The organism is Ralstonia sp. UNC404CL21Col (assembly GCF_000620465.1).
Taxonomy (GTDB): Bacteria; Pseudomonadota; Gammaproteobacteria; order Burkholderiales; family Burkholderiaceae; genus Ralstonia; species Ralstonia flatus.
The window spans coordinates 1,416,026-1,531,368 of the sequence record NZ_JIBE01000003.1 but is presented as its reverse complement, the minus strand read 5'-3'; the positions used below and the strand labels follow the sequence as shown (position 1 = coordinate 1,531,368).

At 64.2% G+C, this 115,343-nt stretch carries 100 protein-coding genes and 1 pseudogene (2 of these 101 running past the window's edge); 65 read left to right on the top strand and 36 right to left on the bottom strand.

Annotated elements, in window-relative coordinates; all coding sequences use genetic code 11:
* Nucleotides 1-667 carry the 5' portion of a rod shape-determining protein MreC gene (gene mreC, locus N511_RS0107235; RefSeq protein ID WP_027678681.1) on the bottom strand. 380 nt of this gene lie to the left of the window's left edge, so only the first 667 of its 1,047 coding nucleotides appear in the window; its start codon is at nt 665-667; its stop codon lies off the left edge, out of view.
* Nucleotides 668-906: 239 nt separating this feature from the next.
* Nucleotides 907-1,950 carry a rod shape-determining protein gene (locus tag N511_RS0107225; protein WP_004628293.1) on the bottom strand — a complete coding sequence of 348 codons (1,044 nt, stop codon included), beginning with the start codon at nt 1,948-1,950 and terminating at the stop codon, nt 907-909.
* A gap of 491 nt (nt 1,951-2,441) precedes the next feature.
* Here N511_RS0107225 and gatC point away from each other — a divergent pair, with 491 nt between their 5' ends.
* From gatC to N511_RS0107125, 20 genes are all read left to right on the top strand, one after another.
* Nucleotides 2,442-2,741 carry an Asp-tRNA(Asn)/Glu-tRNA(Gln) amidotransferase subunit GatC gene (gatC, locus tag N511_RS0107220; protein WP_004628291.1) on the top strand — a complete coding sequence of 100 codons (300 nt, stop codon included), beginning with the start codon at nt 2,442-2,444 and terminating at the stop codon, nt 2,739-2,741.
* 98 nt (nt 2,742-2,839) lie between these two features.
* A complete protein-coding gene (gene gatA, locus N511_RS0107215; RefSeq protein WP_027678680.1) occupies nt 2,840-4,327 on the top strand; it encodes an Asp-tRNA(Asn)/Glu-tRNA(Gln) amidotransferase subunit GatA in 1,488 nt (495 codons plus the stop codon).
* A 38-nt stretch (nt 4,328-4,365) separates the two neighbouring features.
* The gene (locus tag N511_RS0107210; RefSeq protein ID WP_027678679.1) at nt 4,366-4,848 is read left to right on the top strand and encodes a hypothetical protein; all 483 of its coding nucleotides are present in this window, start codon (nt 4,366-4,368) and stop codon (nt 4,846-4,848) included.
* Nucleotides 4,848-5,810: a dienelactone hydrolase family protein gene (locus N511_RS0107205; RefSeq protein WP_051530854.1), complete on the top strand. Its 963-nt coding sequence runs from the start codon at nt 4,848-4,850 to the stop codon at nt 5,808-5,810. The genes N511_RS0107210 and N511_RS0107205 overlap by 1 nt, the downstream gene beginning before the upstream one ends.
* Nucleotides 5,811-5,895: 85 nt before the next feature.
* Nucleotides 5,896-7,362, top strand: a complete 1,467-nt coding sequence (gene gatB, locus N511_RS0107200; RefSeq protein WP_027678677.1) for an Asp-tRNA(Asn)/Glu-tRNA(Gln) amidotransferase subunit GatB — start codon at nt 5,896-5,898, stop codon at nt 7,360-7,362.
* Between the two features lie 14 nt (nt 7,363-7,376).
* Nucleotides 7,377-8,066 (top strand): DUF484 family protein, encoded by a 690-nt coding sequence (locus tag N511_RS0107195; protein WP_027678676.1) that lies wholly within the window; start codon nt 7,377-7,379, stop codon nt 8,064-8,066.
* Nucleotides 8,067-8,080: 14 nt separating this feature from the next.
* Nucleotides 8,081-9,067 carry a tyrosine recombinase XerC gene (gene xerC, locus N511_RS0107190; RefSeq protein WP_027678675.1) on the top strand — a complete coding sequence of 329 codons (987 nt, stop codon included), beginning with the start codon at nt 8,081-8,083 and terminating at the stop codon, nt 9,065-9,067.
* 39 nt (nt 9,068-9,106) lie between these two features.
* On the top strand, nt 9,107-10,300 hold the full coding sequence (locus N511_RS0107185) for a class I SAM-dependent rRNA methyltransferase (protein WP_027678674.1): 1,194 nt from the start codon (nt 9,107-9,109) through the stop codon (nt 10,298-10,300).
* Between the two features lie 78 nt (nt 10,301-10,378).
* A complete protein-coding gene (locus tag N511_RS23790; RefSeq protein WP_037026468.1) occupies nt 10,379-10,897 on the top strand; it encodes a metal-dependent hydrolase in 519 nt (172 codons plus the stop codon).
* Nucleotides 10,898-11,029: 132 nt separating this feature from the next.
* Nucleotides 11,030-12,556 carry an FAD-dependent oxidoreductase gene (locus tag N511_RS0107175; RefSeq protein ID WP_027678673.1) on the top strand — a complete coding sequence of 509 codons (1,527 nt, stop codon included), beginning with the start codon at nt 11,030-11,032 and terminating at the stop codon, nt 12,554-12,556.
* 12 nt (nt 12,557-12,568) lie between these two features.
* Entirely contained in the window at nt 12,569-13,807 is a 1,239-nt protein-coding gene (locus tag N511_RS0107170; protein WP_027678672.1) for a lactonase family protein, read from the top strand.
* A gap of 96 nt (nt 13,808-13,903) precedes the next feature.
* Nucleotides 13,904-14,431, top strand: coding sequence for a Fur family transcriptional regulator (locus N511_RS0107165; RefSeq protein WP_027678671.1), 528 nt, complete (start codon nt 13,904-13,906; stop codon nt 14,429-14,431).
* A complete protein-coding gene (locus N511_RS0107160) occupies nt 14,419-15,504 on the top strand; it encodes a CobW family GTP-binding protein (RefSeq protein ID WP_027678670.1) in 1,086 nt (361 codons plus the stop codon). The genes N511_RS0107165 and N511_RS0107160 overlap by 13 nt, the downstream gene beginning before the upstream one ends.
* A 421-nt stretch (nt 15,505-15,925) precedes the next feature.
* On the top strand, nt 15,926-16,345 hold the full coding sequence (gene dksA, locus N511_RS0107155; protein ID WP_024977044.1) for an RNA polymerase-binding protein DksA: 420 nt from the start codon (nt 15,926-15,928) through the stop codon (nt 16,343-16,345).
* A 99-nt stretch (nt 16,346-16,444) separates the two neighbouring features.
* Nucleotides 16,445-17,749 carry a zinc metallochaperone GTPase ZigA gene (gene zigA, locus N511_RS0107150; RefSeq protein ID WP_027678669.1) on the top strand — a complete coding sequence of 435 codons (1,305 nt, stop codon included), beginning with the start codon at nt 16,445-16,447 and terminating at the stop codon, nt 17,747-17,749.
* A 100-nt stretch (nt 17,750-17,849) separates the two neighbouring features.
* Nucleotides 17,850-19,451 carry an ABC transporter substrate-binding protein gene (locus N511_RS0107145; protein WP_027678668.1) on the top strand — a complete coding sequence of 534 codons (1,602 nt, stop codon included), beginning with the start codon at nt 17,850-17,852 and terminating at the stop codon, nt 19,449-19,451.
* Nucleotides 19,452-19,608: 157 nt separating this feature from the next.
* Nucleotides 19,609-20,145 carry an ATP-dependent protease subunit HslV gene (hslV, locus tag N511_RS0107140; protein ID WP_027678667.1) on the top strand — a complete coding sequence of 179 codons (537 nt, stop codon included), beginning with the start codon at nt 19,609-19,611 and terminating at the stop codon, nt 20,143-20,145.
* 26 nt (nt 20,146-20,171) lie between these two features.
* Nucleotides 20,172-21,503, top strand: coding sequence for an ATP-dependent protease ATPase subunit HslU (hslU, locus tag N511_RS0107135; protein ID WP_027678666.1), 1,332 nt, complete (start codon nt 20,172-20,174; stop codon nt 21,501-21,503).
* 214 nt (nt 21,504-21,717) lie between these two features.
* Nucleotides 21,718-22,332: a hypothetical protein gene (locus tag N511_RS0107130; RefSeq protein WP_027678665.1), complete on the top strand. Its 615-nt coding sequence runs from the start codon at nt 21,718-21,720 to the stop codon at nt 22,330-22,332.
* 97 nt (nt 22,333-22,429) lie between these two features.
* Complete coding sequence (locus N511_RS0107125) at nt 22,430-22,633, top strand: CsbD family protein (RefSeq protein ID WP_004628255.1); 204 nt, start codon at nt 22,430-22,432, stop codon at nt 22,631-22,633.
* 33 nt (nt 22,634-22,666) lie between these two features.
* Here the strand turns inward: N511_RS0107125 and N511_RS0107120 are convergent, their stop codons facing one another.
* On the bottom strand, nt 22,667-23,245 hold the full coding sequence (locus N511_RS0107120; RefSeq protein ID WP_004628252.1) for a response regulator transcription factor: 579 nt from the start codon (nt 23,243-23,245) through the stop codon (nt 22,667-22,669).
* Nucleotides 23,246-23,292: 47 nt separating this feature from the next.
* Nucleotides 23,293-24,639, bottom strand: coding sequence for an ATP-binding protein (locus N511_RS0107115; protein ID WP_027678664.1), 1,347 nt, complete (start codon nt 24,637-24,639; stop codon nt 23,293-23,295).
* Nucleotides 24,640-24,784: 145 nt separating this feature from the next.
* On the opposite strand from N511_RS0107115, the gene N511_RS0107110 reads away from it, so the two are divergent.
* Both N511_RS0107110 and N511_RS0107105 read left to right on the top strand, forming a co-directional pair.
* Nucleotides 24,785-25,279 (top strand): copper chaperone PCu(A)C, encoded by a 495-nt coding sequence (locus tag N511_RS0107110; RefSeq protein WP_037026466.1) that lies wholly within the window; start codon nt 24,785-24,787, stop codon nt 25,277-25,279.
* Nucleotides 25,280-25,325: 46 nt separating this feature from the next.
* Nucleotides 25,326-25,547 carry a hypothetical protein gene (locus tag N511_RS0107105; protein ID WP_027678662.1) on the top strand — a complete coding sequence of 74 codons (222 nt, stop codon included), beginning with the start codon at nt 25,326-25,328 and terminating at the stop codon, nt 25,545-25,547.
* Here N511_RS0107105 and N511_RS0107100 read toward each other — a convergent pair whose 3' ends face one another.
* The 3 genes from N511_RS0107100 to N511_RS0107090 are packed head-to-tail and all read right to left on the bottom strand — an operon-like array spanning nt 25,548 to nt 26,608.
* Nucleotides 25,548-25,763 (bottom strand): cysteine-rich CWC family protein, encoded by a 216-nt coding sequence (locus tag N511_RS0107100; protein ID WP_027678661.1) that lies wholly within the window; start codon nt 25,761-25,763, stop codon nt 25,548-25,550.
* Nucleotides 25,760-25,972: a zf-HC2 domain-containing protein gene (locus N511_RS0107095; RefSeq protein ID WP_027678660.1), complete on the bottom strand. Its 213-nt coding sequence runs from the start codon at nt 25,970-25,972 to the stop codon at nt 25,760-25,762. The genes N511_RS0107100 and N511_RS0107095 overlap by 4 nt, the downstream gene beginning before the upstream one ends.
* A 42-nt stretch (nt 25,973-26,014) precedes the next feature.
* Nucleotides 26,015-26,608: a sigma-70 family RNA polymerase sigma factor gene (locus N511_RS0107090; RefSeq protein ID WP_027678659.1), complete on the bottom strand. Its 594-nt coding sequence runs from the start codon at nt 26,606-26,608 to the stop codon at nt 26,015-26,017.
* 173 nt (nt 26,609-26,781) lie between these two features.
* Here N511_RS0107090 and argB point away from each other — a divergent pair, with 173 nt between their 5' ends.
* From argB to slmA, 3 genes are read left to right on the top strand one after another with little or no spacing between them, the layout of a single operon-like run.
* A complete protein-coding gene (gene argB, locus N511_RS0107085) occupies nt 26,782-27,708 on the top strand; it encodes an acetylglutamate kinase (RefSeq protein WP_027678658.1) in 927 nt (308 codons plus the stop codon).
* Nucleotides 27,708-28,565 (top strand): HAD-IA family hydrolase, encoded by an 858-nt coding sequence (locus N511_RS0107080; protein ID WP_027678657.1) that lies wholly within the window; start codon nt 27,708-27,710, stop codon nt 28,563-28,565. The genes argB and N511_RS0107080 overlap by 1 nt, the downstream gene beginning before the upstream one ends.
* 45 nt (nt 28,566-28,610) lie before the next feature.
* Nucleotides 28,611-29,261 carry a nucleoid occlusion factor SlmA gene (slmA, locus tag N511_RS0107075; RefSeq protein WP_027678656.1) on the top strand — a complete coding sequence of 217 codons (651 nt, stop codon included), beginning with the start codon at nt 28,611-28,613 and terminating at the stop codon, nt 29,259-29,261.
* Nucleotides 29,262-29,322: 61 nt separating this feature from the next.
* Here slmA and pdxR read toward each other — a convergent pair whose 3' ends face one another.
* Nucleotides 29,323-30,837 carry a MocR-like pyridoxine biosynthesis transcription factor PdxR gene (pdxR, locus tag N511_RS0107070; RefSeq protein ID WP_027678655.1) on the bottom strand — a complete coding sequence of 505 codons (1,515 nt, stop codon included), beginning with the start codon at nt 30,835-30,837 and terminating at the stop codon, nt 29,323-29,325.
* Nucleotides 30,838-30,990: 153 nt separating this feature from the next.
* Between pdxR and gabT the strand changes: the two genes are divergently transcribed.
* The 5 genes from gabT to N511_RS0107045 all read left to right on the top strand — a co-directional run bounded on the left by gabT (nt 30,991) and on the right by N511_RS0107045 (nt 36,752).
* Nucleotides 30,991-32,271, top strand: coding sequence for a 4-aminobutyrate--2-oxoglutarate transaminase (gene gabT / locus N511_RS0107065; protein ID WP_027678654.1), 1,281 nt, complete (start codon nt 30,991-30,993; stop codon nt 32,269-32,271).
* A gap of 4 nt (nt 32,272-32,275) precedes the next feature.
* The gene (locus tag N511_RS0107060) at nt 32,276-33,778 is read left to right on the top strand and encodes an NAD-dependent succinate-semialdehyde dehydrogenase (RefSeq protein WP_037026343.1); all 1,503 of its coding nucleotides are present in this window, start codon (nt 32,276-32,278) and stop codon (nt 33,776-33,778) included.
* Between the two features lie 278 nt (nt 33,779-34,056).
* A complete protein-coding gene (gene metX, locus N511_RS0107055) occupies nt 34,057-35,271 on the top strand; it encodes a homoserine O-succinyltransferase MetX (RefSeq protein WP_027678652.1) in 1,215 nt (404 codons plus the stop codon).
* Nucleotides 35,268-35,903, top strand: a complete 636-nt coding sequence (metW, locus tag N511_RS0107050) for a methionine biosynthesis protein MetW (RefSeq protein WP_027678651.1) — start codon at nt 35,268-35,270, stop codon at nt 35,901-35,903. Before metX ends, metW begins: the two co-directional genes overlap by 4 nt.
* 102 nt (nt 35,904-36,005) lie before the next feature.
* Nucleotides 36,006-36,752: a tetratricopeptide repeat protein gene (locus N511_RS0107045; RefSeq protein WP_027678650.1), complete on the top strand. Its 747-nt coding sequence runs from the start codon at nt 36,006-36,008 to the stop codon at nt 36,750-36,752.
* Between the two features lie 75 nt (nt 36,753-36,827).
* On the opposite strand, the gene N511_RS0107040 is transcribed toward N511_RS0107045, so the two are convergent.
* A complete protein-coding gene (locus tag N511_RS0107040; RefSeq protein ID WP_027678649.1) occupies nt 36,828-37,022 on the bottom strand; it encodes a YbdD/YjiX family protein in 195 nt (64 codons plus the stop codon).
* Between the two features lie 8 nt (nt 37,023-37,030).
* Nucleotides 37,031-39,085: a carbon starvation CstA family protein gene (locus N511_RS0107035; protein ID WP_027678648.1), complete on the bottom strand. Its 2,055-nt coding sequence runs from the start codon at nt 39,083-39,085 to the stop codon at nt 37,031-37,033.
* A 226-nt stretch (nt 39,086-39,311) separates the two neighbouring features.
* Between N511_RS0107035 and N511_RS0107030 the strand changes: the two genes are divergently transcribed.
* The gene (locus tag N511_RS0107030) at nt 39,312-40,751 is read left to right on the top strand and encodes a cache domain-containing protein (protein WP_027678647.1); all 1,440 of its coding nucleotides are present in this window, start codon (nt 39,312-39,314) and stop codon (nt 40,749-40,751) included.
* A complete protein-coding gene (locus tag N511_RS0107025; protein WP_027678646.1) occupies nt 40,748-41,392 on the top strand; it encodes a response regulator in 645 nt (214 codons plus the stop codon). The genes N511_RS0107030 and N511_RS0107025 overlap by 4 nt, the downstream gene beginning before the upstream one ends.
* Here the strand turns inward: N511_RS0107025 and denD are convergent.
* Entirely contained in the window at nt 41,389-42,372 is a 984-nt protein-coding gene (denD, locus tag N511_RS0107020; RefSeq protein ID WP_027678645.1) for a D-erythronate dehydrogenase, read from the bottom strand. The genes N511_RS0107025 and denD overlap by 4 nt on opposite strands.
* Before the next feature lie 131 nt (nt 42,373-42,503).
* On the opposite strand from denD, the gene N511_RS0107015 reads away from it, so the two are divergent.
* The 6 genes from N511_RS0107015 to otnI all read left to right on the top strand — a co-directional run bounded on the left by N511_RS0107015 (nt 42,504) and on the right by otnI (nt 48,296).
* Entirely contained in the window at nt 42,504-43,220 is a 717-nt protein-coding gene (locus N511_RS0107015; protein ID WP_027678644.1) for a FadR/GntR family transcriptional regulator, read from the top strand.
* A gap of 15 nt (nt 43,221-43,235) precedes the next feature.
* Entirely contained in the window at nt 43,236-44,147 is a 912-nt protein-coding gene (gene ltnD, locus N511_RS0107010) for an L-threonate dehydrogenase (RefSeq protein ID WP_027678643.1), read from the top strand.
* Nucleotides 44,144-45,457 carry a 3-oxo-tetronate kinase gene (gene otnK, locus N511_RS0107005; RefSeq protein ID WP_027678642.1) on the top strand — a complete coding sequence of 438 codons (1,314 nt, stop codon included), beginning with the start codon at nt 44,144-44,146 and terminating at the stop codon, nt 45,455-45,457. Before ltnD ends, otnK begins: the two co-directional genes overlap by 4 nt.
* On the top strand, nt 45,454-46,098 hold the full coding sequence (gene otnC / locus N511_RS0107000; RefSeq protein ID WP_027678641.1) for a 3-oxo-tetronate 4-phosphate decarboxylase: 645 nt from the start codon (nt 45,454-45,456) through the stop codon (nt 46,096-46,098). Before otnK ends, otnC begins: the two co-directional genes overlap by 4 nt.
* A gap of 61 nt (nt 46,099-46,159) precedes the next feature.
* The gene (locus N511_RS0106995) at nt 46,160-47,485 is read left to right on the top strand and encodes an MFS transporter (RefSeq protein ID WP_027678640.1); all 1,326 of its coding nucleotides are present in this window, start codon (nt 46,160-46,162) and stop codon (nt 47,483-47,485) included.
* Between the two features lie 22 nt (nt 47,486-47,507).
* Nucleotides 47,508-48,296 carry a 2-oxo-tetronate isomerase gene (otnI, locus tag N511_RS0106990; protein WP_027678639.1) on the top strand — a complete coding sequence of 263 codons (789 nt, stop codon included), beginning with the start codon at nt 47,508-47,510 and terminating at the stop codon, nt 48,294-48,296.
* A 69-nt stretch (nt 48,297-48,365) separates the two neighbouring features.
* On the opposite strand, the gene N511_RS0106985 is transcribed toward otnI, so the two are convergent.
* From N511_RS0106985 to N511_RS0106975, 3 genes are all read right to left on the bottom strand, one after another.
* The gene (locus N511_RS0106985; RefSeq protein ID WP_027678638.1) at nt 48,366-48,827 is read right to left on the bottom strand and encodes a DUF3617 domain-containing protein; all 462 of its coding nucleotides are present in this window, start codon (nt 48,825-48,827) and stop codon (nt 48,366-48,368) included.
* Between the two features lie 110 nt (nt 48,828-48,937).
* The gene (locus N511_RS0106980) at nt 48,938-49,780 is read right to left on the bottom strand and encodes a winged helix-turn-helix domain-containing protein (protein ID WP_027678637.1); all 843 of its coding nucleotides are present in this window, start codon (nt 49,778-49,780) and stop codon (nt 48,938-48,940) included.
* Between the two features lie 860 nt (nt 49,781-50,640).
* Nucleotides 50,641-52,509, bottom strand: coding sequence for a phosphoenolpyruvate carboxykinase (GTP) (locus N511_RS0106975; RefSeq protein ID WP_027678636.1), 1,869 nt, complete (start codon nt 52,507-52,509; stop codon nt 50,641-50,643).
* Between the two features lie 426 nt (nt 52,510-52,935).
* On the opposite strand from N511_RS0106975, the gene N511_RS0106970 reads away from it, so the two are divergent.
* Nucleotides 52,936-53,964 (top strand): D-2-hydroxyacid dehydrogenase family protein, encoded by a 1,029-nt coding sequence (locus N511_RS0106970; RefSeq protein WP_027678635.1) that lies wholly within the window; start codon nt 52,936-52,938, stop codon nt 53,962-53,964.
* 31 nt (nt 53,965-53,995) lie between these two features.
* Here the strand turns inward: N511_RS0106970 and N511_RS0106965 are convergent, their stop codons facing one another.
* The 4 genes from N511_RS0106965 to N511_RS0106950 all read right to left on the bottom strand — a co-directional run bounded on the left by N511_RS0106965 (nt 53,996) and on the right by N511_RS0106950 (nt 58,091).
* Nucleotides 53,996-54,886: a DODA-type extradiol aromatic ring-opening family dioxygenase gene (locus tag N511_RS0106965; protein WP_027678634.1), complete on the bottom strand. Its 891-nt coding sequence runs from the start codon at nt 54,884-54,886 to the stop codon at nt 53,996-53,998.
* Between the two features lie 101 nt (nt 54,887-54,987).
* Complete coding sequence (locus N511_RS0106960) at nt 54,988-56,421, bottom strand: dihydrolipoyl dehydrogenase family protein (RefSeq protein ID WP_027678633.1); 1,434 nt, start codon at nt 56,419-56,421, stop codon at nt 54,988-54,990.
* 108 nt (nt 56,422-56,529) lie between these two features.
* Nucleotides 56,530-57,423, bottom strand: coding sequence for a patatin-like phospholipase family protein (locus tag N511_RS0106955; protein WP_027678632.1), 894 nt, complete (start codon nt 57,421-57,423; stop codon nt 56,530-56,532).
* Nucleotides 57,420-58,091, bottom strand: coding sequence for a TetR family transcriptional regulator (locus N511_RS0106950; RefSeq protein ID WP_027678631.1), 672 nt, complete (start codon nt 58,089-58,091; stop codon nt 57,420-57,422). The genes N511_RS0106955 and N511_RS0106950 overlap by 4 nt, the downstream gene beginning before the upstream one ends.
* Before the next feature lie 568 nt (nt 58,092-58,659).
* On the opposite strand from N511_RS0106950, the gene N511_RS0106945 reads away from it, so the two are divergent.
* The 3 genes from N511_RS0106945 to N511_RS0106935 are packed head-to-tail and all read left to right on the top strand — an operon-like array spanning nt 58,660 to nt 64,646.
* Complete coding sequence (locus N511_RS0106945; RefSeq protein WP_027678630.1) at nt 58,660-59,931, top strand: efflux RND transporter periplasmic adaptor subunit; 1,272 nt, start codon at nt 58,660-58,662, stop codon at nt 59,929-59,931.
* A gap of 15 nt (nt 59,932-59,946) precedes the next feature.
* A complete protein-coding gene (locus N511_RS0106940; RefSeq protein ID WP_027678629.1) occupies nt 59,947-63,099 on the top strand; it encodes an efflux RND transporter permease subunit in 3,153 nt (1,050 codons plus the stop codon).
* A gap of 2 nt (nt 63,100-63,101) precedes the next feature.
* Nucleotides 63,102-64,646: an efflux transporter outer membrane subunit gene (locus N511_RS0106935; protein WP_027678628.1), complete on the top strand. Its 1,545-nt coding sequence runs from the start codon at nt 63,102-63,104 to the stop codon at nt 64,644-64,646.
* 33 nt (nt 64,647-64,679) lie between these two features.
* Here the strand turns inward: N511_RS0106935 and N511_RS0106930 are convergent, their stop codons facing one another.
* Nucleotides 64,680-65,771 (bottom strand): DNA topoisomerase IB, encoded by a 1,092-nt coding sequence (locus tag N511_RS0106930; protein WP_027678627.1) that lies wholly within the window; start codon nt 65,769-65,771, stop codon nt 64,680-64,682.
* Between the two features lie 250 nt (nt 65,772-66,021).
* Here N511_RS0106930 and rpsU point away from each other — a divergent pair, with 250 nt between their 5' ends.
* Both rpsU and N511_RS0106920 read left to right on the top strand, forming a co-directional pair.
* Complete coding sequence (rpsU, locus tag N511_RS0106925; RefSeq protein ID WP_003262970.1) at nt 66,022-66,234, top strand: 30S ribosomal protein S21; 213 nt, start codon at nt 66,022-66,024, stop codon at nt 66,232-66,234.
* 338 nt (nt 66,235-66,572) lie between these two features.
* Nucleotides 66,573-66,827, top strand: a complete 255-nt coding sequence (locus N511_RS0106920) for a hypothetical protein (protein WP_027678626.1) — start codon at nt 66,573-66,575, stop codon at nt 66,825-66,827.
* A 15-nt stretch (nt 66,828-66,842) separates the two neighbouring features.
* On the opposite strand, the gene N511_RS0106915 is transcribed toward N511_RS0106920, so the two are convergent.
* Genes N511_RS0106915 through mnmE form a run of 3 tightly spaced genes read right to left on the bottom strand, consistent with a single transcriptional unit; the run spans nt 66,843 to nt 69,013 of the window.
* Nucleotides 66,843-67,166 (bottom strand): low molecular weight protein tyrosine phosphatase family protein, encoded by a 324-nt coding sequence (locus N511_RS0106915; RefSeq protein ID WP_027678625.1) that lies wholly within the window; start codon nt 67,164-67,166, stop codon nt 66,843-66,845.
* Nucleotides 67,167-67,170: 4 nt separating this feature from the next.
* Nucleotides 67,171-67,560: an NUDIX hydrolase gene (locus N511_RS0106910; RefSeq protein WP_027678624.1), complete on the bottom strand. Its 390-nt coding sequence runs from the start codon at nt 67,558-67,560 to the stop codon at nt 67,171-67,173.
* A 7-nt stretch (nt 67,561-67,567) separates the two neighbouring features.
* Entirely contained in the window at nt 67,568-69,013 is a 1,446-nt protein-coding gene (mnmE, locus tag N511_RS0106905) for a tRNA uridine-5-carboxymethylaminomethyl(34) synthesis GTPase MnmE (RefSeq protein WP_027678623.1), read from the bottom strand.
* 59 nt (nt 69,014-69,072) lie between these two features.
* Here mnmE and N511_RS0106900 point away from each other — a divergent pair, with 59 nt between their 5' ends.
* The gene (locus N511_RS0106900) at nt 69,073-69,471 is read left to right on the top strand and encodes a VOC family protein (RefSeq protein WP_027678622.1); all 399 of its coding nucleotides are present in this window, start codon (nt 69,073-69,075) and stop codon (nt 69,469-69,471) included.
* 73 nt (nt 69,472-69,544) lie between these two features.
* Here N511_RS0106900 and yidC read toward each other — a convergent pair whose 3' ends face one another.
* The 4 genes from yidC to rpmH all read right to left on the bottom strand — a co-directional run bounded on the left by yidC (nt 69,545) and on the right by rpmH (nt 72,146).
* Complete coding sequence (gene yidC / locus N511_RS0106895; RefSeq protein WP_027678621.1) at nt 69,545-71,209, bottom strand: membrane protein insertase YidC; 1,665 nt, start codon at nt 71,207-71,209, stop codon at nt 69,545-69,547.
* A gap of 6 nt (nt 71,210-71,215) precedes the next feature.
* Entirely contained in the window at nt 71,216-71,530 is a 315-nt protein-coding gene (yidD, locus tag N511_RS0106890; RefSeq protein ID WP_027678620.1) for a membrane protein insertion efficiency factor YidD, read from the bottom strand.
* Complete coding sequence (gene rnpA / locus N511_RS0106885) at nt 71,527-71,949, bottom strand: ribonuclease P protein component (protein ID WP_027678619.1); 423 nt, start codon at nt 71,947-71,949, stop codon at nt 71,527-71,529. Before rnpA ends, yidD begins: the two co-directional genes overlap by 4 nt.
* A 62-nt stretch (nt 71,950-72,011) precedes the next feature.
* On the bottom strand, nt 72,012-72,146 hold the full coding sequence (gene rpmH, locus N511_RS0106880) for a 50S ribosomal protein L34 (RefSeq protein ID WP_003262958.1): 135 nt from the start codon (nt 72,144-72,146) through the stop codon (nt 72,012-72,014).
* Between the two features lie 629 nt (nt 72,147-72,775).
* Here rpmH and dnaA point away from each other — a divergent pair.
* The 5 genes from dnaA (at nt 72,776) to N511_RS23785 (ending at nt 81,775) form a co-directional block, all read left to right on the top strand.
* Complete coding sequence (gene dnaA / locus N511_RS0106875) at nt 72,776-74,365, top strand: chromosomal replication initiator protein DnaA (RefSeq protein ID WP_027678618.1); 1,590 nt, start codon at nt 72,776-72,778, stop codon at nt 74,363-74,365.
* Nucleotides 74,366-74,641: 276 nt separating this feature from the next.
* Nucleotides 74,642-75,757, top strand: coding sequence for a DNA polymerase III subunit beta (dnaN, locus tag N511_RS0106870; RefSeq protein WP_012760842.1), 1,116 nt, complete (start codon nt 74,642-74,644; stop codon nt 75,755-75,757).
* Between the two features lie 128 nt (nt 75,758-75,885).
* Entirely contained in the window at nt 75,886-78,414 is a 2,529-nt protein-coding gene (gyrB, locus tag N511_RS0106865; RefSeq protein ID WP_027678617.1) for a DNA topoisomerase (ATP-hydrolyzing) subunit B, read from the top strand.
* 227 nt (nt 78,415-78,641) lie between these two features.
* Complete coding sequence (locus tag N511_RS24835; RefSeq protein WP_081785327.1) at nt 78,642-79,445, top strand: DNA adenine methylase; 804 nt, start codon at nt 78,642-78,644, stop codon at nt 79,443-79,445.
* Nucleotides 79,442-81,775 (top strand): DGQHR domain-containing protein, encoded by a 2,334-nt coding sequence (locus tag N511_RS23785; RefSeq protein ID WP_231479582.1) that lies wholly within the window; start codon nt 79,442-79,444, stop codon nt 81,773-81,775. Before N511_RS24835 ends, N511_RS23785 begins: the two co-directional genes overlap by 4 nt.
* Before the next feature lie 191 nt (nt 81,776-81,966).
* Here the strand turns inward: N511_RS23785 and N511_RS0106850 are convergent, their stop codons facing one another.
* Together N511_RS0106850 and N511_RS23780 are read right to left on the bottom strand one after the other, a co-directional pair.
* A complete protein-coding gene (locus N511_RS0106850) occupies nt 81,967-82,437 on the bottom strand; it encodes a hypothetical protein (RefSeq protein WP_027678615.1) in 471 nt (156 codons plus the stop codon).
* 421 nt (nt 82,438-82,858) lie between these two features.
* Complete coding sequence (locus N511_RS23780) at nt 82,859-83,785, bottom strand: HNH endonuclease (protein ID WP_231479581.1); 927 nt, start codon at nt 83,783-83,785, stop codon at nt 82,859-82,861.
* A gap of 404 nt (nt 83,786-84,189) precedes the next feature.
* On the opposite strand from N511_RS23780, the pseudogene N511_RS25460 reads away from it, so the two are divergent.
* The 6 genes and pseudogenes from N511_RS25460 to N511_RS0106815 form a co-directional block, all read left to right on the top strand.
* Nucleotides 84,190-84,378 (top strand): annotated as a pseudogene (locus N511_RS25460) (hypothetical protein); the annotation flags it as partial.
* Nucleotides 84,379-84,393: 15 nt separating this feature from the next.
* A complete protein-coding gene (locus tag N511_RS0106840; RefSeq protein WP_027678614.1) occupies nt 84,394-85,353 on the top strand; it encodes a fimbrial protein in 960 nt (319 codons plus the stop codon).
* Nucleotides 85,354-85,983: 630 nt separating this feature from the next.
* Entirely contained in the window at nt 85,984-96,441 is a 10,458-nt protein-coding gene (locus N511_RS23775) for a hemagglutinin repeat-containing protein (RefSeq protein WP_231479580.1), read from the top strand.
* Nucleotides 96,442-96,981: 540 nt separating this feature from the next.
* Nucleotides 96,982-97,278, top strand: a complete 297-nt coding sequence (locus N511_RS0106825; RefSeq protein ID WP_155954023.1) for a hypothetical protein — start codon at nt 96,982-96,984, stop codon at nt 97,276-97,278.
* A gap of 319 nt (nt 97,279-97,597) precedes the next feature.
* Nucleotides 97,598-98,092 carry a hypothetical protein gene (locus tag N511_RS0106820; protein WP_027678611.1) on the top strand — a complete coding sequence of 165 codons (495 nt, stop codon included), beginning with the start codon at nt 97,598-97,600 and terminating at the stop codon, nt 98,090-98,092.
* Nucleotides 98,093-98,118: 26 nt separating this feature from the next.
* Nucleotides 98,119-99,813: a ShlB/FhaC/HecB family hemolysin secretion/activation protein gene (locus N511_RS0106815; RefSeq protein WP_027678610.1), complete on the top strand. Its 1,695-nt coding sequence runs from the start codon at nt 98,119-98,121 to the stop codon at nt 99,811-99,813.
* Between the two features lie 153 nt (nt 99,814-99,966).
* Here N511_RS0106815 and N511_RS25455 read toward each other — a convergent pair whose 3' ends face one another.
* The gene (locus tag N511_RS25455; protein WP_231479579.1) at nt 99,967-100,266 is read right to left on the bottom strand and encodes a hypothetical protein; all 300 of its coding nucleotides are present in this window, start codon (nt 100,264-100,266) and stop codon (nt 99,967-99,969) included.
* A 322-nt stretch (nt 100,267-100,588) separates the two neighbouring features.
* On the opposite strand from N511_RS25455, the gene N511_RS0106805 reads away from it, so the two are divergent.
* The 7 genes from N511_RS0106805 to N511_RS0106775 all read left to right on the top strand — a co-directional run bounded on the left by N511_RS0106805 (nt 100,589) and on the right by N511_RS0106775 (nt 106,193).
* Nucleotides 100,589-101,353: a FadR/GntR family transcriptional regulator gene (locus N511_RS0106805; protein ID WP_027678609.1), complete on the top strand. Its 765-nt coding sequence runs from the start codon at nt 100,589-100,591 to the stop codon at nt 101,351-101,353.
* Nucleotides 101,354-101,380: 27 nt separating this feature from the next.
* On the top strand, nt 101,381-102,208 hold the full coding sequence (locus N511_RS0106800; RefSeq protein WP_051530836.1) for a transporter substrate-binding domain-containing protein: 828 nt from the start codon (nt 101,381-101,383) through the stop codon (nt 102,206-102,208).
* 67 nt (nt 102,209-102,275) lie between these two features.
* Nucleotides 102,276-103,010 (top strand): amino acid ABC transporter permease, encoded by a 735-nt coding sequence (locus tag N511_RS0106795; protein WP_027678607.1) that lies wholly within the window; start codon nt 102,276-102,278, stop codon nt 103,008-103,010.
* Nucleotides 103,007-103,660: an amino acid ABC transporter permease gene (locus N511_RS0106790; RefSeq protein ID WP_024973815.1), complete on the top strand. Its 654-nt coding sequence runs from the start codon at nt 103,007-103,009 to the stop codon at nt 103,658-103,660. Before N511_RS0106795 ends, N511_RS0106790 begins: the two co-directional genes overlap by 4 nt.
* Entirely contained in the window at nt 103,647-104,384 is a 738-nt protein-coding gene (locus N511_RS0106785) for an amino acid ABC transporter ATP-binding protein (RefSeq protein WP_027678606.1), read from the top strand. The genes N511_RS0106790 and N511_RS0106785 overlap by 14 nt, the downstream gene beginning before the upstream one ends.
* 309 nt (nt 104,385-104,693) lie before the next feature.
* Entirely contained in the window at nt 104,694-104,969 is a 276-nt protein-coding gene (locus N511_RS0106780; RefSeq protein ID WP_027678605.1) for a fucose-binding lectin protein, read from the top strand.
* Nucleotides 104,970-105,257: 288 nt separating this feature from the next.
* Nucleotides 105,258-106,193: a bestrophin family protein gene (locus tag N511_RS0106775; protein WP_027678604.1), complete on the top strand. Its 936-nt coding sequence runs from the start codon at nt 105,258-105,260 to the stop codon at nt 106,191-106,193.
* Between the two features lie 155 nt (nt 106,194-106,348).
* On the opposite strand, the gene N511_RS0106770 is transcribed toward N511_RS0106775, so the two are convergent.
* On the bottom strand, nt 106,349-107,887 hold the full coding sequence (locus tag N511_RS0106770; RefSeq protein WP_027678603.1) for a lactonase family protein: 1,539 nt from the start codon (nt 107,885-107,887) through the stop codon (nt 106,349-106,351).
* A 209-nt stretch (nt 107,888-108,096) separates the two neighbouring features.
* Here N511_RS0106770 and N511_RS0106765 point away from each other — a divergent pair, with 209 nt between their 5' ends.
* Nucleotides 108,097-108,639, top strand: a complete 543-nt coding sequence (locus N511_RS0106765; RefSeq protein ID WP_027678602.1) for a GNAT family N-acetyltransferase — start codon at nt 108,097-108,099, stop codon at nt 108,637-108,639.
* Nucleotides 108,640-108,712: 73 nt separating this feature from the next.
* Here N511_RS0106765 and N511_RS0106760 read toward each other — a convergent pair whose 3' ends face one another.
* The 3 genes from N511_RS0106760 to N511_RS0106750 all read right to left on the bottom strand — a co-directional run bounded on the left by N511_RS0106760 (nt 108,713) and on the right by N511_RS0106750 (nt 112,523).
* Complete coding sequence (locus tag N511_RS0106760) at nt 108,713-109,183, bottom strand: carboxymuconolactone decarboxylase family protein (protein WP_027678601.1); 471 nt, start codon at nt 109,181-109,183, stop codon at nt 108,713-108,715.
* Between the two features lie 137 nt (nt 109,184-109,320).
* Nucleotides 109,321-110,229, bottom strand: a complete 909-nt coding sequence (locus N511_RS0106755) for an RNA polymerase sigma-70 factor (RefSeq protein WP_027678600.1) — start codon at nt 110,227-110,229, stop codon at nt 109,321-109,323.
* 71 nt (nt 110,230-110,300) lie between these two features.
* A complete protein-coding gene (locus tag N511_RS0106750) occupies nt 110,301-112,523 on the bottom strand; it encodes a response regulator (protein ID WP_027678599.1) in 2,223 nt (740 codons plus the stop codon).
* Nucleotides 112,524-112,763: 240 nt separating this feature from the next.
* On the opposite strand from N511_RS0106750, the gene N511_RS0106740 reads away from it, so the two are divergent.
* Nucleotides 112,764-113,378, top strand: a complete 615-nt coding sequence (locus N511_RS0106740) for a glutathione S-transferase (protein WP_027678597.1) — start codon at nt 112,764-112,766, stop codon at nt 113,376-113,378.
* A 61-nt stretch (nt 113,379-113,439) separates the two neighbouring features.
* On the opposite strand, the gene N511_RS0106735 is transcribed toward N511_RS0106740, so the two are convergent.
* The 3 genes in view from N511_RS0106735 to N511_RS23765 are tightly spaced (at most 55 nt apart) and all read right to left on the bottom strand, a layout consistent with a single transcriptional unit that may run on beyond the window.
* The gene (locus N511_RS0106735) at nt 113,440-114,795 is read right to left on the bottom strand and encodes an MFS transporter (RefSeq protein ID WP_051530835.1); all 1,356 of its coding nucleotides are present in this window, start codon (nt 114,793-114,795) and stop codon (nt 113,440-113,442) included.
* A 55-nt stretch (nt 114,796-114,850) separates the two neighbouring features.
* Entirely contained in the window at nt 114,851-115,273 is a 423-nt protein-coding gene (locus N511_RS0106730) for a 5-carboxymethyl-2-hydroxymuconate Delta-isomerase (RefSeq protein ID WP_155954022.1), read from the bottom strand.
* Nucleotides 115,274-115,296: 23 nt separating this feature from the next.
* Nucleotides 115,297-115,343, bottom strand: partial view of a polysaccharide deacetylase family protein gene (locus N511_RS23765; RefSeq protein ID WP_051530834.1) — the final stretch only. The gene runs 1,009 nt beyond the window's last position; 47 of the gene's 1,056 nt are visible here — the last part of the coding sequence; its start codon lies off the right edge, out of view; the stop codon is at nt 115,297-115,299.

Genomic DNA, 115,343 nt, shown 5'->3' with positions numbered 1-115,343 from the left:
GGTCGCCCTGTTGCAAATCGGCCGAGGCGGCCATGAAGCGCAGGTCCAGCGCGCCCGGCCGGGCGCCGCCAAAGGCCACGCTGCGCAGGCCGTTGCGTACCACTTCCACGGGGATCGCCTGGTCTTTGTCCGTCAGCAGCGTGACTTGCGATTCGAACAGCGACACGCGCGTCACCTGCCCGACCACGCCGCGGTCGTCGATGACGGGGTAGCCCGCGCGCACGCCGTCCTTCGAGCCGCGATCGATCACGATGCGCTGCGTATAAGGGTCACGTGCTTCGTAGAGGACTTCCGCCGCCACCGTCGGCACCGCCGCGTGCTGCTTCAGATTCAGCAGCGTACGCAGATTGCGGTTTTCGGCTTCGAGCTGCGAGGCGCGCAGCGATTGCTGCGCCTGGGCAACGGCCGATTCGCGCAGGTTGCGGTTATCGACGGCCAGCTTGGTGGACGACTGCGTGTAATCGAGCGCGGCGCGTGCCGTATCGCGAGGAATCAGCACCAGGCGCTCGACCGGGTACAGGATGACCGACACGACTTGCCGGACCACGCCCAGCACGGACATGCGGGCATCGATCACCAGCAATGCAAGCGCAAGCGCGAGCAAGGCGACCAGCCGCGCGGTGGCGGACGGGCCCTGCTTGAAGAGGGGCGGCGGGGAGTAATCCATGACCCGGACGCTTCAAATGGGCACGGCAGACGCGTGACGGTCAACGTCAAGGTCAACGGCCTGCCGGCAACAGATTGGGTGTGGCGCTGGTGCGGTGCCGAAGCCCTGGGTGGGCGGAGCACGGCGCACCGGCGCGAGACGCATCTCAGCGGTCCGCGAAGGCGGCTGGCGTGACCAGGACGGCAGTCACGAAATCGGCCGCAACAGCGGAACGCGGATCGGCGTGGCGCATGGTCCCGTTATTCGTACGAGAAGATGCTGCCGAGCTTGTCCATGCGTTCGAGCGCCATGCCCGAGCCGCGCACCACGCAGGTCAGCGGGTCTTCGGCCACCAGCACCGGCAGGCCGGTTTCTTCGGCCAGCAGGCGGTCCAGGTCGCGCAGCAGTGCGCCGCCGCCCGTGAGCATCATGCCGCGCTCGGCAATGTCGGCGCCCAGTTCCGGCGGGGTTTGTTCCAGCGCGATCTTCACCGACGAGACGATCTGGTTCAGCGGGTCGGTCAGCGCTTCCAGGATTTCGTTGGACGACACCGTGAAGGCGCGCGGAATGCCTTCCGACAGGTTGCGGCCCTTCACTTCCATCTCGCGCACTTCCGAACCCGGGAAGGCCGAGCCGATTTCCTTCTTGATGGCTTCGGCGGTCTGTTCGCCGATCAGCATGCCGTAGTTGCGGCGGATGTAGTTGACGATGGCCTCGTCGAACTTGTCGCCGCCCACGCGCACGCTGCCCTTGTAGACCATGCCGCCCAGCGAGATGATGCCCACCTCGGTGGTGCCGCCGCCAATGTCCACCACCATCGAACCCGACGGCTCCGACACCGGCAGGCCGGCGCCAATGGCAGCCGCCATCGGCTCTTCAATCAGGTAGACCTGCGATGCGCCAGCGCCCAGCGCCGATTCGCGGATGGCGCGGCGCTCGACCTGGGTCGAACCGCACGGCACGCAGATGATGATGCGCGGGCTCGGGCGCAGCAGCTTGGTGTCGTGCACCATCTTGATGAACTGCTTGAGCATCTGCTCGGTGACGGTGAAGTCGGCGATCACGCCGTCTTTCATCGGGCGGATCGCCTCGATATTGCCCGGCACCTTGCCTAGCATCTGCTTGGCTTCCTTGCCGACCGCCTGGATGGTCTTCTTGGCGTTCGGGCCGCCTTCCTGGCGAATGGCCACCACCGACGGCTCGTCAAGGACGATGCCCTTGTCGCGGACGTAGATCAGGGTGTTGGCGGTGCCGAGGTCGATCGCGAGATCGTTGGAGAAATAGCTGCGCAAAAAGCCGAACATCGAATGAATCCTGTTTTTCGAGTCATGGGCGACCCAGCAGCAGGATTGCGGCGCAACGGCTGCACCAACGCGCGGACGTCGCAAGGGCATGCCATGCGGTCCGATCCTGCTACTGCGCTCCCGGGAATGTCGCGGGCTCCGTGGTGGTCGACGGTGGGGTGCCGTGGCACTGGCCATCCTGCCGAGGCTGGGCCGCCCGGAGAGGGGGCCCCCAAGGAACCTTTGATTAAGTGTCGCCTGATGCTGACGGTGCGACTGCCGGGAGGTTCCCGGGGTACTTAATCAGAGGGTCCGTGACTGCACGAAGTCGCCTGCTGACTTAGAAATTTAGTCGGCAATCATACCTTATAATTCGAGCGTTTCGCGGGCGTTTGGCGCCAAAATTCCGGCAAATCGGCGCTGTCAGCGCCCAACCTGAGCGGATTTTGCGCGCAGTAGCCGTCGCTTGCCGCACGTTGCCCGCCCGCCGCCGCACTCACTGACCCACTCCGATGGCACTCGAACTCTCCGACGTCAAACGCATCGCCCATCTCGCCCGTATCGAAGTCTCCGAAGGCGAGGCGGCCCAGACCCTCACCCAGCTCAACCAGTTTTTCTCGCTGGTCGAGCAGATGCAGGCCGTGGACACCACCGGCATCGAGCCGATGGCCCACCCGATCGAGCAGGTCCAGGCGCAAGCCCAGCGTCTGCGCGACGATGCCGTCACCGAGGCCGACCGCCGTGCGGACTATCAGCAATGCGCCCCGGCCACCGAAGCCGGCCTGTACCTCGTGCCCAAGGTGATCGAGTAACGCGCGGCAATCCGCGTAAACGGCGCGTCCGCGCTTGTCTTGAGCCCACTCCATTCGACGTCGCCGGCCGCTGCCGGCAGCCCATCCGAACGTATTCGATGACCGCATCCACGATCAAAGCCCTGTCCGCCCAACTCGCCGCCAAGGAGGTTTCGGCGGAGGAACTGGCGCGCCACTACCTGTCGCGCATCGAGGCCGGGGCGCACCTCAACGCCTTTACCCATGTCGACGCCGAGGCGACGCTTGCCCAGGCGCGGGCCGCCGACGCGCGCATCGCGGCCGGCAACGCGGCGCCGCTGACCGGCGTGCCGATCGCGCACAAGGACGTGTTCGTCACCCGCGGCTGGCGCGCCACGGCGGGCTCCAAGATGCTCGGCAACTACGTCAGCCCGTTTGACGCCACCGTGGTCGAACGCCTGGGCGCGGCCGGCATGGTGACGCTGGGCAAGACCAACATGGACGAATTCGCGATGGGCTCGTCCAACGAGAACTCGGCGTTCGGCGCGGTCAAGAACCCGTGGAACCTCGAGCACGTGCCGGGCGGCTCGTCGGGCGGCTCGGCGGCGGCGGTTGCGGCCGATCTGGCGCCCGCCGCAACCGGAACGGACACCGGCGGCTCGATCCGTCAGCCGGCATCGTTCTCGGGCATTACCGGGATCAAGCCGACGTACGGCCGCGTGTCGCGCTACGGCATGATCGCCTTCGCCTCGTCGCTGGATCAGGGCGGCCCGATGGCGCGCACGGCCGAGGATTGCGCGCTGCTGCTGTCTGCCATGGCCGGCTTTGACCCGCGTGATTCCACCAGCCTGGAACCCGGCCGCGGCGGCGATGTGGAAGACTTCGGCCGCCTGCTCGGCCAGCCGCTGCAAGGCGCCGATGCCGCGCGCCCGCTGGCCGGCCTGCGCATCGGCCTGCCGAAGGAGTATTTCGGCGAAGGCCTGGCCGACGACGTTCGCGCCACGGTACGCGCCGCGCTGGCCGAGCTGGAAAAGCTCGGCGCCACGCTGGTCGACATCAGCCTGCCGAAGACCGAACTGTCGATCCCGACGTATTACGTGATCGCCCCGGCCGAGGCGTCGTCCAACCTGTCGCGCTTTGATGGCGTGCGTTACGGCCACCGCGCGGCGGAATACCGCGATCTGGCCGACATGTACCGCAAGTCCCGCGCCGAAGGGTTCGGCTGGGAGGTCAAGCGCCGCATCCTGGTGGGTACATATGTGCTGTCCCACGGGTATTACGACGCGTATTACCTCCAGGCGCAGAAGATCCGCCGGATCATCGCGCAGGATTTCCAGAACGCATTCGCGCAGTGCGACGTGGTCATGGGCCCCGTCGCCCCGACCGTTGCCTGGAAGATCGGCGAGAAGAGCGACGATCCGGTGCAGATGTACCTTGAAGACATCTTCACGCTGTCGACCAGCCTGGCGGGCCTGCCGGGCATGAGCGTGCCGGCCGGTTTCGGCGCCAACGGTCTGCCGGTTGGCTTGCAGATCATCGGCAACTATTTTGAAGAGGCACGCATGCTGCAGATCGCGCATGCGTTCCAGCAGACGACCGACTGGCACAACCGCCAGCCGGCCGCTTGAAGCCGCACCGACGTTTCCGCTCCATGCAGGAGGCACGCATGAACCACCGCATCCGCACTGCACTCGGGCTGGCGCTTGCCGCCGGCCTGCTGGCGGCGTGCGTGCCGATTCCGCTGCCGTCGATTCCCGGCATCAGCCGGCCGTCGAAGCCGCCACCGATTTCCGACCGCCGCATCGACATCAACGGCTACTGCAGTCAGACCGAAGAAGACGGTTTCCGCGAGCAGGCGACGCTTACGGTGGCCGACAACAACGTCAGCGCCATGCAATGGCAGTTGTGGGTCGGCCGGCGCGGCTCGTGCCAGTTCGACCTGTCGACGTTCCAGCAGACCAAGCGCCGCCCCAGCATCGAGCTGCGCGAGCGCTACGGCAATTGCACGCTGATGGTTTGGCAGGACCCGCGCCGCGTCACGCTGGCACACGCCAACTGCGAAGCGCATTGCACGCCCGGCATCTATGAAGAAGCCTGGCCGGTGATGTTCGACCCGCAAACGGGCCAATGCGCCCGGAATGCCCGGTGATGCGCCTATCGCTTCGCGTGGTGGCGGCGCTGACCAGCGCCCTGGCGCTGCACGCGTTCGCGCAACCAACGCCCGACGCTGAAGGCGCCCTGCCGGATATGCCGGCGGCGCGTGCGCCGTCATCGGCGGAGCTGGGCGTACAGACGGTGGAGATTCCGCGTGCGTCTGTGAAAGACGCCGACGATGCGCCGCCAACGTTGACTGCCTACTGGGTCGCGTCGCCCGTCAAGGCGCCCGCGACCGGCACGCCGGTGGTGATCGCGCTGCACGGCTGCAGCGGCCTGTATACGCCGGCCGGGGCGGATGCCAAGGCGCTGGGCTCGCGTTATCGCGGTTATGCGCAGTGGCTCGGCGCGCGTGGTTACGCGGTGGTGTTTCCGGACAGTTTCGGCCCGCGCGGCAAACCGCACGGCATCTGCACCGAACGCACCGCCACACGCGATATCAACGGTGCCGTGCGCCGCGCCGACGTGCTGGCCACGATCCGCTGGGTAGCGGGGCAGCCGGGCGTGGATGCGCGCCGCATCGTGCTGCTCGGCTGGTCCAACGGCGCGCAGGCCGTGCTGGAGGCGGTGGATGCCAGCCGGGCGTGGCCGGCCGATACGCCTGCCGTCAATCGCGCGGTGGCGTTCTATCCGGGCTGTGCGTCGGCACAGAAGCGGCCGGACTATCGGCTCAACGCGCCGTTGCTGCTGCTGGCCGGCGGCAACGACGACTGGACCCCGGCCGATCACTGCCAGGCGCTGCAGACGGCCGTACTGGCGCGGCAACCGCAAGCCCGTTTCGAGCTGGACATGTTTGGCGGCGCGTATCACGGCTTCGACGGCACGGCAGCAATCAAGGAGCGCAACGGCATCCCCAAGGGACGTCGCTACGGAACGGTCACGGTCGGCGGTGATCCGGCAGCGCGCGAGGCCGCGTTTGCGAAGCTCGCGGCGTGGCTCGATGCGCCGCACCCCTGATCGCAGCAAGGCAAGAACACCTGAATACCTGAACACCTGAGTACCTAGACATTCACACCACAACAATCGACAGGACACACGCAACATGCAATGGGAAGTGGTGATCGGCCTCGAGACGCACACGCAGCTCTCGACGGTCTCGAAGATTTTCTCCGGCGCGTCCACCGCCTTTGGCGCGGCGCCCAACACGCAAGCGGCGCCCGTTGACCTGGCGCTGCCGGGCGTGCTGCCGGTGCTGAACAAGGGCGCCGTCGAGCGCGCCATCGTGTTCGGCCTGGCCATCGGCGCCAAGATCGCGCCCAAGAGCATCTTCGCGCGCAAGAATTACTTCTACCCCGATCTGCCCAAGGGCTACCAGATCAGCCAGTACGAGATCCCCGTGGTGCAGGGCGGCACGCTGACTATCCAGGTGGAAGGTAAGAACGGCCAGCCGGGTTATGAGAAGACCGTGCAGCTCACGCGCGCCCATCTGGAAGAAGATGCGGGCAAATCGCTGCACGAGGACTTTGCCGGCATGACGGGCATCGACCTGAACCGCGCCGGCACGCCGCTGCTGGAAATCGTGACCGAGCCCGACATGCGCAGCGCGGCCGAGGCCGTTGCTTACGCCAAGGCGCTGCACGCCCTGGTGATGTGGCTGGGCATCTGCGACGGCAACATGCAGGAAGGCAGCTTCCGTTGCGACGCGAACGTGTCGGTGCGCCCGGGCCCGGATGCGCCGTTCGGCACGCGCTGCGAAATCAAGAACCTGAACTCGTTCCGCTTCCTGGAAGAGGCGATCAACTACGAAGTGCGCCGCCAGATCGAACTGATCGAAGACGGCGGCACCGTGGTGCAGGAAACCCGCCTGTACGATCCGGACCGCAAGGAAACGCGCTCGATGCGCAGCAAGGAAGACGCGCAGGATTACCGCTACTTCCCCGACCCCGACCTGCTGCCGCTCGTCATTGGCGACGATTGGATCGAGCGCGTGCGCGCCACGCTGCCCGAGCTGCCCGCCGCCATGGCTTCCCGCTTCGAGTCGGCCTATGGGCTGCCGAAGTACGACGCGAGCATCCTCACCGCCACCAAGGCGACGGCTGCGTACTTCGAGGCTGTCGTGGCGGATGCGGGCGCTGCCCATGCCAAGGCCGCGGCCAACTGGATCATGGGCGAGGTCGCCTCGAACCTGAACCGCGCCGACCTGGACATCGATGCCGCACCGGTGTCGCCCGCGCAACTGGCTAAGCTGCTGGCCCGTATTGCCGACGGCACGATCAGCAACAACACCGCCAAGAAGGACGTCTTCCCCGCCATGTGGGCCGGCGAACACGGCGGCGATGCCGACGCGATCATCGCCGAGAAGGGCCTGAAGCAGATGTCGGATTCGGGCGAGCTGGAGAAGATCATCGACGACGTGCTGGCCGCCAATGCCAAGTCGGTCGAGGAATTCCGCGCCGGCAAGGAGAAGGCATTCAACGCGCTGGTGGGTCAGGCCATGAAGGCCACGCGCGGCAAGGCCAACCCCGCACAAGTCAACGAACTGCTGAAGAAAAAACTCGGCGCAGCCTGATGAGCAACTCCACGATGAACGCACAAGACGTCGCCAACTACCTGCAGGCGCATCCGGCCTTCTTTGAAGAGCACGCCGAGCTGCTGGCCGCCATTCAATTGACGAGCCCGCACAGCCACCGCGCGGTGTCGCTGCAGGAGCGTCAGATGGAAATCCTGCGCGACAAGAACAAGCACCTCGAACTGAAGCTCTCGGACCTGATGCGCCACGGCAACGAGAACGACCGCACGCAGCAGCGCGTGCACGCCTGGACGACGCGCCTGCTGGGTGAGGCCGACACGCATGCGCTGCCGTACGCCGTGCAGGATGGTCTGCGTGAAATCTTTGACGTGCCCGCTGTGGCGCTGCGCGTGTGGCAGGTCGGTGAGGAATTTGCACACCTTGAAGTCGCGCAGGGCGTGAGCGAGGAAGTGCGCCTGTTTGCCGCCGGCCTGCGTGCGCCGTATTGCGGTGCCAATGCGGGCTTTGAAGCCGCCGGCTGGCTTGATACGTCGGATACCGGCGGCGCGCCCGTCGAATCGCTCGCGATCGTCACGCTGCGCGTGCCGGTGCGTGGCGATGCCGATGCCAGCGCTGCGCCGGCATTCGGCCTGCTGGTGCTCGGGTCGCCGGACGCCCGCCGCTTCCATGACGGCATGGGTACGACTTACCTCGCGCAGATCGGCGAACTGGCCGCTGCCGCGCTCAACCGCCTGCGCGACTGAGCGCAGCCCACCGCATGCCGCAATCTGCTTCAGCCGATGCGTCCGGCGCGCAGGCGCCGCATCCGCAGATTGCGGCGTACCTTGACGCGCTGAAGTTCGAGCGGCAGCTCTCGCCGCACACGCTGGAGAGCTACACCCGCGAGCTGGCCGTGCTGCAGCGCCTCGGTGCGCAGCACGCCGCCATCGTCGATCTCACGCAACTGCAGTCCCACCACATCCGCCGCATGATGGCGCAACTGCACGGCGACGGTCTGTCAGGCCGCAGCATCGCGCGGGCGCTGTCGGCGTGGCGCGGCTGGTTCAAATGGATGGCGCTGCGCGATGCCGCCGTCACCGCCAATCCCGTTGATGGTGTACGCGCCCCGAAGAGCCCGAAGCGGCTGCCGAAAGCGTTGTCCGTCGAGCAAGCTGTCGCGCTGATGGAGCAGTTGCCCGGCGACGATGCCGAAACGGTTCGCGACCGTGCCGTCAACGAGCTGTTCTATTCGTGCGGGCTGCGGCTCTCCGAGCTGGTCAGCCTCGACATGCGCCACGTGAAGGCCGGCGCGTATGAATCGGCGAGCTGGCTCGATCTGGAGGCGCGCGAGGTGCAGGTGCTCGGCAAGGGCAGCAAGCGGCGCACCGTGCCGGTGGGCACCAAGGCGGCGGAGGCGCTGGCTGCATGGCTGGCGGTGCGCGAGCAGCTTGCCAAGCCCGACGCGGCACCCGAAGACGCGCACGCGCTGTTTCTCTCGCCGCGTGGCAAGCGGCTGGCGCAGCGGCAGATTCAATTGCGCATGAAGCGCAACGCCATCGCGGCGGGTGTTCCGGCGGATGTGCATCCGCACGTGCTGCGGCATTCGTTTGCCACGCACATGCTGCAGTCCTCCGGTGATCTGCGCGCGGTGCAGGAACTGCTCGGCCACGCCAGCATTGCCAGCACGCAGGTTTATACTTCGCTCGATTTTCAGCACCTGGCCAAGATCTACGATCAGGCGCATCCCCGCGCAAAAAAGAAGTAGCGCATTGCCCGAGCCATCGGGCACCCCATCCCCAGTCGTATGCAAACCCTGATTCTGAAGCCCGGCAAGGAGCGCTCGCTGCTGCGCCGGCACCCGTGGATTTTCGCCAACGCCATCGATCGCGTCGAAGGCAAGCCGGCCTCCGGCGCGACCGTCATCGTGCGCGCGCACAACGGCCAGTTTCTGGCGCGCGCCGCGTTCAGCCCTGTCTCGCAGATTCGCGCGCGCGTGTGGAGCTTTGATGAATCGGAGCCCGTCGACCACGCGTTCTTCAAGCGCCGCATTGCCGCCGCCGTGGCGTACCGCCGCGCGTGGGTGCACGACACCGACGCCGTGCGCCTCGTCATGGGCGAAGCCGATGGCCTGCCCGGCCTGATCGTCGACCAGTACGGCACAGGGGATGCGGGCCAGCTCGTCTGCCAGTTCAGCGCCGCGGGCGTGGAGCACTGGAAGCAGGCGATCGTCGCCGCGCTCATCAAAGAGACGGGTTGCCCGAACGTCTATGAACGGTCGGACGTGAGCGTGCGCGAGCGCGAAGGCCTGGAGCAGATGACCGGTGTGCTGGCCGGCGCCGAGCCGCCCGCCGATCTGTCCGCCACCGAGCACGGCGTGCGTTATTACGTGGACGTGCGCGAAGGCCACAAGACCGGCTTCTACGTGGATCAGCGCGACAACCGCGCGCTCGTCGGCGCCTTGGCGCGCGATCGCGATGTGCTGAACTGCTTCTGCTATACCGGCGGCTTTTCGCTGGCCGCGCTCAAGGGCGGGGCGCGCTCGGTGGTGTCGATCGACTCGTCGGGCGAGGCGCTGGCGGTGGCAGAGCGCAACGTCACGCTCAATGGCTTCGATCCGGCGCGCGCCGAGTGGCTGGACGCGGACGTCTTCAAGTCGCTGCGCAACTTCCGCGCGGAAGGCCGCCAGTTCGACCTGATCGTGCTGGATCCGCCCAAGTTTGCGGCCTCGGCGCAGCAGGTCGATCGCGCGGCGCGCGCATACAAAGAGATCAACTTGGTTGGCATGCAGTTGCTGCGCCCGGGCGGCCTGCTCTTCACGTATTCATGCTCGGGCGCGATCGACGCAGACCTGTTCCAGAAGATCGTCGCGGGAGCGGCGGCCGATGCCAAGGTGACGGCGCGCATCCAGCGCCGGCTGGCGGGCGGCGTCGACCACCCGCTGCTGACGAGCTTCCCGGAAGGCGAATACCTCAAGGGCCTGCTGCTGCAAGTCGGCTAGCAATTTGTCGCAATTTTTGGCTTGTCCCGGCAAGCCGCCATTGCGAAGATGCGGTCCTTCGTTTTCCGCATCACGTCGATGGCATCCAATGCAGCCCATCACGCGACGGGTTGGGCGGCAGGCCTGATTGCCGCCACCCTCGTCGCACAGGCTTCGCACACGTCTCTCGAACATCTCGGCAGCCTCCTGGCGTTTTGCGCGGCGGTGGCCGGCAGCACCGCGCCCGACTGGATGGAGGTGGCCTGGTGGACCCCCGCGCGCCGCCTGTGGATCACGCACCGCACCGCCACCCATTGGGGCATTGGCTGGGTGGCGGTGCTTGTTCTGTCATACCAGGCGCTGGGCCATGCGCACGTGTGGGCGCCGCTGCTGTTCGGCTTCGCGTGCGGTGGGTTGATGCACCTGTTGGCGGACTGGCCCAATCCGCTGGGCGTGCCCTGGATCTGGGGGCGCCATTCCCTGAACTTGTGGAAGAGCGGTCGCTGCGATCTGGTCGTGGTGATCCTGGCGTGGGCTGCGGCGTGCTGGCTGGTGCGGCCGCTGTGGGCGGCAACGGCAACGCGCGTGGTCGGATGGTTCGCACACGTGGCGCGATGAGCCAGCCGTATCGGCATTGTCTGATGGAAGCCGGGCCCGCGAACGACTAAGTTGGAACCGCCGGACGCCATGCGTCCGAATCCAACTCCGTTTGCGCAAGCGTTGCGCAAACGCCCTCACCGGGAGTCGTCGATGACACTGGATGTGACGCGCCAAGACCCTCGCTACAACACGCTCAAACATGGCTTCAACCTGCGCTGGCCCTCGACGGACGCGCAGGCCGCGAGCCGCATCGCCCTCATTGAAAAGCCCGACGATGTGGCGCCCGCCGTGCAGCGCATCATCAACGCGGGCCAGCGCCCGACCGTGCGCAGCGGCGGACATTGCTACGAGGATTTCGTCTCCAACAACCCCGACGGCACGATCGTCGACCTGAGCCTGCTCGCCACCCCCGAGGTGCGCGCCGACGGCTCGGTGCGCATTCCGGCCGGCACGCAGAACTGGAACGGCTACCTGGAGCTGTACAAGCGCCACAACGTGACGCTGCCGGGCGGCTCCTGCTATTCGGTGGGCGCGGGCGGGCATATCTGCGGCGGCGGATACGGGCTGCTTTCGCGGCTGCAGGGGCTGACGGTGGATTGGCTCTCGGCCGTGGACATTGTCACGGTCGACAAGACAGGCAAGGCCGCTGCGCGCACCGTGGATGCGGCGCACGATCCGGATCTCTTCCGGGCATGCCGCGGCGCAGGTGGCGGCAACTTCGGCGTCATCACGAGCTACACGTTCGCCAAGCTGCCGGCGGCGCCGCAGGAAGTGGCGCTCGCCACCGTGGCCTTCGACTGGGCGACCATGACACCGCAGCGCTTTGCCGAACTGCTGCGCATCTACGGCGAATACTGGGAGACGCGCGGCAAGGATCCGGACACGTGGGGCATGTTCTCGCTGCTCAAACTCACGCACAAATCGTCGGGGCAGATCGTGCTGCTCACGCAGTTCTGCAACCCGGATGGCACGTGCCGCGATCTCTCCGTCCTCAATGATTTTCTGAACCGCTTCCAGGCTTGCGCGCCCACGCCGGTCAAGGGGCGCCCGCCCGGCTACGGCCCTGCGCACAAGCAGGGCGTGGGGCAACTGCTCTGCTCCAAGCCGCACACCATCGTGCAATACGACTGGCTGACCGCTACGCAGTATCTGAACGGCTCGGGTGCCAATCAGCGCGGCAAGTACAAGTCGGCCTACATGAAGCGCGGCTTCACGGCGCGTGAGGCGCAGCGCATCTATGCCCACCTCACGCGGACAATGCCGGGAGTCGATCTGAGCCAGTCTCTGCTGCAAGTCGATTCGTACGGCGGCGCCGTCAACAAGGCGGAGCGCATTGGCGACACCTCCGTGCCGCAGCGCGCGTCGATCATGAAGCTGCAGTACCAAACGTATTGGACGTCCGCGGCCGATGACGCCGGCCACCTGCGCTGGATCAGCGATTTCTACCGCGACGTCTATGGCGCGCCCGATGTGCCCGCGCCGCACAGCGGCACACCTTACCCGGGCGACCGGTACGAGGGCTGCTACATCAACTACCCCGACGTCGACATGCTCGCCTACCCGTTCTGGCCGCAGCTCTACTACGGCAGCGGCGACCTGTACGCGTTTTTGCAGGACGTGAAGCGCCGGTATGATCCGAACAACATCTTCCACCACGCGATGTCCGTGCGTGTTTGATGGAGCCATCCAATGACCAATCGTCTTCGTCGAACTTTCATGCAGTGGACCGGTAGCTTGCCTTTGCTGGGCGCTCTTCCCAAAACCGTCATGGCCCAGGCGGCCGAGCAACCTGCCGCGTCGGGCGCGCAGCCCGCAGGCAATGCGCGCGCTCCCCGCTTCGCCTATGTCGGCACGTACACGTTCAATGCGCCGGGCGGCACCGCCGGCGGCCCGGCCGCGCGCGGCATCTATGTGCTCGCACCGCGCGGCGATGCATGGACGCAGGTGCAGGTCGTCGAAAGCGCCAATCCGTCGTTCCTGGCCGTGCACCCGAATCAGCGGTTCCTGTACGCCATCAACGAACTTGAGGTGTATGAAGGTCGGCCGAACGGCAGCGCCGAGGCCTATGCGATCGACGCGCGCGACGGCAAGCTGACGCTGCTGAACCGCCAGCCGCTGTCGCTGTCGGGCACGAACCCCGCACACGTGGTCGTGTCGCCGGACGGCAAGCACCTGTGCGTGTCGATCTACAGCGGCGGCGCGTACAACCTCCTGCCGATCGGCGAGGACGGCAAGCTCGGCACCGTCTCCGGCATCTTCAAGGACACCGGCTCCGGCCCCCGCCCCGAACAGGAGGCGCCGCACGCGCACATGATGCTGTTCGACACCACCGGCCAGCACGTGGTCGGCACCGACCTGGGCACCGATCGCATCAACGTGTTTGCCATTGAGGGCGGCAAGCTTGCCCCGCGCGACCGTGCGCAGCTCAAGCCCGGCAGCGGCCCGCGCCACCTGGCGCTGCATCCGCAAGGCAAGCTGGTCTACGTCATCAACGAACTGGAAGGCTCGGTCGCCTGCCACGGATACGACCCCGCCACCGGCCACGTGCAGGAAGAGCGTCAGCGCATTTCCACCACCCCTGCCGACTACACCGGCCAGAAGAGCGGCGCCGAGCTGCTGATGCACCCGTCCGGGCGGTTCCTCTACGCCAGCAACCGGAAGCTGAAGTCCGACCACCCGCTGGCCGACAGCGTGGCCGCATTCAGCATCGATGCCTCGGGCAAGCTCGCGCCGCTTCAGTACTGGAGCGAGGGCGTGCACTTTCCGCGGGCGATGACGATGGCGCCCGACGGCAGCCACCTCTACGTGCTCAACCAGAAGGGCGACACCATTCTGCGGCTGCGCATCGACGGCCAGACCGGCAAGCTGGACCAGCCGGCGGTGGTGGCGAAGGTGCCGACACCGGTGTGTCTGGCATTTGCGGCGTAAGCGCTACCGCCGCACGAAAAGAAACCCTGGGCGGTGCAAGGCCGCCCAATTGCAACTCAATTGCAGCAACCCGTGCCCCGTGGGACAATCCCGCGCATGAATACCCCGGCCCCGCGCGACGATCTCGTCACTTCGCAATCCAGTTCGCCTGAAGAGGCTGCCCGCGCACGCCTGCGCGGCCTGGGCAGCCGTGTGACCGAGCCCCGCGTGCGCGTGCTGGCTGTGCTGATGCAGGGCGCCGATGCGCTCTCGCACCAGGCGGTATGCGACGCGCTGCCGGACGACTCCGGCATCGACCGCGTGACCGTCTACCGCGTGCTCGACTGGCTCGTGGCAGGCGGTATCGTCCACAAGACGGCCGGGGCCGATCGTGTCTTCCGCTTCAGCCTGGCCGAGCACGATGCGGCGCGCGAAGCGGCGCACCGCTCGCACAGTCACTTCCACTGCACGCAATGCGGGCGCGACTTCTGCTTGGAGGGTGCCGAGCCGCCGGCCATGCCGAAGGCCGCCCTGCCCGCCGGCTTCGCAGCCGACCATGCCGAACTCACCATCAAGGGCGCTTGCGCGGATTGCGCGCATCTGGCGTCTCATCACAAGACAGGAAACGCATCATGTCCAAAATGATCCCGGTCACCATCCTGACGGGCTTTCTCGGCAGCGGTAAGACCACGCTGCTCAAGCGCATCCTGACCGAACAGCACGGCATGAAGATCGCCGTGATCGAGAACGAGTTCGGTGAAGAGAACATCGACAACGACATCCTCGTGCAGGACGGCAACGAGCAGATCGTGCAGATGAGCAACGGCTGCATCTGCTGCACCATCCGCGGCGACCTGGTGAAGGGGTTGTCCGACCTGCTCACGCGCCGCGACAACGGCCAGATCCAGTTCGATCGCGTGGTCATCGAGACCACCGGCGTTGCGAACCCCGGCCCCGTCGCTCAGACGTTCTTCATGGACGACGAGATCGCCAGCCGCTACCTGCTGGATGCCGTCATCACGCTGGTCGACGCCAAGCACGGCAACATGCAGCTCGACAAGCAGGAAGAGGCGCAGCGCCAGGTGGGCTTTGCCGACGCCATCTTCATTACCAAGAGCGATCTGGTGTCCGCCGACGACGTGGACGCATTGCGCCACCGCCTGCTGCACATGAACCCGCGCGCCCCGATCCGCACCGCCAATTTTGGCGACGCGCCGATCGACACCATCTTCGATCTGCGCGGCTTCAATCTGAATGCCAAGCTGGAGATCGACCCAGACTTCCTGCGCGAAGACGGTCATGATCACAACCACGATCACGATCATGACCACGCCTGCTCGGCCGATTGCGATCACGATCACGACCACGATCATGAGCACCACGGTCACGGCCATCACCACCATCACGGGCATGCGCACCATACCGACCGCATCGCCTCGTTCGTCTTCCGCAGCGAACGGCCGTTCAACTACACCAAGCTGGAGGAGTTTCTCTCCGGCGTGCTGAACATCTACGGCGAGAAGCTGCTGCGCTACAAGGGCGTGCTGTACATGGAAGGCGTCGACCGCAAGGTCGTATTCCAGGGCGTGCACCAGCTCATGGGCAGCGATGTGGGCGGCAAATGGGACGGCGAGACCCCTTCCAACCGGATGGTGTTCATCGGTGTCGACCTGCCGCGCGAAACGATTCTGAAAGGATTGGAGAACTGCCTGGCCTGATCCAGCCGCTTTTACCCTCCTTTCGGGTGGCCCCGCCGCGCGCTTTCAGGCAGAATCCGGGCCGGATTTTGTGTCCGTGTTTCTCCGATAGTTCGGGTAAGATCGTTCAGCTACAATAGGTCGATTTAGAAGCACGTCGTCCGAAGCACGTCCGATAGGAGAGCAGGCGATGGTGACTAAGACCAAGGAAGGACGCGGCGCCAACGTTGGAGCCGGGCAGTCCGGAACGGAGTCGGCAGCAGCCCAGGCTGCGCCAGCCACCCGAAAAAAAGCGGCAGGGGGCGCCGCTGCGGGAGAGGCAAAAGGAGGCGCGCGGGGCGGCAAGTCCGCCGCCAGCCAGAATGAGTCCGACGCATCCCCGCGCAAGGACGACGCGACAGCCGAGACGGCGCGCGATTTACCAGGATCATCTGCAGCAACCATGAGCAGCAAGAAACTACTCACCGAAGCCGAAATCCTGAAGATGAGCGACAAGGATTACATGAACGAGGCGCAGCTGGCCTTCTTCAAGGACCGGCTTGTAAAAATGCGCGATGAAATTCTCGCGAACGCCAACCAGACCACCGAGCACCTGCGCGAGACCGTGATCGTGCCGGACCCGGCAGACCGTGCCACCATCGAAGAGGAGCACGCGCTGGAACTGCGTACGCGCGATCGCGAGCGCAAGCTGCTCAAGAAGGTCGAACAGTCGATCGCCCGCATCGATGCCAACGACTACGGCTACTGCGACGAGACCGGCGAACCGATCGGCATTCCGCGCCTGCTTGCTCGCCCGACGGCCACGCTGACGCTGGAGGCGCAAGAGCGCCGCGAAAAGCGCCAGAAGCTGATGGGTGACTGACGCAAGCGTCGCAGTTGTCTGACGCATTCATTTGATTTGGCAGCCCGGTAACTCACCGGGCTGTTTGCTTTGTTTGGCCACGAACCGAGGCCGCTGATCATGTCCCGTCCGCTTCCCGTTACCGTGCTGTCCGGCTTTCTGGGCGCCGGCAAGACCACACTGCTCAACCACGTGCTCGCCAACCGCGAGGGCAAGCGCGTGGCCGTGATCGTCAATGACCTGTCGGACGTCAACATCGACGCGCAGCTCGTGGGCGATGGCACGGCCACCAGTGCGCAGCTTTCGCGCACCGACGAACGCATGGTGGAGTTGTCCAACGGCTGCATCTGCTGCACGCTGCGCGAAGACCTGCTCGACGAGATCGCGCGCCTGGCCCGCGAAGACCGCTTCGACTATCTGCTGATCGAATCGACCGGCGTGGCCGAGCCGCTGCCGATTGCCGAGACGTTTACGTTTGAAGACGCTGAAGGCGACGTGCTGTCCGACCTTGCGCGCCTGGACACCATGGTCACCGTGGTCGACGCGCAGCACTTCCTGGCCGACTACGACGCTGCTGATTTTCTGTCCGATCGCGGCCAGGCGCGTGATGAGGATGACGATCGCACCGTCGTCGATTTGCTGATCGAGCAGGTGGAGTTTTGCGACGTGATCGTGCTCAACAAGATCGATCTCGTGAGCGACGCCGAGCGCGAACGCCTGGCTGGCATCCTGCACTCATTGAACCCGCGGGCGCGCATCGTGCCGGCATCGTTCGGCAAGGTGCCGTTGGACGAAATCCTCAATACGCATCGTTTCGATTTCGATGCCGCATCGGCGGCGCCTGCGTGGCTGGCCGAGCTGCGCGGCGAACATGTGCCCGAAACTGAAGCGCTCGGCATCGGCAGTTTCGTCTATCGCCGCCGCGTGCCGTTTCACCCGCAGCGTCTGTGGGATCTGATGCACACCGAATGGCTGCGCGAGCATGGCCGCGTGTTGCGTTCGAAGGGCTATTTCTGGCTGGCTTCACGCATGGACACGGCGGGCAGCTGGGGCCAGGCTGGCGGCGTGATGCGTCACGGGGGCGCCGGTGCCTGGTGGGCTGCGGTCGATGAAGCCGAGTGGCCCGACGAGGAAGAAGCCCGCGCAGACATCATGGACAAGATGCACGACAACGGTGCGCCCGCGCAGTGGGGCGACCGCCGTCAGGAACTGGTCTTCATTGGCACGGACCTGGACGAAGCCGCGCTCATCGCGCAACTCGACGCCTGTCTGCTGACCGAGGCGGAGATGGCTGCCGGCCCCGAGGCGTGGGCGGCGCTGTCCGATCCGTTCCCCGCGTGGGCCTACGACGACCATGACGATGAAGACGGCGACGACCACGATCACCAACACGGTGACGACTGCGACTGCGGGCACCATCACTGAGCACGCAGACCCCCTGCTTCATCGGCGTTGACACCGGCGTCGTCCGGTCCTGACAATCCCCGAACGTTTTGCTTTCGTCACGAACCATCGGGGAGTCGTCATGCCGGTCCTGCGTCTGCTGCGCGCTGCGAACCTTGTCGCCGCGCTGTCTTTTGCCACGGCGCTTGCGGCGCTCACACCGGGTGCTGCGCATGCCCAGCCGGCCTCCACGCTGGTGGTCGGCCTGTCGAGCGATGTTACGTCGCTCGATCCGCACTTCCATAACGTCACGCCCAATTCGAACGTTGCCGAGCATATGTTCGAGGCGCTGATCGCCAAGGACGAGAAGATGCGCCTCAAGCCCGGCCTCGCCACGTCGTGGAAGGCGTTGAGCGATACGGTGTGGGAAGTCAAGCTGCGTCCCGGCGTGCATTTCCATGACGGCACGGAGTTCACTTCTGCCGACGTCGTTTATTCGTTGGCGCGCCCGGCCACCATCAAGAACAGTCCATCGCCGTTCACGATCTATACGCGTGGCTTCAAGGAGGTGACGGCCGTCGACAAGCTCACCGTGCGCATCACCACCAACGGCCCCTATCCGCTGGTGCCGAACGACCTGTCGACCATCTACATGGTGTCGAAAAAAGCGGTCGAAAAAGCCGGCGCGGATGACTTCAATAATGGCCGCGCCATGATCGGCACCGGGCCGTACAAGTTCGTCTCCTTCAATCGTGGCGATCGGCTGGAGCTGACGCGCTTTGACGGTTACTGGGGCAAGAAGCCGCAATGGCAGCACGTGACGCTGCGCATTCTGACGGCGGATGCACCGCGCGTGGCGGCGCTGTTGGCGGGCGATGTGCAGGTCATCGAAAACGTGCCCAGCTCTGACATCAAGAAGCTGTCGGCCGATCCGGCGGTGACGGTGTTCAAGATGCCGGTGTTTCGCATGATGTATCTGCATATGGATTCGAACCGCGATGTGTCGCCGTTCGTGACCGACAAGGTGGGCAAGCCGCTGCCGAAGAATCCGCTCAAGGACGCACGCGTGCGCGAGGCGATCTCGCTGGCGATCTCGCGCCAGGCCATCGTCGACCGCGTGATGGAAGGGGCGGCCGAACCGACGGGCCAACTCGTGAACAGCTCGCTGTTTGGCCACGTGCCCGGCCTGAAGGCACCCGCGGCAGACCCGGCCGCAGCGAAGAGGCTGCTCGCCCAGGCCGGCTACCCCGATGGCTTTGCCATCACGCTGCACGCCACCAACAACCGCTACCCGAACGATGACCGCGTCGCGCAGGTGGTCGCATCGATGCTTTCGCGGGTTGGCATTGCCACCAAGGTCGAGACGCTGCCGTCGGCGTCATTCTTCACGCGGGCGAACAAGCTGGACTTCTCGTTCCTGCAGGCGGGCTGGGGTGCCGATACGGGCGAGGCCAGCTCCAGCCTGAAAGCGCTGCTGGCGACGTACGACCCGGCGCGTGGCTGGGGTGCGTCCAATCGCGGGCGCTATTCGAACCCAGCACTCGACGCCAAGCTGGCTGAGGCGCTGCAGACGCTGGACGACAGCAAGCGCGAAAAGCTCCTGCAGGACGCCACGGAAATCGGGATGCGCGATGACGGGGTGATTCCGCTCTACTTCAACATCAACGTATGGGCAGCACGCAAGGGCTACACGATGGTGCCGCGTCTGGACGAGCGCACTTATGCCTTCGATGTGACGCGCTGAACGGGTAGGAAACGCCGTAAGAAGCGATTTCCGGCGCACAAAAAGTGTGCGTTGTGACGGAAATCAGGCTTGAAATCCACGGGGCTGGCGTCAAGTATGAAGTTCTTTGGCCGGCCCGCTGGGGGCCGCGCCAAGCCCGACCCCCAGGAACAAGCGCATGGAACAGTATCACGGCACCACCATCGTCAGCGTGCGGCGCGGCAACCAGGTTGCGCTCGGCGGCGACGGCCAGGTCACGCTGGGCAACATCGTCATGAAGGGCACGGCCCGCAAGGTGCGCGCCATCTACGACGGCAAGGTGCTGGTCGGCTTTGCCGGCGCCACCGCCGACGCCTTCTCCCTGCTGGACCGTTTTGAAGCCAAGCTGCAGAAGCATCAAGGCAACCTGCTGCGCTCCGCCGTCGACCTCGCCAAGGACTGGCGTACCGACCGCGCCCTGCGCCACCTTGAGGCGATGCTGATCGTCGCCGACCGTGAAGCCACCCTCGTCATCACCGGCAACGGCGACGTGCTGGACCCGGAAGGCGGCATTGCTGCCATTGGTTCGGGCGGCTCGTATGCCCAGTCGGCCGCCAAGGCGCTGATGGAGAACACCGACCTCGCCCCGCGCGATGTGGTGGAGAAATCGCTGCGGATCGCCGGCGAACTCTGCATCTATACCAACACCAATTTCGTGATCGAGACGCTCGAATAACGAGCGCCCCCATCGACAGGATTCCCATGTCTGAAACCATGACGCCGTCGGAAATCGTCTCCGAACTCGACAAGCACATCATCGGCCAGCACAAGGCCAAGAAGGCTGTGGCCGTGGCGCTGCGCAACCGTTGGCGCCGCCAGCAGGTGGGAGACCCGCTGCGCCAGGAAATCACGCCCAAGAACATCCTCATGATCGGGCCGACCGGCGTGGGCAAGACCGAGATCGCGCGGCGCCTCGCCAAGCTGGCCGACGCACCGTTCATCAAGATCGAGGCGACGAAGTTCACTGAAGTCGGCTACGTCGGCCGTGACGTCGACACCATCGTGCGCGATCTCGCCGAGATGGCGGTCAAGCAAACGCGCGAATCCGAGATGAAGAAGGTGCGCGCCAAGGCCGAAGATGCAGCCGAAGACCGCATTCTTGACGTGCTGATCCCGCCGCCGCGCGACATCGGCTTTGCGCAGCCGGAAGAAAAGGACTCGACCGCGCGCCAGACCTTCCGCAAGAAGCTGCGCGAAGGCCAGCTCGACGACAAGGAAATTGAACTCGAAGTGTCGGCGGGTGTGCCCAGCATGGACATCATGGGGCCGCCGGGCATGGAAGACATGACCGACCAGATCCGCTCGATGTTCGCGGGCCTGGGCCAGGGCAAGAAGAACCGTCGCAAGATGAAGGTGAAGGAAGCCTTCAAGCTGCTGATCGACGAAGAGGCCGCGAAGCTCGTGAACGAAGACGAGTTGAAGCAGAAAGCGGTGGCCAACGTCGAGCAGAACGGCATCGTGTTCCTGGACGAGATCGACAAGATTGCCAGCCGCAGCGAATACGGCGGCGGCGAGGTGTCGCGTCAGGGCGTGCAGCGTGACTTGCTGCCGCTGGTGGAAGGCACGACCGTCAACACGAAGTACGGGATGATCAAGACCGATCACATCCTGTTCATCGCGTCGGGCGCGTTCCATCTGTCCAAGCCGAGCGACCTGATTCCGGAATTGCAGGGCCGCTTCCCGATTCGCGTGGAGCTGGATTCGCTGTCGGTGGAAGATTTTCGCGCGATTCTCACGCAGACCGATGCGAGCCTCACCAAGCAATATCAGGCGTTGTTGAAGACGGAAGGCGTCGATCTCGTGTTTGCGGAAGACGGCATCCATCGCCTCGCCGAGATCGCATGCTCGGTCAACGAGAAGGTCGAGAACATCGGCGCGCGCCGCCTGTATACGGTGATGGAGCGCCTGCTTGAAGACCTGTCGTTCCACGCGCACACATCGTCGGGCGAGACGGTGACCATCGACGCTGCGTACGTCGACGAGCGCTTGAACGAGCTGTCGGGCAACGAAGATCTGTCGCGCTACGTGCTGTGAGCGTGTAAGCAACGCATTCCATATGCATTTCGGGCCGCATCGGTGACGATGCGGCCCGTTTTGTTTGGAGGGCCGCAAACCCAGGCGCAGCAAGGGTTTGCTCAGGATCACCCGGGGTCGGGTCCGTTATCTGCTGAAGAAGGTGGTGCCGCACAGACAATGCGCGCCGCGCACCTGGCGTGCGCGATTCCAACCACGACAAGGAGAGAAGCGTATGAAACCGATCCAACGCCTGGCCCTGTGTTGCGTGCTCGCCTGCGCCCCCTTGGGACTGGCCCATGCCCAGACCACACCGGCGCCCACCGGGGCCGCCGCAACCTCGGCCCCGAACGATGCCAAGCGCAGTGCTTACGACAGCGCCGTCAAGCAAGCCGATGCCAACTACAAAGCCGCCAAGGACAAGTGCGATGCGATGAAGGGCAATGACCGCGACGTCTGCCGCGCGCAGGCCAAGGGCGATTACAACGTCGCCAAAGCCAATGCGATGGTGGAGCGTGATGGCACTGAAGCCGCCCGCAACCGCGCCGCCAAGGAAAAGGCCGAGGCCGACTACGACGTCGCCAAGACGAAGTGCGATGCCTTGAAGGGCAACGACAAAGACACCTGCGTGAAGGATGCCAAGGCCGCCTACACGCGCGCCAAAGCCGGCGACGAAGTGAGCCATGCCAAGGCCACGGGTGACGCCAAGGACGTGAGCGAAGCGCGCCGCGATGCCGTCAAGGACACCAACGACGCCAATTACAAGGCTGCGAAGGAACGTTGCGACGCCATGTCCGGCGATGCAAAGACGAAGTGCCAGAACGACGTCGCCGCCAAGTTCAAGAAGTAAGCCGCAAGGAAGTCTCTGCACGGGCGGCCTGCGGGTCGCCCCTGCTTTGTCTCAATCGCTCAATCTCAATCTCAACCTCAATCTCAACGGAGGACGTATGAACTGGGACCAGATCGAAGGCAAATGGGATCAGGCCAAGGGCAAGATCAAGGAGAAGTGGGGCCAGCTCACGGACGATGATCTGACGGTGATCCGCGGCAAGCGCGATCAGCTTGCCGGCAAGATCCAGGAACGTTACGGCTACACGAAGGAACGCGCCGAAGACGAACTCAAGGCGTGGGAGCGTGACACCCGCTGGTGATGCCGCGCTGATGTAGCCTCGCGCGGCCGGCGCTTATTTGGCGACCGGCCGCTTGCCCAGCTTGCGCTGCAGCGTGCGCCGGTGCATGTTGAGCGCCCGCGCTGTCGCGGAGATATTGCCGCCGTGCTCGGCGAGCACGCGCTGGATGTGTTCCCACTCCAGCCGCGCGACGGACAGCGGCGCAGGGTTTTCCATCGTCTGCTCCGCCACGGCTTCAGACACGCCGACTTGCAGCGCCAGCAGAATCGAATCGACATTGGCCGGCTTGGCCAAATATTCGTCAGCCCCGAGCTTGACCGCCTGCACGGCGGTAGCAATGCTCGCGTAGCCCGTCAGGATCAACATGCGCGCCTCGGGCAGCGCCTGGCGCAGCGGGGCAATCCAGTGCAGGCCGGAATCCGTGCCGCCATGGGGCATCAGGCCCTTGTCGCTCGCGGCCAGATGCAGATCGACGGTGACATACGAGAACCGCGTCTGCCGGGCCAGGGCCAACGCCTCGCCGCCGGTGTGGGCGATCTGCGGAGCAAAGCCGCGACGCGTGAGCGCGCGCGCCAGCGTCTGGGCAAAGACGTCGTCGTCATCGAGGATCAGAAAGGGGGCGGGCTGCTGCATGGTGTTCTCCGGGGCCGTACGCACATGGGCTGCGTCAGGCCGTCTCGTTATGTGAAGAGGGTGGGCGCGCCCATGATGGGAGCGGCCGGGTGTTCCGTCGGACCACCGATTGGCAGTCGGAGTTCGGCAATGGCACCTTGCGGCGGGTTCGGACGCAGCACCACGGTACCACCCAGGCGGCGCGCCGTGGTGGAGGCCAGGTACAGTCCGATGCCGTGACCGCCGTGCCGGCTCGGCACAGGCGTGCGCCCCAGCGAGGTCCGCAGGTCTTCCGGCAAGCCCAACCCCGTATCGACGATGGACAGCACGATCTGCGGCGGCATATCGCGCAGCGTATCCGGGTTGGCGTCGATCCTGGCGGTCAGCAGCAGCGGTACGAGGTCACGTCCGGCGTGGTGCTGGCTGCGGGCGGCGTTGTCCAACAAGATGGTTAGGATCTGGCCGACGTTCACCGCGTCCAATTCCACCGCCTGTGCCGCTGGCGAGGTCTCTGTGTGGAGGCGGATGTCCGGATGGCGCAACTGCCACGTCTGCGTAAAACCGGGTAGCCATTGGCCGAGCGGCTCCGGCGCGCCGTCGTTGGGTTTGCGCTGCAGGCGCGCCAGAGCGGCGCGGCACAGTTCGAGTTGCTGTTCGATGGCGCGCAGGTCTTCGCGATACGGGGCGAGGGGCGAGTCGGGCTGCTTCGCGTCGTGCTGCAGCTCGCCGGTGATGACGGCCACGGTAGACAGCGGCGTGCCCATTTCGTGCGCCACGCTCGCGCCTTGCGACATCAGGGCTTCGATGCGTTGTTCCCGCAGCAATCGCTCGCGCGCTTCGGTCAGCTGCGCTTCGCTCTCGCGCAGCGCGGCAGACAGCCGTGCCGTAAAGCCGGCAATCATCGCGCTGCTTGCCACGAAATCGATCCACATGCCGGCCAGGTGATACGCCACGGCATCAGCCTGGTTCGCCAGCTTCAGCGGGATGTAGTTGCCGAGCATCATGCTGTAGGCGGCCAGCGCGTACAGCGTCAGCCCGACGACATGCGCGATCGGCAGCATGGCCGCAGCAATCGCCAGCGCCGGCAGATAGAACGAGACGAACGGGTTGGTCGCGCCACCCGTGAAGTACAGCAGGGCGGACAACGCGGTCAGGTCCACCAGCAGTTGGACGGTGATCTCGATATGCTGCACGGGCCGGTTGCGCCGAACGCGCCATCCGGTGAGCAGGTTGAACAGCGCATGCAGGCCCATCACGCTCAGCAGCGGCACCACCGGCAATTGCACGCCAAACACCAGCGGCGCGAGCAGCATCAGGACCAGCTGGGTGGCCAGCAGGCTCCATCGCAGCCAGAAGAGGCGGCGTAGACTGGATGCGTCCAGCAGCGGGGCGGCAAGAGACAGGGTCGAAAGCATGGTGGACAAGTGTAAACGTGCGCACCGCGCGGTTCTCCGTGCGGCGATGCGTCAATCAGCCGCACAATTGTGCACCCAACCTATCTTCCCGCAGGTGCTGTGCTTTAATGCGCAGCACGTTTGTCCCTGACAGGAGCCCTTGATGATGACGTCCCGATCGATCCGTTCTTCCGCTTGCTTGGCTGTGCTCACGGCTGGCCTGCTCGCCAGCGCCGCCGCGTTCGCACAAGTCACGGTGCAAGACGCCTGGGTGCGCGGCACGGTGCCGGGCCAGACGTCCAGCGGCGCGTTCATGACGCTGCAATCGGCGGACGGTGCCAAGGTGGTGGGCGTGTCGACGCCGGTGGCGGGCACGGCCGAGATCCACGAGATGAAGATGGAAGGCAACGTCATGCGCATGCGCGCCGTCCAGGCGCTGGAGCTGCCGAAGGGCCAGACGGTGCAGCTCAAGCCGGGCGGCTATCACGTGATGCTCATGGACCTCAAGCAGCCGCTCGCCAAGGACGCCACCGTGCCGCTCACGCTGAAGGTGGAGCTGGCCGACAAGCGCGTCGTCGAGCAGAAGGTCGAGGCCCGGGTGCGCGACCTGACCGCCGGCAACATGCCCGCCATGAACCACGGCGGCGAACACAAGCATTGATGGCTTGCGGCGAGTGTCGCTTCAAGCCACGTAAGGAAGCATTCCCATGGCTAACAAGACACTGGGCACTCGCCAGAAACTGACGTTCCGCATCGAACCTTCAACGAAGGCCGGCACCGGGCGCCCGCGCAACTTTCTCGTGCCGCTGGCCCGTGGCCGCAAGGCCGGCGCCCATACCGAAGGCGGCCACGCGGAGCGCCAGCGCGGCCGGGCCGACGTCCGACGCGCACTGCGCACGCTGGACGACGACAGCAAAGACAAAGACTGATCAGTTGGCCTCAGACGCTGCCCGCGCCTGCGCAATCGCCTCGCGCAGACAACGCTGGCAGCGGCAACCCTGTCCGGGGCGCCGTGCGCTGGCGGGCAGCGTTTCTTCGGACATGCACCAGCACGTCGCGTCGGGCTGCGTGCCGTCGCCGATGGCGCCGCAGCGCAAGTCCGCGCCGCACATCGCACATACGGTGTTGGCAGCCGGCGCAGTCACGCGGGGTTGCTCCCGTCGTCGTCTTGCCCAAGCTTGTGCATCGCCTGGCGCAAAAACCCCATCTGATGCGAGAACCGTGTGCACGCATCGCAGGCAAACAGATGCACGCGCAGGCGCAACCGCTCGCCTGTGGACAGGTCGCGGTCCATCTTCGACACCAGCATGCGGTGCGCTTCTTTGCAGGTAGGCAATCCCCAACGGTTCGGCATGGTTGTTCTCTGTGATACGGCTTGGGTGCGCTGACGGGCGATTCAGGCGGCGCTCGGCTGATTGCCGAACCAGTGCAGGTCAAGGCACTCGCGCAGGCGCATGCGGGCGCGATAAAGCAGTGCCCAGGCATTGGTCGCGGTGATCTGCAATTCCTGACAGATTTCGTCGGTCTCCAGCTCCAGCCACTCGCGCATCATGAAGACGCGGCCCACCCGCGGCGGCAACCGATCAACGCACATTTGCAGGACATCGAAAAATTCGCGCCGTGACAGCGCGGCATCCGGGTCGCCCCAGTCGGACGGCGGGCTCGTGTAGTGGCCGTCGGCGGCAAACAGGCTGTCGAAGACGGCCTCGTCGGACCGCATGCCGGCCTCGTCGGATTCACCGCCCGCAAGCAGCGAGACGCGCACTTCGCGCCGCCCCGAGCGGATCGCATCGATGATCTTGTGCTTGAGGATGCCGATGACGTAAGTCTTGAGGGAGGCGTTGCCGGCAAAGCGCTCGGGATGTTCGAGCACCGCCAGGATGGTGTCGGCCACCGTGTCTTCCGCCAGCGCCGTGTCGCGCAATTGCAGTTGCGCAAAGCGCAGCAGGTGAGGGCGCAGCGCGTCGAGTTGGTCGGGTGCGATGGCCATGTTTCCCCAGGGTGTTCTTTCGTGGCAACGGTATGGCGGGCACATAAGGTGCGCCGGCAGACCGTAGCGCCTTTTCTTGTAAAATCCCGCTGCCGAAAATGGGCTGCTTCGTTTTTTGTGTTGCAGGCGACATTCGGCGTTCCATCATACCTGCCCAACCGGATGTCACCGTCATGACCGCTTCTGCTGCCCCCGACCCTGCTGGCCTCGCCCCCGAACTCGCGCATATCGCGCCGGCGTTGAAGGCTGAAATTCTCGCGCAGGCCCTGCCTTACATTCGCAAGTTCCACGGCAAGACCATCGTCATCAAGTACGGTGGCAACGCCATGACGGAGGAAAAGCTCAAGCACGGCTTCGCGCGCGACGTGATCCTGCTCAAGCTGGTCGGCATGAACCCGGTGGTGGTGCACGGCGGCGGCCCGCAGATTGACGAAGCCCTGAAGAAGGTCGGCAAGCAAGGCACCTTCATCCAGGGCATGCGCGTGACCGACGAAGAGACCATGGAAGTGGTCGAGTGGGTGCTCGGCGGCGAAGTCCAGCAGGACATCGTCATGCTGATCAACCAGTACGGCGGCCAGGCGGTCGGCCTGACCGGCAAGGACGGCGGCCTGATTCGCGCCAAGAAGCTGAAGATGCCAGACCGCGAGAAGCCGGGCGAGTTTCTCGACATCGGTTTCGTGGGCGACATCGAGACGATCAACCCGGCTGTGGTCAAGGCGCTGCAGGACGACGCGTTCATTCCGGTCATTTCGCCGATCGGCTTCTCTGACGAAGGCCAGGCCTACAACATCAACGCCGACGTCGTGGCCGGCAAGATGGCCGAGATCCTGAAGGCCGAGAAGCTGGTCATGATGACCAACATTCCGGGCGTGATGGACAAGCAGGGCAACCTGCTGACCGATCTGTCGGCGCGCGAGATCGACGAGCTGTTTGCCGACGGCACGATCTCGGGCGGCATGCTGCCGAAGATTTCGTCGGCGCTGGACGCTGCCAAGAGCGGCGTGAATTCGGTGCACATCGTCGATGGCCGCATCGAGCATTCGCTGCTGCTGGAAATCCTGACCGAACAGGCGTTCGGCACGATGATCCGCTCGCACTGATGCGAACCACCCGGGCGGTGCGGGTGCGCCATGCTGCGCGCACCTTCCCGCGCGAGGTGCCGGCGGGCTCCACGCCCGCCCGGCAGCCGGTCTGGCTGTTCGACCTCGACAACACCCTCCACCACGCCTCCCACGCGATCTTTCCGCAGATCAACCGGCTGATGACGGCATACGTGGCGCGCGTGCTCGGCACGGATGACGCCACGGCCAGCCAGGTGCGCGTGGACTATTGGCGCCGCTATGGCGCCACGATTCTCGGCATGGTCCGCCATCACGGCGTCGACCCCGATGATTTCCTCGCCGAGGCACACCGCTTTGAAGACCTGCGCGCCATGGTGCGCGCCGAACGCGGCCTCGCCCAACTGCTGCGCGCCCTGCCCGGGCGCAAGATCCTGCTGACCAACGCCCCGGTTGCCTACGCGCGCGAGGTGCTGCGGCTCATTGGCCTGAAACGCGCATTCCTGCGCGAAATTGCGGTCGAACACATGTGGGTGCACCGGCGCCTGCGCCCGAAGCCCGATCCGCTGATGCTGCGCCGGCTGCTCGCCCGGGAGCGTATTGCGCCATCGCGCGCCATCCTCGTCGAAGACACGCTTTCTCACCTCAAACGCTACCGGCGCCTGGGGATCGGCACGGTGTGGGTGACGGGCTACCTGCGGCGCGTGCCGCCCGGCGTGCAGCCGACTTCCGCTGCCGACGCATTGCATCCAATGCAAGCGGCGGCCGTTGGCGCGCGTGCAAATTCACCACATCAACCGGCCGCCACACCGATTTTGTTCGCCAACCGGCCCGGCTATGTGAGCGTGAAAGTAAAATCGGTGCTTCAACTAAAACGAAGGCTTGTTCGACGCGGCTAGGCAGTGGTTACTCCGCGCTCAGAACGGGAGAGGGGCCAGGAAGTCATGAGCAACGCGCAAACGGAGTTTCCGACCGCCGAGCCGGTCGCGGACGTCGCCATAGAAGCACCGCCGGTACGCAAACGACCCCGCCCGGGCGAGCGCCGCGTGCAGATTCTGCAGACGCTCGCCGGCATGCTCGAGCATCCGCGTGGTGAAAAGATCACAACGGCTGGGCTGGCTGCACGGCTGGATGTGTCCGAAGCGGCGCTCTACCGCCACTTCGCCAGCAAGGCGCAGATGTTCGAAGGGCTGATCGAATTCATCGAGCAGACCGTCTTCGGCCTCATCAATCAGATCACGCTGCGTGAAGAACACGGCCTGCGCCAAGCGCATGCCATCGCGCACATGCTGCTGTCGTTTGCCGACAAGAATCCGGGCATGACGCGCGTGCTGGTGGGCGATGCGCTGGTCGGCGAAGACGAGCGTCTGCCCGAGCGCATGGCGCAGTGCCTGGATCGCATCGAGGCCTCGCTCAAGCAGAGCCTGCGCATGGCAGTCACGCAGGGCGCCTGGCCGGCGGATACCGACATCGCTTCGCGCGCCAACCTGCTCGTGTGTGCAGTGCTCGGGCGCTGGCATCGGTATGCGAAGAGCGGTTTCCGGAAGTCTCCGGTCGAAGGTGCAGATGCGCAGTTGCGAGTGCTGTTGGCTTGAGCCGGCATCATCTAAAAGAAAGCCCCGCAATGCGGGGCTTTTTTATTGCGCGCGTCGTGGGTCAGCCGATGGTGCGTATCGCCCCCGCCAACGTATGAAACCGCGCCGCAATCTGCTCGGTTTCCACATGGCCATAGCCCAGCAGCAGCCCAGGCAGGCGGCGCGCATCGTCCTGGTAATACAGTGACAGCGGCCGCGTGACGACGTCGTTGGCAAGCGCCAGATCCGCCACGGCCACATCGTTGGTGCCGGCCGGCAAGCCCAGCACGAGATGCAGGCCGGACGCGCCGTCATGCACAGGCAGCGCGTCGCCAAATTCGCGGCTGATGGAAGCCAGCAGCGTTTCACGCCGTTCCGCATACACACCGCGCATGCGCCGGATGTGCGAGACGAAATGGCCTTCCGCAATGAAGTCCGCCAGCACCGCCTGCGTGAGAATCTGGCCGCCGCGGAACATCTCCGACAAGCCCGTCGCAAACGCATCCGCTAGCGCCGGCGGCACGACCAGATAGCCGATCCGCAAGCTGGGGAACAGCACTTTCGAGAACGTGCCCATGTAAAGCACGCGTCCGCCTTCATCCAGCCCTTGCAGTGACGGCAGCGGGCGGCTGCCGTAGCGGAACTCGCTGTCGTAATCGTCTTCGACGATCCACGCATCGGTGGCGTGTGCGGTGGCGAGCAGCGCGCGGCGTCGCGCCAGGCTCATCACCGAGCCAAGCGGATATTGGTGCGACGGCGAAACCACCATGAGTTTGGGCGGCTTGCTGCGCTGGCGACCGCGCGTGGGGATGTCGAAGCGCATGCCTTCGTCGTCCACCGGCAGCGGCACCGTGCGCACGCCCGCAGCGGTGAGTACGCTGCGCACGCCCCAGTAGCCGGGGTCTTCGATCCACGCGCTGTCGCCGGCGTCGCACAGCAGTTGTGCGATGAGCTGGAGTGACGGATGGATGCCTGCGGTGATGATGATCTGCTCGGGCTCGCAGCGCACGCCGCGCGCGGTGCGCAGGTAGTCGGCCAGCGCGGTGCGCAGCGGCAAGTAGCCCGCGCCAACGGGATAGGTCAGCAACGCGGGCGACGGCTTGCGCAGCAGCCGGTTGTGCAGGCGCGACCAGATGCGCGCCGGAAACATCCGCACTTCCGGCACGCCCGGCATGAAGGCGCCCCATTGGCGCGAGCTGGCGCCTGCATCGCGCACCAGCGCACGGCCGCGCGTGGAAAGCATCGGCGCAGACGGCGTGGCCGCCTCGGCGATCGGGGCGGCCGCTGCTGTGGCGACAGCTGCAGCCTGTGCAGGCGCCGCGTCCAACCGGTCCGGCGCGGTATCGGCGACGAAGGTGCCGCTGCCCACGCCCGCCGAGACATAGCCTTCCACACCGAGTTGTTCATAGACGTGGATGACCGTGTTGCGCGCGATGCCCAGCTCGGTCGCCAACTGCCGCGATGACGGCAGGCGGGTGCCCGGCTGCAGTTCGTCGCGCAGGATGCCCTCTTGCAGCACGCGGTACAGACGGCGGTGGTCGGGTTCGCCACCCGGCCCGGCACGGTCGAAGCGGCGTTGCAGGTAGTCGACCAGCATGCTGGCGCGGTGCGTAGGTGAGTGGTCGGCCATGGCGCGTGATGGAGCCAAAGTGGCTCCAAAAGAAAAACCTGATTGGGTCTTATTGTACAGAGCCAATGGAGCCACACTGGCTCGGATCCGATCTTTCTTGACCCAACGCACACGACCGCCATGAACGCCCGAGACCCGCAACAGAACGCCCAATGGAATGCCCGCCGCCTCGCCGCTACGCCGCGCGGTGTCGGTGTGATGACCGACCGCTACGCCGAGCGCGCCGAGAACGCGCTGTTCTGGGACGTCGAAGGCCGACGCTACATCGACTTCGCGGCCGGCATTGCCGTGGTCAACACGGGCCATCGCCACCCGCGTCTGGTGCAGGCTGTGCGCGAACAGCTGGATCACTTCACGCATACCGCTTTCCAGATCGTGCCGTACGGCTCGTACGTCGAATTGGCCGAGCGCCTGAACACGATTACGCCCGGCACGCACGCCAAGAAGACCGCGTTCTTCACCACGGGCGCCGAGGCTGTCGAAAACGCCATCAAGATCGCACGGGCGCACACGGGCCGCCCGGGTGTCATTGCACTCACGGGCGCCTTCCACGGCCGCACGTTCATGGGCATGTCGCTGACGGGCAAGGTGGTGCCGTACAAGACGGGCTTCGGGCCGTTCCCGGGCAGCATCTACCACGTTCCGGCGCCGGTCGCGCTGCATGGTGTGAGCACGCAGGATGCGCTGGATGCCATCCAGCGCCTGTTCAAGGCCGATATCGATCCGCGCCAGGTGGCGGCCATCATTTTCGAGCCAGTGCAGGGCGAGGGCGGCTTCTACCAGATGCCCGCCGACTTTGTGCGCGCCATCCGGGCGCTGTGCGACGAGCACGGCATCGTGATGATCGCCGACGAAGTGCAAACCGGCTTTGCCCGCACCGGCAAGCTGTTTGCCATGGAGCACACCGGCGTGCTGCCGGACATCACGACGATGGCCAAGGGCCTGGCCGGCGGCCTGCCGCTGTCTGCTGTCACGGGCCGCGCAGAGATCATGGACGCACCGGCTCCGGGCGGGCTCGGCGGCACCTACGCCGGCAATCCGCTGGCGGTGGCATCCGCACATGCCGTGCTCGACATCATTGCCGACGAGAAACTCTGCGAGCGCTCCGCCGCGCTGGGCGCACGTCTGGTCGAGGCACTGAACGCTGCCAAGGCCAAGCAGCCACGCATTGCAGAAGTGCGCGGCGTGGGCGCGATGGTTGCTGTCGAATTCAACACGCCGGACGGCAAGCCCGACGCCGATTTCACCAAGCTCGTGCAGCAACGGGCGCTCGAAGCCGGCCTGCTCCTGCTGTCGTGCGGCGTGTACGGCAACGTGATCCGCTTCCTGTTCCCGCTCACGATTGAAGACGCGGTATTCGAAGAGGGCCTTGCCATCCTGCAACGCGCACTGGAGGGCTGACACCATGACCCGCACCGATTTGCCGAGCGCGCCGGTTACGCCGCCGATCGCACTGAAAGACCCCGGCCTGTGGCGCACGCAGGCGTTCGTCGCCGGCACGTGGGCCGATGCCGATGACGGCGCCACGCGCGACGTGACGGACCCGGCCACCGGCCGCAAGATCGGCACCGTGCCCGGCATGGGGGCCGCCGAAACCCGCCGCGCCATCGATGCCGCCCAGGTTGCACAACGCGCCTGGCGCAAGGTGAGCGCACGCGATCGCGCCAGGATCCTGCGCAAGCTGGCCGATCTGATGATGGAGCACCAGCAAGACCTTGCTGCCATCCTCACGGCCGAACAAGGCAAGCCGCTGCCCGAAGCCGCCGGTGAAATCGCCTACGCCGCATCGTTCATCGAATGGTTTGCGGAAGAGGCGCGCCGCATTTACGGTGACACCATTCCGTCGCCGCAAGGCGATCGCCGCATCGTCGTGCAGAAGGAGCCGATCGGCGTGAGCGCGGCCATCACGCCGTGGAATTTCCCCATCGCGATGATGACGCGCAAGGTCGGCCCGGCGCTGGCGGCGGGCTGCTCGATGGTGGTCAAGCCGGCGCTGGAAACGCCCTACTCGGCGCTCGCATTTGCCGAGCTGGCGGCGCGCGCCGGCGTGCCGGCAGGCTTGCTGTCGATCGTCACGGGCGATTCGCAGGCGATTGGTGGCGAACTGACCTCCAACCCTGTCGTGCGCAAGCTCAGCTTCACGGGTTCGACGGCCGTGGGTCGTTTGCTGATGCGCCAGTGCGCGGACGACATCAAGAAGCTCTCGCTGGAGTTGGGCGGCAACGCGCCGTTCATTGTGTTTGACGATGCCGACGTCGATGCGGCCGTGGAAGGCGCGATGATCGCCAAGTACCGCAACGCGGGCCAGACCTGCGTGTGCGCGAACCGCTTCTACGTGCAGCGCGGCATCTACGACACGTTCGCTGCCAAGCTGGCTGACGCGGTGCGTGCGCTGCGCGTGGGCAACGGCACGGAGCCCGGCGTGCAGCAGGGCCCGCTGATCCACATGCGCGCGATGGAGAAGGTGCAACAGCATCTGGACGACGCCGTGCGCCAGGGCGCCCGCGTGCTGGTGGGCGGCAAGCCGCATGCGCTGTCTGCACAGGGCGGCGCGTTTTTCGAGCCGACCGTCGTCGTCGACGCAAAGGCCGACATGCTGGTCGCGCATGAAGAAACGTTCGGCCCGCTGGCGGCGCTGATTCCTTTCGATACGGAAGACGAAGCCGTGGCGGCCGCGAACGACACCGAGTTCGGTCTCGCCGCGTATTTCTACACACGCGATCTGGGCCGCGCCTGGCGTGTTTCGGATGCGCTGGAGTCCGGCATGGTTGGCGTCAATACGGGGCTGATCTCGACGGCGGAGGCGCCGTTTGGCGGCGTCAAGCAATCGGGGCTGGGCCGCGAAGGCTCGAAATACGGCATCGACGAATACTTGGAGATCAAGTACATCAACATGGCCGGCCTTTGACCAACGTATGGCGGAGGATTGGACGCATCACGCTGCGGTGATGCGTCCGCCGCCGCTTGCTCTATAATCACTTTCTCTGGCGCGCCGATTTGACGACTGGCTTGCGGGCGCGCGGGAGTTCAGATATCCACAGATGTGGCCCTGGGCTCTCATTACAAATGCGGCTAAAGAGGTTCGGTCAGAGCGGGGGTGGTGAAAGCAAGCGCCCCACGTGCGCCACATGAGAACCCGATTGGTTGCGTGAACAGCGTTGCCGGTCGGGTTTTTTCTTTGGTGCCATGACAGACATCCAGGCTGACCCCGCGGTCACCGCAGCCGATGCGGCGCAGGCCGATACCTCCTCTCCGAAGGCACATCAGGGCAAGCAGGCCAACGCCATCGGCCTGGTCGTGCCCGAGCGCATGCATTTTGCCGAGCCGCTGCCACTGCGTAACGGCTCGCAGATCAGCGGCTACGATCTGATGGTCGAAACTTACGGCACGCTCAATGCCGACCGCTCCAACGCCGTGCTTATCTGCCACGCACTCAACGCTTCGCACCACGTGGCGGGCGTGCACGCCGAGGGCGAAGTCGGCTGGTGGGACAACATGGTCGGCCCCGGCAAGCCGGTCGACACCAACCGCTTCTTCGTCATCGGGGTGAACAACCTGGGTTCGTGCTTCGGCTCGACCGGCCCCATGAGCCCGCATCCGGAAACCGGCCTGCCTTATGGCGCGCGCTTTCCCGTGGTGACGGTGGAAGACTGGGTGAACGCGCAGGCGCGCGTGGCCGATCGTTTCGGCATCCAGCAATTCGCGGCGGTGATGGGCGGCAGCCTTGGCGGCATGCAGGCGCTGGCCTGGAGCCTGATGTATCCGGACCGGCTGCGGCACTGCGTGGTGGTGGCCTCTACGCCCAAGCTGTCGGCGCAGAACATCGCCTTCAACGAGGTGGCGCGCAGCGCGATTCTGTCCGACCCCGATTTCCACGGCGGCGATTACTACGCGCACAACGTCAAGCCCAAGCGCGGCCTGCGCGTGGCGCGGATGATCGGCCACATCACGTATCTGTCGGACGAAGACATGGCCGCGAAATTCGGCCGCGAGCTGAAGGCGGAAGACATCCGTTTCTCGTTCGACGTCGAGTTCCAGGTCGAGAGCTACCTGCGCTACCAGGGCGACAAGTTTGCCGAGTACTTCGATGCGAACACGTATCTGCTCATCACGCGCGCGCTCGATTACTTCGACCCCGCGCTGGCTTACGGCGGCAATCTGACCAAGGCCGTCGCGCACACCAAGGCGAGCTACCTCGTCGTCAGCTTCATGACCGACTGGCGATTCGCCCCTTCGCGCAGCCGCGAACTGGTCAAGGCGCTGCTCGACAACAAGCACCGTGTCACGTACGGCGAGATCGACGCGCCCCACGGCCACGACGCTTTCCTTCTGGAAGACGCGCGCTACCACGCGCTGGTCCGCGCCTATTACGAACGCATCGCCCAGGAGATCGGCGCATGACAACGCAAACGCTGAACACCGCGGCGCCCTCCGCCGTGCCGAACATCCTGGCCGACCGCGCGGACTTCCGTGCCATCGCCCGCTGGATCGAGCCGCGCTCCACCGTGCTCGACCTCGGTTGTGCGGACGGCAGCCTGCTGAGCGTGCTGCAGGATGAGCTGGATGTGCTGGCTTACGGCATCGAGATCGACGATGCGGGCGTGCTGGCCTCCACGCAAAAAGGCGTGCACGTGATCCAGCAGAATCTTGAAGGCGGGCTGGCGCTGTTCGAAGACAAGAGCTTCGACACCGTGATCCTGTCGCAGACGCTGCAGACCATCCACAACACGGCGCAGGTGCTGCGCGAGATGCTGCGCGTGGGTCGCGAATGCATTGTGTCGTTCCCCAACTTCGGTTACTGGCCGCACCGGCTGTCGATCTTTCGCGGGCGCATGCCCGTGTCGGAATCGCTGCCGTACGAGTGGTACGACACGCCCAACGTGCGCGTGCTGACCATCCGCGACTTTGAAGCGCTGGCGCCGAAGGTGGGGCTGGTGATTCTCGATCGCGTGGTGCTGCACGAAGGCAACGTGGTGCGTTGGGGCGCCAACTGGCGCGGCAGCGTGGCGGTGTACCGGGTGCGCGCCGGCTGATTGCCTCGGCATCGATGGGCTTGCCGTGTGCTGGTTTGTGCCCGCCCCACGTGCAGCACAGTGGCGCGCTACACTGGTTCATCTTCCGGTGAGGAGCGTGCGATGAGCAGACAGACGAGGCGCAGAAGTCCGCGCATGCTGCAGGCGGTGTTGGTGGTTGCGATGGGGATGGCGGCGCCCTTTGCACTGGCCGCCACCTCGCCGCAAGATGTGCGGGGCGACGCCGACGCCCTCACCCAGATCGCCATCGCGCACTACGAGAAGAACGACTTCGGCCACGCCTTCGACGAATTTGCCGAGGCTGCGCAGCGCGGCAACCGGCTCGCGCAATTCAACTACGCGATGATGCTGATGCGCGGCGAAGGCACCGTCGCGCGGCCCGACGAAGCGGTCAAATGGCTGCGCCGTGCCGCCGACAACCAGATGACCCACGCGCAGTTTGCCTACGGCGAATTGTTCGAACGCGGCGAGCTGGTTCCGCGCTCCCTGGAAGAAGCCAACAAGTGGTACGAGCGTGCCGCTGCCGGCGGGCATGTCGAGGCGCAGCGCGCGCTGGCCACCGACTACTTCACCGGGCGCGGTGTGCCGCGCGACTACGGGCGCGCGTTCACTTGGTACAAGAAAGCGGCCGAGGGCGGCGATGCGCCATCGCAGTACATCGTCGGCAGCTATTACGAGCGCGGCGAGCCCGGCGTGGTGGCGCAGGATATCGAGCAGGCCAAGAAGTGGTACGGCAGGGCGGCTGCCCAAGGCGATGTCGGCGCACTCGGCAAGCTGCGCGCACTGGTGGAGCAAACGTATCGCGCCAAGCATGGCGATCCGCCCACAGCGGCACGTCAGTCCATGTAGGACACGCAAGAAAAAACCGCCGGGCATGGCTGCATGCACCGGCGGTTCTTGTTTTGGAGCGTGTTCAACCGTTCATCAACAGCACCGGCCGACGCGTCCGGCGTAGCGCGCGTCCTGGCGTTCGCGGAAGAAGTCTTCGTACGTCATGACGGCCTGGTCGGGGTGCGTCTCCTGCATGTGCCGCACGTAGGTGTCGTAGTCCGGCACGCCGACCATCAGACGCAGCGTCTGGCCCAGGTAGCGGCCGAAGTTTTCGAGTTCTTCGCGCATGCCCGTGCTCATGCGCCCAGCGCTTCGTATGGCGTTTCGTTGGCGGTCGGGCGGCTCGCGGCGCGCGCCTTGAGCACCGTGCGCACGCCATACCAGGCGATGCTGACCACCACGAGAATGAACAGGCCGCACAGGAACGCGTCGATGCGGTCGTTCAGCACCACCTGCTGCATCTGCGCCATCGACTTGGCGGGGGCCAACAGCTTGCCTTCGGCAATCGCGCCGGCGTACTTGTTGGCATGCGCCAGGAAGCCGATCTTCGGGTCCGGATCGAACAGCTTTTGCCAGCCGGCGGTGAGCGTGCAGATCAGCAGCCAGGCGGTCGGCAGCAGCGTCACCCACACGTAGCGGTCGCGCTTCATCTTGACCAGCACGCAGGTGCCCAGCGTCAGCGCAATCGCGGCGAGCATCTGGTTGGAGATGCCAAAGAGCGGCCACAGCGTGTTGATGCCGCCCAGCGGATCGACCACGCCCTGGTACAGGAAGTAGCCCCACAGGGCGACGGTTGCGGCCGTGGCGATGAGGTTGGCGACGAGCGAATCCGTGCGCTTGAGTGCCGGTACGAAGGTGCCCAGCAGATCCTGCAGCATGAAGCGCCCGGCGCGCGTGCCTGCATCCACGGCCGTGAGGATGAACAGCGCTTCGAACAGGATCGCAAAGTGGTACCAGAAGGCCATCATGGCCGGGCCGCCCACCACCTGGTGGAGGATGTGCGCCATGCCGACGGCCAGCGTCGGGGCGCCGCCTGCACGGGCGAGGATGGTGTTTTCGCCGACATCCTTGGCGGTCTGGATCAGCACGTCAGGGGTGATGACGAAGCCCCAGGTGGACAGCGTGTGCGCCACCGTATCCGGCGTCGCGCCCACGAGTGCTGCCGGGCTGTTCATCGCGAAGTACACGCCCGGGTCGATGACCGAAGCAGCCACCAGCGCCATGATGGCGACGAACGATTCCATCAGCATCGCGCCGTAGCCGATGAAGCGGGCCTGCGTTTCGTTCTCCAGCAACTTGGGCGTGGTGCCCGACGAGATGAGCGAGTGGAAGCCCGACACCGCGCCGCACGCAATGGTGATGAACAGGAACGGGAACAGGTTGCCCGACCACACCGGGCCGCCGCCGCCGGCAAACTGCGTCAGCGAAGGCATCTGCATCTTGGGCGCGACGATCAGGATGCCGATGGCCAGGGCGAGGATCGTGCCGATCTTCAGGAACGTCGACAGGTAATCACGCGGGGCCAGCAGCAGCCACACCGGCAGCACCGAGGCGACAAAACCGTAGCCGATCAGCATCCACGTGAGGGCCTTGCCGTCGAACGTGAACAGCGGCGCGAGGGCAGCATTTTCATGCACCGCCTGACCGCCGATGATGGCCAGCATCAGCAGCACGAAGCCGATGATGGAGATCTCGCCGATGCGGCCCGGGCGGATGTAGCGCACGTACACGCCCATGAACAGCGCGATGGGAATCGTCGCGGCCACCGTGAAGGTGCCCCACGGCGAGCCGACCAGCGCCTTCACCACGATCAGCGCCAGCACGGCCAGGATGATGATCATGATGAGGAACGCGCCAAACAGCGCGATCACGCCAGGCACCGTGCCCATCTCGCTCTTGACGAGGTCGCCCAGCGAGCGGCCGTCGCGGCGGCTGGAGATGAACAGCACGATGAAATCCTGCACTGCACCGGCAAACACGACGCCGGCCAGGATCCACAGCATGCCGGGCAGGTAGCCCATCTGCGCGGCCAGCACGGGGCCGACCAGCGGGCCAGCGCCAGCAATGGCCGCGAAGTGGTGGCCGAACAGCACGTGCTTGTTGGTGGGAACGTAGTCGAGCCCGTCGTTGTAACGCCAGGCGGGCGTTTTGCGGGTGCCGTCCAGACCGAGCACCTTGTCGGCGATGAAGCGGCTGTAGTAGCGATACGCGATCAGGTAGATGCATACGGCGGCCACTACCACCCACAGCGCGCTGACGGCCTCGCCGCGCGCAAGCGCAACGGTGGCAAACGCAGACGCGCCAAGAATGGCGATGACCAGCCAGATCAGGTGTTGCCTGACGAAGCTCATGTCGGTCTCCTCGAACCTTGGTCGAAGTGTTGTGCTGAATGCGGGATGTGGGTTCATCCCTGCGGTAAGTCCTGCCCCGTGACAGGGGCGTGTAGTATTTGCCAGCCCCACCCCGCGCCACAAGCGGAGGACTACGCAACGCATGTCCGTAGTTCTACGCAGGGCCCCACACCTGATCGAGACCGCGCCGCCACCTTGCAATGCAGCAAAGCGCCGCGTTTTTGTTATGAAGCTCCGCCAGAAAATCCTGCTGCTCGCCGTCGCACCGCTGACCATCGCCATGCTGGCGATCATGCTGACCGTGCGCCATCAGTCGATCGCGCTGGCGCGGCACGAACGGCAGTTGGTGGAGTCGGCGTATCTGCAGGCCAAGGAGACCGAACTGCGGTCTTACGTCAAGCTTGCGCAGAGCGCCATCGCACCGTTGCTGGCGGCCGGCCACGGCGCCGACCCGGCCCGGGACGAAGCCACGCGCGATGAAGCCATGCGCACCCTCGCCCGTCTCGACTTCGGCACCGACGGCTATTTCTTTCTCTATGACCTGCGCGGCCGCAACCTGATGCACCCGCGCCAGCCCGAACTTGTCGGCCGCGACTTGTGGGACCTGACGGATTCAGGCGGACAACCGACCATTCAGAAACTCGTTGCGGCCGCGCAGGCCGGCGGCGGTTTCGTGCGCTACATGTGGGACAAGCCGTCCACGCACCAGAGCGTGCCCAAGCTCGGTTACGTCGAGCCGATTCCGCAGTGGGGCTGGATGGTCGGCACCGGCCTGTACCTGGACGACATCGAGCAAACCCTGCGTGAGATTGACCGGCGCGCGCAGACCAACATCGACCAGACGCTGGCCTGGGTGGTGGGCATTGCCGCAGTCAGCATCCTGCTGGTGGCCGGCAGCGGCTTGGCGCTCAACGTGAGCGACCATCGCCAGGCCGATGCCAAGCTGCGCCAGCTCGCGCAGCAGGTGGTGAAGTCCCAGGAAGACGAACGCGCGCGTGTCTCGCGCGAGCTGCACGACGGCATCAGCCAGGTGCTCGTCTCGACCAAGCTGCTGCTGGAAACGGCGCATGGCCATCTTGAGGCCGGGCCTGCATCGCCGGCGTCGATCGAGCGGGCAGACAGCATGCTGCGCCGCGCGCTCGACAGGTTGAACGGTGCGCTGGGCGAGGTGCGGCGCGTGTCGCACAACCTGCGCCCTGCGCTCCTGGATGACCTGGGCTTGGCGGCAGCGTTGGAACTCCTCGTGCGCGAAACACGCGAGGCCCACGAAGACAGCCAGCCGGGGTTTGCGATTGCGCTGGAACTTGTCGGCCCGCCGGTGCAATTGCCGGATGCGTGCAACACCGCGCTGTTCCGCATTGCGCAGGAGGCCGTCTCCAACATCGAGCGCCATGCCACCCAAGCGACGCGCATCGGTGTGCTGCTCGAAAACGATATCGATGCGGTGCGCCTGTCCGTTCGCGACAATGGCCCCGGTTTCGATGTGGAGTCCGTGCAGGTCGACCCGCAACACGGGATCGGCCTGCGCAACATGCGCGAGCGCATGGCCGCGCTCGGCGGCACCTGTACCATCGCTTCCGGCCCGCACGGCACGGAGGTGACCGCCGTGCTGCCGCATGGCGTCATCGCTCGATTGGCTTCTGCTCCCTCTTCTCCGCTCGTATGAACATGCGATCACCCGCGCCCGTCAAACTGCTCCTCGTCGACGATCACCCGCTCGTGCGCGATGGCGTGCGCGTGCGGCTGGAAGCCGTGCCGCATTTCGAAGTGGTGGGTGAAGCCGGCGACGCTGAGGCCGCCCTGCAGGCCGCGCGCACGCTGTCGCCCGACCTGGCGCTGATGGACATCGGCATGCGCGGCATGAACGGCATCGCGCTCACCGAAAAGTTTGCCGAGGAATTTCCCGAGATTGCCGTGCTCGTGCTGTCGATGCACGACAACCTGGAATACGTACGGCAGGTGATGCGCGCCGGCGCGCGCGGCTACGTGCTCAAGGACGCGCCCGCCAGCGAACTGGTCGAAGCCATCGACGCCGTGCTGGCCGGCCGCCCCTTCTACAGCGCGCAGTTGGCGATGCGCATGGCCGAGCAGGCCGTCATGCCCACGCCCGTGGAGGCGCTCACGCCGCGCGAGCGCGACATTCTCGACGGCATCGCCAAGGGCTACGCCAACAAGCGCATCGCCGACGAGCTGGGCTTGTCCGTGCGCACGGTGGAATCGCACCGCCTGAACCTGAAGCGCAAACTCGGCATCGAGGGCCAGGCGGAACTGGTGAAGTTTGCGGTGGAGCTGGGAAAGGGCCGTTAGACGCCCTTCGCACTGTCCACGTAATCGCGCACCATCGCTTCGAACGAGGTGTCGCGGCCAAAGCCCATGGCATCGGCGCGCGCGGTATCGAAGCGCGCCGGCCAGCTTTGCACGATGGCCTTGATGCGGGCGTCCGGCTCCCAACGGATACGCGAGACCGGCGCATCGCCCGCCACCTTGCGCAGCGCCTCCACCATCTCGCCTACGCGCACCGTAATGCCCGGCAGGTTCAGTGATCGGCGATGGCCCCATGCCGACGCCGGCAGCGTGTACGCGTGCAGCAGCGACGCCACCACCTGACGCGGCGAGGCGAGCCACAGCTCAGTCTCGGCTTCCACCGGGCAGATGGCTTCCTCGCCTGACAACGGCTCGCGGATGATGCCGCTGGCAAAGCTCGAGGCCGCGCCGTTCGGTTTGCCCGGGCGCACCGACACCGTGGGGATGCGCACCGCGCGCCCGTCGATGTAGCCCTTGCGCGAATACTCGCCGACCAGGAATTCGCCCATCAGCTTCTGCACGCCGTACGAGGCCTGCGGCGTGGCCGCCGTGTCGTCGGTGACAACGGCGGGCAACTGGCCGCCAAACACAGCCACGGAGCTTGCGAACAGCACGCGCGGCGCACGGCCGGTCTTGGCATGCTGCGCGCGCAGCGCATCGAGCAATGCGCGCGTGCCGTCCAGGTTCACGCGCATGCCGAGGTCGAAATCGGCCTCGGCGGTGCCGCTCACCACGGCGGCCAGGTGGAACACGCCGCCCACGTTTTCGTCGATCACCTTGGCGATCAGGGCGGGGTCGGAGGCATCGCCGGTCACGTAGCGCACGCGCGCATCGGCAATCTGACCGGCCACCTGGTCCAGCACGATGAAGGTCTCAACGGGCTGCACCGAGCCGTCCGCATCCGGCAGGCCGGGTTGTTCGAGCAGTGCCGCCAGCACGCGCTGGCCCAGGAAACCGGCGCCGCCGGTGATGACGATGTTCATGGTGTCTCCTTGTTGCCTGGCGTAACCCGCCGGGCGTTTTGATCGATGCCTAGGGTAAACAGGGATAAAGCTCTGCGGTCCAACTTGTATGATGACACGACGAATTTACGCTTGCCAAGACATCCTGCCCCATGTTTGAACGACTCGACGCCGCGCCCTCCCTGTCCGACCGCGTGGCCCAGACCCTGATGGACAAGATCGACGCGGGTGAACTGCGCCGCGGCGAACGCATGCCTTCCGAAACCGTGCTCGGGCAGGAATTCGGTGTGAGCCGCACCGTGATCCGCGAGGCCATCTCGCGGCTGCGCCACGAAGGCGTGGTCGAAGCGCGTCAGGGCAGCGGCGTGTACGTCACGCAGCAGGCCGGCCTCAAGCCGCTGCGGATCGACGCTGCGCAGGCCGGGTCGATCGACGCCGTGCTGCACATCATCGAACTGCGCCGCGCGCTGGAGGCCGAAGGCGCCGCGCTGGCCGCCCAGCGTCGCACCGATGCCGAGATGATCGGGATCGACGCCGCACTCGACGGCATTGACGCTGCCGTGGCGGCCGGCGGTGACGGCGTGACCGAAGACCTGCGCTTTCACCATGCCATTGCGGCGGCCAGCGGCAATCCGTTCCTCGTGCAGGCGCTTGGCTTCTTCAGCCAATACCTGGAGGAAGCGATCGGCGTGACGCGCAGCAACGAAGCGCGCCGCGAAGACTTCGCCCGCCAGGTCCGCGACGAGCACCGCGCGATGGTTGAGGCCATCCGCCACCGCGACGCACTGGCTGCACGCAATGCCGCGCAGACCCACATGTTCAATGCCGCACGTCGTCTGGCCGAAGGGCGCGACGTGGCGCAAGACTGATTTCTGGAGTCATTCATGACGCAATCGATGGCTGACCGGAAGGTCGGCGTGATTGGGCTCGGCGCCATGGGCCTGGGCATTGCCAAGACCCTGCGCAATCACGGCTACACCGTGCATGCCTGCGACGCGCGCCCCGGTGCCGCTGCGGATTTCGCCCAGGAAGGCGGCGTGGCCTGTGCAACGCCCGCCGAGGTGGCGGCGGGCGTGGACGTGGTGGTCTCGGTGGTGGTCAACGCCGCGCAGACCGAAGCTGTGCTGTTCGAAGAGGCCGGTGCAGCGGCCGCCATGCGACCGGGCAGCACGTTCGTCATGTGTTCGACGGTCGACCCGAACTGGTCGATTGCGCTGGAGGCGCGTCTCGCGCAACTTGGCATTCTGTATGTGGATGGCCCCATCTCCGGCGGGGCGGCCAAGGCTGCCTCGGGCCAGATGACCATGATGACCTCGGCCACGCCCGAGGCATATGCGGCGGCGGGCCATGTGCTCGACGCCATGGCCGGCAAGGTCTATCGCCTGGGCGACAAGGCGGGCGCGGGCAGCAAGGTCAAGATCATCAACCAGCTGCTGGCCGGCGTGCACATCGCCGCCGCCGCCGAAGCCATGGCCCTGGGCCTGCGCGAAGGCGTACCTGCCGATGCGCTGTACGAAGTCATCACCCATAGCGCGGGCAACAGTTGGATGTTCGAAAACCGCATGGCCCACGTGCTGGCGGGCGATTACACGCCGCTGTCCGCCGTTGACATCTTCGTCAAGGATCTGGGCTTGGTGCTCGATACCGCGCGCGCGACCAAGTTTCCGCTGCCGCTGGCGGCTACCGCGCATCAGATGTTCATGCAGGCATCCACGGCCGGTTATGCGAAGGAAGACGATTCCGCCGTCATCAAGATCTTCCCGGGCATCACGTTGCCGGAGGGCCAACCGAAATGAGCGCAGCGCCCACGTCCCGCCCGGTCCTCGGTTGCATCGCCGACGATTTCACCGGTGCGACCGACCTTGCCAACATGCTCGTGCGCGCCGGCATGCGCACGGTACAGACCATCGGTGTGCCGCAGGCAGGCGCCGAGGCCATCGCTGCGGATGCCGATGCCATCGTCGTTGCACTCAAGTCGCGCACGATTCCGGCGGCGGATGCCGTGGCGCAGTCGTCGAATGCGCTGCACTGGCTGCGCGCGCAAGGCTGCTCGCGCTTCTTCTTCAAATACTGCTCGACCTTCGATTCCACCGATGCCGGCAACATCGGTCCCGTGGCCGAAACATTGATGGCCGAGCTGCGTACTGATTTCACGTTGGCCTGCCCCGCCTTTCCCGAAAACGGCCGCACGATCTTCCGTGGCCATCTGTTCGTGGGTGACGTGCTGCTCAACGCGTCGGGCATGGAGCACCATCCGCTCACGCCGATGCGCGATCCGAACCTCGTGTCGGTGCTTGCGCGCCAGAGTGCGGGCAAGGTCGGGCTGCTGCGGTACGACACCGTCATGCGCGGTGCGCAGGCTGCGCGCGACCAGGCCCAGCAACTGCGCGCCGACGGCGTGAAGCTGGCAATTGCCGACGCCATTTCGAACGACGACCTCATCGTGCTGGGCGAGGCGTTTGCCGACCTGCCGCTGCTGACGGGCGGCTCGGGCCTGGCGCTGGGCTTGCCGGCGCAATATCGCCGCGCAGGGCTGATCACTGCGCAGGGCAACGCGGCGCAACTGCCCGCGGTGGCCGATTCGGCGATCGTGCTGTCGGGCAGCTGCTCGCGCGCGACGAATGCCCAGGTGGCGCACTGGCGTGCCTCGCGCCCGGCGTTCCAGATTGATCCACTGGCGCTGGCCGAAGGCAAACCGGTCGTGGTCGAGGCGCTCGATTTCGTGCACCGCCATGCGGGGCAGACGGTGCTGGTGTACGCGACGAGTGCGCCCGAACACGTGGCGCGCGTGCAGCAGACGCTAGGCGTCGAGCGCGCCGGCAAACTCGTGGAAGACGCACTCGGCCGCATCGCGCGCACGCTCCACGCCGATGGCGTGCGCCGCTTCGTGGTGGCCGGCGGCGAGACATCGGGCGCGGTTGTGCAGGCGCTCGACGTACGCGCGCTGCGCATCGGTCCGCAGATCGACCCGGGCGTGCCCTGGACAGCCACCATCGACAACGACCCGGTTGCGCTGGCATTGAAGTCCGGCAACTTCGGGACGGTGGATTTCTTCGAGAAGGCGCTTGCGCAGCTGGCGCACGCAACGACGGAGCCGGTCGCATGACCGCAACGAACGAAAGCGCGCTGCGCGAAGAGATCGCACATGTCGGTCAGAGCCTGTATGCGCGTGGTTACACGGTCGGCACGGCGGGCAACATCAGCGCACGCCTGCCCGACGGCTGGCTCATCACGCCCACCGATGCCTGCCTCGGCACGCTGGACCCGGCGCGCATCGCCAAGGTCAGTACCGCAGGCGAATGGGTCGGCGGCGACAAGCCGTCGAAAACGCTCGCCCTGCATCGCGGCATCTACGACCGCAATGCGGAGGCGCATGCGGTGGTGCACACGCATTCGACGCATCTCGTGGCGCTCACGCTGGCGGGCGTCTGGCATGAAGCCGACGTGCTGCCGCCCATCACGCCGTACTACGTGATGAAGGTCGGCCACGTGCCGCTTGTCCGTTATCAGCGGCCGGGGCATCCGGATGTTGCCGCGCAGATTGCCGAGTTGGCGTGCGATGTGCGCGCCGTGCTGCTCGACCGGCTGGGGCCCGTGGTGTGGCACGGCTCGGTGTCCAACGCGGCGTACGCGCTGGAAGAACTGGAAGAAACCGCACGGCTTTGGTTGATGACCGAACCCAAGCCGGCACCGCTGTCCGACGCGCAGATCGACGAACTGCGCCAGACGTTCGGGGCACGTTGGTAGCGAGCAGGAGCAAATCGGTAGCCCGCTGCCCGGCCCACATAAAACCTACACCGGAGACCACATGAACACCTCGACCGCCACCACGGCGGCGTTGCCTTCGCACGCCGTTTCAAAAGAGGACAGCGTCTATGCGCGCGTGTCGCGCCGCATCGTCCCGCTCATCATGCTGTGTTACGTGGTCGCGTATCTCGACCGCGTGAACGTCGGGTTTGCGAAGCTGCAGATGTCGCAGGCTCTGAACTTCTCTGAGACGGTGTACGGGCTCGGTGCCGGCATCTTCTTCATCGGCTATTTCCTCTTCGAGGTGCCGAGCAATCTGCTGATGAACAAGATCGGCGCGCGCATCTGGATCGCGCGGATCATGATCACATGGGGCTTGATCTCCGGCGCGTTCGCATTCGTGCAGACGCCCACGCAGTTCTACGTGATGCGCTTTCTCCTGGGCCTGGCAGAAGCCGGCTTCTACCCCGGCATCATCCTGTACCTGACGTACTGGTATCCGTCGCACCGCCGCGCACGCATCGTGGCGATGTTCATGGCGGCCATTCCCATCTCGGGCATCTTCGGCAACCCGCTGTCGGGCTGGATCATGAGCGCGTTTCACGGAGCGGGTGCTGGCGAAGGCTGGCAGGGCTGGCAGTGGATGTTCGTAATCGAAGCCATCCCCGCCGTGCTGGTTGGCCTGCTGGTGCTCTGGAAGTTCGACGACAGCATCCGCAAGGCCAAGTGGCTGTCGGAAGACGAAAAGCAGATCCTCGAAGCCAACATTGCGGCCGACAACAAAGGCAAGACCGAGCACCCCGGCATCGGCAAGGTGTTCTCTGATCCGCGCGTGTGGATGATGAGCCTGATCTACTTCGCCTTCGTCATGGGCCAGTACGGCTTGACGTTCTGGATGCCGACGCTGGTGAAGAACGCCGGTGTGAAAGACACCCTGATGGTGGGCGTGCTCTCCGCCATTCCGTATGTCTGTGCGGCGATCACCATGGTGCTGATCGGCCGCAGCGCCGATGCACGCCGTGAGCGCCGCTGGCACCTGGTTGTGCCGGCGTTGATGGGCGCAGTCGGGTTTGCGGTGGTGGCAACGGCGGGTAACAACGTAGCGCTGTCGATCGTGTTCCTGTCATTGGCTGCCGCGGGCGTGCTGACGTGTGCGCCGCTGTTCTGGTCGCTGCCGACGGCGTTCCTGCAAGGCACCGCTGCTGCGGCCGGCATTGCCGCCATCAACTCGGTCGGCAACTTGGCCGGGTTCGTGAGCCCCTATATGATCGGTGCGCTCAAGGACATGACGGGCAGCACATCCGCCGGCATGTACGCGCTGGCGGGCGTGCTGGTGCTTGGCTGCATTGCCGTGTTGCGCACGCCGCCCAAGCTGGTCAATAAATAAGCATCGTATTCAGAGGTCTGACATGCCGCGCTTTGCCGCCAACCTGTCCATGATGTACCAGGAGCACGCGTTCCTCGACCGCTTTGCCGCCGCGGCAAAAGACGGCTTCGAGGGCGTGGAGTTCCTGTTTCCTTACGACTTCGACAAGGCCGATATCCGCGCCCGTCTTGACGACGCTGGCCTCACGCAAGCGCTGTTCAATGCCCCGCCGGGCGATTGGGCGGGCGGCGAGCGCGGCATCGCCTCGTTGCCCGGTCGCGAAGAGGAATTCAAGCGCGGCATTGCGACAGCGCTGGAGTATGCGCAGGTGCTCGGCAACACGCGCCTGCACGTCATGGCCGGCTTGCTACCCGCCGGTGCAGACCGCGCACGCCATCAGGCCACCTACGTGAGCAACCTCGCCTACGCTGCGCGCGAGGCTGCCGGCGTGGGCGTCACCATCGTGCTGGAACCGATCAACACGCGCGACATGCCGGGCTTCTTCCTGACGCACCAGGCGCAGGCGCATGCGGTGTGCGAGGAAGTGGGCGCGGCCAACGTCAAGGTGCAGTTCGACCTGTACCACGCGCAGATCATGGAGGGCGATCTGTCGGTCAAACTCAAGCAGTACGTCGATGGAGTGGGCCACGTGCAGATCGCCGGCGTGCCCGATCGCCATGAGCCGGACGAAGGCGAGCTGCACTATCCGCACCTCTTTGCGTTGCTGGATGCGCTTGGCTACAACGGCTGGGTCGGCTGCGAGTATCGGCCCCGTGCCGGCACCAGCGAAGGGCTCGGCTGGCTCAAGCGCTGGCGTGAGAGCCAACGCTGATCGGGCTTCCCCAAACAAAAACGGCCGGCGCTGCGTGTGCAGTCCGGCCGTTGTCTTTTGGCGCGTCGCTTACGACTTGCATGCGCCGAGGTAGCGGCCCTGGTAGTGGAAGCCGCTCTTCATCGGTCCGAACTGCGGATGCTGATACTGCCCATTGCCGCTGATGTTGTACGACGTCGGCGTCAGCGGGCCGCTCGCTTCCAGCACGCCCTTGCCGCCCTGCGGGTCTTCGCACGACAGCGTGACCTTGAGCGTGCCCAGCGTGTAGTTCCAGCGCGTGAGTTTGCAGCCTTGTTGATCGCGGCGGATGGAACGCTCGAACATGGCGCGCACGTCGCCGGCATCGTTGGCGCTCAGACAGCCGCGTTCGGGGCGGCTCGGTACTTGGCGGCCTTGCTCGTCAAAGTGCGGCAACGGCTTGCCGTTCAGCGTCACGCTCGTCGTGCTTTCCCACAAGCCTGGCGTGACTTCCTGGGCGTGCGCGCCCAGCGTCAGTCCAGCCAGCAGTACACCGCTGTGCCACAGCTTCATATTCGATACCTTGAACGGATGAGATGACGCGACGCCCCCATCGCCGCCCGGGATGAGCGGCGATGGGATGGCCGTCGGAGATGCGCGATGCGCGTTGGATCGACCTGGGCTCAGACGCCCAGGCGCACCGGTTCCTTGGTCAGCGAACGGGACGTCGGCATGTGGCCGTACGACGGCAGTTCGGCCTTGCGGGTTGCGGCTTCGAGCTGCAGGCCGATCGCTTCGGCAGCATGCATCGCCGTTGCGCCGCTGGTGCCGACGACGAGGCGATAGCCGCCGCCGCGCACGGTCTGGATCAGGCCATCGCACGGCGTGCCGGCCAGCGCGACGCGCAGCTTGCGCACGTGCACGTCGACCGTGCGCTCCCCCACGAAGACATGGTTGCCCCACACGCGATCCAGCAGTTGCGTGCGCGAATGCACGCGTTGCGGATGCGCGACGAGAAAGTGCAGCAGGCGGAATTCCAGCGGGCTGAGCGGAATGGCGCGCGGGCCGGTGTCGGTCTGGGCGGTCACACCCAACGTCAGCGGGTCAAGGCGCAGGCCGTTGACCTGCAGGATGTCGTCGCCATGTTGATGCGGCGCACGGCGGCGCAGCACGGCGCGGATGCGCGCATGCAGCTCGCCCGTGTCGCACGGCTTGACGACGTAGTCGTCGGCACCGGCGTCGAGCGCGGCAATCTTGGCACGCGCATCGCCATGGCGGGACAGCACGATGACCGGCAGGCCGCGCGTCTGCATGTTGGCGCGCAAGGCCAGCAGCATGTCGATCGACTCGCGCTCGGGCCACGTCCACTCCATCAGGAGCAGCTCCGGCATGGCGGCCAGGATGGCAGCCTGCGCCTGGCCCGGATGGCTGACCCGTTGAACATCGTGTCCACCATCACGCAGGGAAAACGACAGACGCTCCCCCTCTGCCTGGTCTTGTTCGACCAGCAAGATCTGAATACTCACTTTGTGATACCTCCCGTGTAACCAGCCGACACACTCCGGCGAGCAGCCTTGCGGCTGCGCTCTGCTGTCTGCGGTGCGCGTTGTTATGAGTGTCATGCGGGCAATTGCGCCTGTGCTCACATGTCTTTTCTTGCGGGCGCTGTTGCCTGGCCGTCGGCCTTGCGCGGATCGTCATGCTGCTGTTCCCGTCGACGATCGCCAGCGGAGCCTCCTGGGTGGTGTCCAGGGTGGTCCTGAGAAAGGTCTGCAAACCCCTCGGTGCCAGTCGCAGCGTGCCGAACCGTGCAATCGTTTGCACGGTTTGCGGCGCAACTTGCGCACAATCCGAGGCGGCGCCCCCCCGAGCGCCGGTGAAGTAGGGAATCCCCACCTCCGTTGGCATAAGGCTTGTTCGCCCTTTCCCGTTTCCTCTAGTCATGAACCCCCCCTCTGGCTCAGAGAGAAAGGATTCCGTTTTGCGGGATTATAAGAATCCCGTAGGGATTCGTCACGCACGAATTTTAAAATTTGGAAATTTATTCAGTCCGTTACGAAATGAAGTGCCGCGATTGACATGCACTCTTCATAAAGCTATGCCAGGCAACGTTCTTCGCCGATGCAGCCGTTCAATGATTCGGGCGTGGCATAAATACGCGGCAATTATGCTCGGCTTGGCATAATGGTCATTTTCATGTGCGAGCCGGTATTTTTTACAACGCAAATCAATTCGCCAAAAATCAATTGATCTGTTTTGTGGTCAGGGGTAATTCGCGCGATTTAAAACTTTAGGATTACTGCTCATTGTTTAGGCAGTGTTCCGGCGTGGGCGCAAAAAAAGCCCGCACACGGCGGGCTTTTTGGGGTCGACAGCGAGACCGAGGTCAGCCGCCGAGTCGTTCTTCGAGGCGAGTCTTGGCGTCGGGCAGCGCCTGCGGCAGGCCGTGCGCCAGTTTCGTGAACAGCTCGTCGTGCAGCGCCAGTTCCTCCTTCCAGGCCGCCGCGTCCAGCGAGATCACCTTGGCGAACTGCTCGGCCGTGAAGTCCAGGCCATCCCAGCTCAGTTCTTCGTAGCGCGGCGACACGCCGAAGACGTGCTCATCGCCCTGCGCCTGGCCCTCGATGCGATCGACCATCCACTTGAGCACGCGCATGTTCTCGCCAAAGCCCGGCCACACGAACTTGCCGTTTTCATCCTTGCGGAACCAGTTCACGCAGAAGATCTTCGGCAGCGTTGCGCCGCTCTCGGCCAGCTTCTCGCCGAGCTTGAGCCAGTGCGCGAAGTAGTCGGCCATGTTGTAGCCGCAGAACGGCAGCATGGCGAACGGGTCGCGGCGCACCACGCCTTGCTGGCCGGCAGCGGCGGCGGTGGTTTCCGAGCCCATCGTGGCGGCCATGTACACGCCTTCGGTCCAGTCGCGCGCTTCGGTCACGAGCGGCACGGTGGTCGAACGGCGGCCGCCGAAGATGAACGCATCAATGGGTACGCCGGCCGGGTTGTCCCACTCCGGATCGATCGACGGGCATTGCGCGGCCGGCGCCGTGAAACGCGCGTTCGGATGCGCAGCCTTGCGGCCGGTTTCCTTGGCGGTCTCGGGCGTCCAGTCCTGGCCTTGCCAGTCGATCAGGTGCGCCGGCGGCGTGTCGGTCATGCCTTCCCACCATACGTCGCCGTCGTCGGTCAGGGCCACGTTGGTGAAGATGACGTTCTCTTTGAGCGTGGCCATCGCGTTGAAGTTGGTCTTCTCGCTCGTGCCCGGGGCCACGCCAAAGTAGCCGGCTTCCGGGTTGATGGCGTACAGGCGGGTTTTGCCGTTGGCGTCCTGGCGGGGCTTGATCCAGGCGATGTCGTCGCCGATGGTCGTCACCTTCCAGCCGTTCAGGCCTGCGGGCGGAATCAGCATCGCAAAGTTGGTCTTGCCGCAGGCCGACGGGAAGGCCGCCGCCACGTGATACGTCTTGCCTTCCGGCGACGTCACGCCCAGGATCAGCATGTGCTCGGCCAGCCAGCCCTGGTCGCGGCCCATGGTCGAGGCGATCCGCAGCGCAAAGCATTTCTTGCCCAGCAGCGCGTTGCCGCCGTAGCCGGAGCCGAACGACCAGATTTCGCGCGTTTCCGGGAAATGCACGATGTACTTGGTCGGGTTGCACGGCCACGGCACGTCTTTCTCGCCCGCGGCGAGCGGCTTGCCGACGGTGTGCACGCACGGCACGAAATCGCCGTCGGTGCCCAGCACGTCGTACACCGCGCGGCCCATCCGGGTCATGATGCGCATGTTGACGGCCACGTACGGGCTGTCCGACAGCTCCACGCCGATGTGTGCGATCGGCGAGCCCAGCGGGCCCATCGAGAACGGCACCACGTACAGCGTGCGGCCGCGCATGCTGCCGTCAAACAAGCCGTTCAGCGTCTGGCGCATCTCGGCCGGGGCCGTCCAGTTGTTGGTGGGGCCGGCGTCTTCCTTCTTCTGCGAGCAGATGAAAGTGCGGTCTTCCACGCGCGCCACGTCCGACGGGTCCGACAGCGCCAGGTACGAGTTCTTGCGCTTGGCCGGGTTGAGTTGCTTCATCGTGCCGGCGGCCACCATTTCGGCGCACAGGCGGTCGTATTCCTCTTGCGAACCATCGCACCAGACGATGCGCTCCGGCTTGGTGAGCGCTGCCACCTCGCCCACCCACGCGATCAGGCGCGGGTGTTTCACGTAATCGGGCACGTTCAATGCGGGCACGCCCTGCATCACGGGTTGATTCATGACCAAAACTCCAATGGAAGTGAGAAAGAAATCGGTGTCGGATCAGCACGGTGGCCGCGCCCAGCGGCGGGGTGGAAAGCGATCGACGGCGCATCGGAAGCGGGCCGGATCAGCGGTTTCCAGAGGGAGAGGTGAGGCAGGCGGAGGGACGGTAGCCGTGCTGATTTCACATTCAGTTACAAAGCGGTGCGCTGGCGGAAGGTGGGTTTTTCCGGGCAGCGGGGGCCGCGTGCGCTAAAGTGGCGGAACCGAGGTCAACAGACCCTAGAACAAGGACTCGTCACCAGCGGGGCTGCGCAAATTGCGTGCCCGCGGCGGGCAATTCCGAACGTCGACACGGATTGTCGTGCGACGAGGGATGGGAAGAATACCACCGCGAGGGATCGCTGTTTTTTGCTGCGCACCATTGTTCGAAGTGAGATGTCGATGAAGATTGCCGTACTGGACGACTACCAAGACGCTGTTCGCAAGCTGGACTGCTTCAGCCTGCTGCAAGACCACGAAGTCAAAGTGTTCAACAACACCGTCAAAGGTGTGGGGCAATTGGCCGCACGCGTGGCGGACGTTGAAGCCATTGTGCTGATCCGGGAGCGCACGCGCGTGACGCGTCAGTTGCTTGATCGCCTGCCCAAACTGAAGATCATCAGCCAGACGGGCCGCGTATCGCGTGACTCGGGCGGCCATATCGATCTGGATGCCTGCACCGACAAGGGTGTGGTGGTGCTGGAGGGCAGGGGCTCGCCCGTGGCGCCGGCCGAGCTGACCTGGGCGCTGGTGATGGCCGCACAGCGCCGTATTCCGCAATACGTGGCAAGCCTCAAGCACGGCGCGTGGCAGCAGTCGGGGCTGAAATCCACGACGATGCCGCCCAACTTTGGCATTGGCCGCGTCCTGAAGGGCCAGACGCTGGGCATCTTCGGCTACGGCAAGATTGGCCAGCTCGTGGCCGGCTACGGCCGCGCTTTCGGCATGAATGTGCTGGTGTGGGGCCGCGAAGGATCGCAAGAGCGGGCCCGCGCCGATGGCTTTGCCGTTGCGGATTCGAAGGAAGCACTGTTCGAACAGTCCGATGTGCTGTCCGTCCACCTGCGCCTGAACGACGAAACGCGCGGCATCGTCACGGTGGCCGACCTCACCCGCATGAAGCCGACCGCCCTGTTCGTCAACACGAGCCGTGCCGAGCTGGTGGAAGAAAACGGCCTGGTGACGTCGCTCAATCGCGGTCGCCCGGGCATGGCGGCCATCGACGTGTTTGAAACGGAGCCCATCCTGCAGGGCCACACCCTGCTGCGCATGGAGAACTGCATCTGCACGCCGCACATCGGCTACGTCGAGCGCGAAGGCTACGAGCTGTACTTCAGCATCGCGTTCCAGAACATCCTCGATGTTCTGCAGGGCAACGTCGACAGCGTGGTTAATCCGACGGCACTGGCGCCTGCGCTGATCCGCGCATAACGCCAGTCGTCCTGCCCGTCGTTTCCGTCAATCAAGCCGCGGCGCGCAGCTGCGGCTGATTGGCGCCTGCGCCGTCAAAGCGGAAGCTGTCCATCGCCAGCGATCCGTACGTCACCGTATCGACCACGTGCTGAGCCTGCACGCCGCCCGGCGTGGCCTGGCTCGGCTGCCCCATCGCGGCGCCCAGCGCCACGTACAGCGGCATCAGGTGTTCGTCGGTCGGGTGGGCGTGGGCGGCGTTCGGGGCTTGCGCACGGTAATCGCAGAAGCGGGTGAAATCGCCGCTACGGATGCCGTCGGTCATCGTTTCGATCATCCATTCGCGGAAGGCCGTGACCCACGGCTCGACCGGCACGCCGTGCTGCGCCATGCCCGGGCCGCGCATCAGCGCGCGCAGGTTGTGCGTGAAGCTGCCGGAGCCAACAATCAGCACGCCCTCGTCGCGCAGCGGCGCGAGCGTGCGTCCCATCGCCATCTGGCACGCCGGTGACAAGCCCGGCATCAACGACACCTGCACCACGGGGATCGTCGCCTCGGGAAACATCAGCATCAGCGGCACCCAGGCGCCATGGTCCAGCGGCTGGCGCGGGTCCAGCACGGTCGAGGCCTGTTCTTCCAGCCCAGGGACGATGTTGCCGTCGATCAGCGTGCGGATGCGTTCGGCCAAGTCCGGCGCGCCCGGCGGGGCGTATTCCAGGGCGTAGAGCTGCGGCGGGAAGCCGCCGAAGTCATGCCAGGCTTCCTGCTGCGCGCGGGCGGTGACAGCCGGCCGGCGCGTCATCCAGTGCGGCGACACCACGACGATGGCGCGCGGCTTGAGCGCAGCCATCTCTTGCCCGAGCGCCGCCAGCATCTTGCCGACAGGGCCGGGATCGGCCGCCAGCATGGGCGACCCATGGGACAGATAAAGCACGGGGAGCATGTCAAATTTCCTGAAGAATATGTCTGCCATTCTGCGCCGACGCCGCGCCAGTAACGTGCATGGATTTGCAGGGCGGGATCAGGAAAATTGAATGAGTGCGCTTACATGCTCAGCAATTCCTCCGCCACGGTCGGGTGCAGGCCCACGGTGGATTGCAGATGCTTGAGCCGCACGCCCATGCGCACCGCCACCGCGAGCGCCTGGATGATCTCCGGCGCCGCGTTGTCGACGATGTGCGCGCCGAGCACGCGGCCGCTGCGCGCGTTGCATACCAGCTTGATCAGCGACTCCATTCCCGAGCCCGCAAAGCGCTGTTCCAGCGAGACAAAGCGGCGGACGACCACGTCGATGCGGTCGGCGAGCGCGCGTTTGTCGGTGTCTGGGCCGCGTTTGCCCAATTCAGGCCAGCGCGCACGGGCGTCGGCCTCGGTCAGGCCCACGCTGGCGATGGCCGGATCGCAGAACACGGCCATCGGCACGGTGTTCATGTCGGGCAGCTTGATGCCTTTGCCGAACAGGCGTTCGGCCACGTAGCGGCCCTGCGCAGCGGCCACGGGCGTCAATTGCAGCGGGCTGCCGCCGCAGACGTCGCCGACTGCGTGGACGCCGCGGGCGCGCGTACGGAAGTGGCGGTCGACGGCAATGCGCCCGTGCGCATCGAGCGTGACGCCGGCAGCGTCCAGGCCAAGGCCGGCGATGTTCGGCGCGCGGCCGATGGCGCTCATGACACGCTGGGCGCGCAGCACGCGCGGAGCGTCGCTGCCCTCGGTGCTCGCGTAGACGGCCACGCCGCCGCCGTTTACGGCATCGTGTTCGATGCGGACGACGTCGGCGTTCAGGATCAGGTCGACGCCGCAGCCAGCCAGCGACTGCGAAGCGGCCTCGGCCACCGTGGCATCGAATTCCGGCAACACGCGCGCATCGCGCGTCAGCACGGTCACCCGGACGCCAAAGCGCGCCAGCGTGGACGCCATTTCCACCGCGACAACACCGCCGCCCGCGATGATGAGCGAGGCGGGCAGCGCGTCGCAGCCGAACACGTCGTCGGAAGTGCAGGCCAGCTCCGCGCCGGGTACGGGGAGCGGCGTGGGTCGCGCGCCGGCGGCCAGCACGATCTGGCGCGCGCGCAGCGTGGTCTTGCCGGATTCGGTTTGCAAGCGGATGATGCCGCGGCCGCGCAGCGACGCCATGCCGCTCAGCCATTGCACCCCGGCATCGGCCAACTGGGCGAAATGCGCTTCGTGCAGCCGCGCGACTTCAGCACGCGTGCGGGCGATGGCATCGGCCCAGGCGTCTGAGGTGTGCGAGGTGTCTGCGGCGCGCAAGCACCGAGCCATCGTCTGCGACCAGGCCGCGCCGTAGCCGAGCAGCTTCTTCGGCACGCATCCGCGGTTGACGCAGGTGCCGCCGACTTGCGCACGGTCGATCAGCAGCGTGCGCGCGCCAAGTTGCGCAGATCGGCGCGCCGCTGCGAGCCCGGCCGAACCGGCGCCGATCACGATCAAGTCAAACGCATGTGCAGGGTTTGCGGGCATGAAGGGTCCGTCGAAGAGGCGTCGGCCGGACGACCTGGGCGGCACGTCGGCGGGCGCGCCATGTGGAGCAAGCGGCGCGCCCGCCCCCCCCTGTCTTGGAGGAGGTGTTTACGCAGCCACCGCCGTGGCGAACCCGCGTGGAAGTTCGCGCAGGAAGGTTTCGCCGTCATGACGGCCGAGCGCATAGGCATCGCGCATGGCGCCGGGGCGGGTGTAATCCCAGCTCGAAATGGGGACCTTGCGCGAGGGCTGTACATAAAAGCGGCGCTGCACGCCGTCCGCCACCGGCACGTCCATGCGGAAATACGTCGGCCGCGGGTACAGGCGCGTGACCAGCACCAGCGCGTCGCCCGGCGTGGCGTCCAGCGCGTGCACGGGCACGTTGTCGACCATGCCGCCGTCGAGCACCGGCCGCCCCGCGCGCCGCAGCACCGGCGTGAACGGCGGCGTGGAAGCGGATTGCAGCAGCAGGTCTGCCAAGTCTTCCGGGGTGGCGCAATCCTGCGCGCGCACGATTTCCGGCGTGAAGCCGAGGCGCTTGCCCAGCGTCGGGTGCAGCGTCTTGCGAACGTGCTTTTCGATGTTGTAGGCAATCAGCCCCGCCGCCACCGCCGAGCGTGCGCCCAGCCAGCGCGGGATATGCGCCACGCCGATGCGGATCTCGGGCGCCTGCGCCAGCCGCGCGAAACGGCCCTCGCCGAACACCGTCAGCAGCGCCGTGCGGTACATGCCGTAGTGCGGAAACACGCGCTCGCCGCGCAGCAGGTTGCCCCAATGGGCGTTGCGGGTGTTTTGGCGCAAGGCTTCGCCGTAGTAATCCATCAGCTCGGCGGAATTCCATGCATGCAGCATGCACGCCGTCGACGCGCCGGCCGAGATGCCGGCTATCACGCGCGGCGCCAGGCCCAGCTCAGGCTGCACGACGTCCCACCAGCCGGCCTGCCACCAGCAGCGGTTGCCGCCGCCGGCAAAGACCATCTGATCGAACACCGGCGCGCTCATGCCGAGGCCCCGGCGCGGGCGGCCGCTGCCGCTGCCGGCTCCAGCCGCAGCGACGGCGCATATTTGAGGGTGTCGATACAGGCGTCCAGCAGGCGCTCGCGTTTGGTGGCGAGGCTGGAAGCATCCGGGTAGAACAGGTAATCGCCCATGATGCCGTTGAACGTGGCATGAAAATGGGCCACGGCCAGCGGGATGTCGAGGTCGGCCGGCAGCTGCCCGCGCCGCGTCGCCTGCTCGATGATGCTCGTCAGATGGGCCATGCCTTCCTCAAACGATTCCTGCTGGCGCTTGAGGATGGGGCTTGTGTCTTCGACGAACTCGCACTTGTTGAACATGATCTCGAAGACCTTGCGCCAGTGTGCGTCTTCCACGAGTTGCCGCAGCAGGAAGTTGCCCACGGTGCGCAGTTCACCCAGCGGGTCATCGGCCTCCACGCCCAGCGGGGTGCACATCGTCTCCATCGGCAGCTTCACGCGCTCGCACATGGCGGCGAAGACGTCGGTCTTGTTACGGAAGTGCCAATAGATGGCTCCGCGCGTCACGCCCGCGGCCTGCGCGATATCCGACAGTGATGTGCGTGCCACGCCGCGCGCATAGAACACGTCTTCCGCCGCATCCAGAATGCGGTTACGTGTTTCCAGGGCTTCTTCCTTCGTTCGTCTGACCATGATCTTCCAGAGGAACGCCGGGGCATCTCGGCCGGCGTTCTTTCGATTGGCTTTTGTGCAATGCACAATTCCAGGCAACGCACCATTGCGCCCCGCACAACGCGGCAGCAGGTCCGTTGGCTGACAATGCTTGTCGCAGCGCGGTATTCGCTGCCTGTTCGCTTGATCGCCGTCATTGCTACGAACTCCGGAAAAGTGTCAACGGAGTCCCTATTCGTGGAGGGCGAGACTTACATACATACGCGAACGTATCTATAATAGCGCGCACTCCGTCGCTTGCCCATGGCCGTATGCGCCACATCCATGCGGGCAAGCGGGCCCGGGGCCGACTTCATGTCTGTCGGTCAGCGGGCCGGAGATCGACTGCCGATCGCTCCCGCGTTTTAGCATTCTGGTCCGAGTTGTTGCGAGTTCGTCGCAAAGGCCATATCGCATGCCGCGAGATGCAGCTAGCATCGGACGTTTTCGTTTTGTGTTTTTTGGTTTCGCTGACGGCTTGCCGGCGTCGCACTCGTTTGCGCGGCGTTGCGGCACCCGGCATTCCGCTTATCGCCACATGGGGTCATCTATGACGAACACCCGCCGTTATCACCAACTCGCTGCCGCCGCATTCATGGTGGTGGCACTTGCAGCCTGCGGCAACAAGCAGGCACAAGGGCCGGGCGGCGCCGGCATGCCTCCGACCGAAGTCGGTGTTGTGACCGTGCAGCCGCACTCCGTTGGCCTGACCAGCGAGTTGCCGGGCCGCCTGGAGGCCACGCGGGTGGCACAGGTGCGCGCACGGGTCGCGGGCATTGTGCTCAAGCGCACCTACGCTGAAGGCAGTGACGTGAAGGCCGGCCAGCAGTTGTTCCAGATCGATCCGGCGCAGTATCAGGCGTCGCTCGATAGCGCCAAGGCACAGCTTGCGCGTTCGGAAGCCACGCAAACGCAGGCGCAGTTGAAGGCTGAGCGTTACAAGCCGCTGGTTGCCACTAACGCCATCAGCAAGCAGGACTACGACGACGCCACCGCCGCCGCCAAGCAAGCCACCGCCGACGTGGCCGCCGCCCGCGCTGCCGTCGAAACCGCCAAGCTGAACGTCGGCTACGCCAGCGTGACGTCGCCCATCTCCGGCCGTGCCGGTCTGGCGCAGGTCACCGAAGGCGCGCTCGTGGGCCAGGGCGAGGCGACGCTGCTGACGACCGTGCAGCAGATCGACCCGATCTACCTGACCTTCACGCAGTCGAGCACCGAGGTGATGCGTCTGCAACAGGCGCTCAAGGACGGCAAGCTGGCCAAGGCCGGTGGCGATGCGGCCAAGGTCACGCTCGTGACGGAAGACGGGCGTGCCTATGCCCAATCGGGCAAGCTCTACTTCTCGGACCTGACGGTGGACCCGGCCACAGGCACGATCACGCTGCGCGCGATTGTTCCGAACGCCGACCGCACGCTGCTGCCGGGCATGTACGTGCGTGCCCGCCTGGAGCAGGCCGTGGACGAGCAGGCCATCACGGTGCCGCAACAAGCCGTGACGCGCAGCCCGGACGGCGCCTCCGTCATGGTCGTCGACGAAAAGGGCATGGCCGCTGTGCGCCAGGTCCAGGCCGACCGCTCGACCGGCACGGAATGGATCGTCTCCAGCGGCCTGAAGGCGGGCGACAAGGTGATCGTCGACGGCCTGCAGAAGGTTCGTCCGGGCGCCCCGGTCAAGGCCGTGCCGTGGCAGCCGATGCCCGCCGGCCAGGGCAAGGCCCCGCAAGGTCAGGGCGGCCAGGGTAGCGGCGCGGCACCCGCACCGGCAGCCAGCGCCCCTGCTGCAAGCACTCCCGCTGCCAGCGCACCGGCAGCCAAGCAGTAAACAAGGAGCCATCGCATGGCAAAGTTTTTTATCGATCGCCCGGTCTTTGCCTGGGTGCTCGCGCTGTTCATCATTCTTGCCGGGGCGATTTCGATCACCCAGCTCCCGATCTCGCAGTACCCGACCATTGCGCCGCCGTCCGTCATCATCACGGCAACGTATCCGGGCGCTAATGCGAAGACGCTGGACGAATCCGTCACCAGCATCATCGAGCAGGAAATGAACGGTGCGGACGGCCTGCTCTATATGGAGTCGGTCAGCCAGGGCGGTAACGGCCAGGCGCAGATCACCGTGACGTTCAAGGCCGGTACCGATCCGGCACTGGCGCAGGTGGACGTGCAGAACCGCCTGAAGCGCGTGGAAGCGCGTCTGCCTTCGCAAGTGACCCAGCAGGGTGTGCAGGTCGACAAGGCCCGCTCGAACTTCCTGCTGTTCGCCACGCTGGCATCCACCGACGGCAAGATGGACCCGGTGGCACTGGGCGACTACATCTCGCGCAACGTGCTGAACGAAATCAAGCGCGTGCCGGGCGTGGGTCAGGCGGTGCTGTTCGGTACGGAGCGCGCGATGCGCGTCTGGATCGATCCGGCCAAGCTGGTCGGCTACAAGCTGACCCCGACGGACGTCTACAACGCCATCCGTGCGCAGAACGCGCTGGTCTCGGCCGGTACGATCGGCGATCTGCCGTCCGTTTCCGACCAGCCGCTCGCGGCGACCGTCGTGGTGGAAGGTCAGCTCACGACCACCGAGCAGTTCGGCAACATCGTGCTGGTGGCCAAGCCGGACGGCTCACTCGTGCGCGTGAAGGACGTGGCGCGCCTGGAACTCGGCGGCCAGACCTACTCGACGTCCGCGCGGATCAACGGCCAGCCGATTTCGGCCATTGGTGTGCAGCTTTCGCCCACGGGTAACGCGCTGGGCACCGCCAAGGCCGTGAAGGCCAAGCTGGAAGAACTCTCGAAGTACTTCCCGGCCGGCGTGGAATACAAGGTGCCGTACGACACCTCGAAGTTTGTCCAGATCTCGATCGAGGAAGTGGTCAAGACGCTGTTCGAGGCCATGGTGCTGGTGTTCCTGGTGATGCTGCTGTTCCTGCAGAACATCCGCTACACGCTGGTGCCGTCGATCGTGGTGCCGATCTCGCTGCTGGGCGCGTTTGCCGTCATGAACGCGATGGGTTTCTCCATCAACGTGCTGACGATGTTCGGCCTCGTGCTGGCGATCGGTATTCTCGTTGACGATGCCATCGTGGTGGTGGAAAACGTCGAGCGGATCATGGCCGAAGAAGGCCTGCCCCCGCGCGAAGCGACCCGCAAGGCCATGGGCCAGATCACGGGCGCCATCATCGGTATTACGCTGGTGCTGATGGCCGTGTTCATCCCGATGGCGTTCTTCTCGGGCTCGGTGGGCGCGATCTATCGCCAGTTCTCGCTGTCGATGGTGTCGTCGATCTTCTTCTCGGCACTCATGGCGCTGACGCTCACGCCGGCACTGTGCTCGACGCTGCTCAAGCCGATCGAGAAGGGTTCGCACCACGAGAAGAAAGGCTTCTTCGGCTGGTTCAACCGCATGTTCAGCACCACCACGAACCGCTACCAGAGCTTCGTGGAGCGCATCCTGAAGAAGACCTTCCGCTACATGGTCATCTACGCGGTGCTGATCGCTGCGGTGGTGTTCCTGTTCCTGCGCCTGCCGTCTTCGTTCCTGCCGACCGAAGACCAGGGCTACATCGTGACCAACATCCAGTTGCCGCCGGGTGCCTCGGCCAACCGCACGCTGGAAGTGATCAAGCAGGTCGAGAACTACTACAAGCAGGAAAAGGCGGTCGAGAACATCGTGGCCGTGCAGGGCTTCAGCTTCTCGGGTAACGGCCCGAACGCCGGTATCGTGTTCACCCCGTTCAAGGACTGGAGCGAGCGCAAGGGCAAGGACCAAACCGCTGATGCCGTGGCTGGCCGTGCGTTTGGTGCGCTGTTCGGCGGCATTCGCGATGCGATCGTCTTCCCGCTCAACCCGCCGCCGATTCCGGAACTGGGTAACGCAACGGGCTTCACGTTCCGTCTGCAGGACCGCGCGGGCCTGGGCCACGACGCGCTGATGGCAGCCCGCAACCAGCTGATGGGGATGGCGGCGCAAAGCAAGATCATCACCGGCATGCGTCCGGAAGGTCTGGAAGATTCGCCGCAGTACCAGGTGGATATCGACCGCGAGAAGGCCAATGCGCTGGGCGTCTCGTTCACCGACATCAACGCCGTGCTGTCGACGGCGCTGGGTTCGGCGTACGCCAACGACTTCCCGAACTACGGTCGTCAGCAGCGTGTGATCGTGCAAGCGGACAAGATCAACCGCATGCAGCCCGAAGACATCATGAACCTGTACGTGCGCAACAGTCAGGGCAACATGGTTCCGATGTCGACGTTCGCCAAGGGCCACTGGATCGTCGGCCCGGTGCAGCTCGTGCGCTACAACGGCTATCCGGCAGTCCGCCTTTCGGGTGCGGCTGCACCGGGTGCCAGCTCGGGTGACGCCATGGCCGAGATGGAACGCCTGGCGGCCAAGCTGCCGGCCGGTATCGGCTACGAGTGGACGGGCCAGTCGCTGCAGGAAAAGGCCTCGGGCTCGCAGGCGCCGGCACTGTACGCGCTGTCGCTGCTGGCGGTGTTCCTGGTGCTGGCGGCGCTGTACGAAAGCTGGTCGATCCCGGCGGCGGTGATTCTGGTGGTGCCGCTGGGTGTGCTTGGCGCACTGCTGGGCGTGACGCTGCGCGCGATGCCGGATGACGTGTACTTCAAGGTCGGCCTGATTGCGGTGGTGGGCCTGTCCGCCAAGAACGCAATTCTGATCATCGAGTTTGCGAAGGACTTGCAGGCGCAAGGCAAGGGCCTGATCGAGGCGACGCTGGAAGCCGTGCACCTGCGGTTCCGCCCGATCATCATGACGTCGTTCGCCTTCATCCTGGGTGTGCTGCCGCTGGCGATTGCCACGGGCGCCAGCTCCGCCAGCCAACGCGCCATCGGTACCGGCGTGATGGGCGGGATGTTCACCGCGACGGTGCTGGCCGTGGTGCTGGTGCCTGTGTTCTTCGTGGTGGTCCGCCGCATCTTCAAGGGCAGCGAGCGTCAACGCCGTCTGGATGCCGCGCACCGTCCGCTGGACGAGGAAATCTGAACATGCAGAAAACGATGACCTTTCGAACCCCTGCGCTGTTGCCGGCGCTCCTGCTGGCTGCCGGCGTGTTGTCCGGCTGCTCGCTGGCGCCCACCTATGAGCGCCCGGATGCTCCGATCACGAGCGCGTATCCGCAGGCACCGGCCGGCTATGCCGTGCCGGCGGACTCCGCCAAGCCTGGCGATAACGCGCCCCGCGCAACCGAATTGGGCTGGCGCGAGTTCTTTCCCGATGCGCGCCTGCAGAAGCTGATCGGCCTGGCGCTCGAGAACAACCGCGACCTGCGCGTGGCCATGCTCAACGTCGAGGCCGCGCGTGCGCAGTACCGTCTACAGATCGCCGACCTGCTGCCGCCGGTCAACGCGTCTGCCACGTACACGCGCAGCCATACGCCGCCGTCGATCTCGACCACCGGCGGCGACGTCTACACCAAGCAGTACCAGCTTGGCGTGGGCATCAGCAACTACCAGGTGAACCTGTTCAGCGTGGGCGACGTTACGTCGTCTGCGCGTGCGAGTTATCTGGCGACGGACGAAGGCCGGCGTGCTGCACAGATCAGCCTGATCTCGCAGGTGGCCAAGGCTTACCTGAACGAGCGCGCCTATGCCGAGCAGCTGGACCTGGCCCAGCAGACCCTGAAGGGCCGCGAGGACTACTACAAGCTGGCCAAGCAGCGTTTTGACGTGGGTGCTTCGTCCGCACTGGACCTGCGCCAGACCGAGACGCTGGTGGAATCGGCGCGCGTGTCGGTGGCTCAGCTCACGCGCCAGTACGCCCAGGCGACCAACGCGCTGGTGCTCCTGGTCGGGGCGCCGTTGCCGGCCGACCTGCCTGCGCCGACCACGGTGTCGTCGGAAAAGATCGTGGCCGACATCCCCCCGGGTGTGCCGTCGGAGCTGCTGGAGCAGCGCCCCGACATCCGCCAGGCCGAGCAGAAGCTGATTGCCGCCAACGCCAACATTGGCGTGGCGCGTGCGGCGTTCTTCCCGAGCATCGGGCTGACGTCCAACGTGGGCACGGCAAGCGGCGCGCTGCATGATCTGTTCAAGAGCGGAACGGGGTTTTGGTCGTTTGTGCCGAACCTGACGCTGCCGATCTTCAACTGGGGCACCAACGTCTTCAACCTGGACTTGACCAAGACCAACCAGAAGATTGCGGTTGCCAACTACGAGAAGACCATCCAAACGGCCTTCCGCGAGGTGTCCGACGCCCTCGTGGCGCGCGGCACGCTGGAAGAGCAGGTGGCCGCGCAGAAGCGCTTCCGCGATGCCACGGCCGATCGCCTGACGCTGTCTGACCAGCGCTATCGCAACGGCGTGTCGAGCTTCCTCGACGTGCTCGACGCGCAGCGCGATCTGTTCAGCGCCGATCAGACGCTGGTGCAGACGCGCCTGGCGCGCCTGACCAACGCCATCGATCTGTATACAGCGCTGGGCGGTGGCCTGCAGGAGCAGAGCACTACCGTGGCTGCACGGCAGGCGCAGCCGACGGCTGCTCCGGGCGTCGCGCCCGCCACGCCGGACATGACGCCGCAGCAATCGAAGTAAGTTTGCGTCTGTTCGCTCGAAAGCCCGCCTTGTTCAGGCGGGCTTTTTTTTGCCCGCGCCGTTTGCCCCGGTGGTGTGTTCGAGAAATCGAAGCAGCGCCACCTCTTCGCGTCGCAGGCCCTTGCGTGCCCGAACCGCCGGCAGGGCTTCCAGCTCGCCCGCCAGGAAGGCGTCTACCACGGCGGGATGCACATAGCATTTGCGGCAGACAGCCGGCGTGTTGCCCAGGCGCTGGGCAACCGTTGCGACGGCCTCCACCACTTGCCTGCGCGCCTCGGTGGCATTGGTCGCCGGTCGCCCGCGCAGCAGGTCCAGCGCCAGCACGCTGCCCGCCCAGGTACGGTAGTCCTTCGCCGTGAAATCCGCACCGGAAATCTCTTGTAAGTATGCATTCACATCCGTGGAATCGACTACGCGGCGATCCCCCGCTTCGTCGATGTACTGGAATAACTCCTGCCCCGGAAGATCGACGCAGCGCCGGATGATGCGCGCCAGGCGCGGATCCGATACCGACACGTCGTGTTCCACGCCGCTCTTGCCGCGAAACTGAAAGCGCACCGTGTTGCCGTGCACCTCCACATGCCGATTGCGCAGCGTCGTGAGCCCATAGGAGCGGTTGTCGCGCGCATACGCCGCGTTGCCCACGCGCACCAGCGTCACGTCCAGCAGGTAGACCACCGTCGCCAGCATCTTTTCGCGCGACAGGCCCGGCGCCTCCAAGTGGGCGGTGATCGCCTCACGCACCCGCGGCAGCACCGCCCCGAAGGCCAGCAGCCGCCCGTATTTATCGGCATCGCGAAAGGCGCGCCACTCTGCGTGATAGCGATATTGCTTGCGCCCACGCGCGTCCCGCCCCGTCGCCTGCAGATGACCGCCCGCGTGTGGGCAGATCCAGACGTCGGTATAGGCCGGCGGGATCGCCAGCTTGTTGATGCGGGCAATGACGGCCGGGTCGCGGATGCGCTGGCCGCGCGTGTCGAAATAGACGAATTGGCCGCGCAGCCGGCGCCGGGTGTAGCCCGGGCGTGTGTCGTCCACATAGCGCAGCTGTTCGGGCAGCGCTTCGGCGAGGAGGGTGGCCGTTGCAGCAACCGGCGCGGGCGCAGACTTGGGAACGCGTTCCACGGTAGAGGGCCTGGAGAGATGCTCGCGTTGAGCAAGCGGCGTTCCTCTCCCGCGTCTGCCCCTGGCGGGCGGTTGCTCGCGGCGTAGTATCAAGGCCACGCATCGGCGTAAAAATGGCCGAAGAAATGGCCTTTCCGCCACAATCGGAAGTACCTTGCATCGGTAAACGGATTCAACTACACTGCACGCCCTCTGGGCGGTATATAATCCGCTGTTTCGCCGTCCACCCGAATACTGAGCAAGGGACCCGATGACCACCATCCGTCTGAAAGAAAACGAGCCGGTCGAAGTTGCACTGCGCCGCTTCCGCCGTGAAATCGAGCGCACTGGCCTGATCAAGGAACTGCGCGCCCGCACCGCTTACGAAAAGCCGACGACTGAGCGCAAGCGCAAGAAGGCTGCCGCTGTGTCGCGTACGCGTAAACGCCTGCGTTCGCAAATGCTGCCGAAGAAGCTCTACTAAGATCGCGCGATTGTTTCGGTAGCACCAATCGGGTGCTGCCGCTGGCGGTGTGAAGTCATTCGACCTCCGTTCCGCCGAGCTTGGTTCGTAACGCCTTGTGCGTACCGGAAGCCTTTCCGGATTCAACCAACGCTCCACTCCCCGATACAGAAGCTAGCAAGATGCGGTTGATGGCCTGTGCGCCATTGTCCGCCGCTTCGGTGCGCCCTGCGCGCCCTTCTCTGTTGCAAACGACATCCGCCAGCGGTAAATGACCGGCTGGCTGTTGGCGTTTGTTGCGCCGATTCTGTGCGGGAGTACAGTAGCGGGCATCTCTTGCTCGCGTTTCCCCGACAACGATGCCTACTACCAATTCCAACGAGTATTGGTTTCCCGCCAAGCGCTACGGCTGGGGATGGGGTTTGCCTTCGCGTTGGCAGGGCTGGGTGGTGCTCGCCATCTATGCCGTATTGCTCGTGGCCGGCATCGTCGGGCTGCAACCGGGGCGCGCGCAGTTGGGTTTCTCGTTGTACGTCCTGGGCGTGTCAGTGCTGCTGGTGCTGGTTTGCTGGTGGAAGGGCGAGCCGCCGCGCTGGCGCTGGGGGCGCGATTGAACGGCATGCTGCCAATTAACCGCGCAGATGCGGACCGACGCGTTTCTCCAGCAAGGCGACGAGTTCGGGCTGCATGAACGCGTAGTTATCGGGAATATCCAGACACACGACGCGCTTGCCGCGTAGCCGCGCACCAAACCGTTGCGACAGGCGTCGCCGGTGGCTGCGTTCCATGACGAAAATCACCTCAGCCCAGTCGAGCTGGTCGGCATCGAGTTGTACGTCTGCGTCGGGCGCCAAGCCCGCAGAGCCGGTCTCGACGTTTGGCCATTGGGCGAAGACTGCTTCTGCCGTCGGGCTACGTAGCCGATTGCGGCTGCAAATGAAGAGCGCACGCATCGCCCTAAGCTGCAGCCTTCGGCGCCGCCGCTATCGACGCCCGATAGCCCTCCGGCAAATTCGTCGGCAACGCATCCGGCGCAAACAGCCCGAGGCGCTTGTGCTCATGACTGACGGTCGGCTCGAACGGGCCGACCAGCGCACACGCATACGTGGCAATAAACACGTGCTTGCCTGGCACGACTTCGAACAGGTACGTGTCGATCAACGCGCTCACTTCCACGCGCAGGTTCAGCTCTTCGGCGATCTCGCGGACCAGGCATTCGATTGACGTTTCGCCAAGTTCGATGCGGCCGCCGGGCAGCTCCCATTCTTCCCGTTCATTGAGTAGCAGGACGACATCGCCGGTGGGTGCGCGGAGGACGCCTTTGATGGAAACGGGGTAGGCAGACATGGGGCGGTCACTTTCCAATACAAAACCGACTAAAAATCACCCCCAGCAAATCATCGCTCGAAAACGCCCCCGTAATGCTGTTCAAAGCCTCTTGCGCAAGCCGCAGCTCCTCGGCAAACAGATCCAGCGATTGCGCTTGCTGTGCCGCGTGCTCCGCCGCCGTGGCGAGATGTTCGCGGGCCGTGCGCAGCGCCGCGAGATGACGCTCGCGGGCGAGGTAAAGCCCCTCGCCGCCGCCCTGCCAACCTGCAATCTCGAGCAACGCCGCGCGCAGCAGTTCGACGCCAAGGCCGTCGCGCGCCGATAGCCAGACCTCAGGCGGCTCGGCATCCACGCGGCCCGGTACGGCCACGCCCGAAAGGTCGATCTTGTTGATGACGCGCAGCGTCGGAACGCCGGCGGGCACGTGCTCGGCGATGCGCGCGTCGATCGCGGCGTCTTCCGGCGAGAGGCCGTTGGCCCGATAGTCCGCCGCATCCAGCAGATGCAACACGACATCAGCGCGGGCAATGGCGGCCCACGTGCGCTCGATGCCGATGCGCTCGACTTCGTCTTCCGTATCGCGCAGGCCCGCCGTGTCGACGATGTTCAGCGGGATACCTTCAATCTGGATCGTCTGCTGCACCTTGTCGCGCGTGGTGCCGGCGATGGGCGTCACGATGGCAAGCTCTGCGCCGGCCAGCGCATTGAGCAGCGACGACTTCCCGACGTTCGGCTGCCCCGCCAGCACCACGTGCAGGCCCTCGCGCAGCAGCGCACCCTGGCGCGCCTGCGCGAGCACGCCGTCAACGGCCGCACGAATGTCGGCAAGCTGGCCGCGCGCGTCGGACGCCTCCAGGAAGTCGATTTCCTCCTCGGGAAAATCCAGCGTCGCTTCCACCAGCATGCGCAGATGAATCACGCGCTCCACCAGCGCATGCACGGCCTGCGAGAACGCGCCGTCGAGCGAACGCGCCGCCGAACGTGCGGCGGCTTCGGTGCTGGCTTCAATCAGATCGGCGACGGCCTCAGCCTGCGCCAGATCCATCTTGTCGTTGAGGAAGGCGCGGCGCGTGAACTCGCCGGGCTCAGCCACGCGCAGGCCGATCTCGCGGCCGGCGTCCAGGCAGCGCTGCAGCAGCAGCTGCATCACCACAGGGCCGCCGTGGCCCTGCAGCTCTAGCACGTCTTCGCCCGTGTACGAATGCGGCGCGGGAAACCACAGCGCGATGCCGCGATCGATGGCATTGCCGTCGGCGTCGAGGAACGGTAGGTAGGTTGCCTGGCGTGGCGTCAGCACGCGCCCGCACACGGCTTGCATGACTGCGCGCACGTCGGGCCCCGACACGCGCACCACGCCGATGCCGCCCCGCCCCGGCGCGGTGGCAATCGCCGCGATGGGGATCGTGAGGATGGGCGCGCGTGGCGCGGTGGAAGCGTTCGGCAAGGCGGTGGGGTGGTCAGCAGCAGTCATGGGCGGTATTGTGCGGCAGCCGCGCCATTGCGCGCCAGTTTCCAACCAAGGAGATTCGGATGATCGATCACACCGGCGTCGTCGTCAGCGATTTCAACGCCAGCAAGCGGTTCTACGAGCAGGCCCTTGGCGCCATTGGCCTGGCCAAGGTGCTGGAGTTTCCCGCGGCCGTTACGGGCCACACCGACGTGGCCGGCTTTGGCCCGCCGGGCAAGGCCGAGTTCTGGATTTCGGCGGCGATGGCGGAGCAGGCGCCGAACAAGCCGCCGCTGCACGTGGCCTTTCGCGTCGATACGCGTGGCGAGGTGGAGGCGTTCTACGCCGCTGCGATGGCTGCCGGCGGCACAGACAACGGCGCGCCCGGCGTGCGCGCGCACTATCACCCGAATTACTACGCCGCGTTCGTGCGCGACCCCGACGGTCACAACATCGAGGCCGTTTGCCACGCACCGGTTTGAAATTCTTGAAGCGTTTCTGGCAGGCATAAAAAAAGGCACCCGGAGGTGCCCTTTTTGCTGAAGCGCATTCGCCTTACTTGGCGGGTGCCGCCTTGTTGTTGGTGCCCAGCATGCGGTTGATCGACCATTGCTGCGCGATCGACAGGCAGTTGTTCACCACCCAGTACAGCACCAGGCCGGCCGGGAAGAAGAAGAACATCACCGAGAACGCGATCGGCATGAACATCATCACCTTGGCCTGCACCGGGTCCGGCGGCGTCGGGTTCAGCTTGGTCTGCACGAACATCGACACGGCCATCAGCACCGGCAGGATGTAGAACGGGTCAGGCGTGGACAGATCGTGCACCCAGCCGATCCAAGGCGCACCGCGCATTTCCACCGACGACAGCAGCGCCCAGTACAGCGCCATGAACACCGGAATCTGGATCACGATCGGCAGGCAGCCGCCGAGCGGATTGACCTTCTCGGTGCGGTACAGCGTCATCATTTCCTGGTTCATCTTCTGCGGATCGCCCTTGTGGCGCTCGCGGATGGCCGTCATGCGCGGCTGCAGGTCCTTCATCTTGGCCATCGAACGGTAGCTCGTGGCCGACAGCGGGAAGAACACCAGCTTGATCAGCACCGTCAGTGCGACGATCGACCAGCCCCAGTTGCCCAGCAGCGCGTGGATTTTTTCCAGCAGCCAGAACAGCGGCTTGGCGACGATGGTCAGCCAGCCATAGTCCTTCACCAGGTCCAGGCCCGGCGTGATGGCCTCAAGCATGCGCGCTTGCTGCGGGCCGGCGAACAGGCGTGCCGTGGCCGACACGCTGGCGCCCGGCGCCACGGTGCCCAGCGGCTCCTGGATGCCGATGCGGTAGAAGTTGTTGTCGACGCGGTTGACGTAGTACTCGCGCTTGACGTTGTCTGCCGGAATCCAGGCCGATGCAAAGTAGTGCTGCACCATCGCCACCCAGCCGCTGTCGGTCGGGGCCGGCACCTGTGCCTTGCCCTTGTCGATGTCGGCAAAGGTGATCTTGTGGAACTTGTCGCCGTCGGTGTACACGGCCGGGCCGGTGAACGTGCTGTAGAAGCGCGACTGCTCGATCGCGCCGCCGTCGCGGGCCAGTTCCAGGTACAGGGTCGGGTTGATCGGCGCGGTGCCGTCGTTCGTCACGTCGAAGCGCGTGTCGATCACATAGCTGCCGCGCTTGAAGACGTACGTCTTGGCCAGCTTGGCGCCGCCCTTGTCGGCCGTCAGCGTGATCGAGACATCGTTGCCCGTGCCCAGGTCACGCGGGCCGGCCGATGCTGCAAACACCGTCGTGTGGTTCGGGAAATCGCCGCCGATCAGGCCCGAGCGAGCCAGATAGGTGCGCTCGACGCTGCGGTCGAACAGCACCATCGGGTTGCCGTCATGGTCTTTCTGATCGAGCAGTTCGAGCTTGGTGACGATGGCGCCGTCCGTGTCGATGGTGGCGCGCAGCAGGTCGGTCGAGATGACGATCTTTTCCGATGCCGGTGCCTGCGAAGCGGCGCCCGTGGCCGGGGCGGCTTGCGACCCGGCGGCTGCCGTCGTCGAGGCGCTCTTCGGCACATCGCCTGCGGGCGTGCTGCCCGGCGCGGCGGCCGTGGTCGTGGCCGTTTGCGGCGTCGGGAAGAACATCGACTGGTGGCCATTCGCGCGTTGCCAGTTGTCGAACAGCAGGACAACCGCCAGCGAGAAGATCACCCAGAGAATGGTGCGTTTGATATCCATGTCGGATTACGGTCTGGGAAGGTGAATCGACGGCCGCGCAGGCTTGGAGTCAGCTGCGGTCGCGTCGGTCGATGCGGAATCGTTGGAGCGGGGCACAGCGTCGCCAGCGGCGGGCGGCACAGGATCATACCCGCCTTGTGCGAACGGATGGCAGCGGCATAGACGTTTTGCCGCAAGATAACTGCCGTAACCGGGCCCATGAGCGAGCACGGCATCACGCGCGTAGTCGGAACAGGTCGGGAGGAAACGGCATTGCGCGCCCACAAACGGGCTGAACGCCACTTTGTAGATGCGCAGCAGAAACAGCAGCACGCGCGTCATGGCGTGCTCCCAGCGGTGGGCTGGGACGGTGAGGCCGCAGGTGGAGCTGGCAGCGGGCGCGCGGCAATCTCGAAGAGATGCACCAGCTCTTCGCGGCAGATCCGCTTGAAGGCGGTCACGGTCGGTACGTCCTGGCGCGGAAACTTGGCGTGCAGGCGGATCAGCACGTCGCGCCCGCCCAGCAAAGGCTGCCGCAGGCGGAACAGCTCGCGGCACTGACGCTTGATGAGGTTGCGCTCGACAGCGCGTTTGGCGAATTTCTTGCCGATCACCACGCCCAGGCGAGCTTGGGCGGCGCCATTAGCACGCACATATAGAACGAAGTGACGACTACGCCGGACCGGCCGCAAAGCAAAAACGGATGAAAACTCATCCGTTTTTGTCAGCCTCGCGGCCTTGGGGTAGGCGTGCAGGCCCATCGCCAGCGTGCCGCAAAGCCACGGGCAACGGCCATGAGCCGCCGCCCCAGGCGCGGCCGTCTTTAGATGGCCAGGCGCTTACGGCCCTTGGCGCGGCGTGCGTTCAGCACGGCACGGCCACCACGGGTCTTCATGCGAACACGGAAACCGTGGGTGCGCTTGCGACGGGTAACGGAAGGTTGATAGGTACGCTTCATGATGCACTCTCTTGTTAATGGGTGGTGCGGACATTGCCGCACGCGCCGGGCCTAGGGCTACCGCCGCGGCCTGGTGTCGATTCAGTCAGAGAAATCGCCCACGCAGACTGCCGTGCGCTATGTTGTTCAGGTCTAGGGTGTCACCGGAACATCGGGCACCGAGAGCATCGGGCCTAAGCCGGATCAGTCGCGACGAAGTGTTTTTCGCCCCGCATCTGACACGAACAAGCGTGCGCTCCCCTGCTGCGCATCGCAGAACCCGACATTTAAGCGGCATTTCCCACATCTGTCAAGCCTTGCTGATTGGGGATAACGTGCGCTCCGCGCCCGAAATCCACCCGCCGGCGAGTTGTCCCCATCGCCTTGTGCGGCTTGGTGTGCTCTGCGAAAAGCCTTGTCGGGACTGGGTTTGCGGCAAGTCAATAAAATGGGTTGTCCACTGCTACTCACAGCAGGTCCACAGGTTATCCACAGACTTATCCTTTGTGGATAACTTTCGGCAGGGGGTACAATCCCGTTCCAATAACGAAAGCCACCCGGTTTCTGGCCAGCGCCAGGGGCCCGGCGGCCGGCCCTCCCGGGGACGTCATCTGACGCGTGTGGCGCCGGTCAAACACCTAACGATAACGATGCAGGATTTCTGGCATGCGGCGTCCGCTCAGCTCGAGAGTGAGTTGACGCCGCAACAATTCAAGACGTGGATCAAGCCGCTGACGCCGCTGTCGTTTGACGAGCAGGCGTGCACGCTGCGGATAGCCGCGCCCAACCGCTTCAAGCTCGACTGGGTCAAGAGCCAGTTCTCGGGCCGCATCCAGTCGCTTGCGTGCGACTACTGGGAGGCGGCGGTCGATGTGCAGTTCGTGCTCGACCCGACCGCCGGCCAGCGCCAGGCGGCCCTCCAGCCGGCGCTCGCGCCGGTGCCGATGCAACCCCTCGGGTCGCAAGCAGGTCAACCGCGGCAGGCCATGCCGGCCGGCAACGGTGTCACGCATGACGCTGCCACGCTGCGCCCCGCGCCGTCCGTGTATCGCGAAACCGCGCTGGCAACGGCCAGCCATGCTGCTGCCGATATCGACGTGCCCGTGATGGACGCCGCCGAGGTCCGCGCCCAGTCGTACCGCATGCCGCCGCAGGCGCCCGCCGTGGTCACGAGCCTGGCCGCGCCGCCGCAGGCGCCGGTGGACGATTCCGTGCACGAGCGCTCGCGGCTCAATCAGATCCTGACGTTCGACAACTTCGTCACCGGCAAGGCGAACCAGTTGGCGCGCGCCGCGGCCATCCAGGTCGCCAACAACCCGGGCAAGTCGTACAACCCGCTGTACCTGTACGGCGGCGTGGGCCTGGGCAAGACGCACTTGATCCATGCCATCGGCAATTTCATGCTGATGGAGAACCCGCGTGCGCGCATCCGCTACATCCACGCAGAGCAGTACGTGTCGGATGTGGTGAAGGCGTACCAGCGCAAGGCGTTCGACGATTTCAAGCGCTACTACCACTCGCTCGATCTGCTGCTGATCGATGACATTCAATTCTTCTCAGGCAAGAACCGCACGCAGGAAGAGTTCTTCTACGCGTTCGAGGCGCTGATCGCCAACCGCGCGCAGGTCATCATCACCAGCGATACGTATCCAAAAGAGATCACCGGCATCGACGACCGCCTGATCTCGCGCTTCGACTCCGGCCTGACCGTGGCAATCGAGCCGCCCGAGCTGGAGATGCGCGTCGCGATTCTGATGAAAAAGGCGCAGGCCGAGAACGTGACCGTGCCGGAAGAAGTGGCCTTCTTCGTGGCCAAGCACCTGCGCTCGAACGTGCGTGAGCTGGAAGGCGCGCTGCGCAAGATCCTGGCGTACTCGAACTTCCACGGCAAAGAGATCACGATCGAGGTCACGCGCGAGGCGCTCAAAGACCTGCTGACCGTGCAGAACCGCCAGATCTCGGTAGAGAACATCCAGAAGACCTGCGCGGATTTCTACAACATCAAGGTCGCGGACATGTACTCCAAGAAGCGGCCGGCCAACATCGCGCGCCCGCGCCAGATCGCCATGTATCTGGCCAAGGAACTCACGCAGAAAAGCCTGCCCGAGATTGGCGAGTTGTTCGGTGGGCGCGACCACACCACGGTGCTGCACGCCGTGCGCAAGATCGCCGACGAGCGCACCAAGGACGCCCAGCTCAACCACGAGTTGCACGTGCTGGAGCAAACGCTCAAGGGCTGACCGCGCGATGGTCAGCAGAGCGCATGGCAACGCCATTCGCCCTGAATCAAGCCTCGACAGACGCCCGCTCGAATGCGGGCGTCTTTTCATGCACAATAGACATATTTGCCGCGCGCGTGACGCTATCCAGCGCCCCCTTATTTGCGGTATAATTTGTGATTAACCCCTTGATTTACAACAACTTTGGGTTAATCGCGAATGCTCCTGCAGGCACCGGCCCATGTGGCCCAGGCTGGGGCGCGCGCGGTGTCACCTCTCAAGCCAAGGATCGCCTTCATGCAATTGGTCAAAACCTCGCGAGACAACCTGCTGCGTCCGCTGCAAATCGTGAGCGGCATCGTGGAACGCCGACACACGCTGCCCATCCTGGCCAATCTGCTGATCACCAAGCAAGGTGAACGGGTTTCCTTCCTGTCCACCGACATCGAAATCCAGATCACCACGCACGCCGATTGCGGCGCCGGCGCCGGCGACATCGCCACCACCGTGGCCGCCCGCAAGCTGGTCGACATCCTGCGTGCCATGCCCGACGGCGAAGTCGCGCTCACGCTCAACGACAAGCGCATGACGGTGCAATCCGGCAAGAGCCGCTTTGCGCTGCAGACGCTGGCTGCCGAAGAATTCCCGACCGTCGCAGAGGCAACCGATTTCGGTGCCCGCATCACGCTGCCGCAGAAGACGCTCAAGCACCTGCTGGCGATGGTGCACTTCGCGATGGCCCAGCAAGACATCCGCTACTACCTCAACGGCATGCTGCTGGTGGTGGACGGCAAGCAAGTCATGGCTGTCGCCACCGACGGTCACCGCCTGGCCTACTGCGGCGTGGAAACCGGCGAGCAACCGGCAGGTGCCGGCGGCCGCCAGGAAGTCATCATCCCGCGCAAGACCATCCTCGAACTGCAACGCCTGCTGGAAGACGTGGACGATCCTGTCTCGGTGCAGCTGGCCTCCAACCAGGTCAAGTTCACCTTCGGCAATATCGAGCTGATCTCCAAGCTGGTCGAAGGCAAGTTCCCCGATTTCCAGCGCGTGATCCCGAAGGGTTACCGCAACAGCTTCACGATCGACCGTGCCTTCCTGCAGCAGGCGCTGCAACGCACGGCCATCCTGACCACCGACAAGTTCAAGGGCGTGCGCTGCATGCTCGACACCAACGTCCTGAAGATCAGCTCCACCAACGCTGACCAGGAAGAAGCGCAGGAAGAACTCGAAATCGACTACCAGGGCGATGCGCTGGATATCGGTTTCAACGTCACCTACCTGCTAGACGTGCTGGCCAACCTCAAGGCCGAAAAAGTGCAGGTGAGCCTGGGCGATTCCAACTCGAGCGCGCTCATCACCCTGCCGGACGACGACACCTTCAAGTACGTCGTCATGCCGATGCGCATTTGACGCGCCGCTGCACCCAGAGCAAGACGAGGGGCTGGATCGTGACGATCCGCCCCTTCGCCGTTTTTAAGCAACCCCGCTGTGTGCGTTGAGATAACCATTTCCGCGCCCATGGCAGCGAGCAGAACGACATGACCGAAGAGCAGAAACCGCAATCCACCCCCGCCGAGGCCAACAGCTACGACGCCGCCTCGATCCAGATCCTGGAAGGCCTGGAGGCGGTACGCAAGCGGCCGGGCATGTACATCGGCGACACCTCGGATGGCACCGGCCTGCACCACCTCGTGTTCGAGGTGCTGGACAACTCCATCGACGAAGCACTGGCCGGTCATTGCACCGAGATCCAGGTCACCATCCACACGGACAACTCCATCTCCGTGATCGACAACGGCCGCGGCATCCCGACCGGCATCAAGTTTGACGACAAGCACGAGCCCAAGCGCAGCGCGACCGAGATCGCCATGACCGAGCTGCACGCCGGTGGCAAGTTCAACCAGAACAGCTACAAGGTGTCGGGCGGCCTGCACGGCGTGGGCGTGTCTTGCGTGAACGGCCTGTCGAAGTGGATGAAGGTGACCGTCCGCCAGGGCGGCAAGGTGCATTACATCGAGTTTGCGCAGGGCGTTCCGCAAAACCGCCTGATCGAAACGGTGCAAGGGCCGGACGGCCAGATGGTCGAAGTCTCGCCGCTGCGCGTGTCGGGCACTACCGACAAGCGCGGTACCGAAGTGCACTTCCTGGCCGACGAAGAGATCTTCACCAACGTCGAATACCACTACGAGATCCTCTCCAAGCGCATTCGCGAACTCTCGTTCCTGAACAACGGCGTGCACATCCGCCTGACCGACCAGCGCACCGGCAAGGAAGAAGACTTCGCCTTCTCGGGCGGCGTGAAGGGCTTCGTTGAATACATCAACAAGAACAAGACCGTGCTGCACCCCACCATCTTCTTTGCCGCCGGCGAGAAAGACGGCGTGGCCGTAGAAGTGGCGATGCAGTGGAACGACGCCTACAACGAGCAGGTGCTCTGCTTCACCAACAACATCCCGCAGCGCGACGGCGGCACCCACCTCACGGGCCTGCGCGCCGCCATGACGCGTGTCATCAACAAGTACATCTCCGACAACGAGATCGCCAAGAAGGCCAAGGTCGACACCTCGGGCGACGACATGCGCGAAGGCCTGACGTGTGTGCTGTCCGTCAAGGTGCCGGAGCCCAAGTTCAGCTCGCAGACCAAGGACAAGCTCGTCTCGTCGGAAGTGCGCCTGCCGGTGGAAGAAGTCGTCGCCAAGGCGCTGAGCGACTTCCTGCTGGAAACGCCCGTCGACGCCAAGATCATCTGCGGCAAGATCGTTGAAGCCGCCCGCGCGCGTGAAGCCGCCCGCAAGGCCCGTGAAATGACGCGCCGCAAAGGCGTGCTCGACGGCATGGGCCTGCCCGGCAAGCTGGCCGACTGCCAGGAGAAAGACCCCGCACTGTCAGAACTCTTCATCGTCGAGGGTGACTCCGCAGGCGGCTCGGCCAAGCAGGGCCGTGACCGCAAGTTCCAGGCAATCCTGCCGCTCAAGGGCAAGATCCTGAACGTCGAGCGCGCACGCTTTGACAAGATGCTCTCCAGCCAGGAAGTGCTCACGCTCATCACCGCCATGGGCACCGGCATTGGCAAAGACGACTACAACCTCGACAAGCTGCGCTACCACCGCATCATCATCATGACCGATGCTGACGTAGACGGCTCGCACATCCGCACGCTGCTGCTCACGTTCTTCTACCGCCAGATGCCCGAGATCATCGAGCGCGGCCACGTGTACATCGCCCAGCCGCCGCTCTACAAGATCAAGCACGGCAAGGAAGAGCGCTACATCAAGGACGACGTTGAGATGGCCGCCTACCTCGTGCGCCAGGCGCTGGACACCGCCGTGCTCGTGCGCCCCGACGGTACCGAGATTGCCGGCGACGCCCTGGCCGAACTCGCCCGCCAGTACCAGCTCAGCCGCGGCGTGATCGAGCGCCTGTCTCGCGTGATTGACGCCGATGCCCTGCGCGCCATTGCCGAAGGCGTGGCCCTGGACCTCAGCAGCGAAGCCGCAGCCGAAGCCAGCGCCCGCACGCTCAAGACCCGCCTGCTGGAAATGCAAGGCAACGCCAGCAACGCCAACGGCGGCGCCACCGCAGACGCCTTCATGCAGTACGACGAGAAGACCGAGAAGTACCGCATCATGGTCGTCCGCCGTCAGCACGGCAACCAGCGCCTCAGCCACATCGACGCCGACTTTGTGGCCGGCGCCGACTACACCGCGCTCTCAAGCACCGCCGCCACCTTCCAGGGCCTGATTGGCGACGGCGCCCGCGTGCGCCGCGGCACCGGCGACAAGGTGCGCGAGCAGCACGTTGCCGACTTCCACGCCGCCATGACGTGGCTGCTGAGCGAAGCCGAGCGCGGCGTGAGCCGCCAGCGCTACAAGGGCCTGGGCGAAATGAACCCCGAGCAGCTGTGGGAAACCACCATGGACGTCACCCAGCGCCGCCTGCTGCGCGTGCAGATTGAAGACGCCATTGCCGCGGACCAGATTTTCACCACGCTGATGGGCGACGACGTGGAGCCGCGCCGGAACTTCATTGAGAGCAATGCGTTGGTGGCGCGGAATATTGATGTTTGAGGACGCCGTCTTGGGCTAGGTAGTCGTCGTTTCTGCATTCTTGCTCTGAGCGCAATGGCAAGGGCGCCAGATCTTAGATCTGGCGCCCTTTTTCTATTTCCCGGAAGCAGCAATCTCGGACCGTTGTAATTTGCGGTATGCAAATTGGGCTTGAGTAGAAAATCGTCCGCACTCATCGCAAATTATTTTAGACTGCTGGGTATACAACGATTTGCAATACCAGAAAAATGCGCGCTGCATCAACACCTCTGATTAAGTGGCCTGGCGGTAAGAGAGCCCTGCTCTCAGAGATTCTGTCAAAGATGCCATCCACATTCGGCACCTACTATGAACCCTTCTTCGGTGGGGGGGCGGTTTTCTTTGGTCTTGCACCTGAGAACGCGGTGATCTCCGACGCGAACGAGGAACTGGTCAATGCATATATACAGGTTCGAGATAATCCTGACACGCTAATCAAAGAGCTAAAGCGGCTACCGAATGCCGAAGAAGTTTATTATCGAGTGCGGGCTTCCAGTCCCAAATCGAGCGTAAGGCGAGCAGCAAGATTGTTGTATCTCACGCGACTGTCGTTCAATGGTATCCATCGAGTCAATCTTGCTGGGAAATTTAACGTTCCATATGGGAAGAAGATCCACCTGTCTTCCGTCGAGCCGGAAAAGCTTCTGGCTATTTCAGAGCTTCTACAAGGTATCGATATTAGGTCTGGTGATTTCAAAGAGATAACGGACTCAGCGTCAGCGGGTGATGTCGTTTATTTTGATCCACCATATACTGTCGCTCATGCTAACAACGGTTTCGTAAAATATAACGAGCGAATTTTTTCGTGGAGTGATCAGGAGCGCTTAGCAGAACACGCTAGACAGCTCGCCCGTCGAGGTTGCCGCGTCGTCATTAGCAACGCCGATCACGCTTCTATTCACGAACTATATAAAGGCTTCGAGTGCACTGTTATTAATAGGCCATCTGTCATAGCGGCCTCCAGCGCACATCGACGCACCATTACCGAATGCATCTTTGTTTTAGGGGGATGAAGTTGCTCGAGAATATTCAACGGAGCGAAGAACTCAGGTCTCTGGCCCGCCAAGCGAGCCGATCGTATGAGGTCAAAAGCACGAATCTAAAAAACATCGGGCGGGAAGAGGCCGATGGCTGGTCCGTTCTCAGGAAATCCAAAACATCTGCTCGCATGCAGCGCGAAAAGACCGGATTTAGGTCAGCTCGCGACAGGGTTTGGACGCTGCTGTTTCGATTGTCATTTGGTCAGCTGTCGACACACGAAGGCTGTGTGCTATTGCTGGATCAGCGCGCAGCGGAAAGTCCTACCAGGACGCTCGACGTGGTCGCGATTGATGAAGAGGTTGTCGTCGCCGTTGACATTCTTCGACCCCTTGAATCAGGAAGGATCGATTTGCAGGGAATGATTTCCAGCATCCTTGGTATTCGCGACCGATTGACGAGGAGTGTGGCGGCTCAATTTCCTAGCGAGCAGAAACGCCAAGTTGTTCTCGCAATATATGTCTCAAGTAGCAATGTATCGGAAGAAGATCGCGAGGTAGCGAAAAAATCTAACGTCGTCCTCATAGATGATTCTGATCTTGCTTATTACGAGAATCTGGTATTGCATCTTGGGGCGGCTGCAAAATATCAGTTTTTGGCTGATATGCTGCCTGGGAAAACAATTGCGGGCTTAGAAATCAAAGTGCCTGCAGTTAAGACGAAGATGGGTCGAAATACATGCTACACGTTTCCCATTTCTCCGGATTATTTGTTAAAGATCGCCTACGTATCTCATAGAACCAAGGGGAAGGCTTCGGATATTAATACGTATCAGCGGATGATTGCGCGAAGTCGACTTAATAAGATTCGGCAGTACATTTCTGAGCACGGTGTATTTCCAACTAATATTGTCCTAAATATTGACAAGCGCTTTATCAATTTCCAGCGAAGCAAGCAGGAAAACGGGGCGGCAGATTCTGACGCTAGCGGCACTATTGGATGGTTGCACCTTCGTCCCGCATACAAGTCTGCGTGGGTGATCGATGGGCAGCACCGGCTCTTCGCATATTCCGGCCATCCCTTTGCAAAATCGGGACATCTTTCTGTGCTGGCGTTCGAGGGCTTGCCACCGAGCTCTCAGGCACGCTTGTTCGTAGACATTAATGCCAAGCAAAAAAGTGTAAAGCCGTCCTTGCTTCAAGAACTTTTTGCTGAATTGAACTGGGACGCAGATTCCTTCGAACTCCGATCGCAGGCTATTGTATCTAAGGCCGTTCAGGTCCTTGATAAGGACAAGACGTCTCCACTTTTTAATCGAATTCAGACCGCTGACACATCGAAGGACTTCATTAGATGTATATCCCTCGCTAGTTTATTTAAGGCGATCGAGAGATCTGAATTTTTTTCGGGGAAGTCGAGAAAATTAGATGGTCAAGAGTGGGGGCCGCTATGGGCAGATAACAACGAGGCGACGCTGAATAGAACTGTTAGCACGCTGAAATTCTGGTTGAACACCGCTCGAAGTGGAGCACCGGAGTGGTGGGATCTCGGTTCCGGGGATGGCGGAGGCTTTGCTATGAACGATAGCGTGACCGCATGTATCAATGTTCTTAGATCAGTGCTAACACATCTGGATAAGTCTGGGTCCAAACTTCGTGCCCTATCTAACAATGAGCTTAATTCACTCTTGAGCCCGTATGCGCGGTCATTGGCTGCATATTTCGGGACGTTTTCGACTGAAGACCGTAAGCGGTATCGCGAGCTTCGGGGTGTGCAGGGACAAACCGCAAGAACTAGACGATGTCAGGCCGCTATTAGAGCTGAAATCCCGGAATTTAACCCTCCCGGATTGGATGATTTCATTCAACGCGAGAAAACGGAAACAAACCTGCAAGCCAAAACGATCATTGACGATATCGAGGTGCAGTTGAAGGAATTTGTAGTTGAGGAGCTGAGACAGGAGTTTCGAGACTCTGATACTGCCTGGTGGCAAGATGGTGTTCCTAAGCCAGTACGGCTTGAAGTTATGAGCCGGAAAGAAAGGGATGATTCTAAGCGCGGGTCAATAGAGGCCTACTTCGATCTTATTGACTATCGTGTAATTGCCATGAATAACTGGGAGTTATTCAAAAACGCGCTTGGTGTTGGTGGTGGAAATAAAGAGAAACAGACGAAATGGATGGTGGATGTTAATGAGATGAGAAATCAGGTTGCTCATGCGTCGTCTGGTGTTGTTTTGTCAATAGAAGCGCTAACTAAGCTTCAGGGATACCAAGAAATTTTGACGCGAAATATAAATGCTGCGATTTCGGTCGATACTTCACATGAAGAGGCGGATACTGACGAAGGTTTCGAAGAGGCTTAGGAGTAGGCGGCACCGAAATTGGTACTGTTTCCTTCGCAGTCCAGTGCGGTGCCCACGTTTTGGAGACTCAAAGGTGGAGGCGCGGTACTCCGCTCTATTTGCAGTTGTAGCGTGCCGCAGCGTTATGCCGTAATGAATGAAAAACCGCCCCAAAGGGCGGTTTTTCTTATGGTTTTCAACCGATATAGACCTTACTGCGCGGCCCCCTCTTCCTTCTTCCTACGCCCCCGGCTAAACCGTGCCGACAATGCCTGCCGAGCCGTATCCAACCCCTCTCCCTTACCGGCAACCTTCAGGAAGGCATACCCCTCCAGCGAACCCGTCATCAAATCTCTACCCAGCGCCAGCTGCGAATCGCGCATCTTTTCGTAGAGCTTTTCAACGCGGACCAAGCGAGGCCGGAGCGTGTCAAAGCCGGCGAGGTCACGCCGCAGTTCCGCAAGGCTGAAGTTGGCCGGCAACACGCCGGGGTTATTGCCTAACACTTCCACGGCCTTACGGCAGAACGCTTCCGACTTGTCGCCCATCTTCATGAGTGTGCTGTGTTGCTCTATCGACAAATCGATCAGACCAGCAAGCTTCTCTTCCAGTGTCTTCAGCGCGGCGTCGACGGCGGTCAGGTCAGCGGCACTTGGCTGAAACGAAATCAGGTTTTGTGACATTGCAATCCTTATTGGTTGGCAACGTTATGCCGGTTGGCGCAACCCCGCGAGATTGGCGTGCCGCTACCCCGGTAGCAATGCAAGCAGCGACATCTGACAATTGGACCGGCGTGCCTCGAAGGAAACCGTACAGGATTCCGCCTGCTTCGTTTCAGTGTGGGACAGTGACGCTCGACCCTTGGACGGTCGAGTTCGAGTGTTTAAGAGTCGAGCCTGACTGTCAAAGCGTGACGTTTCAGAGTCTAACGGTGGAGCGCGAGGCTCAAACACTGGCGCTTCAGTGTTTGAGGGGCAAGCTCGACCGTCAGAGGGTCGGACTTCACCGTTTTAGGCTCAAGTGCGACTCTTCGAGTGTGGCACTCCATGGTCCGACGGTGGAGCGCTAGTCTCAGGCAGTCGATGACGCGGCGCCGACGGAAAGCTATTGACCGTTTCCGCCCGCGAACGGAGCTTCCTTTGCCGCGATGCGAGCGCGTAGCTCGTCGTTTCGGCGTTGGCCGTTCTCGCCAAAGTGAATCAGGCGATGGCACGTAGGGCAGATGGCGCCGACGTACCGTGGGTGGTCTAGCCCACCATCGGAAAGCCTGTTGATGTGGTGCGGTTCCAGATAGGGCGTGCCGTCGCTCTTGCGATTGAACGGTGCCGGCGCCTCGCAAAGCTCACAGTGGCCCTCCGCTCGCGCTAAGACATATCGCTTAACGCGCGCACTGCGCTGGTATGCGATCCGGACAGTCTCTTTCGCGTCGGCGATGGGGCCGCCGGGCTGACATGCAGCGATCGCCGCTTGCCTCAACGTCGACAGGTCCCCTGGCTGGCTCTCGGCCTTTGTCGCATTGTCGTCGTCTTGATCCGGCAGATCGTCCAGTTCGCGACGCAGCGTGTTCGATACCGGCATCAGCCGGAACACAATCACATCGCGATCGTTTCCATTGCGGTCTGCGTCTCGTTTGAAGAAGTGCGAATCACAGGCGAACTCGCCCAAGTACACGCATGGCTTCCCTTTGCCGGCCATCTGAAAGACATGCAGTGCGCGGCCGTCCTTCGCGTGAGAAGCGATGGCGAGGTTGCCCTTGCTCATCTTCATATCGCCGAGCTGTCCCTCACCAACGTAAAGCAGGTGACCAAACTCGTCGAATTCGTCCTTGTAGCCGTGCTGTTCGCCTGTCCCCGTAAAGAGAAAGACGGCGGGCGACAGTCGGGAGGGTGCTATGCCGCTTTGGCCGCTGCCTCCGAACTTTCCCGTGATCTCTTTTCTGCGGTTGTAGGCCTTCCCGATGACGAACTCGGGAATCTCCATTGCCATTGCCGCCGTCAACTGAACGGCGTTCTGGTCCTCATTGGGCAGCATGCAATCCCCCCGGATTGGCTGTAAATTTTTGTGCCCATTCTATGTCACGCTACTCCACAGTGAGTGGTGCTCTCGGTTCCTCAAGCCTAGCGCCATCAAGCCGCCGTCACATTTCGTGCCGGAAATAAGGGGCTGCTTTTGGACTTCACTTTCGTATAATCCCCAGCGCTGCCGCATCAACGGCAGCCGGGTCTGGCGATCCGTCTGAAGTATTTCCTGTGAATGCATGTCGCCTCGCGCGACGTGCTGCGTTCGCTCGCGCAAGCCAGTTTATGGCGGGCCGGGCGGGGAGACCTTCGGGTCTGCCGGCGCCACAGGGAGCCGGTTCGCCAGCCCCGCCGTCAGGCCCGCCACCCCTCATCTGGCGATGAGCGGCAGGCCTCTTCAATCCCTGTGGAGGCTTCATGCCAAGTTCTCAAAGCGGGCACCGCCCCGCGTCGTATCCATCCCCGCCAACATCGCAACCCCCGTCGGCCACGTCATCCGACACAGGCAGGCTCACCAAAAACCGCACCTACCTGAACAGCGCCATCGCAGCGCAGGCGTATCTCAAACGCACACGCACCGCCATGTGCACACACGGCCAATGCCGTATTGAGGAGCGACGAATGAAGATGCACCGGCTGGGTCTGAAAGCCCTGCGCGTGGTGGGACGAGCAGTAGCGGCGACGCTGGGCTTGACTGCGGCCACGTCTGCTTTCGGCACAGACTTCCGACCTTTTCCTACCGCGCTCTCGCTGCCACGGGATGTTGCGGCTAATACCGTTGTGGCCAGGAGCTATATTACGCCTCAACAATTATGCGGCGAGGGCACATGCAGTTTGGTGTACTTCGCTCCTATTTCCATGGTTTCCATCGTCCCCGGCAGCATATCGGGCTGGGAAGTGGAGGGGCCGACCGTTATCACAAAAATCAAAGGCTTAAGGATGCAAGTCCTTGTCAATGGAAATCCTCAGGCTCGATTGAGGGAAGATGGCGCGCCGATCAGATTTTCCTCGCCGCTCGAAATTCAATTGCTGAGGGACAGTTCCCCAGAGTTGGTTAACGGAATATCCGACGATCCAATTCAGTTCAGGCTTTCTACAAAGACAACGTCAGGATCCAACAAGATCGGTCACTACATCAGCCTTAACACGAGGCTGACCAGAATCGAAGGAAGCTGCTCGGTGCCAAGTCGGACGGTAGAGCTGCAACCCGCTCGCGCGGGACGCTTGACTGGTATTGGCGCAACGGCTGGCGAGCGTAGCTTCCAGATCAACATTAACGACTGCCCGAAGGGATACAACAAGATTCTCTACAGGCTCAAGCCGATGGGCGACACCGTTGAGACGTCAGCGGGGGTATTGCCGCTTTCCCCCGAATCGACCGCCCAAGGCGTGAGGATCAGGGTAACTGACAGCGCAGGGGCGGCCGTTGTATTCGATACGTCGACCGGAATCGATGATTACAACAAGGGCAGCGGCGGTTCGTTCTCGATCCCGATGCGGGTGTCATACGTTCAGACCGAAGCCGAGGTCACGCCCGGCACCGTGAACGGCGCCATGTCGGTGCTGATGGAGTATCAGTGACGAGCGGCGGCGCGGATGCGGTCGACTGTGAGGGGCGCTATCGGATCGAGCAAATGTGAAATGACCGCTCACGTTGCCATAAGCCGATGATTCTCGGCAGCCGACCGTAGAGGGGTATCCCAGGCACAAATCTGCGCGCGCTCGGATGACTTCCTCATCGACGCCATTGCCGAAGCGGCACTGCGAGGCCTCAACTCTCCGAATTCAATATCGCCAAATTCAGATGTAAATATCGTTGAACGTCGCGCATTTGCATCGAATTTACGGTTGCTGATTTTTGGCAAGGCCGTTTCGATTATCATCCGCGCAAACAGCAAAAAGGCAATCGCTCTGCACCAGACAGGGTGAGGCCGGTCGGGGTTGCGTTCCCATTCAAACGGGGCAGGGAGTGCTTTCGCATGAGACGAGATCTCAGGCGTGCTGGCGCACGTCGCCACTCTGTTGGGCATTCGTCCCAGCTCTCCTCTGGTCAGCGCGCGCTGCCCGCCCCTTCGCCTGAATCGGAACGGCCCACGCTGTAGCAAGCGCACGCCTGTGTCTGTCGTCGCCCCCTTTTTTCAGCCTGCTTTGCGCACGTTCAAACGTGCGCCAGCGCGCTGTTGTCGTCTGCCGTGTCAGTAGAGAAACATCATGAACGCCAAGTGTTATCGAACTGTCTTTAACGCCGTACGCGGCATGCTGGTTGCCGTAGAGGAAACGGCCAGGAGCACAGGCAAGGGGCGTGACACGGGAAGCCGCACCAGCCGCCGGGCATCTGCGCTGACGTTGAGTACGGTGGCCGCGCTGGCAGCGCCGGGTCTGAACGCGCAATCACTGACGCCGGACCGCAATGTTCCTGGTCCGCACCCGGTAGTAGGCGTCGCGGCGAACGGCACGCCTGTAGTGAACATCAATGCGCCATCGGCCGCGGGCGTCAGCTCCAACGCGTTCACGAACTACAACGTGGGCCAGGCCGGCGTTGTGCTCAACAACAGTGGCCAGAATTCCCAGACCCAGATCGCGGGCTGGGTACAGGGCAACCCCTTCCTGGGCAACAGCGCTGCGCGCGTCATCCTGAATCAGGTCACCAGCGGCAATCCGTCCGTGTTGGCAGGCCCCACAGAAATCGCGGGCAACCAAGCCAGCCTTATCGTTGCCAACCCCGCAGGCATCACGTGTGCCGGTTGTTCGTTCATCCAGGCGCCGCGGGTCACGCTCACCACCGGCACGCCCAACTTCGATGCGCTGGGCAACATCTCCAGTATCTCAGTCCAGCAAGGTCAAATTACGGTGAATGGCGCAGGCCTTGATGCGCGCGGCGCGCAGCTTGATTTGCTGTCTCGCGCCATGGCCATCAATGGTCAAGTGTGGGCCGAGCGCATCAACGCCGTGGCAGGTGCCAACAGCGTGGACTACGGCAGCGTCACGCCAACCGCGATTGCGGGCGTGGGCCCGGCGCCGCAGGTCGCCATCGACGTTGGCCAACTGGGCAGCATGTACGGGGGTGGCGCCACGCGGCTCATTGGCACTGAACAGGGGTTGGGCGTCAACATCGGCGGCAACCTCGCTGCGCTCACCGGCAGCCTGAGCCTGGCCGCCAATGGCGATGTGACCATCACGCCGACTGGCCGCGTGCAAAGCGCGGCGGATGCCAACATCTCGGCACCCAACATCAACAACCAAGGCGTGATCACCAGCCCTGGCAACGTGGCGGTGTCCGGCAGCACGACCAACAGCGGTACCGTGGTTGCCGGCGGTAACGCCACCATCACCGGGCCGCAAGTCACCAACAGCGGCACGATTGGCGCGGGTGTCGATACGAATGGCAATGTCACGCAGCCGGGTGCAGTGGCATTGAATGCAACAGGCGCAGTGCGCAACAGCGGCAATCTGCTGGCCGGCCAGAGCATCGGCGTGACCGGCGCGAGCATTGACGCAAGCAACGGTAACGTCGCCACGCAAGGCACGGTCTCGTTGTCCGCCACGGGCGATGTGGCCACGCGCAGCGCCACCATCTCGGGCGGCAGCGTGGCTGTCCAGGCCGGCGGCACGCTGGACAACACAGCCGGCAGCCTCTCGTCCAACACCACGCTGCAGGTGGGCGCTCAGCGCGTCGTCAACCAGGGTGGTCTTCTGGCTTCCACCGGCAACACGAGCATCACCACTGGCTTGCTCGACAACACCTCCGGAGCACTGGGCTCCAATAGCGGCAGCCTCACGGTTAACGCTACGGGTGACATCACCAATGCGAAGGGCAAACTGGTTGCTGCACAGGACGTCTCCATCACTGGCGGCAGCTTGGGCAACCAAGGTGGCACGGTGTCGGCCCAGAACCTGTCCCTGAACACCGGGGCCGGCGCGGTAGACAATACCGGCGGTACGGTTTCCGCCTCGGGCACGGCAAACGTTACGGCCGGCAACCTCGTCAACCAAGGCGGCACGCTTGCCGCCGCCGGCAATGTGTCTGCCCACGTGGCCAGCCTGGACAACACCTCAGGTGTGCTCGGCTCGGGCAGTGGCGCCTTGAACGTCAACAGCAGCGGCGCCATCACGAACGCGGGCGGCAAGTTGGTCGCAGCGCAGGATGTCACGCTCGCGGGCGCGAGCCTTGGCAATCAGGCCGGCGCGGTTTCGGCGCGCAATCTTTCCGTCAATACGGGCACGGGCGCCATCGACAACACAAGCGGGTCGATGGCCGCTTCGGGTACGGCCAACATCCAGGGCGGCAACCTCGTCAACCGTGGTGGCACGCTCGCCGCTACCGGCGATGTGACCACGACGGTGGCCAGCGTGGACAACACCGGCGGCGCGCTGGGCTCCAATACCGGCAACCTGACCGTCAACAGCACGGGCTCGATTACCAACGCAAGTGGCGGCAAGCTTGTCGCTGCACAGGATGTCACCCTGAATGCCGCGACGATCGGCAATCAGGCAGGCACCGTCTCTGGTCGCAATCTGTCGCTCAACGCCGGAACGGGAACCATCGACAACACCAATGGCACGGTGTCGGCATCAGGCGTGGCCAACGTTCAGGCCGGTAGCCTGATCAACCAGAGCGGCACGCTTGCCGCCAATGGCAATGTGCACGCCACCGTTGCGAGCCTGGACAATACGTCGGGCGTGCTGGGTTCCAGCACCGGCAATCTGAAGGTGGACAGCAGCGGCGCCATCACGAGCACGAACGGCAAGCTGATTGCCGCACAGGACGCCACATTCAACGCCGCCAGCTTGAGCAACCAAGGTGGTGCCATCTCGGCGCGCAACCTGTTGGTGAACACGGGGTCCGGCACGGTCGACAACACCAATGGGCAAGTGTCCGCCTCCGGAACGGCAGACGTGGCGGCGGGCAGCCTCGTCAACCGGGGCGGCACACTCGCTTCTGCCGCGGACATGACCGCCACCGTGGCGAGCGTGGACAACACCGGCGGCGCACTCGGCTCCAGTGGCAGCAACCTCGTCATCAACAGCGCCGGCAATATCGGCAGCGCAAACGGCAAGCTCATTGCCGGTCAGGATGCGACGTTCAATGCGGCGTCCCTCGGCAACCAAGCCGGCACCATCTCCGCACGCAACCTCACGGTCAACACCGGGTCGGGCGCGGTCGATAACACCAGCGGTACGGTGTCTGCCTCAGGCGTGGCCAACGTGACTGCCGGCAGCTTGGTGAATCAACTTGGCACGCTGGCCGGTGCGGGCAATGTCACTGCAAACGTGGCACGCCTTGATAACACCTCGGGCGTACTGGGTTCCAGCGCCGGCGCTCTCAACGTCACCAGCACGGGCAACATCGGCAACGCGGGCGGTAAGCTGCTCGCGGCTCAAGATGTCACGCTCGCGGCAGCCAGCATGGGCAACCAGGCTGGTACGGTCTCGGGTCAGAACGTCACGCTCAACACGGGGGCGGGCACACTCGACAACACGTCAGGCAAGGTTTCCGCCGCCAATGCGTTGCAACTGACCGCCGGCGCGGTCACCAACCAGGGCGGCACGCTGGCCGCGACTGGCGATGTGCACGCCACGGTCGCCAGTCTGGACAACACCGCCGGTGGCATCCTCGGCTCCAGCCAAGGTGGGCTCACCCTCACCAGCATGGGCAACGTCGCCAATGCCGGCGGCAAGCTCCTCGCCACGCAAGACATGCAGCTTCAGGCGGCTAGCCTGGGTAACCAGGGCGGCACGGTGTCCGGTCGTAATGTGACCGTCAATACCGGTACTGGCGCGCTGGATAACACCGGCGGTGCCATTGCGTCGACGGCCGCGCTTGATGCAACAGCGGGCGCCATCACGAACGCCAACGGCGGGGTGATGCAGGCGGGTACGACACTGGCAACCCACAGCCAATCGTTGGCCAATACCAAAGGCGCGGTGATTGGCAACGCGGTTTCGGTCAACGCCAATACGCTGACAAACCTGCAAGGCACGATTTCATCGAACACCACGCTGGACGTGCAGAGCCAGACCCTGACCAATGACCAAGGCAAGCTGGTTTCCAACGGTGCGCTCACGGTCAATACCGGCACGCTCACCAACGCAGGCGGCCAGGTCGCCTCCAACGGCGATGTGACGGTGAATGGCACGACGGTCGACAACTCCGCCGGCCTGATGCACTCCGGTGGCACGCTCACGGTATCCGGTGCCAACCTGCTCAACAAGAACTCCAATACGGCCACGACCGGCATGGAGGGCGCAAATGTGGCGCTCACCGCCACGACGTCGCTCGACAACACAGCCGGTGCCATCCGCTCCGACCTGAACACGCAGCTCACGGCACCGTCGATCAACAACACGCAGGGCTCGATTCAGTCGGCAGGCACGGTGGGTGCCAAGGCGACCGCTGCGCTGACGAACACCCAGGGCAACCTGAACGGCACCAAGAGCGTGGGTGTGACGGCTGGCCAGATGAGCGGTGACGGTACCGTGCAGTCGCAAGGCAGTGTGTCTCTGAACCTGCAGTCGGACTACAACAACAGCGGCACGCTGGCTGCCGGGCAAGACGTGTCCGTCACGACCACCGGCAACGTCACCAACTCGGGCACGATGTCCGCTGGCCGCAACCTGACGGTGTCGGCCAACAACATCACCAACACGCAGAGCGGCCAGCTGATTGGCACGGTGTCGAACACGCTGACCGCGCAGGGCACGCTGTCCAACGATGGCCTGATCGACGGTGGCGCGACTGTCATCCGTGCGAACAACGTCGTCAACACGGGCCGCCTGTATGGCGATTCGGTTTCGATTGCCGCCAACACGCTGACGAACACCGTCAACGGTAATGGTGTCGCGGGTGTCATCGCCAGCCGGGGCGACATGGACCTGGGTGTGCAGGCGCTCAACAACCAGGAACACGCGCTGATCTATTCGATTGGCAACATGCGTGTTGGTGGTGCGCTCGATGCCGGCAATCACGCGACGGGTTCGGCTCAGAACGTGACCAACGGCTCGGCCACCATCAACGCCGATGGCAACCTGACCATCGCCGCCAGCCAAATCAATAACCAGAACAACCACTTCGCGACGACTGACCAGACGTCGCCAGGCACGCATGTCGTTTCATACCGGCTGAACGGCTCGACACAAGACATCGACCCGAGCACGGTGCGGCTATTCCACAAGAACAATGGTGGCACAGCCACAGGCGACAACTGGCAATGGCTGGGCGATGACGATTACAAGGTTCTGCTGCTGCCGTCGTCGCAGTATCCGTTCGAGCGCTACGGCCCGCCGTTCACCTACAGCAACGGCTTGGGCGGAGGCGGCGTCGGCACGGCCTATATTCCTGAGAGGCCGTGCTGGCAGGATAGCTGCGAGGTATCGAGCTATCCGGAACAGTTCCTTTACAAAACCACAGACGCCATCTGGGGCGTGTTCGGTATTGCCGCGCCGCAGGAGATTGGCACGCAGCCGGACCCTAGCAACTACCAGCCCAGCCAGTATCCGCAGTACCAGGCCGACCTGGCTGCCTGGCAGCAGCGGCATGACAATGCCGTCACGCAATACCAGGCGCTGAACGACGCCATCAACGCGTTCAACTCGAATCTGCGCGGTCGCGAAATTGACGCCTTCACGATCTACGACGGCACGCAGCAAGTGACGCGTACTGTGGTCACGCAGAGCGACCCGGGGACGATCACGTCTGGCGGCAACATGACGTTGAATGCCGGCGTGGTGAACAACGTCGCCAGCCAAATCGTGGCGGGCGGCGACCTGACCGGCAGCAATGTCATCGGTACGCGGCCGAATAACGTGGGCATGACCGGCACGCAGTCCGTCACCACCACGGGTACGGCGTCGTACACCTATGTCGAGTCCGGCGGCGCATTCAGCGGCGACACTCGGGCCTACAACACCAGCCCCTGGCAAGGGCAGACCATCCAGACTAACTACCAGCTGGATGTGAGCCCCACCAACGGCACGGGCCCGAACAGCCAGCCCACGGTCAAATCCGTTGCGGTGTCGACCAAGGCTGGCGCGGGTAATGGCAGCGGCGCGGCCGTTGCCGACTATAAGGCGATTGGCGGCGATACGGTGCAGCCTGGCAGTGCATCGGTGACGGTGCCCAACAGCGGGGTCATGCATATCCAGACGGCCTCCATTGCCACACCTGCTGGCGGCTCCGTCAGTGCCGCGACCACGTCTGTGACGTTGCCCGGGAACGTGGTCATCCGCACGGTGGTGCCAAACCTGACGCTGCCGAACAATGCCCTCTACCGCATCATCAGTGACCCGGGCAGCAGCGTGCTGGTCGAAACCGACCCGCGCTTCACCAACTTCCGCCAATGGACATCGAGCGACACGATGCTGTCGCAGTTCCGCAATGACCCCGGGGCCACGCTCAAGCGCATTGGCGATGGCTTTTACGAGCAGCAACTGATTCAGCAGCAAATCGTCCGGGCCACGGGGCAGCGCTTCATTGGCGACTACACCAACAACGAAGACGAGTACAAGGCACTGCTGGCCAACGGTACCGCTGCAGGCAAGGCATTCGGCCTGAACGTTGGCACGGCGCTGACTGAAGCGCAGATGGCGCAGCTCACCAGCGACATCGTCTGGTTGGTCAAGCAGACCGTGACGCTGGCGGATGGCAGCAAGCAGGAGGTGCTGGTGCCGCAGGTCTACCTGCGCGCCAAGGACACCGACGTCACCGGCGGCGGTACGTTGATGGCGGGTAACAACGTCAGCTTCAACGCCAAGGGCGACGCGACAAACAGCGGCACCATCGCCAGCCGCAACGTAACAGTGGTCACCGCTGACAACATCGTCAACACCGGCACGCTGGCCGGCAGCACGCTGCTGGCGCAGGCGACGCAGGACATCAACAACCTCGGCGGCCATATCCAGGGCGACCAGGTGCTGCTGTCTGCCGGCCGTGACGTGAACCTGACCAGCACGACGGTTCAAACGAAGAACCTCACGACCACGGGTACGAACATCAACCAGGTGGCGAGCGTCGATGCCGGTGCGCTGTCCATCCAGGCAGGTCGTGATGCCAACCTGGCGGCGGTTGCCATCAACACGACGGGCAATGCCACCATCACCGCCAACCGCGATGTCAATCTGACTGCGGTGCGGCAGTCGAACGAAGAACATGTCGTGTGGGGGGACAAGAACCGCTCGGACCGTTCGTCGTATGCGGATGCGGGGACGCAGATCCAGACCGGTGGCAACCTTGCCATTGGTGCGGGCCGGGACGTTAACGCGACAGCCGCGTACGCCAACGCCACGACGGGCGGTGTCCAGGTGGCTGCGGGGCGCGACGTGAACCTCAATGCAGGCCAGAGCCATCAGGATGTTCGCGACGAGCATAATCAGAAAGAAACCGGGTTCCTGTCGTCCAAAACGACGCACACAATTGACTCGGCCGGGCAGACGAACGCAGTCGGCACCACACTGTCCGGGGATACGGTAACGGTGGTTGCCGGCCGTGACTTGACGGCGAAGGCAGCGACCATCGCCGGCACCGGCGATGTGAACCTGGCGGCCGGCAACAACCTGACCATCACGACTGCAGAGACAGCCACAAGCGAATCGCACTTCAAGGACGTGAAGAAGTCGGGCTTGGGAAGCGCGGGCGCCGGCATCTCTTATGGCACCCACCAAACGACTGATACGACCAACGATACGGTGCGCGGCTCGCAAGGCAGCTTGGTGGGCAGCACGGATGGCAGCGTTCACATGCAGGCGGGCAAAGACCTGCACATCACGGGCTCCGATGTGGTGGCTGGCCAGAACGTGACGGGCGTTGGCCAGAACGTGACCATCGATGCGGCGACTACCGACCGTCACCACGACGAAACGCACGAAATCAAGAGTTCTGGCTTCACACTGGCAATCAAGTCGCCTGTCATCGACGCCATCCAGAACGTTCAGCAGCAAGCCGAGGCCTCCGGTAACAGCCAGAGCAGCCGCGCTTCTACATTGCACGCGATTGCTGCGGTTGACGGCCTGGGCGATGTCTTTGGGGCAGCGAAGGGTGCGGCTGGTGCACTGGCTGATGGCAAGAAGCCGGAAGCCAAGGTTGAACTGAGCTGGGGCTCCTCGTCGAGCAAGACGACGTTCACCGAGGACAGCACGCAGAACAACGGCAGCAGCGTCAAGGCGGGTGGCACGACGGCGTTTGTGGCAACGGGTGATGGTACGCCCGGTAGCGGAAACATCAACATCGTCGGTTCTGACATCAACGCGAAGAACGTGATGTTGCAAGCCAACAATCAGGTCAACCTGAAGGGCAGCACGGATACAGACAGCACGCGTAGTACGAACGAATCCAAGAGCGCGAGCATTGGTGTTTCGTACGGCACAGGTGGCTTCGGTGTGTCGGCGTCGATGTCGAAGGCGCACGGCGATGCAAATTCGGATGCGCAGACGCAGAACAATTCGCACATCAATGCTAGCGACACTGTGACTATCGTGAGCGGCGGCGATACCAATATCGTCGGCGCGAATGTGAACGCCAACAAGGTGCTTGCGGATATTGGCGGCAACCTAAATCTCGCTAGCACGCAGGACTCCAGCCGTAGCACTGCCCACCAGGAGAGCTCCGGTGGCGGTTTCGGCATCAGCCAAGGCGGCGGAAGCGCCAGCTTTAGCCACAGCAACGGTAGCGCGAGCGGCAACTATGCGGGCGTGAACGAGCAGTCTGGCATCCAGGCCGGTGCCGGCGGTTTTGACATTAACGTCAAGGGCAACACGGACCTCAAGGGCGCGGTCATCGCCAGTGCCGCGACACCCGACAAGAACCAGCTGACTACCGGCACGCTCACGTTCTCGGACGTTCAGAACCATTCTGACTACAACGCGAGCAGTAGCGGCTTCAGCCTGGGCGGCTCCATGGGTAACGGCGGTAGCACCTACAACAACGCCGGGGGCCGGAGCGTGGCAGGTGGCGCACCGATGCTAAGCCAGAACGATAGCGGTAGCGAGAACGCGACGACCCGCAGTGCTGTCTCGCAAGGCACCATCACTATTACCAACCAAGACAAGCAAAAGCAGGATGTCACGAGCCTGAACCGCGACACAGCCAACACGAACGGCACGGTTGGCAAGGCGCCAGACCTGCAAAATCTGCTGAACAACCAGGCAGACACAATGGCCGCCGCACAGGCGGCAGGTGCGGCTATCGCACGAGACATCGGGTCGTACGCAGACGCCAAGAGAGCGGCGGCCGATGCAGCGGGTGATACGGCAGGCGTTGATGCGTGGAGGGAAGGTGGCTGGGCGCGAGCTGGCATGCAGGCTGCTGGCGCTGCTATCGTCGGCGGGCTTGGCGGTGGCAACGCTCTGGCTGCTGGGGCAGGCGCGGGTGTAGCGTCTCTCGCGGCTGGCAAGCTTAACGACTTGGCCAGTGCTATTGAGGGCTCAAGCCCGACTGGCAACAAGGCTGTTGACCAAGCGCTCGGCAACATTGTGTCCAATGCGCTGGCTACCGCAGTGGGAGGAGTCGTTGGTGGCAACGCCGGCGCGTTCTCAGGCTACAACGTCGACCGCTTCAATCGACAATTGCACGTCAGCGAGAAGCAGACGCTCAAGCAGCAAGCAGATAAGATTGGCGCAGCCTTGGGGCAGAACCCCGCAGACCAAGCAAAAATCACGCAGTATTGGAACGCGATGCTAACGCTAGCAGCATCGGCCATGGTCGATGCACAAGCGCAACAGCAGCTTTCCGCCTACGTAGCACAATTGACCCAAGCGGCTCAGGCATCGGGCAACTACCAAGTTTTGCAATCGTTCCAACAAAACTTGGCTCAAGCGCAGCAAATTGTGCAGGGCATGTCAGGACAGCCTGTGTTGGGGACCACAGGGAACCCGATTATTGCCGACGGTTCTGTCGTAAAGAGCTTCCAATCTACGACTGCGCAGTATCAAGACACCAATATCCTTGGCAATGGCCCTGTCGGAGGCATGGCGACGGTCCGTGGTTTGGGTCCAGGAAATACGCCTGGCACTGTTGGTTGGCAGCCCTCCGGCGTTGACTCCGTACTCCGTCAACAAATCTCGCAATTGCAAAGCGATACGCTCCAGCGGGCCTCAACACCTAACGGTGCAGCTACGCCCGTCTACCCCGTCGAGGAAGTGTTCATTGGCGGTGCTGCAGCGAAGGTTGCGACTGGAGTTCTGGGCGCTGTTCTGGCCGCAGACGCGCGGGCCGGCGCTGCTGTCTTTGATGCTGCTACGACACGCAGTCGAGTTCTGGCAAACATTGCCGAAAGCCAAGGCGCTCGCGATGCCTCCACTTTTGATATACACCTTGCGCGAACCGACCAGGTGCGCTGGGACTATGCTCCCGACGTGTGGGGAATGTCGACTTTGCCAAAGGGGACTGTTGTCTACGGCGGTGTACCAGGGCAGTCAGCCTACTACACAAACGCGCAAGCTTTGGCAGATGCTGGACTGAGCCGAGAAAGCCTCTTCCAGAGTCTCCAGGTCAGTCCTCACCCGGTTTTTGGATATAGGCCCCAGATGGCCGCGTATGAAACCACCTCTGATATAACGGTCCCAACCGGAATCGTACGAGCCAATCCGAATCTCGGCGCTGGTGGAGCAACGCAATACTTCATACCCAACTATGGCACTCGACTGAGGCCGATTGACAGAATCAACCTTGCGCCATGACACAAATCCTTTCGCCAAACATTGAGCGCGCTGTGCGAATTGCTGAACAGGCAGGGAACTCTGTTTCGGAGCTTTCTGAGGGCTGGTCGAAGGTGCGACAGGTTGTTCAGATGGCGGGCCCGCTGACCGCGGCAGTACGCAGCAGTATCGAGAGCCAAGTTCCTTCGTTGCGCTATTGGTCTACGAAGCGAACTCCGCACAATCCTGCGGGGGAAGGTTACATCTGCGAGGAGTATGGAGTCGGAATCTCTTTTCCGACAGCCTAGCTACTGGAGCTGTTCCGCACAGCCAGGGGCCGCATCCAACCCTTGGCGACGGTCCCAGACAAATGAACTGGAAAAAAGCATTCGACGTCATCAGCGCGATATTGGCTCCCTGGGTGTTATTCATCGGAGGAGGAGCCCTTCGGTTGGTTGGAGTCCCTCTGACCGAGCGACACCTTGCCTACTTGGCCTTGGTGTGCACATTCCAGTCGCTGGCATTTGCCCTTTGGTTCGGGTTCCTTCAATGGAAGACGCAGAAGCGCAAACGAGAATCTAAGTGAACCCATTCGCATACCTTGACCGTGCAGTAGAGCATCCAGGCTGGAAGGGCATTGCTTCTCGCTTGACCTGCTGCTTGGTCATCATCGGTGCCACCTACTGGCTTCGCGATTGGATGCTGTGGCTCAACGCGAACGTGCTCCACAGCGATAGCGTCGTTCCGAGTGAGGCAAAGCATGACGGTGTCGTCGTTGTCATGACGCTCGTTGGGGCGGTTTGGCTAGCGCTGGAAGTCATTCACGCAGTCCGGCTGCTTCGCCGTCAGTACCAACATAAGAAAGGCTGCCAGGAATGAGAGCTGGTTGGTTGGTCCTAAAAGCAGTCGTCTCTCCTTGGCTGCTACTGGCCGGATTGGTTTTCTTTCGAGCCTTGGGTTTTGCTGTAACTACCAAACACTTTGTGGTGTTGGCCTATGTCTGCTTGTTCTGGTCGATGGTCATCGCCGCATACCTAAGTGTCCTGTCCTTCGTGAGAAGCCGCGAAGACCAAAAAGATAAGAGAGGGGTTGGAAGGTGAAGTTTTCGCTGTCTAACGCACCGTCCGCAGTGGGGCACGGAGCGGAAAATCAGGTTGGGAACAACCTACGCGGCCCACGCAGCACAAGAGTTGCGGCCGTGGGTGCCGTACTCGTCGCGACCACGATGCTTTCCGGCTGTGGTTGGTTCATCTTTGGCAAGTACGAAACGCCGACACTGCCGACGGAACAAACGACGCGTGTCACATTCCAGAACGATTACAGCCCCACGGCGCACCTGTTGATTGCCGAACGGTCTGGCAACTGTGAATCAGCTGACAAACGTATCGGATGGCAGCCAAACGGAATGATGCCGTACCGGGAGGCTGCGACCTTTGCGGTGCCACGCGGCGAACCGGTCCGCATTGACATCTATGACCAAGGGGAAAACGGCGCCACGTGGTGGCATTGTTTTGTGCCGAACGTCTACACCTTCGACCGCGCTGAGGTCACGCTACGTTTCGTGCGCGCGCCTGGTGGCTGCAAGGTTGAGATGAGCGACGCTGCAGGGGAACCGGTTATGCAGAGGGTCGAGAAATTCGACAAGGAAAAGTGCTCCCCCACGCAGCAGCCCATCTCCAGCCGCAATAACTGAGCCGTACCCTCCCACAATTCCAAATCATGTTGTCTGCTGTTTCCCGCGCGGCCGCGCTCTACGTTGGCACGCTTAGCTCGCTCGCACTCGCGCAAGTCGCGCCTGCACCCCTAACCGGCCCTGGTCCAGAAGTCCAGCGCTTGCAAGAGCAGCAAGCCGAGCAGGCGCGTGAGCGTGCCAACGCCCGCCCGGACGTCTTCACGCTACCCGCGCCCGCGCAGGTGATCTCGCTGTCCGCGCTGCCGAAGGAAACGCCATGCTTCCAGATCAACGGCATCACGCTGGAGGACAACGTCTTCTGGTGGTTGCCCGACCTGCTCAAGCCCGTCAATGGCCAGTGTGTCGGCAAGCAGGGGCTGGAGGCGATCGAGCTGCAGGCAAACAACGCGCTGATTGAGCGGGGCTACGTCACTTCGCGGGTCCTGATCCCGAAGCAGAACTTGGCTGGCGGTACGTTGCAACTCAAAGTGTTGGCGGGGCGCATTGGGGCCATCCGCAATGCCTCGGATGACAACATCGGCTGGGCACGGATGGTGTTGCTCGCTGGCCCCGGAGATTTGTTGAACCAGCGCGACTTGGACCAGGCGCTGGAAAGCATACGCCGCCTGCCGGGTCAGTCGCAGACGAGCTTTGACATCGTTCCTGGCGAGCGCGTCGGTGAATCTGACATCGTGCTCAAGCCGGGTACTGACAAGCGCTGGCACGCATCGCTGTCAGCGGATAACACGGGCTTGAAGTCGACCGGCAAGTACCAGATGAGCGGCTCGCTGGTCATCGACTCGCCGCTGCACCTCTACGACCAACTGTCGATTTCAGCGTCGTCCAATACAGACCGCGGTTCGACCGCAGCAGGCACGCGTTCCTATTCCATCAACTGGAGCGTGCCGGTCGGCTATGCCACGCTCTTCGTGGGCGCCAATCGCTCGCGCTACAACCAGACGGTGGCGGGTTTCGAGGAGCCCATCGTCTACAGCGGCAATAGCTCTGAGGTGAATGCCGGCATCAGTGGCGTGCTGCATCGCGACGCGACGTCGCGCACCGGCGCCCAGTTCAAGCTCTTCCGCAAAATCAACCGCAACTACCTGGAAGACACGGAGATTGCGGTCCAGCGTCGTGATGTCGTGGGCTATGAGGCGTCGATGTCGCATCGCCACTATCTTGGCCCGGTGGTGCTCGATGGCGGGTTTGCGTGGCGAGAGACGCTGCCCGATCATTCCAACGTCCCGGGTGTGGTGGTCGGTGACCCTGGCTACGGCGGGCGGTCACAAGTTGAAACGGCCAACGCAAGCCTGTATTGGCCGTTCAAGCTGGCTAACCAGATGTTCGAGTACACGAGCAACTGGTCTATCCAGCACGCTCGCACACGTGTGCTGCCAAGCGACTACTTCACCATCGGTAACCGCTACACCGTGCGCGGTTTCGATGGCCAACTGACGCTGGCGGCCGAAGACGGATGGTTCTGGCGCAACGAGCTGGCGTGGCGCGTGGCCGGCCAAGCCGTCTACGCCGGCGTCGATATGGGCAAGGTGCACGGCCCCAGTGCGGAATTTCTGCTCGGCGACAAGTTGGTGGGTGCCGTCGTTGGTGTGCGAGGGCGCGTGCCATCCGGCCCCTACATGGCCTTCAACTACGACGTGTCGTTTGGTTGGCCGTTGTACAAACCAGCGGGCTTCCGCAGCCAACAGCCGGCAGTGATGGCGCAGGTCGGCGTGGAGTTTTAGCTTCCAGCTTCATCGAGGAGTATCAATGGGTCGCGGCTGCGCGCTGCATAAGGGCGATAGCCGCAACAGATCGAGCAGCGCTAGCGTCGGTGTGCAACTGGGTAAGGCTGTTCTTGTCGTACGTTCAGCAATTCTCAGCCGCGTGCGGACGAGCTAACGCCCGTGACGCCCATCAATCCGATACCCGGGCTCCCACGTCACCTTCGCGGGCGCCAGCTCCTGTTCGATCGACGCTTTTTGCTTCTCGCCCAGGTAGTCATCCTCAATCAAAAACGTGATGGCTGCCGGAAACAGTTCCCGCAGCCGTTGGCACGCATGCGTTTCTGAGAACCACGCTTCCGCCTCATCGGCGTCGATCGCAAGCTTGATGACATCCTGCGCCGCGGGCGTTGACTGCGCGATGCCCCGATGCGGCTCCGGGCTGTAGGGGTAGAAGGTTGGAGTTGTCGCCATGTGCCTAAGTTGTCTACGTCGTCCATCGAGGTCACGTTTCTGGTGAAGCAATATAGCCGCGCCGCTCCGCCACTGGTGCAACGCTAGTTGGAGCGCGCCGCTCCCTCATCGCCCACACGTCCCAAACCGGTGCACCCCGCACCAACTCCAAGCGCCCAATCCCCCGCACCCCCCAGCCCACGCCTCACCCCAGGGCACAGCCCAGGCAACCAACCCGCCGCAATACCGCGCAACACGCGGCTCTATGCTGCATGGCACAAAACTCGCATAAGCCGTGGGCGACCGGTCAGACCACGACCGTGTCTTTCTCCAATCCCGGCCCATGCACAGCATTCCATCCTCCGTCGCGCAAGCACTCCAGCAACGCATCCTGAGTGGCGAGTACCCCAGTGGCAGCCGCCTGCCGCCGCAGCGTGAGCTGGCGGAAAGCCTGGGCGTGAGCCGCGCATCGCTGCGTGAGGCGCTCACGGTGCTGGAGACGCTGGGCCTGGTCGACATTCTCCCCAGCCGTGGCGTGATGGTGCGCGGCCAGAGGTTTGGCGCAGAGCAGGCGAGTGCCGAGCGCATGCATCGCCCGTTTGCCACGCCGGCGCTGGGCACGCTGTCGCCACGTCAGTTGATTGAGCTGCGTCTGGTGCTGGAGCCCGGCTGGACGGCGCTGGCGGCTGCGCGCATGCATGCCGCCGGCCTGCGCCACCTGCAATGGCTGCAGCAGCAGTTGGCCCACGCGCTGGAGCGCAATGACTTGCTGAGCGCGGCAGAGGCGGATCTGCACTTCCACCTGCTGCTGGCGCAGTTGTCTGGCAACCCAGGGTTGATGGCGATGGCCGGCCAGTTGGAACACGCCATCGGTCACAGCCTGCGCTTGCCCTTTGCCCGCAACGGCGCAGACGACCACCCCGCGCACGAGCACAACGCCATCGTGCAGGCCATTGCCGCGGGCGATGTCGCCGCCAGCGCAGAGGCCATGCGCGCGCATCTGTTGTCGGCCGCGCGCCGCAGCGGCATTGACCTGACCGCCCCGCCCGCGGCGTCCGAACCCATGCAGCACGAACCGGTTTCGTTTCGCCTCGCCTCGATTTCCTGATCCTGAATTTCCTGAAGGAGTTTTTGAATGACCCGCATCATTGCCCGCCACGCTTCGCGCCCCACCTCGCGTCGCTTCTTCCTCCACGCCGTCATGGCGGCCAGCGCTGTTGCTGCGTTGTTGCCAGGCCGCCCGGCCCATGCCGACGCTCTGGCCAACATCCAGAAAGCGGGCGTGATCCGCGTGGCCATTCCGAACGACTTCCCGCCGTTCGGCTCGCTCGGTCCGGACCTGAAGCTGCAGGGCTATGACATCGACATGGCCAACCTCGTCGCCAAGGAACTCGGCGTCAAGGCCGAGCTGGTGCCCGTCACCAGCACCAACCGTATTCCGTTCCTGACCACGGGCAAGGTGGATGTCGTCATCTCCAGCCTGGGTAAGAACGCCGAGCGCGCCAAGGTGATCGACTTCACGCAGGCGTACGCACCGTTCCCCAAGAGCGTGTACGGCCCGAAAGACATGACGATCAAGGCGCCGGCAGATCTGGCCGGCAAAACGATCGGCGTCACGCGCGGTTCGACTGAAGATCTGGCGCTCTCGGCCGTGGCGCCGGCGTCGGCCACCATCAAGCGCTATGAAGACAACAACGCCACTGCGCAGAGCTACCTCATCGGCCAGGTGCAGTTGGTGACGGTGGGCAACATCGTGGCCAACGCGGTGAACGAGCGCACGAAGCTGCGCCAGCTCGACCTGAAGTTCCCCGTGGAAGACACGCCTTGCTATGTGGGTGTGGCCAAGGGCGAGCCCGCGCTGCTCGACAAGGTGAACACCGTCATTACCAAGCTGAAGACCGATGGCCGCCTGAACGATCTGTCGCAGCGCTGGATCAAGATGCCGCTGCCCACCAAGCTTTAAGCACACGCACGCCTTCGCAACACAGGCCCGGCGCCCACGTTGGTGTGCCGGGCCACGGATGACCTCCATGGCTTATCAATTCGATTTTGGCGCTGTCTTCAGTTACAGCGGCCAGCTCGCGCAGGGCGCGGCATTCACGCTCGCGCTCACGGCGGCGGGCGCGGTGCTCGGTGGCGCCATCGGCATTGCCGGGGGCGTGTGCCGCGCCTGGCGCATCGCGCCGTTCAATGCGCTGTTCAAGGTGTATGTGGAGGGCATCCGCAACACGCCGTTCCTCGTGCAGTTGATGTTCGTGTTCTTTGGCTTGCCCTCGCTGGGCGTGCAGATCAACGAATGGCAGGCGGCGCTGCTCACGGCGGTGGTCAACCTGGGCGCGTACATCACCGAGATCGTACGTGCAGGCATTCAAGAAACACCGCGCGGCCAGCTGGAAGCGGCCAATGCACTCGCGATGAGCCGCTGGGCCATCTTCCGGCACGTGGTGCTGCGGCCCGCGCTGCAGAAGGTGTGGCCGGCGCTCAGCAGCCAGATCGTGATCGTGATGCTGGGCACGTCGGTCGTCTCGCAGATTGCCGCGCAGGATCTGACCTTTGCGGCCAACTTCATCCAGTCGCGCAACTTCCGCGCGTTTGAAACCTACCTGGTGGTGACGGCGCTGTACTTTGCGCTGGCGCTGTTGCTGCGTCAGTTGCTGGCCTGGATCGGGCAGCGCTTTGTCGTGGGGCGCCGCGCGCCTGCGGCGTCCGCTGCTCCGCTTGCTGCCACCGCCACCGCAGCCGCCTCCGTTGGAGACGCCGCATGATCGCCGACATCCCTCTGTTGCCCATTCTCCTCAAGCTGGGGGAGGGGCTGCTTGCCACGCTCATGCTGTCGCTCATGGCCTTTGCGCTGGGCGGCACGGCCGGCCTGGTGGTGCTGTTTGCCCGTGTCGGGCGCAACGCCACGCTGCAGCGCGTGAGCAAGGCATACATCCAGCTCTTCCAGAACACGCCACTGCTCATGCAGATGTTCATCGTGTTCTTTGGGGCGTCCATGGCGGGGTTCGAGATGTCGCCGTGGACGGCCGCCGCCATCGGCCTGACGCTGTACACCAGCGCCTATCTGGCCGAGGTGTGGCGCGGCTGTGTCGAGGCCATTCCGCGCGGGCAGTGGGAAGCGTCTTCCAGCCTGGCGATGGGCTACTTCCAGCAGATGCGGCACGTGGTGCTGCCGCAGGCGGTGCGCCTGTCGATTGCGCCCACGGTCGGGTTCTCCGTGCAGATCGTCAAGGGCACGGCCGTGGCGTCCATCATCGGGTTTGAAGACCTGTCCAAGCTGGGTTCGGTGCTGGCCAATGCCACCTTCCAGCCATTCCTTATCTACGGGCTGGTGGCCGTTGCGTACTTCGCGCTGTGCTGGCCGCTGTCTCTTTACGCCTCTCATCTGGAAAAGAAGCTCTATGCCGCTCGTTGATCTCTGCGCCGTACACAAGCATTACGGCAACAACCATGTGCTCAAAGGCGTCGACCTGCGCGTGGAAAGCGGCCAGGTGGTCGCCATCATCGGGCGCAGCGGCTCGGGCAAGAGCACGCTGCTGCGGTCCATCAACGGGCTGGAAGCCATCGACGACGGGCAGATCGTGGTCGACAACGCGGTGCTCAAGGGCTCGCAGGCCACGCCCGCGCAACTGCGCGCGCTGCGCCTGAACGTGGGCATGGTGTTCCAGCAGTTCAACCTGTTTCCGCACCTCACAGCCGGTGAGAACGTGGCGCTGTCGCCCGTGGTGGTCAAGGGCATGAAGAAGGCCGATGCCAACGACCTCGCGCGCCAGATGCTCGTCAAGGTGGGCCTGGCCGATAAGTTTGATGCCTACCCCGACCAACTCAGCGGCGGTCAGCAGCAGCGCGTGGCCATTGCCCGCGCGCTCGCCATGCAGCCGAAGGTGCTGCTGTGCGACGAGATCACGTCGGCGCTCGACCCGGAACTGGTGAACGAAGTGCTGGCCGTGGTGAAGCAGCTCGCCGCCGAAGGCATGACGCTGATCATGGTCACGCACGAAATGCGCTTCGCGCGTGACGTGGGCGATCAGCTCGTCTTCATGCACCAGGGGCTGATCCATGAAAGCGGGCCGGCCAAGGAGGTGTTTGCCAGCCCCAAGACGGCGGAGCTGGCGGCGTTCATTGGCGCGGTGCAGTGAGCGATGCAGTGAGTGGGCTGATGGCGTCTATGCCATCGCTTGCAGCCATTTTGGACTAGACATTATCAAGGCACCTCATCTGGTGCCTTTTGTCTATTTTGTGGGTGCGCTCAACATAATGGTTAGGCGCGAAAAGTCGGTCATTTGTTCAGTAAGTTTTCTCTCCATCTGTGCTTCTTATCTCTCAGCAGCAGCCGGAATTTTCTTTGCTTATGCTAGCGAAGCCCTGAACCCGGGCCGTAGTAAATGCCGAGAAAATCTCGCTGCATTTACTTGATGGATATTGAAATCACATTCTGGAGATAAAACATGTCGAACGTTCAGACCGCTGCCACGTCGTGGGGGACAGTGCCGTCGATCCGTGTGTACACGGCCAATGGTGGCAAGATCACCGAGCGTTGCTATGACGGGAAGGGGTGGTACACGGGCGCCTTCAGCGAGCCCGGCGATAACGTCTCCGTCACCAGCTGGCTGGTCGGCAGCACCGTCCATATCCGCGTCTATGCCACCAGCGGCAGCAATACCACGGAGTGGTGCTGGGACGGCAACAGCTGGACCAAGGGCGGCTATACCCAGACCAACTGATTTACAGCAGACCTGAACATGCAGAATGCGGTGCGGTTCTGCATGGGTCGGCGTAAAGCGAGTGCGTTCGCTTTGCGCCGATTTGTGTTTGTATTTTGAAACTGCGGGGTTTTTGCGGAAACTGAATCGGGTTGGTATTTGAAGATAATCAATTCATAAAATATCGATCGCCGGCGCGGGCAGGGGCCACAGGGCCGAACGTGCCCTGAATACCGCCAAAAACAGGTGTCAGGCGTCAGTCGTGCTCTGCGATAATCGCTGCACTCCAGTTCCCGCCTCACCCGCCCCATGGTTGTCCGCCCCCATCTGCACTGGTTCCGCATGCTGCTCGCATGGCGCGGATCGGTGCTGCCGCAGCTGCTGCCCCGCCTGTTCCTGATCTTCTTCGTGTCGTTGGTGGCCATCGCGGTGCATGCGCACCTGCTGCCCGTCTCCGTCAACCTGAGCACGACGCCGTTCTCGCTCGTCGGCATTGCGCTGGCGGTGTTCCTGGGCTTTCGCAACAACGCCAGCTACGACCGCTACTGGGAGGCCCGCAAGCTCTGGGGTCAGTTGCTCAACACGGCGCGTTCGCTCACGCGCCAGGCGCTGACGTTGCCGCGCGGTGAAGGCCTGAACGCTGCCGCAGCGGATGCCGACGCGCGCGAGTTCGCACAGGTGCTCTGTGCGCTGCCGCACGCGCTGCGCCACCAGTTGCGCCACACCGATGCGCGCGAAGACCTTGCCGCGCGCCTGCCTGCACCGTTGCTCGAACGCGTGATGGCCGCGCGCTACCGGCCCATCGTCCTCGTGCAATGGCTGGGCGAATGGGTGCAGCGTCGCACGCAAGCCGGCGCGCTCGATGGGGTTGCCGCGCTGGCGTTCGACCGCAACCTCAACGCGCTGTCGAACAGCATCGGCGGGTGCGAGCGCATTGCCGGCACGCCGCTGCCGTTTGCGTACTCGGTCATGATCCACCGCACGGTGTACTTCTTCTGCGCCGCGCTGCCGTTTGGGCTGGTGGAAAGCATCGGCAGCTTCACGCCCGTGTTTGCGGTGTTCGTGGCGTACACCTTCATGGCGCACGAGGCCATCGCCTCGCAGCTCGAAGACCCGTTCGGCACCGAAGACAACGACCTCGCGCTCAACGCGCTGTCCAACACGATCGAAGACGCGGTGCGCGACATCATGGGCGAACCCAGCCTGGGTGGTCATCAAGGGCCGCAGGATTTCATCTTGCATTGATGCATGCATCGGCACCGCACGATCCCAGCCCGTTCTGGCGCGCGCTGGTAAGTAGAGATCGCTAGCGCCGCGGAGCGAACATTGCAAAAAGCCCCTCGCCATCGCGAGGGGCTTTGCATTGCTGCCTACCGATTCAGCTCAACTCAATCAAAACCTCAAGGCACCGCCACGATCGCCATGCCGCGCGGGATGTTGCCGGTGGCGGCCGACCCGCTGGCCACGGCGGTCAGCTTGCCGGTGGTGCTGTTGATGCTGTACGCGCTGACGGTGTTGTCCACGGCGCTAACCACGTAGGCGAAGGTGCCGGCCGGGTTGACGATGACCGTCACGGGTGCGTTGCCGGTGGGTGTGGTGTCAACCAGCGTGAGCGCGCCGTTGGCCGGGTTGATGCTGAAGACGCTCACGGTGTTGTCCAGCACGTTGGCCACATACAGGAAGCTGCCCGACGGTGCGATGGCGATGTAGAACGGGTTGACGCCGGTAGCCACGGGTGAGCCCGAGGCGGTGAGCGCGCCCGTGTTGTCGATGCTGTACACGCCCAGCGTGTTGTCAGCGGAATTGGCAACGTAGGCATAGCCGCCGCTCGGCGCAACGGCAATGAACTGCGGCGTGTTGCCCGTGTTGACTGTGGTGCCCACCTGCGTGAGCGCGCCGGTGGTGTTGTTGACGGCAAACGCCATGGCCGTGCCGGGCGTGGCGCCGCTGTTGGCGTTCACCACGTAGGCGAAGGTCCCGGCGCTGTTGATGGTGACCGTGTACGGGTTGGCCCCGGCGGTGATGGGCGCAAGCGCGGTGAGCGCACCCGTGCCGGTGTTGACCGAGAACGCCGACAGCGTGTTGTCACCAAAGTTGGCCGTGTACGCAAACTTGCCGTTGGGCGTGCGCGCAATGCTGTACGGCTGCATGCCCGTGGCCGTGGGCGAACCCACCACCGTGAGCACGCCGGTATTGGCATTGATGGACAGCGTGGTGACGGTGTTGTCGTTGGCGTTGGCCACGTAGACGAACTTGCCTGCGGGGTCGATGGTCAGCGACAGCGGGCCTGCTCCCACCGCTACTGCCGTGCCGACTGCGGTAGGCAGGCCGGTGGTGGCATCCAGCGTAAAGGCGGAGATGGTGCCGTCAGTGGAGTTGACCGCATAGCCGAACAGCGGCTTGGGCGTGCAGGCCACTGCAATGGTCGTCACGTTGCTGGTGCCGACAATGCCGCTGCCGTTGGTGACGGTGCAGTTCTCACCCGAAGGCCGCGTGCCGACCGTGGCTGCATAGGGCTTGCCCTGCGCGAGCTTGGTCGGGAAGTGGAAGCTGCCGTTGGCGCTGACGACCACGGCATCGCCGCCGTTGTCCAGCAGCGTGACCGATTTGCCCGCGGCCAGGCCGCTGACGGTGCCGCCCACCGAGTATGTCGCTGGTGCGGGAGCGGGGGCCGGCGTCGGTGAGGGCGTCGGTGTCGGCGCGGGTGATGGTGTCGGCGTTGGCGCCGGCGTGTTGTTGTTCGTCGGCGGGGTCGTGGTACCGGCATCGTCGCCGCCACCGCAGGCACTGAGCCCCAGCGACAGCGCAGCCGCCATCACCAGCGCGGCGCCGTGCATGCCGCGTGGGTGCCGTGGCGTGTCGGGCGGGATCGGTGCGGGTGTGGGCTGTACGTGTGCGCTGCTGCTGCGTTGCGCTTGGGCGATCAAAAGCTCGGCCATGGCTTCCCCCCGGTTCTCGTTGTCGCGGTCTGCTGACTCGCGTTTCCCCGAAGCATAGGTAGCTGGGTGTGCGCCGACATAGGCCAATTGACGGACAAAGCCCTCGGCTTCATGGACGGAGGCGGCGCTGTAGGTCTAGTGCGTGTGATTGGCGCGATACTGGCGGCTCACGTCTGTTTCTTGCCTACACGGCGAGTCCCTTGCCAGCCATGTCCAACGCCAACGCAAACAACAACGCCGTCGTGATCCGCCAGCTGTCTTCCACCCATGCGGCCGATGTGGAGGACTACCGCACCATCCGGCTCGCCGCGCTCAAGGATGCGCCCGACGCCTTCGGCTCAACCTACGAGGCGGAGGTCGGGCTCTCGACGGAAGCGTTTGCCGAGCGCCTGGCGACCACCATCGTGCTGGGCGCCTATGCGGGAACCGGCAGCGACGCACGCATCATCGGCATGGTCGGCTTCAAACGGCAGACGATGGCCAAGCTCGCGCATAAGGGGTTTGTGTGGGGCTTTTACGTAGCGCCGGCAGCGCGCGGGCGCGGCGTGGGCGTGGCGCTGGTGGAGCGCATCGTGGCGGCGGCAGCGGGCTTGGTCCAACAGCTCACGTTGTCTGTGGTGCGCGGCAACGATGCGGCGCTCGCGCTGTACGAGCGTTGCGGGTTTGAGACCTACGGCGTGGAGCCGCGCGCGCTCAAATCGACCACGGGCTATGCAGACGAAGTGCTGATGGTGCGCTTCCTGCACGGATAAGCCCGTAGGTGCAGCGCCTACGCGGGCACGCAGGCGCTGCTGTACAGCGATCGTCGTACTGGCGCCGACCTTGTTACGCCGCTGCAACATACGGCGCCTTCAGCGGCACCGGGTTGCGCAGGCTCACGTTCAGCAGGTTCCAGCTGTTGATGGTGACGATCACAAAGCTCAGCTCGGCAATCTCTTCATCGCTGAAGTGCTGGCGCAGCTTGGCGAATTCTTCGTCGCTGGCATCGCTGTGCGGGGTGTCGGTAACCAGCTCGGCCCAGCGCAGTGCGGCGCGCTCGCGCTCGGTAAAGAACGGGGCTTCGCGCCAGCCGGCCACGGCGTTCAGGTGGCGGGGGTCTTCGCCCATCTTGATGAGGTCGCTCCAGTGCATGTCGATGCAGAAGGCGCAGCCGTTGATTTGCGACACGCGCAGCAGCACGAGGTCGACCAGCCGTGCGCCCAGCAAGTCGCGGCGCAGGCTGTTCGACAGGCTCAGCAGGTGGTTGAACGCCTTCGGTGCGAGTTGGAAGTAGGCGATGCGGGGGGCTTGCGACATGAGCGGCTCCTAAGGGTTTGGGTAGGTGAACAGGAGCAGGGCACGCGTTGCGTTGGTGCAGTGCGTCGCTCCATACCTTTAAGACGCCCCGCGCGGCCGGGTTGTGACACCCCGGCCAAAAAATGTTTCGCGTTCTCTTATGCGCCGATGCCGATGTGCGCCAGCTTGTCCGGATTGCGCACGACGTAGATGGCCACGATGCGGCCGTTCTCGATGACGAACGACTGGGCCGATTCCAGCGTGCCATCCACATAGCGCAGCAGGCCGGGTTCGCCGTTCACGCGGGCGTGTACGTAGCGGACGTCGCCCATGGCGCGCACCAGCTCGCAGTAGATCTTGGTGATCTGGCCGGCGTCTTGAATGATGCGAGTGAACGACGGTACTTTGCCGCCGCCGTCGCCCACCAGTTGCGCGTCGTCTGCCAGCAGCGCGCGGATGGCGTCGCGCTGGCCCGTGCGCGACGCTTCGGCAAAGCGCTCGAGCAGTTTCCGATGCGCATCGGGCGCGACGTCGAAGCGCGGGCGCTCCTGCTGCACGCGGTCGGTCGCGCGGTGCACCATCTGTCGGCACGCGGCTTCGGTCTTGCCCAGCAGCGCGGCAATCTCCGAATAGTCCTGCTCGAAGACCTGGCGCATCAGAAACGCCGCGCGCTCTTCGGGTGACAGGCGTTCGAGCACCCACAACAGGGCCATCGACAAATCGCCCGCCAGTTCGACCGCGGTTTCGGGCGTAGGGGCGTGGCTTTCGGGTTCAACCAGCGGTTCGGGCAGCCACCAGCCGACGTAGGCTTCGCGCTCGGTCTTGGCGGCGCGCAGGCGGTCGATCGACAGGCGAGTGACCACCGTCACGAGCCAAGCCTCGGCCGATTGCAGAGCGGTCTGGTCGGTCTGGTGCCAGCGCATCCAGGCGTCTTGCAGCACGTCTTCCGCATCGGCTCGGCTGCCCAGCATGCGATAGGCAATCGCGAAGAGGCGAGGCCGCGCGGCGGTGAAGGCCGTGTCTTCGCGGTCAGTGCGGGTGGGGCGGTCGGCGCGGCGCTGGGTCATGGCGGCGGTGTCGTCTAGGGAAGATGCTCCCTAGACGGGCGGGCGTGGTCGGTTGTGACAGGACGCTGCGATTATGCGGCGTTCGTCACATGCTGCGTTGCTGCATTTACGCCGGTGCCCAGCCATGGCGCCAGCGCCCCATGCAGCACCGTCAAGTCGACCGGCTTGGCGAGCACGCGCGCGCCCGGAATGGGCTCGCCAATCTCGGCTTGGGTGCCGTAGCCGGTCATCAGCAGCACGTCCATGTTCGGGTACTGCCGCTGCAGTGTGCGGGCGAGTTCGGCGCCGGATTGGCCCGGCAGGGTGAGGTCGGTCAGCAGCACCTGCACGGGCTGCGTGCGGGCGATGGCCAGGGCGTCTTCCGCACTGGCGGCGGCCAGGCATTGCAGGCCGAACGTGGTGAGCACTTCCTGCATGGCCTCGCGGGAGCCGGCGTCATCTTCCACCAGCAGCACCGTGGGCGGTGGTGACGTGTCGGCAGCCGCGGTTGCAGCATCGTCGATGGATGTCGTTGATGTTGGGTGTACTTGCACCTGCCCCTGCGCCTGCCCTGTGCGGCTGCTGTTGAGCACGTTGCGCACCATGCGCGCCAGGTCATCGCGCCGGTAGGGTTTGTCGAGCAGCGTCACGCCCGGCGGCAGCCTGCCGTCGTGCAGGATTTCGTCACGCGTATAGCCGGAGACGAGCAGTACCGGCAGCGGCGGCACGCGTTGCGCGGCGCGGATCGACAGTTCGCCGCCCTTGATGGGGCCCGGCATGATCACGTCGGTAAACAACAGATCGATGGGCGTGCCGCTGTTCATGAGTTCCAGCGCGGCTTCGCCATTGGCGGCGGTCAGCACGCGGTAGCCGAGCTGGGTCAGCATGTCGACGGCTGTCAGGCGCACGTCGGTGTCGTCTTCCACCACGAGGATGGTCTCGCGCCCGCCCATGGGCGTGACGACGGTGTCGCGCAGGTCGAAGGCATCGTCCGGGGCGGCCTCCGTGCTGCGCGGGAAGTAGAGCTGCACCGTGGTGCCGCGCCCGACCGCGCTCTCGATGGCGATATGCCCGCCACTCTGCTTGACGAAGCCGAACACCATGCTCAAGCCCAGACCCGTGCCATGACCGTCGGGCTTGGTGGTGAAGAACGGTTCGAAGACGTGTTCGACCACTTCGGGCGGCATGCCGACGCCGGTGTCGGTGACGGAGAAGACGAGGTAGTCGCCGGGGGCAAGCTGGCCGCGCCCTTGCGCCTGCGCCTGCGCGCTGTCGAGCGTGACGTTGTTGGCGGTGATGGTCAGCACGCCGCCGCCGCGCATGGCATCGCGCGCATTGATGGCGAGGTTCAGCAGCGCGTTCTCGAGCTGGTTGCGGTCGGCCTGCACGTGCCACAGGTCTTCGGCCAGATGGGTCTCCACCTTGATGGCTTCGCCCAGCGCACGGTGCAGCATCTCGCTCATGCCCTGGACGAGCCGTGTCGGGTTGACGACCGCAGGCGAGAGCGGCTGGCGCCGCGCGAACGCGAGCAATTGCGCGGCCAGCGTGGCGCCACGCTGCACGGCGCGCGTGGCCGCGGCCACCCGGTGCTGCACGCGCGTGTTGCCCGGCGCTTCCACGGCCAGCATCTGCAGGTTGCCGGCAATCACCTGCAGCACGTTGTTGAAGTCGTGCGCGACGCCGCCCGTCAGGTTGCCGATGGCTTCCATCTTCTGGGCCTGGCGTAACTGCGCTTCCACTTCGGCGCGGGCAGACAGCGCATCGGCCACGCGTTGCTCCAGCGTTTCGGTCAACTGGCGCAGCGCCTGTTCGGCGGCCTGACGTTCGCGTTCGGTCTGCACGCGCTCGGTGGTTTCCACCACGATGGCGAGCACGCCGGCTGGGCTGCCGGTGTCATCGGGCAGCGGGCTGTAGTAAAGGTCCATCCATACGTCTTCGGGGCCGCCGTTTCGCAGCAGGACGAGTTCCTTGTCGCGGTACGACAGCGTGCCGCCACCCAGGCAGACGTCCATGACGTGGCGGTTGAAGTCGGCCACCTCGGGCCAGCCGAGTTCAACGGGGCAGCCGAGCAGATATGGATGACGCCCGCCGGCAAATTCGGCGTAGGCGTCGTTGTAGATCATGTAGCCGTGGCGCTCCCACATCATGACCAGCGGCACGGGCGAGGCCAGCACCATTTGCACCGCGGCGTGCAGGCTGCGCGGCCAGTGCTCGATCGGACCCAGCTCGGTGGCGGCCCAATCGAATGCCAGCACGCGCTGCGCCATCTCACCGTTCCACCCGTGGCAGTCATGGTGATGCGCGAGAAACGGCATAAGGTCTCCTGTCTGGCCGGGCAGCGTGGTGCGCCTGGGATGCGGTCATTCTAGAAATTCTTGCCCCCGCCCGTGGATGGCATCAGGCGGCTCAAAGCCGCAAGCGGGACGCAGAAAGCGTGCCTGGGGGGCCGGCACGCTTTGCGCTGGCTGTCTATCATGTGCATCCGCGCCCGCATTGCAATGCGCATCGCATCCAGGCCTCCCACCCACGACACGACCACACCCACAGGAGATTCCATGAAGTTGATCGGCATGCTTGATTCCCCGTACGTGCGCCGCACGGCCATTTCGCTCAAGCTGCTCGGGGTGCCGTTCGAGCATGCATCGGTGTCGGTCTTCCGGCATTTCGATCAGTTCAGCGCCATCAACCCCGTGGTCAAGGCGCCCACGCTGGTGTGCGACGACGGCACCGTGCTGATCGACTCCACGCTCATCATCGATTACGCAGAAACGCTGGCCGGCCGCAGCCTGATGCCCGCCGCCATTGCCGAGCGCCAGCACACCCTGCGCGTGATCGGCCTGGCGCTGGCCGCGTGCGAGAAGGCGGTGCAGATCGTCTACGAACACAACCTGCGCCCCAGCGAGAAAGTGCACGGGCCGTGGGTCGAGCGCGTGCACACCCAGTTGCTGGCGGCGGTGCAAGCGCTGGAGGCGGAGTGGAAGGACGCGCCGTTGCCCGTCGACCAGAACGAACTGACGCAGGCCGGCGTGACGGTGGCCGTGGCCTGGGCCTTCATCCAGCTGATGGTGCCGGACCGCGTGCCGGCGGCGGACTATCCGCGCCTGGTGGCGTACTCGGTGGCGGCGGAACAGCTGAGCGCTTTCCGCGAGTTGCCGATGGTTGCGGTTTGATGCAGCGGCCGGTGCGGACAGGTGTCGTATCCGCACCGGCCGCATCTCTGCTTGGGTGATGTCAGGACGCGCGACTGCGACGCCCGTATGCCAGCGTCAACACACCGGCCAGCATGGCGCATGCGCCCAGCAGCCCGACGCCTGCGGTTGCCGTGTGTGTCAGGTCCGTCAGCCAGCCGATGGCGAACGGACTGACGAAGCCCGACAGGTTGCCAATGGCGTTGATGAAGCCGATGCCGGCAGCGGCTGCCACGCCATCCAGGCGGGCGGTGGGCAGGTTCCAGAACAGCGGCAGCGCCGACAGGATGCCCGCCGAGGCGACCGTCAATGCGGCCATGGCCGGCGCGAGCTGATCGACGGTGAAGGCGCTCACACAAAAGCCTGCACCGGCCACCAGCGCGCACGCGCCGACCAGCGTGCCCCAGTTGCGCCGTCTGTCGGCCTGCCGGGCCACCACGTTCATGGCGACCATGGCCACGGCATACGGCACGGCACTCAACCACCCGACCGTGACGGTGCTGGCGATGCCCGCGGCGCGAATCACGCTCGGCAGCCAGAAGCTCACGCCATACAAGCCTGCCAGCAGCAGGAAATAGATCAGCGCAAACAGCAGGACCGTGCCGTTGAGGATGTCCGACGCGCGATGCAGCGGCGCCTGCGCCGGCGCGGCTTGGGCGAGATCCGCTTCCAGATGCGCCAGTGCATCGGCACTGAGCCAGCGCACTTCGCGCGGCCGGCTCGGCAAGAGGAAGAACACCAGCACGCCCACCAGCGCAGACGGCAGCCCTTCGAGCACGAACATCCACCGCCAGCCGGCGTGCCCGAGCTGCCCGTCGAATGCCGCCAGGATCCATCCTGACAACGGGCCGCCCACGATGCCCGCCACGGCCGTGGCGCTCATGAACAGCGTCGTCATGCGGCCGCGCCGGTGTGCGGGAAACCAGTACGTGAGATACAGCACGATGCCGGGAAAGAAGCCCGCTTCCGCCACGCCCAGAAGGAAACGCAGCACGTAAAACCCGGTCGTGCTCTGCACCCAGCCCATGGCCGCCGACAGCAGCCCCCACGACACCATGATCCGTGCGATCCAGGAACGCGCCCCCAGCCGATGCAGCAGCAGGTTGCTCGGTACCTCGAAGAAGAAGTAGCCAACGAAGAAGATGCCTGCGCCCAGTCCGTAGGCGGTGGCACTCAGGCTCAGGTCGGCCGCCATCTGCAGCTTGGCGGTGCCGATGTTGACGCGGTCGAGGTAGGCCAACACCTGGGCCAGCAACAAGATCGGCATCAGCCGCCAGGCAATGCGGCGGTAGATGGCATCGAGTGCCGGATCGTCAGGTGCGGTGCGGGGCAGTGCGGATGGCGTGGCGGCGGCAGGTGCAGGCTGCGCCAGCGCACCGGCGTGCGGGTGCGGGTTCATGAGGTCTCCTTGGGTGTTGTTGTGTGTGTTGCGGCGTGCGGTGTTGACTGACGGGCTAGCCGGGCGCCCGCGAGTCGGTCTTCTGGTACAGCGTCCGGTCGAGCGTTTCCACCAGCACGCAGCATTGCCACCAGGCGCCGGCATCTGCGCGGGCGGCAATGGCATCGCGCAGAACGTCGTGGATGGTCGCGGCCATGTCGCGCTGCATCTGGGCAGGGCGCGGGTTGGTCAGCACCAGGCGGGCGACGACGAACTGCGCTTGCGCGTTGTCACCGGAAAGAAACGTCCCGGCGATGTGGACGCGGCTCTTGAGGTCGCTCAGCCGTGCGCTGCCGCTGTCGGCCAACTGCTGGTGGATCGTGCGCAACAGCGCGGGAAAATCCAGGCGACGTGCCAGCGGCTCGGTCGCTTCGATCACGATATGCGGCATGGCAGTGCGTGCAGAGACTGGGTAGGCGAGCAGCCGGGCGGCGGGCATGCAGCGCCGCCGCCGGGCCGGCGTCAGATGGTTTCGGGCTCGCGCACGCTCAACGGGCTTGCGGCCGTGT

Coding starts and splice junctions, on each gene's coding strand:
- N511_RS0106955 (WP_027678632.1), bottom strand. CDS start 57,423: ATGAGCGCGCCGGTGTTCGATCAGATGGTCTTTGCCGGCGGCGGCAAC.
- N511_RS0106815 (WP_027678610.1), top strand. CDS start 98,119: ATGTTGTCTGCTGTTTCCCGCGCGGCCGCGCTCTACGTTGGCACGCTT.
- rnpA (WP_027678619.1), bottom strand. CDS start 71,949: ATGGGCCTGCACGCCTACCCCAAGGCCGCGAGGCTGACAAAAACGGAT.
- N511_RS0106775 (WP_027678604.1), top strand. CDS start 105,258: ATGGTTGTCCGCCCCCATCTGCACTGGTTCCGCATGCTGCTCGCATGG.
- N511_RS0106910 (WP_027678624.1), bottom strand. CDS start 67,560: ATGTCTGCCTACCCCGTTTCCATCAAAGGCGTCCTCCGCGCACCCACC.
- N511_RS0106920 (WP_027678626.1), top strand. CDS start 66,573: ATGCCTACTACCAATTCCAACGAGTATTGGTTTCCCGCCAAGCGCTAC.
- N511_RS0106800 (WP_051530836.1), top strand. CDS start 101,381: ATGACCCGCATCATTGCCCGCCACGCTTCGCGCCCCACCTCGCGTCGC.
- yidD (WP_027678620.1), bottom strand. CDS start 71,530: ATGACGCGCGTGCTGCTGTTTCTGCTGCGCATCTACAAAGTGGCGTTC.
- N511_RS0107040 (WP_027678649.1), bottom strand. CDS start 37,022: ATGCGCGAAGAACTCGAAAACTTCGGCCGCTACCTGGGCCAGACGCTG.
- N511_RS0107095 (WP_027678660.1), bottom strand. CDS start 25,972: ATGCCGAACCGTTGGGGATTGCCTACCTGCAAAGAAGCGCACCGCATG.
- N511_RS0106790 (WP_024973815.1), top strand. CDS start 103,007: ATGATCGCCGACATCCCTCTGTTGCCCATTCTCCTCAAGCTGGGGGAG.
- N511_RS23785 (WP_231479582.1), top strand. CDS start 79,442: ATGAAGTTGCTCGAGAATATTCAACGGAGCGAAGAACTCAGGTCTCTG.
- N511_RS23775 (WP_231479580.1), top strand. CDS start 85,984: ATGAACGCCAAGTGTTATCGAACTGTCTTTAACGCCGTACGCGGCATG.
- gatB (WP_027678677.1), top strand. CDS start 5,896: ATGCAATGGGAAGTGGTGATCGGCCTCGAGACGCACACGCAGCTCTCG.
- N511_RS0106965 (WP_027678634.1), bottom strand. CDS start 54,886: ATGCTCCCCGTGCTTTATCTGTCCCATGGGTCGCCCATGCTGGCGGCC.
- N511_RS0107030 (WP_027678647.1), top strand. CDS start 39,312: ATGAAGCTCCGCCAGAAAATCCTGCTGCTCGCCGTCGCACCGCTGACC.
- N511_RS0106805 (WP_027678609.1), top strand. CDS start 100,589: ATGCACAGCATTCCATCCTCCGTCGCGCAAGCACTCCAGCAACGCATC.
- N511_RS0107130 (WP_027678665.1), top strand. CDS start 21,718: ATGAAACCGATCCAACGCCTGGCCCTGTGTTGCGTGCTCGCCTGCGCC.
- hslU (WP_027678666.1), top strand. CDS start 20,172: ATGTCTGAAACCATGACGCCGTCGGAAATCGTCTCCGAACTCGACAAG.
- N511_RS0107210 (WP_027678679.1), top strand. CDS start 4,366: ATGAACCACCGCATCCGCACTGCACTCGGGCTGGCGCTTGCCGCCGGC.
- dksA (WP_024977044.1), top strand. CDS start 15,926: ATGAGCAGCAAGAAACTACTCACCGAAGCCGAAATCCTGAAGATGAGC.
- N511_RS0106985 (WP_027678638.1), bottom strand. CDS start 48,827: ATGAAGCTGTGGCACAGCGGTGTACTGCTGGCTGGACTGACGCTGGGC.
- yidC (WP_027678621.1), bottom strand. CDS start 71,209: ATGGATATCAAACGCACCATTCTCTGGGTGATCTTCTCGCTGGCGGTT.
- N511_RS0107185 (WP_027678674.1), top strand. CDS start 9,107: ATGCAAACCCTGATTCTGAAGCCCGGCAAGGAGCGCTCGCTGCTGCGC.
- N511_RS0106960 (WP_027678633.1), bottom strand. CDS start 56,421: ATGCCCGCAAACCCTGCACATGCGTTTGACTTGATCGTGATCGGCGCC.
- N511_RS0106995 (WP_027678640.1), top strand. CDS start 46,160: ATGAACACCTCGACCGCCACCACGGCGGCGTTGCCTTCGCACGCCGTT.
- N511_RS0107225 (WP_004628293.1), bottom strand. CDS start 1,950: ATGTTCGGCTTTTTGCGCAGCTATTTCTCCAACGATCTCGCGATCGAC.
- N511_RS0106730 (WP_155954022.1), bottom strand. CDS start 115,273: ATGCCCGCCGCCCGGCTGCTCGCCTACCCAGTCTCTGCACGCACTGCC.
- N511_RS0106755 (WP_027678600.1), bottom strand. CDS start 110,229: ATGACCCAGCGCCGCGCCGACCGCCCCACCCGCACTGACCGCGAAGAC.
- N511_RS23790 (WP_037026468.1), top strand. CDS start 10,379: ATGGCATCCAATGCAGCCCATCACGCGACGGGTTGGGCGGCAGGCCTG.
- N511_RS0106900 (WP_027678622.1), top strand. CDS start 69,073: ATGATCGATCACACCGGCGTCGTCGTCAGCGATTTCAACGCCAGCAAG.
- N511_RS0106785 (WP_027678606.1), top strand. CDS start 103,647: ATGCCGCTCGTTGATCTCTGCGCCGTACACAAGCATTACGGCAACAAC.
- N511_RS0106760 (WP_027678601.1), bottom strand. CDS start 109,183: ATGTCGCAAGCCCCCCGCATCGCCTACTTCCAACTCGCACCGAAGGCG.
- N511_RS0106915 (WP_027678625.1), bottom strand. CDS start 67,166: ATGCGTGCGCTCTTCATTTGCAGCCGCAATCGGCTACGTAGCCCGACG.
- ltnD (WP_027678643.1), top strand. CDS start 43,236: ATGACGCAATCGATGGCTGACCGGAAGGTCGGCGTGATTGGGCTCGGC.
- mnmE (WP_027678623.1), bottom strand. CDS start 69,013: ATGACTGCTGCTGACCACCCCACCGCCTTGCCGAACGCTTCCACCGCG.
- dnaA (WP_027678618.1), top strand. CDS start 72,776: ATGCAGGATTTCTGGCATGCGGCGTCCGCTCAGCTCGAGAGTGAGTTG.
- N511_RS0107145 (WP_027678668.1), top strand. CDS start 17,850: ATGCCGGTCCTGCGTCTGCTGCGCGCTGCGAACCTTGTCGCCGCGCTG.
- gatA (WP_027678680.1), top strand. CDS start 2,840: ATGACCGCATCCACGATCAAAGCCCTGTCCGCCCAACTCGCCGCCAAG.
- N511_RS24835 (WP_081785327.1), top strand. CDS start 78,642: ATGCGCGCTGCATCAACACCTCTGATTAAGTGGCCTGGCGGTAAGAGA.
- N511_RS0107025 (WP_027678646.1), top strand. CDS start 40,748: ATGAACATGCGATCACCCGCGCCCGTCAAACTGCTCCTCGTCGACGAT.
- metX (WP_027678652.1), top strand. CDS start 34,057: ATGACAGACATCCAGGCTGACCCCGCGGTCACCGCAGCCGATGCGGCG.
- N511_RS0106945 (WP_027678630.1), top strand. CDS start 58,660: ATGACGAACACCCGCCGTTATCACCAACTCGCTGCCGCCGCATTCATG.
- denD (WP_027678645.1), bottom strand. CDS start 42,372: ATGAACATCGTCATCACCGGCGGCGCCGGTTTCCTGGGCCAGCGCGTG.
- N511_RS0106750 (WP_027678599.1), bottom strand. CDS start 112,523: ATGCCGTTTCTCGCGCATCACCATGACTGCCACGGGTGGAACGGTGAG.
- N511_RS0106795 (WP_027678607.1), top strand. CDS start 102,276: ATGGCTTATCAATTCGATTTTGGCGCTGTCTTCAGTTACAGCGGCCAG.
- N511_RS0107175 (WP_027678673.1), top strand. CDS start 11,030: ATGACACTGGATGTGACGCGCCAAGACCCTCGCTACAACACGCTCAAA.
- rpsU (WP_003262970.1), top strand. CDS start 66,022: ATGACCACCATCCGTCTGAAAGAAAACGAGCCGGTCGAAGTTGCACTG.
- N511_RS0107160 (WP_027678670.1), top strand. CDS start 14,419: ATGTCCAAAATGATCCCGGTCACCATCCTGACGGGCTTTCTCGGCAGC.
- N511_RS0106765 (WP_027678602.1), top strand. CDS start 108,097: ATGTCCAACGCCAACGCAAACAACAACGCCGTCGTGATCCGCCAGCTG.
- pdxR (WP_027678655.1), bottom strand. CDS start 30,837: ATGCTGGTCGACTACCTGCAACGCCGCTTCGACCGTGCCGGGCCGGGT.
- N511_RS0106735 (WP_051530835.1), bottom strand. CDS start 114,795: ATGAACCCGCACCCGCACGCCGGTGCGCTGGCGCAGCCTGCACCTGCC.
- N511_RS0107060 (WP_037026343.1), top strand. CDS start 32,276: ATGACCCGCACCGATTTGCCGAGCGCGCCGGTTACGCCGCCGATCGCA.
- N511_RS0106935 (WP_027678628.1), top strand. CDS start 63,102: ATGCAGAAAACGATGACCTTTCGAACCCCTGCGCTGTTGCCGGCGCTC.
- N511_RS0106840 (WP_027678614.1), top strand. CDS start 84,394: ATGAAGATGCACCGGCTGGGTCTGAAAGCCCTGCGCGTGGTGGGACGA.
- N511_RS0107195 (WP_027678676.1), top strand. CDS start 7,377: ATGAACGCACAAGACGTCGCCAACTACCTGCAGGCGCATCCGGCCTTC.
- N511_RS25455 (WP_231479579.1), bottom strand. CDS start 100,266: ATGGCGACAACTCCAACCTTCTACCCCTACAGCCCGGAGCCGCATCGG.
- N511_RS0107105 (WP_027678662.1), top strand. CDS start 25,326: ATGGCTAACAAGACACTGGGCACTCGCCAGAAACTGACGTTCCGCATC.
- gabT (WP_027678654.1), top strand. CDS start 30,991: ATGAACGCCCGAGACCCGCAACAGAACGCCCAATGGAATGCCCGCCGC.
- argB (WP_027678658.1), top strand. CDS start 26,782: ATGACCGCTTCTGCTGCCCCCGACCCTGCTGGCCTCGCCCCCGAACTC.
- N511_RS0106975 (WP_027678636.1), bottom strand. CDS start 52,509: ATGAATCAACCCGTGATGCAGGGCGTGCCCGCATTGAACGTGCCCGAT.
- dnaN (WP_012760842.1), top strand. CDS start 74,642: ATGCAATTGGTCAAAACCTCGCGAGACAACCTGCTGCGTCCGCTGCAA.
- N511_RS0106770 (WP_027678603.1), bottom strand. CDS start 107,887: ATGGCCGAGCTTTTGATCGCCCAAGCGCAACGCAGCAGCAGCGCACAC.
- N511_RS0107170 (WP_027678672.1), top strand. CDS start 12,569: ATGACCAATCGTCTTCGTCGAACTTTCATGCAGTGGACCGGTAGCTTG.
- N511_RS0107090 (WP_027678659.1), bottom strand. CDS start 26,608: ATGGCCATCGCACCCGACCAACTCGACGCGCTGCGCCCTCACCTGCTG.
- zigA (WP_027678669.1), top strand. CDS start 16,445: ATGTCCCGTCCGCTTCCCGTTACCGTGCTGTCCGGCTTTCTGGGCGCC.
- otnC (WP_027678641.1), top strand. CDS start 45,454: ATGACCGCAACGAACGAAAGCGCGCTGCGCGAAGAGATCGCACATGTC.
- N511_RS0107125 (WP_004628255.1), top strand. CDS start 22,430: ATGAACTGGGACCAGATCGAAGGCAAATGGGATCAGGCCAAGGGCAAG.
- N511_RS23780 (WP_231479581.1), bottom strand. CDS start 83,785: ATGCTGCCCAATGAGGACCAGAACGCCGTTCAGTTGACGGCGGCAATG.
- otnI (WP_027678639.1), top strand. CDS start 47,508: ATGCCGCGCTTTGCCGCCAACCTGTCCATGATGTACCAGGAGCACGCG.
- N511_RS0107205 (WP_051530854.1), top strand. CDS start 4,848: ATGCGCCTATCGCTTCGCGTGGTGGCGGCGCTGACCAGCGCCCTGGCG.
- N511_RS0107045 (WP_027678650.1), top strand. CDS start 36,006: ATGAGCAGACAGACGAGGCGCAGAAGTCCGCGCATGCTGCAGGCGGTG.
- N511_RS0107120 (WP_004628252.1), bottom strand. CDS start 23,245: ATGCAGCAGCCCGCCCCCTTTCTGATCCTCGATGACGACGACGTCTTT.
- N511_RS0106970 (WP_027678635.1), top strand. CDS start 52,936: ATGAAGATTGCCGTACTGGACGACTACCAAGACGCTGTTCGCAAGCTG.
- N511_RS0106940 (WP_027678629.1), top strand. CDS start 59,947: ATGGCAAAGTTTTTTATCGATCGCCCGGTCTTTGCCTGGGTGCTCGCG.
- hslV (WP_027678667.1), top strand. CDS start 19,609: ATGGAACAGTATCACGGCACCACCATCGTCAGCGTGCGGCGCGGCAAC.
- gatC (WP_004628291.1), top strand. CDS start 2,442: ATGGCACTCGAACTCTCCGACGTCAAACGCATCGCCCATCTCGCCCGT.
- N511_RS0107115 (WP_027678664.1), bottom strand. CDS start 24,639: ATGCTTTCGACCCTGTCTCTTGCCGCCCCGCTGCTGGACGCATCCAGT.
- metW (WP_027678651.1), top strand. CDS start 35,268: ATGACAACGCAAACGCTGAACACCGCGGCGCCCTCCGCCGTGCCGAAC.
- N511_RS0107015 (WP_027678644.1), top strand. CDS start 42,504: ATGTTTGAACGACTCGACGCCGCGCCCTCCCTGTCCGACCGCGTGGCC.
- N511_RS0106950 (WP_027678631.1), bottom strand. CDS start 58,091: ATGGTCAGACGAACGAAGGAAGAAGCCCTGGAAACACGTAACCGCATT.
- gyrB (WP_027678617.1), top strand. CDS start 75,886: ATGACCGAAGAGCAGAAACCGCAATCCACCCCCGCCGAGGCCAACAGC.
- slmA (WP_027678656.1), top strand. CDS start 28,611: ATGAGCAACGCGCAAACGGAGTTTCCGACCGCCGAGCCGGTCGCGGAC.
- N511_RS0107035 (WP_027678648.1), bottom strand. CDS start 39,085: ATGAGCTTCGTCAGGCAACACCTGATCTGGCTGGTCATCGCCATTCTT.
- xerC (WP_027678675.1), top strand. CDS start 8,081: ATGCCGCAATCTGCTTCAGCCGATGCGTCCGGCGCGCAGGCGCCGCAT.
- N511_RS0107080 (WP_027678657.1), top strand. CDS start 27,708: ATGCGAACCACCCGGGCGGTGCGGGTGCGCCATGCTGCGCGCACCTTC.
- rpmH (WP_003262958.1), bottom strand. CDS start 72,146: ATGAAGCGTACCTATCAACCTTCCGTTACCCGTCGCAAGCGCACCCAC.
- N511_RS0106740 (WP_027678597.1), top strand. CDS start 112,764: ATGAAGTTGATCGGCATGCTTGATTCCCCGTACGTGCGCCGCACGGCC.
- otnK (WP_027678642.1), top strand. CDS start 44,144: ATGAGCGCAGCGCCCACGTCCCGCCCGGTCCTCGGTTGCATCGCCGAC.
- N511_RS0107165 (WP_027678671.1), top strand. CDS start 13,904: ATGAATACCCCGGCCCCGCGCGACGATCTCGTCACTTCGCAATCCAGT.
- N511_RS0106850 (WP_027678615.1), bottom strand. CDS start 82,437: ATGTCACAAAACCTGATTTCGTTTCAGCCAAGTGCCGCTGACCTGACC.
- N511_RS0106780 (WP_027678605.1), top strand. CDS start 104,694: ATGTCGAACGTTCAGACCGCTGCCACGTCGTGGGGGACAGTGCCGTCG.
- N511_RS0107110 (WP_037026466.1), top strand. CDS start 24,785: ATGACGTCCCGATCGATCCGTTCTTCCGCTTGCTTGGCTGTGCTCACG.